At 34.4% G+C, this 115,343-nt stretch carries 120 protein-coding genes (2 of these 120 cut by a window edge); 53 read left to right on the forward strand and 67 right to left on the reverse strand.

Annotated features, from left to right (window positions below):
• Together pepE and AC6CHK_RS07370 are read right to left on the reverse strand one after the other, a co-directional pair.
• A protein-coding gene (gene pepE / locus AC6CHK_RS07365; RefSeq protein WP_498094988.1) for a dipeptidase PepE crosses the window boundary here: on the reverse strand, nt 1-678 show its 5' portion. It extends 15 nt beyond the left edge of the window; only the first 678 of its 693 coding nucleotides appear in the window; the start codon lies at nt 676-678; the stop codon falls past the left edge of the window.
• Between the two features lie 202 nt (nt 679-880).
• Nucleotides 881-1,369 (reverse strand): YdeI/OmpD-associated family protein, encoded by a 489-nt coding sequence (locus tag AC6CHK_RS07370; RefSeq protein WP_498094989.1) that lies wholly within the window; start codon nt 1,367-1,369, stop codon nt 881-883.
• 177 nt (nt 1,370-1,546) lie between these two features.
• Between AC6CHK_RS07370 and fsa the strand changes: the two genes are divergently transcribed.
• Nucleotides 1,547-2,200 (forward strand): fructose-6-phosphate aldolase, encoded by a 654-nt coding sequence (gene fsa, locus AC6CHK_RS07375; protein WP_498094990.1) that lies wholly within the window; start codon nt 1,547-1,549, stop codon nt 2,198-2,200.
• 58 nt (nt 2,201-2,258) lie between these two features.
• On the opposite strand, the gene AC6CHK_RS07380 is transcribed toward fsa, so the two are convergent.
• From AC6CHK_RS07380 to pdhA, 3 genes are all read right to left on the reverse strand, one after another.
• The gene (locus AC6CHK_RS07380; RefSeq protein ID WP_498094991.1) at nt 2,259-2,819 is read right to left on the reverse strand and encodes a sugar O-acetyltransferase; all 561 of its coding nucleotides are present in this window, start codon (nt 2,817-2,819) and stop codon (nt 2,259-2,261) included.
• A gap of 91 nt (nt 2,820-2,910) precedes the next feature.
• On the reverse strand, nt 2,911-4,536 hold the full coding sequence (locus AC6CHK_RS07385) for a dihydrolipoamide acetyltransferase family protein (RefSeq protein ID WP_498094992.1): 1,626 nt from the start codon (nt 4,534-4,536) through the stop codon (nt 2,911-2,913).
• Between the two features lie 82 nt (nt 4,537-4,618).
• Nucleotides 4,619-5,620, reverse strand: coding sequence for a pyruvate dehydrogenase (acetyl-transferring) E1 component subunit alpha (gene pdhA, locus AC6CHK_RS07390; RefSeq protein ID WP_498094993.1), 1,002 nt, complete (start codon nt 5,618-5,620; stop codon nt 4,619-4,621).
• A 126-nt stretch (nt 5,621-5,746) separates the two neighbouring features.
• Here pdhA and AC6CHK_RS07395 point away from each other — a divergent pair, with 126 nt between their 5' ends.
• Genes AC6CHK_RS07395 through AC6CHK_RS07405 form a run of 3 tightly spaced genes read left to right on the forward strand, consistent with a single transcriptional unit; the run spans nt 5,747 to nt 8,702 of the window.
• A complete protein-coding gene (locus tag AC6CHK_RS07395) occupies nt 5,747-6,394 on the forward strand; it encodes a phosphatase PAP2 family protein (protein ID WP_498094994.1) in 648 nt (215 codons plus the stop codon).
• Nucleotides 6,395-6,439: 45 nt separating this feature from the next.
• A complete protein-coding gene (locus tag AC6CHK_RS07400; RefSeq protein ID WP_498094995.1) occupies nt 6,440-6,913 on the forward strand; it encodes a BlaI/MecI/CopY family transcriptional regulator in 474 nt (157 codons plus the stop codon).
• 19 nt (nt 6,914-6,932) lie between these two features.
• Nucleotides 6,933-8,702, forward strand: coding sequence for a DUF4153 domain-containing protein (locus AC6CHK_RS07405; protein ID WP_498094996.1), 1,770 nt, complete (start codon nt 6,933-6,935; stop codon nt 8,700-8,702).
• 40 nt (nt 8,703-8,742) lie between these two features.
• On the opposite strand, the gene rbp is transcribed toward AC6CHK_RS07405, so the two are convergent.
• Nucleotides 8,743-9,123, reverse strand: coding sequence for an RNA-binding regulator (rbp, locus tag AC6CHK_RS07410; protein ID WP_498094997.1), 381 nt, complete (start codon nt 9,121-9,123; stop codon nt 8,743-8,745).
• A 277-nt stretch (nt 9,124-9,400) separates the two neighbouring features.
• Between rbp and AC6CHK_RS07415 the strand changes: the two genes are divergently transcribed.
• The 10 genes from AC6CHK_RS07415 (at nt 9,401) to AC6CHK_RS07460 (ending at nt 19,579) form a co-directional block, all read left to right on the forward strand.
• Nucleotides 9,401-9,817, forward strand: a complete 417-nt coding sequence (locus AC6CHK_RS07415; protein ID WP_498094998.1) for a DUF6157 family protein — start codon at nt 9,401-9,403, stop codon at nt 9,815-9,817.
• 92 nt (nt 9,818-9,909) lie between these two features.
• A complete protein-coding gene (locus AC6CHK_RS07420; RefSeq protein ID WP_498094999.1) occupies nt 9,910-10,305 on the forward strand; it encodes an acyl-CoA thioesterase in 396 nt (131 codons plus the stop codon).
• On the forward strand, nt 10,302-10,862 hold the full coding sequence (locus tag AC6CHK_RS07425; protein WP_498095000.1) for a helix-turn-helix domain-containing protein: 561 nt from the start codon (nt 10,302-10,304) through the stop codon (nt 10,860-10,862). The genes AC6CHK_RS07420 and AC6CHK_RS07425 overlap by 4 nt, the downstream gene beginning before the upstream one ends.
• Nucleotides 10,863-11,032: 170 nt before the next feature.
• A complete protein-coding gene (locus AC6CHK_RS07430) occupies nt 11,033-13,870 on the forward strand; it encodes a heavy metal translocating P-type ATPase (protein WP_498095001.1) in 2,838 nt (945 codons plus the stop codon).
• An 89-nt stretch (nt 13,871-13,959) separates the two neighbouring features.
• Nucleotides 13,960-14,688 carry a DUF72 domain-containing protein gene (locus AC6CHK_RS07435; RefSeq protein ID WP_498095002.1) on the forward strand — a complete coding sequence of 243 codons (729 nt, stop codon included), beginning with the start codon at nt 13,960-13,962 and terminating at the stop codon, nt 14,686-14,688.
• 213 nt (nt 14,689-14,901) lie between these two features.
• Entirely contained in the window at nt 14,902-15,561 is a 660-nt protein-coding gene (locus AC6CHK_RS07440; protein WP_498095003.1) for a YggS family pyridoxal phosphate-dependent enzyme, read from the forward strand.
• A gap of 56 nt (nt 15,562-15,617) precedes the next feature.
• Nucleotides 15,618-16,802: a sigma-54-dependent transcriptional regulator gene (locus AC6CHK_RS07445; RefSeq protein ID WP_498095004.1), complete on the forward strand. Its 1,185-nt coding sequence runs from the start codon at nt 15,618-15,620 to the stop codon at nt 16,800-16,802.
• A gap of 71 nt (nt 16,803-16,873) precedes the next feature.
• A complete protein-coding gene (locus tag AC6CHK_RS07450) occupies nt 16,874-18,232 on the forward strand; it encodes an MATE family efflux transporter (RefSeq protein ID WP_498095005.1) in 1,359 nt (452 codons plus the stop codon).
• Nucleotides 18,233-18,503: 271 nt separating this feature from the next.
• Nucleotides 18,504-19,025, forward strand: coding sequence for a GNAT family N-acetyltransferase (locus tag AC6CHK_RS07455; protein ID WP_498095006.1), 522 nt, complete (start codon nt 18,504-18,506; stop codon nt 19,023-19,025).
• A gap of 167 nt (nt 19,026-19,192) precedes the next feature.
• Nucleotides 19,193-19,579 (forward strand): HU family DNA-binding protein, encoded by a 387-nt coding sequence (locus AC6CHK_RS07460; protein ID WP_498095007.1) that lies wholly within the window; start codon nt 19,193-19,195, stop codon nt 19,577-19,579.
• 162 nt (nt 19,580-19,741) lie between these two features.
• Here the strand turns inward: AC6CHK_RS07460 and AC6CHK_RS07465 are convergent, their stop codons facing one another.
• The 7 genes from AC6CHK_RS07465 to era all read right to left on the reverse strand — a co-directional run bounded on the left by AC6CHK_RS07465 (nt 19,742) and on the right by era (nt 26,434).
• Entirely contained in the window at nt 19,742-20,371 is a 630-nt protein-coding gene (locus AC6CHK_RS07465) for a hypothetical protein (RefSeq protein ID WP_498095008.1), read from the reverse strand.
• Between the two features lie 54 nt (nt 20,372-20,425).
• Nucleotides 20,426-20,896 carry a hypothetical protein gene (locus AC6CHK_RS07470; RefSeq protein ID WP_498095009.1) on the reverse strand — a complete coding sequence of 157 codons (471 nt, stop codon included), beginning with the start codon at nt 20,894-20,896 and terminating at the stop codon, nt 20,426-20,428.
• Between the two features lie 5 nt (nt 20,897-20,901).
• Nucleotides 20,902-21,840: a T6SS effector amidase Tae4 family protein gene (locus tag AC6CHK_RS07475; RefSeq protein WP_498095010.1), complete on the reverse strand. Its 939-nt coding sequence runs from the start codon at nt 21,838-21,840 to the stop codon at nt 20,902-20,904.
• Nucleotides 21,837-22,439: a hypothetical protein gene (locus tag AC6CHK_RS07480; RefSeq protein WP_498095011.1), complete on the reverse strand. Its 603-nt coding sequence runs from the start codon at nt 22,437-22,439 to the stop codon at nt 21,837-21,839. Before AC6CHK_RS07480 ends, AC6CHK_RS07475 begins: the two co-directional genes overlap by 4 nt.
• A gap of 92 nt (nt 22,440-22,531) precedes the next feature.
• The gene (locus AC6CHK_RS07485; protein WP_498095012.1) at nt 22,532-24,934 is read right to left on the reverse strand and encodes an alpha/beta hydrolase family protein; all 2,403 of its coding nucleotides are present in this window, start codon (nt 24,932-24,934) and stop codon (nt 22,532-22,534) included.
• 128 nt (nt 24,935-25,062) lie between these two features.
• Entirely contained in the window at nt 25,063-25,491 is a 429-nt protein-coding gene (locus tag AC6CHK_RS07490) for a DoxX family protein (RefSeq protein WP_498095013.1), read from the reverse strand.
• A gap of 67 nt (nt 25,492-25,558) precedes the next feature.
• Nucleotides 25,559-26,434: a GTPase Era gene (gene era / locus AC6CHK_RS07495; RefSeq protein WP_498095014.1), complete on the reverse strand. Its 876-nt coding sequence runs from the start codon at nt 26,432-26,434 to the stop codon at nt 25,559-25,561.
• A gap of 148 nt (nt 26,435-26,582) precedes the next feature.
• Between era and AC6CHK_RS07500 the strand changes: the two genes are divergently transcribed.
• The 3 genes from AC6CHK_RS07500 to AC6CHK_RS07510 all read left to right on the forward strand — a co-directional run bounded on the left by AC6CHK_RS07500 (nt 26,583) and on the right by AC6CHK_RS07510 (nt 28,282).
• The gene (locus tag AC6CHK_RS07500) at nt 26,583-27,149 is read left to right on the forward strand and encodes a Crp/Fnr family transcriptional regulator (RefSeq protein WP_498095015.1); all 567 of its coding nucleotides are present in this window, start codon (nt 26,583-26,585) and stop codon (nt 27,147-27,149) included.
• 68 nt (nt 27,150-27,217) lie between these two features.
• Complete coding sequence (locus tag AC6CHK_RS07505) at nt 27,218-27,544, forward strand: DMT family transporter (RefSeq protein ID WP_498095016.1); 327 nt, start codon at nt 27,218-27,220, stop codon at nt 27,542-27,544.
• Nucleotides 27,545-27,574: 30 nt separating this feature from the next.
• Nucleotides 27,575-28,282 carry a T9SS type A sorting domain-containing protein gene (locus tag AC6CHK_RS07510; RefSeq protein WP_498095017.1) on the forward strand — a complete coding sequence of 236 codons (708 nt, stop codon included), beginning with the start codon at nt 27,575-27,577 and terminating at the stop codon, nt 28,280-28,282.
• 41 nt (nt 28,283-28,323) lie between these two features.
• Here the strand turns inward: AC6CHK_RS07510 and AC6CHK_RS07515 are convergent, their stop codons facing one another.
• The 5 genes from AC6CHK_RS07515 to gpmI form a co-directional block, all read right to left on the reverse strand.
• Nucleotides 28,324-29,094: a class I SAM-dependent methyltransferase gene (locus AC6CHK_RS07515; RefSeq protein WP_498095018.1), complete on the reverse strand. Its 771-nt coding sequence runs from the start codon at nt 29,092-29,094 to the stop codon at nt 28,324-28,326.
• A complete protein-coding gene (map, locus tag AC6CHK_RS07520; protein WP_498095019.1) occupies nt 29,094-29,903 on the reverse strand; it encodes a type I methionyl aminopeptidase in 810 nt (269 codons plus the stop codon). The genes AC6CHK_RS07515 and map overlap by 1 nt, the downstream gene beginning before the upstream one ends.
• Before the next feature lie 159 nt (nt 29,904-30,062).
• Nucleotides 30,063-30,494, reverse strand: a complete 432-nt coding sequence (locus tag AC6CHK_RS07525) for a BT0820 family HAD-type phosphatase (protein WP_498095020.1) — start codon at nt 30,492-30,494, stop codon at nt 30,063-30,065.
• 96 nt (nt 30,495-30,590) lie between these two features.
• Nucleotides 30,591-31,571 carry an acyl-ACP desaturase gene (locus AC6CHK_RS07530; protein ID WP_498095021.1) on the reverse strand — a complete coding sequence of 327 codons (981 nt, stop codon included), beginning with the start codon at nt 31,569-31,571 and terminating at the stop codon, nt 30,591-30,593.
• A gap of 149 nt (nt 31,572-31,720) precedes the next feature.
• Nucleotides 31,721-33,262 carry a 2,3-bisphosphoglycerate-independent phosphoglycerate mutase gene (gene gpmI / locus AC6CHK_RS07535; protein ID WP_498095022.1) on the reverse strand — a complete coding sequence of 514 codons (1,542 nt, stop codon included), beginning with the start codon at nt 33,260-33,262 and terminating at the stop codon, nt 31,721-31,723.
• A 115-nt stretch (nt 33,263-33,377) separates the two neighbouring features.
• Between gpmI and AC6CHK_RS07540 the strand changes: the two genes are divergently transcribed.
• On the forward strand, nt 33,378-33,701 hold the full coding sequence (locus AC6CHK_RS07540; protein WP_498095023.1) for a translation initiation factor: 324 nt from the start codon (nt 33,378-33,380) through the stop codon (nt 33,699-33,701).
• Here the strand turns inward: AC6CHK_RS07540 and AC6CHK_RS07545 are convergent, their stop codons facing one another.
• The 3 genes from AC6CHK_RS07545 to AC6CHK_RS07555 all read right to left on the reverse strand — a co-directional run bounded on the left by AC6CHK_RS07545 (nt 33,702) and on the right by AC6CHK_RS07555 (nt 38,794).
• Nucleotides 33,702-34,601 (reverse strand): leucine-rich repeat domain-containing protein, encoded by a 900-nt coding sequence (locus AC6CHK_RS07545; RefSeq protein ID WP_498095024.1) that lies wholly within the window; start codon nt 34,599-34,601, stop codon nt 33,702-33,704.
• 56 nt (nt 34,602-34,657) lie between these two features.
• A complete protein-coding gene (locus AC6CHK_RS07550) occupies nt 34,658-36,802 on the reverse strand; it encodes an alkaline phosphatase PhoX (protein ID WP_498095025.1) in 2,145 nt (714 codons plus the stop codon).
• A gap of 159 nt (nt 36,803-36,961) precedes the next feature.
• Nucleotides 36,962-38,794: a cytochrome-c peroxidase gene (locus tag AC6CHK_RS07555; protein WP_498095026.1), complete on the reverse strand. Its 1,833-nt coding sequence runs from the start codon at nt 38,792-38,794 to the stop codon at nt 36,962-36,964.
• Nucleotides 38,795-38,943: 149 nt separating this feature from the next.
• Between AC6CHK_RS07555 and AC6CHK_RS07560 the strand changes: the two genes are divergently transcribed.
• The gene (locus tag AC6CHK_RS07560) at nt 38,944-39,798 is read left to right on the forward strand and encodes a nucleoside phosphorylase (RefSeq protein WP_498095027.1); all 855 of its coding nucleotides are present in this window, start codon (nt 38,944-38,946) and stop codon (nt 39,796-39,798) included.
• A gap of 38 nt (nt 39,799-39,836) precedes the next feature.
• Here the strand turns inward: AC6CHK_RS07560 and AC6CHK_RS07565 are convergent, their stop codons facing one another.
• Both AC6CHK_RS07565 and AC6CHK_RS07570 read right to left on the reverse strand, forming a co-directional pair.
• Nucleotides 39,837-40,694, reverse strand: coding sequence for a hypothetical protein (locus AC6CHK_RS07565; RefSeq protein ID WP_498095028.1), 858 nt, complete (start codon nt 40,692-40,694; stop codon nt 39,837-39,839).
• Nucleotides 40,695-40,719: 25 nt separating this feature from the next.
• Nucleotides 40,720-41,274, reverse strand: coding sequence for a DNA-3-methyladenine glycosylase I (locus tag AC6CHK_RS07570; RefSeq protein ID WP_498095029.1), 555 nt, complete (start codon nt 41,272-41,274; stop codon nt 40,720-40,722).
• Between the two features lie 135 nt (nt 41,275-41,409).
• On the opposite strand from AC6CHK_RS07570, the gene AC6CHK_RS07575 reads away from it, so the two are divergent.
• Nucleotides 41,410-41,709 carry a hypothetical protein gene (locus AC6CHK_RS07575; RefSeq protein ID WP_498095030.1) on the forward strand — a complete coding sequence of 100 codons (300 nt, stop codon included), beginning with the start codon at nt 41,410-41,412 and terminating at the stop codon, nt 41,707-41,709.
• A gap of 121 nt (nt 41,710-41,830) precedes the next feature.
• Nucleotides 41,831-42,640, forward strand: coding sequence for an enoyl-ACP reductase FabI (locus tag AC6CHK_RS07580; RefSeq protein ID WP_498095031.1), 810 nt, complete (start codon nt 41,831-41,833; stop codon nt 42,638-42,640).
• A gap of 92 nt (nt 42,641-42,732) precedes the next feature.
• On the opposite strand, the gene AC6CHK_RS07585 is transcribed toward AC6CHK_RS07580, so the two are convergent.
• The 5 genes from AC6CHK_RS07585 to AC6CHK_RS07605 form a co-directional block, all read right to left on the reverse strand.
• Nucleotides 42,733-43,548 carry a glycoside hydrolase family 16 protein gene (locus tag AC6CHK_RS07585; RefSeq protein ID WP_498095032.1) on the reverse strand — a complete coding sequence of 272 codons (816 nt, stop codon included), beginning with the start codon at nt 43,546-43,548 and terminating at the stop codon, nt 42,733-42,735.
• A 182-nt stretch (nt 43,549-43,730) separates the two neighbouring features.
• On the reverse strand, nt 43,731-45,953 hold the full coding sequence (gene bglX / locus AC6CHK_RS07590; RefSeq protein ID WP_498095033.1) for a beta-glucosidase BglX: 2,223 nt from the start codon (nt 45,951-45,953) through the stop codon (nt 43,731-43,733).
• Nucleotides 45,954-46,077: 124 nt separating this feature from the next.
• Complete coding sequence (locus AC6CHK_RS07595) at nt 46,078-47,505, reverse strand: glycoside hydrolase family 30 protein (RefSeq protein ID WP_498095034.1); 1,428 nt, start codon at nt 47,503-47,505, stop codon at nt 46,078-46,080.
• A gap of 1 nt (nt 47,506) precedes the next feature.
• Nucleotides 47,507-49,042, reverse strand: coding sequence for a RagB/SusD family nutrient uptake outer membrane protein (locus AC6CHK_RS07600; RefSeq protein WP_498095035.1), 1,536 nt, complete (start codon nt 49,040-49,042; stop codon nt 47,507-47,509).
• Nucleotides 49,043-49,053: 11 nt separating this feature from the next.
• On the reverse strand, nt 49,054-51,957 hold the full coding sequence (locus AC6CHK_RS07605) for a SusC/RagA family TonB-linked outer membrane protein (RefSeq protein ID WP_498095036.1): 2,904 nt from the start codon (nt 51,955-51,957) through the stop codon (nt 49,054-49,056).
• A gap of 176 nt (nt 51,958-52,133) precedes the next feature.
• Between AC6CHK_RS07605 and AC6CHK_RS07610 the strand changes: the two genes are divergently transcribed.
• The 3 genes from AC6CHK_RS07610 (at nt 52,134) to AC6CHK_RS07620 (ending at nt 55,333) form a co-directional block, all read left to right on the forward strand.
• Entirely contained in the window at nt 52,134-53,321 is a 1,188-nt protein-coding gene (locus AC6CHK_RS07610; protein ID WP_498095037.1) for an MFS transporter, read from the forward strand.
• Between the two features lie 23 nt (nt 53,322-53,344).
• Entirely contained in the window at nt 53,345-54,085 is a 741-nt protein-coding gene (locus AC6CHK_RS07615) for an NUDIX hydrolase (protein WP_498095038.1), read from the forward strand.
• Nucleotides 54,086-54,154: 69 nt separating this feature from the next.
• The gene (locus AC6CHK_RS07620; RefSeq protein WP_498095039.1) at nt 54,155-55,333 is read left to right on the forward strand and encodes an acyl-CoA dehydrogenase family protein; all 1,179 of its coding nucleotides are present in this window, start codon (nt 54,155-54,157) and stop codon (nt 55,331-55,333) included.
• A gap of 33 nt (nt 55,334-55,366) precedes the next feature.
• On the opposite strand, the gene AC6CHK_RS07625 is transcribed toward AC6CHK_RS07620, so the two are convergent.
• The 4 genes from AC6CHK_RS07625 to rsmG all read right to left on the reverse strand — a co-directional run bounded on the left by AC6CHK_RS07625 (nt 55,367) and on the right by rsmG (nt 59,705).
• The gene (locus AC6CHK_RS07625; protein WP_498095040.1) at nt 55,367-58,066 is read right to left on the reverse strand and encodes a PD-(D/E)XK nuclease family protein; all 2,700 of its coding nucleotides are present in this window, start codon (nt 58,064-58,066) and stop codon (nt 55,367-55,369) included.
• A complete protein-coding gene (locus AC6CHK_RS07630; RefSeq protein ID WP_498095041.1) occupies nt 58,063-58,599 on the reverse strand; it encodes a DUF922 domain-containing protein in 537 nt (178 codons plus the stop codon). Before AC6CHK_RS07630 ends, AC6CHK_RS07625 begins: the two co-directional genes overlap by 4 nt.
• Complete coding sequence (locus tag AC6CHK_RS07635; RefSeq protein ID WP_498095042.1) at nt 58,599-59,006, reverse strand: hypothetical protein; 408 nt, start codon at nt 59,004-59,006, stop codon at nt 58,599-58,601. The genes AC6CHK_RS07630 and AC6CHK_RS07635 overlap by 1 nt, the downstream gene beginning before the upstream one ends.
• Nucleotides 59,007-59,069: 63 nt before the next feature.
• On the reverse strand, nt 59,070-59,705 hold the full coding sequence (rsmG, locus tag AC6CHK_RS07640) for a 16S rRNA (guanine(527)-N(7))-methyltransferase RsmG (RefSeq protein ID WP_498095043.1): 636 nt from the start codon (nt 59,703-59,705) through the stop codon (nt 59,070-59,072).
• 169 nt (nt 59,706-59,874) lie between these two features.
• On the opposite strand from rsmG, the gene AC6CHK_RS07645 reads away from it, so the two are divergent.
• The 4 genes from AC6CHK_RS07645 to AC6CHK_RS07660 all read left to right on the forward strand — a co-directional run bounded on the left by AC6CHK_RS07645 (nt 59,875) and on the right by AC6CHK_RS07660 (nt 62,493).
• Nucleotides 59,875-61,068: a pyridoxal phosphate-dependent aminotransferase gene (locus tag AC6CHK_RS07645; protein ID WP_498095044.1), complete on the forward strand. Its 1,194-nt coding sequence runs from the start codon at nt 59,875-59,877 to the stop codon at nt 61,066-61,068.
• 115 nt (nt 61,069-61,183) lie between these two features.
• A complete protein-coding gene (locus AC6CHK_RS07650; RefSeq protein WP_498095045.1) occupies nt 61,184-61,816 on the forward strand; it encodes a peroxiredoxin in 633 nt (210 codons plus the stop codon).
• Between the two features lie 117 nt (nt 61,817-61,933).
• Entirely contained in the window at nt 61,934-62,239 is a 306-nt protein-coding gene (locus AC6CHK_RS07655; RefSeq protein ID WP_498095046.1) for a thioredoxin family protein, read from the forward strand.
• 2 nt (nt 62,240-62,241) lie between these two features.
• A complete protein-coding gene (locus tag AC6CHK_RS07660; RefSeq protein ID WP_498095047.1) occupies nt 62,242-62,493 on the forward strand; it encodes a DUF6952 family protein in 252 nt (83 codons plus the stop codon).
• 144 nt (nt 62,494-62,637) lie between these two features.
• Here AC6CHK_RS07660 and AC6CHK_RS07665 read toward each other — a convergent pair whose 3' ends face one another.
• The 3 genes from AC6CHK_RS07665 to AC6CHK_RS07675 are packed head-to-tail and all read right to left on the reverse strand — an operon-like array spanning nt 62,638 to nt 64,882.
• A complete protein-coding gene (locus AC6CHK_RS07665) occupies nt 62,638-63,327 on the reverse strand; it encodes a Bax inhibitor-1/YccA family protein (RefSeq protein WP_498095048.1) in 690 nt (229 codons plus the stop codon).
• A 24-nt stretch (nt 63,328-63,351) separates the two neighbouring features.
• Entirely contained in the window at nt 63,352-63,804 is a 453-nt protein-coding gene (locus AC6CHK_RS07670; protein WP_498095049.1) for a peptidylprolyl isomerase, read from the reverse strand.
• A gap of 43 nt (nt 63,805-63,847) precedes the next feature.
• Nucleotides 63,848-64,882 (reverse strand): acyl-CoA reductase, encoded by a 1,035-nt coding sequence (locus tag AC6CHK_RS07675; RefSeq protein WP_498095050.1) that lies wholly within the window; start codon nt 64,880-64,882, stop codon nt 63,848-63,850.
• 59 nt (nt 64,883-64,941) lie between these two features.
• Here AC6CHK_RS07675 and AC6CHK_RS07680 point away from each other — a divergent pair, with 59 nt between their 5' ends.
• The 5 genes from AC6CHK_RS07680 (at nt 64,942) to AC6CHK_RS07700 (ending at nt 70,243) form a co-directional block, all read left to right on the forward strand.
• Complete coding sequence (locus tag AC6CHK_RS07680; RefSeq protein ID WP_498095051.1) at nt 64,942-65,292, forward strand: 4Fe-4S binding protein; 351 nt, start codon at nt 64,942-64,944, stop codon at nt 65,290-65,292.
• Between the two features lie 106 nt (nt 65,293-65,398).
• Nucleotides 65,399-66,463: a 3-phosphoserine/phosphohydroxythreonine transaminase gene (serC, locus tag AC6CHK_RS07685; protein ID WP_498095052.1), complete on the forward strand. Its 1,065-nt coding sequence runs from the start codon at nt 65,399-65,401 to the stop codon at nt 66,461-66,463.
• Between the two features lie 116 nt (nt 66,464-66,579).
• Entirely contained in the window at nt 66,580-67,539 is a 960-nt protein-coding gene (locus tag AC6CHK_RS07690) for a D-2-hydroxyacid dehydrogenase (protein ID WP_498095053.1), read from the forward strand.
• An 8-nt stretch (nt 67,540-67,547) separates the two neighbouring features.
• Nucleotides 67,548-68,792, forward strand: a complete 1,245-nt coding sequence (locus AC6CHK_RS07695; protein WP_498095054.1) for a DUF1015 domain-containing protein — start codon at nt 67,548-67,550, stop codon at nt 68,790-68,792.
• A gap of 53 nt (nt 68,793-68,845) precedes the next feature.
• The gene (locus AC6CHK_RS07700) at nt 68,846-70,243 is read left to right on the forward strand and encodes a M28 family peptidase (RefSeq protein WP_498095055.1); all 1,398 of its coding nucleotides are present in this window, start codon (nt 68,846-68,848) and stop codon (nt 70,241-70,243) included.
• Nucleotides 70,244-70,253: 10 nt separating this feature from the next.
• On the opposite strand, the gene AC6CHK_RS07705 is transcribed toward AC6CHK_RS07700, so the two are convergent.
• The 5 genes from AC6CHK_RS07705 to AC6CHK_RS07725 form a co-directional block, all read right to left on the reverse strand.
• Complete coding sequence (locus tag AC6CHK_RS07705; protein WP_498095056.1) at nt 70,254-71,420, reverse strand: aspartyl protease family protein; 1,167 nt, start codon at nt 71,418-71,420, stop codon at nt 70,254-70,256.
• Nucleotides 71,421-71,486: 66 nt separating this feature from the next.
• Nucleotides 71,487-72,065: a hypothetical protein gene (locus tag AC6CHK_RS07710; protein WP_498095057.1), complete on the reverse strand. Its 579-nt coding sequence runs from the start codon at nt 72,063-72,065 to the stop codon at nt 71,487-71,489.
• 74 nt (nt 72,066-72,139) lie between these two features.
• A complete protein-coding gene (locus tag AC6CHK_RS07715) occupies nt 72,140-73,177 on the reverse strand; it encodes a peptidylprolyl isomerase (RefSeq protein ID WP_498095123.1) in 1,038 nt (345 codons plus the stop codon).
• Between the two features lie 78 nt (nt 73,178-73,255).
• Nucleotides 73,256-73,765 (reverse strand): FKBP-type peptidyl-prolyl cis-trans isomerase, encoded by a 510-nt coding sequence (locus AC6CHK_RS07720; RefSeq protein WP_498095058.1) that lies wholly within the window; start codon nt 73,763-73,765, stop codon nt 73,256-73,258.
• Between the two features lie 267 nt (nt 73,766-74,032).
• Nucleotides 74,033-75,106, reverse strand: a complete 1,074-nt coding sequence (locus AC6CHK_RS07725; RefSeq protein ID WP_498095059.1) for a branched-chain amino acid aminotransferase — start codon at nt 75,104-75,106, stop codon at nt 74,033-74,035.
• A gap of 84 nt (nt 75,107-75,190) precedes the next feature.
• Here AC6CHK_RS07725 and mnmC2 point away from each other — a divergent pair, with 84 nt between their 5' ends.
• Complete coding sequence (gene mnmC2 / locus AC6CHK_RS07730; protein ID WP_498095124.1) at nt 75,191-75,865, forward strand: tRNA (5-methylaminomethyl-2-thiouridine)(34)-methyltransferase MnmC2; 675 nt, start codon at nt 75,191-75,193, stop codon at nt 75,863-75,865.
• A 123-nt stretch (nt 75,866-75,988) separates the two neighbouring features.
• Entirely contained in the window at nt 75,989-76,405 is a 417-nt protein-coding gene (locus AC6CHK_RS07735) for an NUDIX domain-containing protein (RefSeq protein ID WP_498095060.1), read from the forward strand.
• 16 nt (nt 76,406-76,421) lie between these two features.
• Here AC6CHK_RS07735 and AC6CHK_RS07740 read toward each other — a convergent pair whose 3' ends face one another.
• A complete protein-coding gene (locus AC6CHK_RS07740) occupies nt 76,422-77,129 on the reverse strand; it encodes a DUF4294 domain-containing protein (protein WP_498095061.1) in 708 nt (235 codons plus the stop codon).
• Between the two features lie 51 nt (nt 77,130-77,180).
• Between AC6CHK_RS07740 and chrP the strand changes: the two genes are divergently transcribed.
• Both chrP and rpe read left to right on the forward strand, forming a co-directional pair.
• Nucleotides 77,181-78,257, forward strand: coding sequence for a chryseobasin maturation metalloprotease ChrP (gene chrP / locus AC6CHK_RS07745; RefSeq protein WP_498095062.1), 1,077 nt, complete (start codon nt 77,181-77,183; stop codon nt 78,255-78,257).
• A gap of 87 nt (nt 78,258-78,344) precedes the next feature.
• Nucleotides 78,345-78,995, forward strand: coding sequence for a ribulose-phosphate 3-epimerase (rpe, locus tag AC6CHK_RS07750; protein WP_498095063.1), 651 nt, complete (start codon nt 78,345-78,347; stop codon nt 78,993-78,995).
• Nucleotides 78,996-79,118: 123 nt separating this feature from the next.
• On the opposite strand, the gene chrI is transcribed toward rpe, so the two are convergent.
• The 5 genes from chrI to AC6CHK_RS07775 form a co-directional block, all read right to left on the reverse strand.
• Entirely contained in the window at nt 79,119-79,604 is a 486-nt protein-coding gene (chrI, locus tag AC6CHK_RS07755; RefSeq protein ID WP_498095064.1) for a chryseobasin maturation helper ChrI, read from the reverse strand.
• 127 nt (nt 79,605-79,731) lie between these two features.
• Complete coding sequence (locus AC6CHK_RS07760) at nt 79,732-80,151, reverse strand: nucleoside-diphosphate kinase (RefSeq protein ID WP_498095125.1); 420 nt, start codon at nt 80,149-80,151, stop codon at nt 79,732-79,734.
• A gap of 327 nt (nt 80,152-80,478) precedes the next feature.
• Complete coding sequence (rsgA, locus tag AC6CHK_RS07765; protein ID WP_498095065.1) at nt 80,479-81,405, reverse strand: ribosome small subunit-dependent GTPase A; 927 nt, start codon at nt 81,403-81,405, stop codon at nt 80,479-80,481.
• Between the two features lie 89 nt (nt 81,406-81,494).
• Nucleotides 81,495-82,574, reverse strand: coding sequence for a chorismate mutase (locus tag AC6CHK_RS07770; protein WP_498095066.1), 1,080 nt, complete (start codon nt 82,572-82,574; stop codon nt 81,495-81,497).
• 347 nt (nt 82,575-82,921) lie between these two features.
• Nucleotides 82,922-83,242 (reverse strand): DUF8439 domain-containing protein, encoded by a 321-nt coding sequence (locus tag AC6CHK_RS07775; RefSeq protein WP_498095067.1) that lies wholly within the window; start codon nt 83,240-83,242, stop codon nt 82,922-82,924.
• A 118-nt stretch (nt 83,243-83,360) separates the two neighbouring features.
• Here AC6CHK_RS07775 and AC6CHK_RS07780 point away from each other — a divergent pair, with 118 nt between their 5' ends.
• Complete coding sequence (locus AC6CHK_RS07780; RefSeq protein ID WP_498095068.1) at nt 83,361-83,519, forward strand: hypothetical protein; 159 nt, start codon at nt 83,361-83,363, stop codon at nt 83,517-83,519.
• Nucleotides 83,520-83,535: 16 nt separating this feature from the next.
• Here the strand turns inward: AC6CHK_RS07780 and dnaX are convergent, their stop codons facing one another.
• Nucleotides 83,536-84,621 (reverse strand): DNA polymerase III subunit gamma/tau, encoded by a 1,086-nt coding sequence (gene dnaX / locus AC6CHK_RS07785; RefSeq protein ID WP_498095069.1) that lies wholly within the window; start codon nt 84,619-84,621, stop codon nt 83,536-83,538.
• An 85-nt stretch (nt 84,622-84,706) separates the two neighbouring features.
• Nucleotides 84,707-85,333 carry a TetR/AcrR family transcriptional regulator gene (locus tag AC6CHK_RS07790; RefSeq protein ID WP_498095070.1) on the reverse strand — a complete coding sequence of 209 codons (627 nt, stop codon included), beginning with the start codon at nt 85,331-85,333 and terminating at the stop codon, nt 84,707-84,709.
• A gap of 350 nt (nt 85,334-85,683) precedes the next feature.
• Here AC6CHK_RS07790 and AC6CHK_RS07795 point away from each other — a divergent pair, with 350 nt between their 5' ends.
• From AC6CHK_RS07795 to AC6CHK_RS07825, 7 genes are all read left to right on the forward strand, one after another.
• Nucleotides 85,684-86,358, forward strand: coding sequence for a MarR family winged helix-turn-helix transcriptional regulator (locus tag AC6CHK_RS07795; RefSeq protein WP_498095071.1), 675 nt, complete (start codon nt 85,684-85,686; stop codon nt 86,356-86,358).
• 1 nt (nt 86,359) lies between these two features.
• Entirely contained in the window at nt 86,360-87,826 is a 1,467-nt protein-coding gene (gene crtID / locus AC6CHK_RS07800) for a bifunctional phytoene desaturase/3,4-desaturase (RefSeq protein ID WP_498095072.1), read from the forward strand.
• 8 nt (nt 87,827-87,834) lie between these two features.
• Nucleotides 87,835-88,671 carry a phytoene/squalene synthase family protein gene (locus tag AC6CHK_RS07805; RefSeq protein ID WP_498095073.1) on the forward strand — a complete coding sequence of 279 codons (837 nt, stop codon included), beginning with the start codon at nt 87,835-87,837 and terminating at the stop codon, nt 88,669-88,671.
• 27 nt (nt 88,672-88,698) lie between these two features.
• Nucleotides 88,699-89,163, forward strand: coding sequence for an SRPBCC family protein (locus tag AC6CHK_RS07810; RefSeq protein ID WP_498095074.1), 465 nt, complete (start codon nt 88,699-88,701; stop codon nt 89,161-89,163).
• Between the two features lie 6 nt (nt 89,164-89,169).
• Nucleotides 89,170-89,628 (forward strand): sterol desaturase family protein, encoded by a 459-nt coding sequence (locus AC6CHK_RS07815; protein WP_498095075.1) that lies wholly within the window; start codon nt 89,170-89,172, stop codon nt 89,626-89,628.
• 3 nt (nt 89,629-89,631) lie between these two features.
• Nucleotides 89,632-90,342, forward strand: a complete 711-nt coding sequence (locus tag AC6CHK_RS07820) for a lycopene cyclase domain-containing protein (protein ID WP_498095076.1) — start codon at nt 89,632-89,634, stop codon at nt 90,340-90,342.
• Between the two features lie 171 nt (nt 90,343-90,513).
• Nucleotides 90,514-90,936, forward strand: a complete 423-nt coding sequence (locus tag AC6CHK_RS07825; RefSeq protein ID WP_498095077.1) for a hypothetical protein — start codon at nt 90,514-90,516, stop codon at nt 90,934-90,936.
• A 399-nt stretch (nt 90,937-91,335) separates the two neighbouring features.
• On the opposite strand, the gene AC6CHK_RS07830 is transcribed toward AC6CHK_RS07825, so the two are convergent.
• From AC6CHK_RS07830 to AC6CHK_RS07845, 4 genes are all read right to left on the reverse strand, one after another.
• Complete coding sequence (locus tag AC6CHK_RS07830) at nt 91,336-92,070, reverse strand: DUF421 domain-containing protein (RefSeq protein ID WP_498095078.1); 735 nt, start codon at nt 92,068-92,070, stop codon at nt 91,336-91,338.
• A gap of 102 nt (nt 92,071-92,172) precedes the next feature.
• Nucleotides 92,173-92,430, reverse strand: a complete 258-nt coding sequence (locus AC6CHK_RS07835) for a GlsB/YeaQ/YmgE family stress response membrane protein (RefSeq protein WP_498095079.1) — start codon at nt 92,428-92,430, stop codon at nt 92,173-92,175.
• A gap of 68 nt (nt 92,431-92,498) precedes the next feature.
• Nucleotides 92,499-92,948 carry a ferritin-like domain-containing protein gene (locus AC6CHK_RS07840; RefSeq protein WP_498095080.1) on the reverse strand — a complete coding sequence of 150 codons (450 nt, stop codon included), beginning with the start codon at nt 92,946-92,948 and terminating at the stop codon, nt 92,499-92,501.
• 77 nt (nt 92,949-93,025) lie between these two features.
• A complete protein-coding gene (locus tag AC6CHK_RS07845; protein WP_498095081.1) occupies nt 93,026-93,289 on the reverse strand; it encodes a hypothetical protein in 264 nt (87 codons plus the stop codon).
• Nucleotides 93,290-93,499: 210 nt separating this feature from the next.
• Here AC6CHK_RS07845 and AC6CHK_RS07850 point away from each other — a divergent pair, with 210 nt between their 5' ends.
• Nucleotides 93,500-93,907 (forward strand): hypothetical protein, encoded by a 408-nt coding sequence (locus tag AC6CHK_RS07850; protein WP_498095082.1) that lies wholly within the window; start codon nt 93,500-93,502, stop codon nt 93,905-93,907.
• A gap of 21 nt (nt 93,908-93,928) precedes the next feature.
• Here AC6CHK_RS07850 and AC6CHK_RS07855 read toward each other — a convergent pair whose 3' ends face one another.
• The 11 genes from AC6CHK_RS07855 to AC6CHK_RS07905 form a co-directional block, all read right to left on the reverse strand.
• Complete coding sequence (locus AC6CHK_RS07855) at nt 93,929-95,113, reverse strand: MalY/PatB family protein (RefSeq protein WP_498095083.1); 1,185 nt, start codon at nt 95,111-95,113, stop codon at nt 93,929-93,931.
• Nucleotide 95,114: 1 nt separating this feature from the next.
• Nucleotides 95,115-96,284 carry an ergothioneine biosynthesis protein EgtB gene (egtB, locus tag AC6CHK_RS07860; RefSeq protein WP_498095084.1) on the reverse strand — a complete coding sequence of 390 codons (1,170 nt, stop codon included), beginning with the start codon at nt 96,282-96,284 and terminating at the stop codon, nt 95,115-95,117.
• 15 nt (nt 96,285-96,299) lie between these two features.
• A complete protein-coding gene (locus AC6CHK_RS07865) occupies nt 96,300-97,286 on the reverse strand; it encodes an L-histidine N(alpha)-methyltransferase (protein WP_498095085.1) in 987 nt (328 codons plus the stop codon).
• 146 nt (nt 97,287-97,432) lie between these two features.
• The gene (locus tag AC6CHK_RS07870) at nt 97,433-98,239 is read right to left on the reverse strand and encodes a DUF4249 domain-containing protein (protein ID WP_498095086.1); all 807 of its coding nucleotides are present in this window, start codon (nt 98,237-98,239) and stop codon (nt 97,433-97,435) included.
• A 3-nt stretch (nt 98,240-98,242) separates the two neighbouring features.
• Nucleotides 98,243-100,570: a TonB-dependent receptor gene (locus AC6CHK_RS07875; RefSeq protein ID WP_498095087.1), complete on the reverse strand. Its 2,328-nt coding sequence runs from the start codon at nt 100,568-100,570 to the stop codon at nt 98,243-98,245.
• 196 nt (nt 100,571-100,766) lie between these two features.
• Nucleotides 100,767-101,132, reverse strand: coding sequence for a response regulator (locus AC6CHK_RS07880; protein WP_498095088.1), 366 nt, complete (start codon nt 101,130-101,132; stop codon nt 100,767-100,769).
• Nucleotides 101,133-101,144: 12 nt separating this feature from the next.
• A complete protein-coding gene (locus AC6CHK_RS07885; protein WP_498095089.1) occupies nt 101,145-101,723 on the reverse strand; it encodes a chemotaxis protein CheB in 579 nt (192 codons plus the stop codon).
• Nucleotides 101,724-101,733: 10 nt separating this feature from the next.
• Nucleotides 101,734-102,564 (reverse strand): CheR family methyltransferase, encoded by an 831-nt coding sequence (locus tag AC6CHK_RS07890; RefSeq protein WP_498095090.1) that lies wholly within the window; start codon nt 102,562-102,564, stop codon nt 101,734-101,736.
• Nucleotides 102,565-102,930 carry a response regulator gene (locus AC6CHK_RS07895; protein WP_498095091.1) on the reverse strand — a complete coding sequence of 122 codons (366 nt, stop codon included), beginning with the start codon at nt 102,928-102,930 and terminating at the stop codon, nt 102,565-102,567.
• A 14-nt stretch (nt 102,931-102,944) separates the two neighbouring features.
• On the reverse strand, nt 102,945-106,556 hold the full coding sequence (locus AC6CHK_RS07900; RefSeq protein WP_498095092.1) for a response regulator: 3,612 nt from the start codon (nt 106,554-106,556) through the stop codon (nt 102,945-102,947).
• Nucleotides 106,557-106,562: 6 nt separating this feature from the next.
• Nucleotides 106,563-108,032, reverse strand: coding sequence for a hybrid sensor histidine kinase/response regulator (locus AC6CHK_RS07905; RefSeq protein WP_498095093.1), 1,470 nt, complete (start codon nt 108,030-108,032; stop codon nt 106,563-106,565).
• A gap of 244 nt (nt 108,033-108,276) precedes the next feature.
• Between AC6CHK_RS07905 and AC6CHK_RS07910 the strand changes: the two genes are divergently transcribed.
• The 5 genes from AC6CHK_RS07910 (at nt 108,277) to AC6CHK_RS07930 (ending at nt 112,326) form a co-directional block, all read left to right on the forward strand.
• Complete coding sequence (locus AC6CHK_RS07910) at nt 108,277-108,735, forward strand: PA2169 family four-helix-bundle protein (protein WP_498095094.1); 459 nt, start codon at nt 108,277-108,279, stop codon at nt 108,733-108,735.
• A 145-nt stretch (nt 108,736-108,880) separates the two neighbouring features.
• Nucleotides 108,881-109,786 (forward strand): universal stress protein, encoded by a 906-nt coding sequence (locus AC6CHK_RS07915; protein WP_498095095.1) that lies wholly within the window; start codon nt 108,881-108,883, stop codon nt 109,784-109,786.
• Between the two features lie 10 nt (nt 109,787-109,796).
• Nucleotides 109,797-110,243, forward strand: a complete 447-nt coding sequence (locus AC6CHK_RS07920) for a GNAT family N-acetyltransferase (protein WP_498095096.1) — start codon at nt 109,797-109,799, stop codon at nt 110,241-110,243.
• Nucleotide 110,244: 1 nt separating this feature from the next.
• On the forward strand, nt 110,245-111,360 hold the full coding sequence (locus AC6CHK_RS07925) for an alanine racemase (protein WP_498095097.1): 1,116 nt from the start codon (nt 110,245-110,247) through the stop codon (nt 111,358-111,360).
• 87 nt (nt 111,361-111,447) lie between these two features.
• Nucleotides 111,448-112,326, forward strand: coding sequence for a helix-turn-helix domain-containing protein (locus AC6CHK_RS07930; protein ID WP_498095098.1), 879 nt, complete (start codon nt 111,448-111,450; stop codon nt 112,324-112,326).
• A gap of 61 nt (nt 112,327-112,387) precedes the next feature.
• Here the strand turns inward: AC6CHK_RS07930 and AC6CHK_RS07935 are convergent, their stop codons facing one another.
• Nucleotides 112,388-113,395: an SDR family oxidoreductase gene (locus tag AC6CHK_RS07935; protein WP_498095099.1), complete on the reverse strand. Its 1,008-nt coding sequence runs from the start codon at nt 113,393-113,395 to the stop codon at nt 112,388-112,390.
• Nucleotides 113,396-113,620: 225 nt separating this feature from the next.
• Here AC6CHK_RS07935 and AC6CHK_RS07940 point away from each other — a divergent pair, with 225 nt between their 5' ends.
• Complete coding sequence (locus AC6CHK_RS07940; protein ID WP_498095100.1) at nt 113,621-113,845, forward strand: hypothetical protein; 225 nt, start codon at nt 113,621-113,623, stop codon at nt 113,843-113,845.
• A 38-nt stretch (nt 113,846-113,883) separates the two neighbouring features.
• A complete protein-coding gene (locus AC6CHK_RS07945) occupies nt 113,884-114,111 on the forward strand; it encodes a glutathione synthase (protein WP_498095101.1) in 228 nt (75 codons plus the stop codon).
• A gap of 18 nt (nt 114,112-114,129) precedes the next feature.
• On the opposite strand, the gene AC6CHK_RS07950 is transcribed toward AC6CHK_RS07945, so the two are convergent.
• The 3 genes from AC6CHK_RS07950 to AC6CHK_RS07960 form a co-directional block, all read right to left on the reverse strand.
• Entirely contained in the window at nt 114,130-114,972 is an 843-nt protein-coding gene (locus tag AC6CHK_RS07950; protein WP_498095102.1) for a cyanophycinase, read from the reverse strand.
• Between the two features lie 53 nt (nt 114,973-115,025).
• On the reverse strand, nt 115,026-115,223 hold the full coding sequence (locus AC6CHK_RS07955) for a hypothetical protein (RefSeq protein ID WP_498095103.1): 198 nt from the start codon (nt 115,221-115,223) through the stop codon (nt 115,026-115,028).
• A gap of 69 nt (nt 115,224-115,292) precedes the next feature.
• Nucleotides 115,293-115,343, reverse strand: partial view of an NAD-dependent epimerase/dehydratase family protein gene (locus tag AC6CHK_RS07960; protein ID WP_498095104.1) — the 3' portion only. The gene runs 957 nt beyond the window's last position; 51 of the gene's 1,008 nt are visible here — the last part of the coding sequence; its start codon lies off the right edge, out of view; its stop codon occupies nt 115,293-115,295.

A 115,343-nucleotide genomic window follows, 5' to 3' on the forward strand; every position in this document is an offset into this window, starting at 1 on the left:
CGACTCTATTTCGTAAGGTTCTTTTTCTTTTTCAAAAATTCTTGTTTGCTCGCTTCCTTCAACAGTAATTTTGTCGCCAATCCTTCTGATCCAATTTCCTTCCCGAAGTCCGACAACTTTCAGATTGTTTTGAGTCAAAAATTCTTTAATTCGTGTTTCTCTGGTTTCCCCGTTATGTTTCAGATCCGGATTTGGATCCAAATAATGCGGATTGATATTGAAAGGAACCAAACCCATGCAATCAAAACTTGGCGGATAAACAATCGGCATATCGTTCGTTGTTTTCATATTTTGACCACCGATATTGCTTCCGGCGCTGCATCCAAGATAAGGTTTTCCTTTTTCAATATTTTCTTTTAAAGCAAACATTAAACCTTCTTCATGCAAAGTTTTTACCAATAAAAAAGTGTTTCCACCGCCTGTAAAATAGGCTTTTCCGTTATTTAAAGCTTCAATTTTATCTTCAAATTCGTGAAGTCCTTTTACTTTGATGTTTATCGTTTCAAAAAAAGACTGCGCTTTTGACGTATAATCTTCGTGAGAAATCCCGCCTGGTCTTGCAAAAGGAATGAAAATAATTTCGTCAATTCCTTCGTATAATTGTATTAATTCTTCTTTTAAATATTCCAGATATTCTCCACCGAAAATTGTGGAAGTTGAGGCTAATATAATGTTCATTTTTTTTAATAATTTTAATTAAGTTTGGAATAAGTGTTAAGGTTATTTGAGATGCTTCGACGGCTCAGCATGACATTGCTAATACTAAACGTAAAATATAGTTTGGAATTATCCGAAATGGAATTTAATAATCAAATGCGCTTGAAACATCTTAATATTCTTAAAATCTTCATTCATCTTAATGGTTTAAAAAAGTTTTATTTCAGTTTATTTTCTTTCCGAAGAAATCTGTTTCACCTTTCAGATGATTGATGATTTTTTCGATATTTTTATTGATGCTTGCTTCGGTTTTGAGATTATTGATATAACGAATTAATTCTTTTTTTCTTGAAGGAATCAAATTTTCAAAATTTTTACAAGCCAAATCATTTTCTTTAATTGCTTTTTCCAATTGCGGATGAATGGAAATACTTCTGTTTTCATTGTCATATTCAACTGAAACTTCTATCATTTCGCCAATTCTTTTGGGAGAATCCTGCAGCATTGTCAGATTTATATACAATCTCCATTCACCTAAATATTTCATCAAATTCTGCTTAAATTCTTTACCATTTACAGTTCCTTTTACCGGAATCGGGCTTTTATTTTTTCCTGCAGCTTCAAAAATATTCGCCAAAATTTTTTCAGGAACAAAAACAAAAGGATTGATGCCGATAATCTCAAGCTTAGCTGTGAAATGGTTCTTTTTCATGAATAACAAATTTAAGTAAAACTTAATATTCTTAAATTACTAAATAAAACTTAATGGTAAATAATTTTCTTTAAATGATTACTTGTTAAGATTTCAAATAGCATCATTAAATTACAACGGTGAATTTTCCACTCGCAAAGTAATCATTATCTTTGCAAAAATAAATCTATATATCAAATGAAATTTTTTATTGACACCGCTAATTTAGAGCAAATTAAAGAAGCTAAAGATCTTGGAATCCTCGATGGCGTAACGACCAATCCTACATTAATGGCAAAAGAGGGAATCCGTGGAGCTGAAGCAATCAGAAACCATTATAAAGCAATTTGCGAAATTGTAGACGGCGATATTTCTGCGGAAGTGCTTTCTACAACGTATGAAGAAATGATCAAAGAAGGCGATGAATTGGCTGCAATAAACCCGAATATCGTAGTGAAAATTCCGATGATTAAAGATGGAATCAAAGCTTTAAAATATTTTTCTGACAAAGGAATCAAAACCAATTGTACATTGATTTTCTCTGCCGGACAAGCTCTTTTGGCTGCTAAAGCGGGTGCGACTTACGTTTCTCCTTTTTTGGGAAGACTGGATGATATTTCAACGGACGGGCTCAACCTGATTCAGGAAATCAGATTGATTTTTGATAATTATATGTACGAAACTGAAATTTTAGCCGCTTCAATTCGTCATTCGATGCATATTATCGATTGTGCAAAAATTGGTGCAGATGTAATCACTTCTCCGCTGCCTCCGATTTTGAGCTTATTGAAACATCCATTGACAGACAACGGCTTGGCTCAGTTTGTTGCAGATTCTCAGAAATTGGTTTAATAGTTTAACAAACAATTTGAATATAACCGGCGCGGAAACAAAGTTTCCGCGCCGGTTTTTAATGATCAATATTTTTAACAACTTTACAAGGATTTCCAACGGCGACTACATTGTCCGGAATGTCTTTTGTGACAACACTTCCTGCTCCGATCACCGAATTGTTACCAATCGTAATTCCCGGTAAAACAACAACATTTCCGCCAAACCAAACATTGTCGCCAACAATGATCGGACGTGCATATTCTAAACCAGCGTTCCTTTGCTCAACATCAATCGGATGGCCTGCTGTATAAAAACTGCAATTTGGGCCGATAAAAACATTGTCTCCAAAAGTAACTTTTGCACAATCTAAAATCACAAGATTATGATTGGCATAAAAGTTTTCACCAGCCTCAATATTATAACCGTAATCACACCAAAATGAAGGTTCTATAATGATGTTTTGCTTTGAATTTTTAATGATCTTTTTAATTAAATCTTTTCTTTTTTCAATTTCTGAATTTTTAATCTGATTATATTCAGTACAAAGATCTTTGCAGAAAATACGCTCATTAATCAGCTCAGCATCGTAATTTGCGTCGTATAATAAACCTTTTTGGCTTTTCTCTTTTTCAGTCATACTTTTTAAAATCTAAATTATTTTAAATATAATTAATTAAAACAAAAAACCTCTCGAATTGAGAGGTTTTGATATTCAATATATTGAGAAATTACAGTAACAAAGTTAAAGGACTTTCTAAATATGTTTTTAATGTTTGTAAGAACTGAGCTCCTGTAGCGCCGTCAACAACTCTGTGGTCACAAGCCAATGAAAGCTTCATAATGTTTCCTACAACGATCTGACCGTTCTTTACGATTGGCTTTTCGATAATTGCACCTACAGAAAGGATTGCAGCATTTGGTTGATTGATGATACTTGTAAACGTTTCAATTCCGAACATTCCTAAGTTTGAGATTGAGAATGTAGAACCTTCCATTTCGTTTGCTTTAAGACCTTTAGATTTCGCTCTTCCAGCCATATCTTTTACAGCAGCAGAAATTTGGGTGTAATTCATCTGATCTGTATTTTTCAAAACAGGAACCACCAATCCATCAGGAATTGCAACTGCTACACCAATATTGATATTTCCTCTGTGAATCACTTTATCACCAGCCCAGCTTGAATTCACCTGCGGATGTTTTCTCAAAGCAACAGCAGTCGCTTTAATAATCATATCGTTGAAAGAGATTTTAGTATCCGGTAACGAGTTGATTTCTTTTCTTGCTTCAATTGCTTTATCCATGTTGATTTCAACCATCAGATAATAGTGAGGAGCAGAGAATTTACTTTCAGCAAGACGTTTTGCGATAATATTTCTTACCTGAGAATTTGGAGTTTCGGTATCTTCACCTTGAACAAAATTCACAGCAACCTGAGCTGCCGCAGCATTTGAAGTTGAAGCAGCAGAAGATTCTTTTTGTGAAGGCTGATAATTTTCAATATCTTTCTTTACAATTCTTCCGTTTTCTCCTGAACCCTGAACCGACTGGATATCAACTCCTTTTTCCTCAGCCATTTTTTTAGCTAAAGGAGAAATTGCCACTCTTTCGGTTGATGAAGAACTTACAGCTTGTTCGGCAGTCTTTTCTTCTGTTTTAGTTTCTTTGCTTTCAGATTTTTGTTCAGCTGGTTTTTCCGAAGATTTCGCAGCAGGCTTAGCAGTTCCAACTCCTGAAACATCTGTTCCTTCAGGGCCAATCATTGCCAAAATTGAATCTACAGGTGCAGCACCTCCTTCTTCAACGCCTTGTTTTAATAGTACTCCATTAAATTCAGATTCAAAATCCTGAACAGCTTTATCGGTTTCGATTTCAGCAAGAAGATCACCTTCTTTCACTGTATCACCTACGTTTTTGTGCCATTTAGCTACTTTACCTTCTGTCATGGTATCAGAAAGTCTTGGCATTGTAATCACTTCTACACCGGCAGGAACTTCAGATGAAGTTTCTTCGGAATTTGCAGAACTGCTTTCACTTTTAGGTTCATCTTCAGATTTTTTCTCTTCGGAGCCTTCAGATGCCGGAGCACTTCCTCCTTTCAATGCAGAAATATCTTCTCCTTCAGCACCAATAATTGCCAAAATAGAATCTACTGCCGCAGCAGCACCTTCTTCCACACCTATATATAAAAGAGTACCTTCAATTTCAGATTCGAAATCCTGAACAGCTTTATCTGTCTCAATTTCAGCTAAAATATCTCCTTCTTTTACTTTATCTCCTGTTTTTTTATGCCATTTCGCCACTTTACCTTCCGTCATAGTGTCGGAAAGACGTGGCATTGTAATTACTTCTGCCATAATTTATATTGATTTGAGATTCGATATTCGATATTTGAGATTCTGGAACTTCAAATTTCAAATTTCAAATTAATTGTTGATTTTAGTTTTCTAATTTATCTAAGAACGGATAATTTTCCTGAGCATACACATATTCGTAGATCTTGTCTGCAGTCGGATACGGAGAGTTTTCCATAAACTCAATGCATTCTTCAACAAATTCTCTTGACTTGTTATCTGTAGCTTCCAATTCTTCTTCCGTTGCCCAGTTGTTTTCTAAGATTCTCGCTTTGATTAATTCAATTGGATCATCTTTTTTTGCAATAGCAACTTCATCCTTAGATCTGTAAGGCTCAGCATCAGACATTGAATGACCTCTGTAACGATAAGTTCTTGCTTCAATGAAAGTTGGCCCGTCTCCTCTTCTTGCCCTTTCGATAGCTTCGTAAGCTGCTTCGGCTACTTTTTCAGGATCCATTGCATCAATAGCAAGGCAAGGCATTTCGTATCCTAAACCTAATTTATAAATATCTTCGTGATTGGCAGTTCTTTTTACAGAAGTTCCCATTGCATATTGATTGTTTTCAACTACAAATACCACCGGAAGTTTCCAGTTCATTGCCATGTTGAACGTTTCGTGAAGAGAACCCTGTCTTGCAGCTCCGTCACCAAAGAAACAGATGTTTACTGCTTTTCTGTCAAAATATTTGTCTGCAAAAGCAATACCTGCTCCTAAAGGAATTTGCCCACCAACAATACCGTGACCTCCGTAGAAACGATGCTCTTTGCTGAAAATATGCATAGAACCACCCATACCGCCGGATGTACCTGTTGCTTTACCACAAAGTTCTGCCATGATTCTTTTAGGATCTACTCCCATCGCCATCGGATGAATGTGGCATCTGTAAGCGGTAATCATGCTGTCTTTTGTTAAATCCATTGCATGCGTAAAACCTGCAGGAATAGCTTCCTGACCGTTGTACAAATGTAAAAACCCTCTGATTTTTTGCTTTAGATAAAGAGAACGGCATTTGTCTTCAAACCTTCTCCACATTGTCATATCTTCATACCACTTCAGGTATACCTCTTTAGAAAATTCTTTCATGTGCTAGCTTCTTGCTTATTTATGATGAAAATAGTTGAGCAAAATTATAAAAAAAACTTCGTTTTTATTGTATACCAGTCAATAGTTTTTTAGTTATAATGTTATATTTACATCACAAACTTGAACATGGAAGAAAATAAGACATCTTTTTTACAAATTATTTCCAGAATTATCTCAGATTTTTTCAATCCTTTAGTTTCTCTGTTTATTTATTTTGTTTATTTCAGTATTCAGAATTATACCTTTAAAGAAGCTTTCACACACTTTTTACCAATTTTGTTGATTACAATTCTTCCAATAATAATATGGATTGTCTGGAATGTAAAAACAGGCCGTTACACAAATATGGATGTATCAAACAGGGTTCAACGGAAAACATTATACATTTTTGTTGCGATCTGTATCGTATCTTATCTTACATTCAATTACATTAAAAACGGATTCATCGACTTTGTAATGTTGTTTATCCTTATTCTTCTTTTTTCGTTACAATACAGCAATTTGTATATAAAAAGCTCAATGCATACCGCTTTCAATGTTTTTGTGGCTGCATTGTTCTTTGCGTTTGACACGGAAGTCGGATTTGCATGGCTCGCAATTGCATTTTTGGTGGGCGTAACCCGGGTTATTTTAAAACGACATACTGTAAAAGAAGTATTTATGGGTGCCGGCATCGCTTTTTTGGTTTCTTTTATTTATCTTTATTGCAATAATAAGTATCAACGCAACGATTTACCCACCGAAGTGATTCCTGTGGAAACTACAATTAAATAAGGCATTTTTAAATTTTTCCTTATTTCTTAAAATTTAAACTTTAATATGAAAATAAATCATCTTACGTCAGCAGAAGAAAATCTTATGAAGCTTTTTTGGGATCTTAATTCCTTTTATCTAAAAGATGTTATGGAAAAGCATCCGGAGCCGAAACCCCACCAAAATACAGTTTCTACTTACTTGAAAATACTTGTTGAAAAAGGATATTTATCTACCGAAAAGGAAGGAAGAATTTTTAAATACAGCGTGATCGTTCCTTTTGGAGATTATAAAAAGTTTTTATTAAGAGAAATGTCGCGCAACTTTTTCAATGATTCAGGAAAAGAAATTTTGGAGTTTTTGTTTAATGAAAATTTAATTACACAAGACGATTTGCGAGCTTATTTTGATCTGAAAATTGAAATGAAGCCTGTGAAAATAAAAGCTCCAAAGCTTGAGTATGCCGAAGAAATCTTAAATCCTAAAAAGAATAAGAAAGCAAAAGACAAGAAAAAAAAGAAAAAGAAGGAAAAAGAATAACATAAATAAAACACTTATCATGAAAGAAAAATTTAGAGAAACAATGAGTCGGGTAAAAGAAGTGATTTCCCGTTATCCGCTTGTTTTAGTAATGGCAATACTGGCATCAGCCGGCGCTATTCTTATGTTTGAATACAACAATCATAAAGCACTTTTTTACATTTATTCTAAATTTACCATTTGCTGTTGTTTGGGTATTTCTCTGATGTTTGCGATGAAGATGCTTTCACAGAGAATTGGAAGATCCGAATTTTACGAAACGGGAGGCGTTTTATTTCTTATCGCTTTTTATTTTATTTTTCCTGAAAAGGAAGAAAATTTTAATGAAGTTTATGCTTACATTATAATAGTTACGGCGATATTAAGTCATTTGCTGGTTTCATTTGCTCCGTTTTTAGAAAAAGAGAAAGAACACAGCTTTTGGCAATACAACAAAAATCTATTTGTGAATATTGTTCTTACAGGAATTTTCACAGGAGTGCTTACGGGAGGTGTCGAACTTGCTATTGTGGCGGTTGATCAGCTTTTTGATTTCAATTTTGGCGAGAAAATTTATATCGAAACGTTGTACGTTATGATGATTTTCGGAAGTGTGCTTGTATTTCTTTTATTTAATGGAAAAGGATTAAGTCATATCGAAAAAAACGATGAATATCCGGTCATTTTAAAGTTTTTTACACAATTTATCCTTATTCCGTTGCTTCTTATTTATGTGGTGATTTTGTATTTTTATTCATTTAAAATACTTATCAATTGGGAGCTTCCGAGAGGCTGGGTTTCTTATCTTATTTTAGCGTACAGCATTGTAGGGATCCTTGCGTTACTTCTTGTGCATCCATTAAAAGAAGATTACACCAAATCTTGGGTTCGGATGTTTTCAAAGCTTTTTTATTATACGATTGTACCTTTGATTATCTTGCTTTTCACGGCAATTTTTACGAGAATTTTAGAATACGGTTATACAGAACCGAGATATTTTGTACTTCTTCTTGCTTTGTGGATTTTGTGTATTGTGTTTTATTTCATTTTTAATAAAAAATCAAATATTAAGTTTATTCCGATAAGCTTGTTTTTATTTGGATTTTTCGCTTTGGTTTTTCCTTATTTCAATTCTTTCAGTGTTTCAAAAAGAAGTCAAAAGGCTGAGCTTTTAAAAGTTTTGAGTGAAAACCAGCTTTTGGTAAATAACAAAATAAATTTCCAGAAAAAAGTCAATGATACCGTTGTGAATGAAATAGCCAATAAGTTTGAATTTTTGGCAAAAAGAGAACAAACAGATTTCCTTTTAAAGCTTGTTGATTCTAAAAGTCAAAAAAAATATGTCGACGAAAAGAACTTTTGGATATATAGTAGCAATATCAGAAATATGTTTGAAAATGTGAATAAGACAAAATCCACTGATTTTTACAGGCTTGCTTTGATGTCTGAGAAAAAATTTATTGATATAAATGGTTATCAATACCTTTTTGATTTAGATTCTTTCAATAATGACAGTGAAAAACAAATCAATGGTGATCTTTTTCGTATTATAGAAAAATCTGATGATTCAGTTTTAAAGATAACTTTAAACAACAACGAAGAAGTTGATTTTACCAATGAAATCAATAATCTGCTAAACCAGCACAAATATAAAACAGGAAATGTAAATCTTCCGGAAATAGCTTTTGAAAAAGAGCTTGGGAAATATCAGCTTAAAGTAATCTTTAAAAGTTTGATAAAGGAGAAAAGTGCTCGTAATCAAGAAAATATTTATTACGATCATGCATTTTTGCTGATAAAAGAAAAATAAAGACATAAAAAAAGCGGCTTAAAAGCCGCTTCTATTTTTTTTACCAACGGTTTCCACCGCCGTTACCTCCACGGTTGTTGTTTCCGTAACCACCACCGTTTCCAGAGTTACCTCCTCCACGATTGTTACCATAACTTCCACCTCCGCTTCTGTTATTGTCAAAACTTCTTCTTGGTTTTTCTTCTCTTGGCTTAGCCTCAGATACGTTAAGTACTTTTCCGTTGAATTCTTTTTGGTTAAGAGCTTCAATAGCTTGATTTCCTTCTTCATCACCCATTTCTACGAAACCAAAACCTCTTGAACGGCCAGTTTCTCTGTCTGTTACAATTTTAGCAGATGATACATCGCCAAATTCTGCGAATAAATCGTGCAACTCATATTCTTTAGTTGCGTAATTGATGTTTGAAACAAAAATGTTCATTTTAAAAAAAAATTAAAAATTAATATATAAAACTTGGTATATAAGAAAAACAACATAATAATGAACATAATATTGATTCCAAATATAAACAGTTGCAAGATACAATTAAAATAAATAAATCAAAGCTTTTTTATAAGTATTTCGGTAATTAAAGAAAATTTAACATACAAAAGAAACATTGTATTTTATATCGTGTTATTAATCAATATTTTACATAACATAATCACGTCAATTAGCAATCCAATTAATATTATTAAATTGCTAAAAATTATTAATTATGAAACAACATACCACAAATTTCATCAATACTTTCATTGAAGCGGCTGAAGACTGCCCAATTTCTCAAGGTGAAATACCGCCAGAAAAGAAAGTAAAAAGTTTAGCAAAACTACAGTTTGAATATTTAACAGAAAAACCATATCAATATACTTCTGACGAACTTTTATTTGAATGTTACGCCATTAAAAATGATATTCCTGAAAGTGAAAAAGAAGAAGAAAAGCTAAAACTATTTTCAAAAGGTCGACCGTGTCTCCGGTCGTCACCTTTGGCAAAAAGATATGGCTTTGGGTTTCATCATAATCTGGAAGGTAAAATTGCGATTTATCCTTTGGAAAGCGAAGAATATAAAACATTATTAAATGATAAATCAATAACTAAAGTAAAAGCAATCCGTTCTAAAAAAGCCAATTGAGAATCTAAATGATTCATTTCTGATCAGTAAATGCAATTTCGTTGATCAACCCGAAAATTAAAGTTAAATTTGTTTCTTCAAACTATCAAAAGATGAATTATCATACCAGAAAATGGGTAAAACCTGAAGATTTAAATCCCAATCAATCACTTTTCGGAGGAAAATTATTACAATGGATTGATGAAGAAGCAGCTTTATATGCTGTAATTCAGTTGGAAAATAAAAAAGTGGTTACAAAATTTATTTCCGAAATCAATTTTGTAAGCTCTGCAAAACAAGGAGATATTATTGAAATCGGCATTGAAGTTTCTGCATTTGGCTCAACTTCTCTCACTTTAAAATGTGATGTGAGAAATAAAATGACGCATCAAACAATCATTACGGTTGATAAAATCGTAATGGTAAATTTAGATGAAAACGGAAATCCTGCGCCACACGGAAAAACAAAAGTAGAATTCGTAAAAGACAGATTAAACAGTCAATTATGAAAATTTTTATAAAAAATATGGTTTGTGAACGCTGCATTTCTGCCGTTCTTGCAATTTTTGAAAAAGAAGGTGTAAAAGTAAAATCAATTCGCCTTGGCGAAGTGGAAACTGAATCTGAACTTTCAGAAAATAATCTTCACAATATTGAAAAAATGCTTGAAGAAATTGGCTTTGAAATTATCAAAAGTTCTTCTCAGCAGCTTATAGAAAGTATTAAAAACCTTATTATTTTAAAGATCGGACGCTTAGAAACAGACGAAAATTTTTTGCTGTCGAATTTTCTAAGTAATGCATTACACAAAGATTACAGCGCGTTATCTAAAGCTTTTTCACAGAATGAAAATATGACTTTAGAACAATATTATATTCTCCAAAAAATTGAAAAAGTAAAAGAACTTCTTTTTAATAATGATTTTACTTTGACCGAAATTGCAATTCACATGGGTTATAAAAGTGTGCAGCATCTTTCGTCACAATTCAAAAACAGCACAGGCTACACTCCTACCGAATTTAAAAAGCTCGAAGTCAATAAAAGAAAGCCGCTCGATCATGTTTGAGGTTTTTAAAATTGTAAATTAATGTGTTTAAATATTCATCAAAACTCTTCGTTTCTTCAATTTTATAACATTTCCTCCAAATCCGAGACAAAATTCTATAAACATTATCCTTAAATTTATAACAAGCTTCTATTTGTATTTTGGAAATTTGTACCATAAATTAAAGAATCATGGAACAGCAATATAAAATTCTTGGAATGACATGCTCTGGCTGTCAGAGAAAAATTTCAGAAAAACTAAATAGTCTGGAAGGCATTAAAGCCGATGTAAATCTTGAAACCAATACCGCAACCGTCACTTCCGATAAAGAAATAAATCTAAACACTTTAAATAAAGCTTTAGAAGAAATTGGAAAATACAAACTTGAAGACCCAAACAATCCTGAAAAAGCTTTCGTAAAGCCACAAGACCGCATTTCTGCGTCGTCAGTTTATTACTGTCCGATGGAATGTGAAGGCGACAAAGTCTATTTCAAGCAAGGTGAAAGATGCCCGGTTTGTAATATGTATCTGGTTCCGATTGAAGAAAAATTAGCAAAAGATCCGAATCATAAACCTGTATTTTCTTCCACTAATTTACCTGAAAATTTTAAAGATAATGTAGGAAAATATTATTGCCCGATGTTCTGCGAAGGCGATAAAGTCTATGACGATAAAGGCGATTGCCCTGTTTGCCACATGCATTTGGAAGAAATAACTGAAGGTTTGGCCCAAAATACGATTTCGCACAGCCATTCTCACAATCACGCTCATCATCATCACGAAACTCCAAAAGTTACAGATGAAATGGCAGGAAAATATTATTGTCCGATGTTCTGCGAAGGTGACAAAGTATACGACAGCAATGTTGGCTGCCCGGTTTGCGGAATGGATCTTGTAAAATATCCCGAAAAGAAAACTGCAAAATATACTTGTCCGATGCATTCTGAAATCATCAAAGATGAACCCGGAGATTGTCCGATCTGCGGAATGGATTTGGTAAGAATGCCTGACAAATACGAAGAAGAAGATGAAACTTACACTATTTTAAAGCGAAAATTCATTATTTCATTGGCTTTTACGATTCCTGTTTTCATTCTTTCGATGGGCGGAATGTTTTTTGAATTTCCTTTTCCTCATAATATTCAGGGAATTTTTGAGCTGATTTTAACGCTTCCTGTTTTATTTTATTCTGGTTGGTTTTTAATGAAAAGAGGCTGGATTTCTTTTAAAACATGGAATCTTAATATGTTCAGTCTTATTGCTTTAGGTGTTACTGCAGCATTTATTTTCAGTATTGTTGCCTTGATTTTCCCGGATATTGTTCCGCACGAAATTCGAGGACACAATCATGAGATTCCGCTGTATTTTGAAGCGGTTTGTGTGATTTTAACGCTTGTTATTTTAGGCCAGTTAATGGAAGCTGCAGCTCATAAGAAAACAGGAAATGCAATCAGAGAATTGATGAATCTTTCTCCGGACGAAGCCAATCTTATGGTGAATGGCGAGGAAAAAAAAGTCCTTCTTTCGCAAGTGAAAATTGGTGATTTATTAAAAGTAAAACCAGGCGAAAAAATTCCCGTAGACGGAAAACTCACCGAAGGAAATTCAATTGTTGATGAAAGTATGATCACGGGCGAGCCGATTCCTGTGGAAAAAAGCATTGATGATAAAGTTTCGTCGGGAACGATCAATGGAAATCAGGTTTTTATCATGAAAGCTGAAAAAGTGGGTGACGAAACATTGCTTTCTCAAATCATTAGAATGGTAAATGAAGCCAGCCGAAGCAAAGCTCCGATTCAGAAATTAACGGATAAAGTTGCAAAAATCTTCGTTCCGGCTGTTATTTTAATTGCTGTTTTGACTTTTATTTTGTGGCAGCTTTTTGGTCCTGAAGGTCAAAAAAGTCTGTTTGCTTTTGTGAACGCTGTTGCGGTTTTAATTGTGGCTTGTCCGTGCGCTTTAGGCTTGGCAACTCCAATGTCTTTGATGGTCGGAATCGGGAAAGGGGCAAAAAGCGGAATCCTGATTAAAAACGCCGAAGCTCTTGAACAAATGAATAAAGTAAACGTTCTAATTACCGACAAAACAGGGACTTTGACAGAAGGAAAACCTTCGGTGGAACATATTGAAACGGTAAATAATAATCAAGATTTAGTCTTAAAATTAGCTTTTTCGTTAAATCAGAATTCTGAGCATCCGTTGTCAAATGCTGCTATCAAAAAAGCAAAAGAAGAAAATATTTCAACTGAAAAAGTAGAACAATTTGAGAATATTTCAGGAAAAGGAGTAAAAGGAAATATCAACGGAAAAACTACTTATTTAGGAAACGAAAGCCTATTAACTACAAATCAAATTTCAATTCCCGAAAATTTAAAACAAAAAGCTGTTGAAGTTCAGTCAAAAGCGCATACAATTTCTTATGTTGCTCAGGAAAATAAAGTTTTAGGATTCATCAGTTTTACGGATAAAATAAAGGAAAGTTCCAAAAAAGCGATCAAGCAGTTAATGGATGAAGGCATTGATGTAATGATGATGACCGGCGACAACGAATATACCGCAAAAGCAGTTGCAGAAGAATTAGGTATAAAACATTTTAAAGCAAACTGTCTTCCTGAAGATAAATTAAACGAAGTGAAAAAACTTCAGAAAGAAGGAAAAATTGTTGCAATGACCGGCGACGGAATCAACGACTCCCCTGCTCTTGCTCAAGCCAATATCGGAATTGCAATGGGAACCGGAACTGATGTTGCGATTGAAAGCGCAGAAATCACACTATTAAAAGGAGATATTTTAGGTGTTGCACAAGCAAAATTGTTAAGTGAAAAGCTTTTGAGAAACATTAAAGAAAATCTGTTTTTTGCATTTATTTACAATGTTTTAGGAGTTCCGGTCGCGGCAGGATTATTGTATCCGTTTTTTGGAATTTTATTATCACCAATGATTGCTGCAGCGGCGATGAGCTTCAGTTCTTTATCTGTGATTTTAAATTCATTACGCCTGAATTCTGTGGATTTGAATATTAAATAAACTTTAATTTCTCTTGCAGATTGAGCTGATTTAGCAGATGGTCATATTTTAATTTAGAAAATCAATATCTGCGAGAAAAATATAAAAACATGGAAAAAGAAAATCTTTATATCGGGTGCTCGGGTTTTTACAATAATGACTGGAAAGGGTCATTATATTCTGAAGATGCTAAAGCTAAAGACTTTCTTACATTATATTCTCAGACATACAATTCGGTTGAGATTAATTCTACTTTTTACAGAAAACCGACCGCAAAAACGTTAATAAGATGGTTTGATGAAACGCCTGACGAGTTTAGATTTTTTATTAAAATTCCAAAGACAATTTCTCATGAAAAAAGGCTGAAAGACTGCAAAGAAGAAATTTCAGAATTCTGCAATCATATTAAGATTAATTTAAAAGAAAAATTTTCAGGGTTTTTATACCAATTTCCGCCTTCTTTTAAAAATACTTCTGAAAATAGCAGTTTGATTCTTGATAATCTCGATTTTAATTTTTTAAATGTCATTGAATTTCGTCATGATTCTTGGTGGACTGATGAAATTTTTAAGTTTCTTCAAGAAAACAACATTGTTTTTTCAGGCGTCAGTTTTCCCGGAAATCTGCCTGAAGAGGTAATTGTGAATCATCCTGAAATTATTTATTACCGACTTCACGGAAAGCCTGTTCTTTACAAATCAGAATATCCGAAAGATTTTCTTGATGAAATCGCTGAAGAAATTAAGAATTCTCAAAAGAAAACTTTTATATTTTTTAATAATACTTGGGGAACTGCTGCTATTAAAAACTCTTTATATTTAAAGGAAGTTTTGGAGTAAATCTTCAAGAGTTACTCTCTAAACACGCAAGTATCTTAATATTCTTAAATTTTTTATTATAACTAATGGTTAATTTTAAACATTAAGAATTGTTTAGTTTATTTAAGTCAGAGATTGCTTCGCTTCGCTCGCAATGACAATCTTTATGCGAAACCACTCCATTAAATTTATCTTTCATTAGTTTTTTGCTTTAAAAATTCAGAAATTTGCAAGATGAGTATTCAAGGAAATTACAGCAATATAAAAAGCCAGCTTCCGGAAAATGTACAACTGGTTGCGGTTTCCAAAACACATCCGGTTTCAGCAATTCAGGAGGTTTATGATTTGGGACAGAGAGTTTTCGGAGAAAATAAAGTGCAGGAATTGATGGAAAAACATCCGCTCCTTCCGAGAGATATTCAATGGCATTTGATCGGTCATTTGCAAACCAATAAAGTAAAATATATAGCAGAATTTATTGATACGATTCAAAGTGTGGAATCTGAAAAATTATTGTCCGAAATCAACAAAGAAGCCGCTAAGCACAACCGAACGATTAAAGTTTTGCTACAGGTGAAAATTGCTGAAGAAGAAAGTAAATTTGGTCTTGAAATCAAAGATGCTGAATACCTTTTCGATAAACTTAAAAATGGTGACTTTCCGAATGTCGAATTAGCCGGATTAATGGGAATGGCAACGTTTACAGATAATAAAGAACAGGTGGAAAAAGAATTCAGAACATTAAAAACTCTTTTCGATAATTTTAGCCAAACAAAGCCTTTGAGAATCTTATCGATGGGTATGAGCGACGATTTTGCGGCTGCCATTGAATGCGGTGCCAATTCTGTGCGTATAGGATCGGCTATTTTTGGCAAAAGAGATTATTCAAAATAGCATTTTTAGGAATACTTTTTGTTACAAATCAAGCAAAATTAACTAAATTTGCAACTATGCAAAAAATCCTTATCGTAGAAGACGAAAAAGCAATTTCCGGAGTACTTCAAAGTATTCTTTCGGAGGAACTTACCGATTATGAATTTGTAATTGCCGAAGACGGCCTGGAAGGCTATAAACTTATTGAAAAAGAAGACTTTGCGCTGGTGATTTCAGATATCAAAATGCCTAAACTTTCCGGAACCGAACTCCTGAAACAAAGCTTGTCACTGAAACCTGAGTCTACTTTTATTATGATTTCCGGCCATGCCGATATTGATTCTGCGGTAGCTTGTCTAAAAGACGGAGCCTACGATTTTATCTCAAAACCAATTGACATCAATCGATTGATCACGAGTGTAAAAAATGCTTTAGTTAAAGAAACTTTAAAGAAAGAAAATAAAAATCTTCAGACCGAAAATAAAACCCTGAAAAGAAAAGTAAGCAAAAAATACCAGATGATTGGTGAATCTGCTGCTCTGAAAAAAATTCAGGATATGATAGAAAAGGTTTCTGTTTCGGATGCGAGAGTATTGATTACAGGACCCAATGGTGCAGGTAAAGAGCTTGTGGCTCATGCAATTCATAATTTAAGTGAAAGAGCAAGAGGTCCGATGGTGGAAGTAAACTGTGCAGCTATTCCTTCCGAATTGATTGAATCTGAACTTTTCGGCCATGTAAAAGGATCATTTACGGGTGCTATAAAAGATAAGCAGGGGAAATTTGAGCAGGCCAATGGCGGAACTATTTTCCTTGACGAAATTGGTGACATGAGCCTTATTGCGCAGGCAAAAGTTTTGAGAGCACTTCAGGAAAGCAAGGTTTCCCCTGTTGGAAGCGATAAAGAAATAAAGGTGGACGTGAGAGTTTTGGCAGCGACCAACAAAAATATGGCTAAAGAAATTGAAGCCGGAAGATTCAGAGAAGATTTGTACCACAGATTGTCGGTGATCGAGATTTATGTTCCGCCGTTGGATGAAAGAAAAGAAGACATCAAGCTTTTGGTAGAACATTTTGCAGGATTGATTTCTGATGAGCACGGAACTGCTTTAAAGAAGTTTGACGATACGGCCATTGAAGCTTTAAAAGCCCTTTCGTGGACAGGGAATATCAGGGAACTGAGAAATGTTGTTGAAAGATTAATTATTCTTGGAGGAGCTACGGTTTCCGAAGAGGATGTTGCAAGTTTTGTAAGGAAATAATTTAATTATTAATTAAAATACATTATAAAAATTTGCGGTAATTATGCTGCAAATTTTTTTTTTGAACTGTTATGAATTTTTTACATAAAAACTATACGAAAGAAGCCTTAACGCTGGCACTTCCCGTGATGCTTACACAGGTTGGGCAGGTTTCTGTGAATTTATTTGACAATATTATTGTTGGTCAATTGCTTGGTGCTGATGCCTTGGCGTCGGTGTCTTTAGGAAACGGAGTATTTGTTTCGATGTTTGTTTTGGCGCTGGGCTTTTCTTTTGCCATTCCGCCTTTGGTTTCGGAAGCGCATTCTCAGAATGACCATGTAACGATCAATTCTGTTTTCAGTCACGGTTTTATCATCAATATGTCTGTGGGGATAATTCTGATGGCGGTCTTGCTTTTGGGCCTTCCGCTACTCTATCATTCGGGACAGCCGGAAAAAATCATTCCTGATACGGTAGATTTCCTTTGGATCATGGGGATCAGCATTGTCCCGTTTATGGCATTTCAGACTTTGAGAGAAGTTTCGGAAGGCCTTTCCTATACGATCGGCGTTACAAAAGCGACCATTATTGCAAACATTATTAATATTGTTTTAAATTATGTTTTGATCAAAGGACTTTGGATATTTCCTGAAATGGGCGTCAAAGGTTCTGCTTTAGCAAGCCTGATTGCAAGAGTTTTCATGGTTGTTTTTCTGTATTATGTTTTGTTGAAAGAGAAAAAAACAAGACAATACATCAAAGATTTTTCTTTAAAAGCACAGGTTCTCAAAAAGAAGATGTTTGATAAAATGATAAAAATAGGTTTGCCTACCGCATTGCAGATGTTTTTTGAGGTGACTGCTTTTGCGGGTGCAGCCTTCATTTGCGGATTGATCTCTTCGCACGACATTGCGTCGCATCAGATTGCATTGAGCATGGCGTCATTTACCTTTAATTTATGTATCGGTTTCAGTGTGGCTTCAACAGTGATGATTGGCAGAAAGCTGGGTGAGCAGAACTTTATAGAATTGCGGAAAGTAGGAATCAACAACCTAAAAATTGCCTTTATTTTCATGTGTATCTGCGGATTGCTTTTTGTTTTGGGCAGAAACATCCTTCCCAGATTTTTCACAAGACCTGAAGAGATCGAGGTGATAAGCTTAGCTTCAAAACTGATGATTATTGCTGCTTTATTTCAGTTGTCGGACGGAATTCAGGTAACGGCGCTGGGAATTCTCAGAGGATTGCAGGATGTGAAAATACCTTCTATTTATACCTTCGTTGCCTATTGGATTATTACCATTCCTTTAGGTTATTTCCTTTGTGTAACACTGGAAATGGGCGCTTTCGGAATGTGGATCGCTTTAGGATTGGGACTTACGATCTCTGCATTCTTTTTGGTTAAACGATTTTTAAATATGTCTGCAAAAAGAATTAAAAACGGATAAATAATTAAACCATTAAGTGATTTAAGTTATTAAGAAATTTTAAGAACAAGTTTATGTTTATGAAAGTAAACAAAATAGTATTTCATTGTTAAGTGTAACGCCTTTGTTTAACTTTAAATAATAAATCAATAAAACCTCCTTGTTTAGCTTTGCGTTTAGAAAAGGAGCATGCTGCTTTATTTAAATTTATTTTAAATCTTAATCAAACTTAATCTCCTCATTTCCTTCATGGTTTAATAATAAAAACTACTGTAATTTAATATCATAATCAATGGAAAATATTGTACTTAAAAGAATCGGCATCGATGATGCAGAGCAATTACAGCACATTGCGAAACAAACGTTTTTCGATACATTCTCTTCACAAAACACCGAAGAGAATATGGAAAAATACATGACTGAAGGTTTTACCATAGAAAAGCTGACTTCAGAAATTCAGAATGATGATTCGGAATTTTATTTCGCTCTTGCAGAAGATAAAGTGATCGGCTATTTAAAAGTAAATACAGGAAAAGCACAAACCGAATTACAAGACAACAGTTCCCTTGAAATTGAAAGAATTTATGTCTCAAAAGATTTTCACGGAAAAAAGGTCGGACAAATTCTTTATGATAAAGCCTTAGAAATTGCCAAAGAAAAGAACTTACAATACGTCTGGCTGGGTGTCTGGGAAAAAAATCCGAGAGCCATTCAGTTTTACAGGAAGAATGGTTTTGTGGAATTTGATAAGCATATTTTCAAATTTGGTAATGAAGAACAGATGGATATAATGATGAAAAAAGAATTAAAATAAAAAGCGGTTTACAGTAACCGCTTTTTTTACGCTGTCTTTTCAATATTTATATAATTTAATGTTTTTACGAATATATTTCTAAGTAATAAGAAATTGTTATAAAAAAAATAACACATATCGTTAAAAACAGTATATTTGACAATATTAACCAAAAAAAACACATTAATATGCCAGTACAATATTCAATAAGCGAAAAAGGAAATCCGGCAGATCAGTCTGTCCCTAAAAAATTCTATGCTAATGCAAAATCTACAGGTGAAGTTACCTTCCGCGGCCTGAGTAAGGAGATTTCAGCCGGCTCTACAACAGTAAGTGATACAGATGTTTTAGCCGTGCTGAACGACCTGAGTAAAGCGCTTGCCAAGCATCTTTCGGAGGGAAGGATCGTAAGATTTGGAGACTTCGGATCTTTTAGTTTGAGATTGAGCAGTGAAGGTGCAGAGATTTCTGCAAAGTTTAATTCTTCATTGATCAAAAGTGCAAAAATATCTTTCCGCCCCGGAATAGATCTTAAGGAAATGCTTGCTATCGTTAAATTTGAAAAAGCTAAGTAAGCAAAAATAAAATACAGGCGTGCTTTTTAAAATTGCAGGCCTGTATTTTTTAAAAGCTGGTGTGCATTTGTTGAAGTGTACACCAGCTTTTTTGATAATGCTTATGAGGGATTTGTTGTAATGCCTAGATAATCTAAATATTAGCATTAGATTTCATGTACTTTACTCTAATGGATTAATAACTTCTAAATTGATCTTTTCGATTTTTGCCACTTGGTAATGACCAAAGAATCCTTGATTATCTTTAATTGTATATTCTGAGATATAATAATTCAGATTGTTTCCTAACTTATTTTCTAAAGCATTTTTAATTGTAGTTTGAATATTGTAATTAAGATCTAAACAATAAAAGCGAATTAAATCTAAGTCCGCAGGCTTTAATGTGATAATCATTTCTAAATCTGCATTTCTGCTTTTAGCATTCTTGAAGGTTTTCAATATATATTTTTCTTCTTCAATTTTTTCAACAATGATATGGTCAATTTTTATTTCTTCTACAGGATTATATGTTAATGAACCGGTAAACGAATAGTCGACGGCATTATTTTTCTTGATCACGCGAAAATTGTAAACTGTACTTAGAAGATGTTTCGATAAAGTTCCACCTATATTATCCCAAATCTTTATGTCATAAGACGAGTCTTGAGAATTAATCATCAGTACAGAATTTCCTACACTTTCTTTTGATCTTTTATCTACACCTTCTATTTTTAATGCGTAATCAAAAGTATATGTTTGTGCATTAAAAATAGAAATTATAAGTAGACTAATAAATGTTATTATTTTTTTCATTATTTCTGTTAAACGTTAAACCGTAGGTTTGCTCTGCAGTTTTAATATGATATTTTAATAAGTTGGAATTTCTTCGTGTATTTTATCAAGAATATTAGGAATTTTATTCCAATTCTTTTTTTCTTTTTCTGCTAAATTATCTAACTCTTTACTTTTATAAAAATCAATACAAATATTAAATACTTGTCTTTTTTGATACATTATTTTCAGGTCTTCAGGGTAAGAATTAATTGAATTACTAGAATCTAATCTTATCTTTTGAACCTGCTTATCAATTATTGGTTTTAATGACTTATCAAAAACTGCTATTGCAAGAGGATTGTAAAATGAGTGATCATTTTTCCATAGTGAGCGTTCAATTTCTTTATTTTCATATCCTTTTAAAATACATAAACAAAGAGCTCGGTCTTTATATTCTGTTTTCCAGCTATTAAACTTCCAAGTTTTTCTCTCTTCCCTCAAGTCCTTAGATATTGAGCAAGAAGATAAAATAAATAATACAAATAAATATTTAAGTTTTATCATAACATTTAATTTAGAACCCACACTCTTATAGACTTCACTCCACCTTTAGGTTGTGCATATGCACCAGAAATACATATTCCATTTACGATCGCATCGACATGACCAGAATATCCTGCTCCTCCTTGATTTGAAGGTCTTGGATCTGCATTTTCTATTACATATATTCCATTTTTTCCTTCTAAAAAATTCATCACTTTTGTTAAATTATTTGCATCTGCACCCTCTAATTTATATGGTGTATCACCAAATTTATCTTTCATAAATCTCAAAAAACTTGTTGCTGCTAATATATAATTTTTTCCGTCACCTCCTTTTTGAGTTAATTGTAAGTTTCCTTTTTTAATAACAGGAATATTTATACCTGAATACAATAAACCTCTTGATCCTCTTATTGCACAAGCATTTTGGTAGGATCCGGTTGTATCGTTTAAATGACTATTATATAATGATCCCCCTGCGAGTTGATAAACTTGGGGCGCTTTCATTTCTTTCCAATAACCATTTTCTTCTATTTTTGGAAATGCAGAGTACCACTGAGAAAGAGTTGGTAAAGCTTGTTGAACAACTGGTGTTTCATATTCTATTAAATTAGGATCTACATATTCTCCATCTTGTCCTTGTGGTATTCCCATAAACCAATTTTCAAATTGAGTAAATGTTATATTAGGATTAGTAACAAAAACATTTGCTGCAAACTTTGCAAATTCAACACTTTCGGTTAAATAATACGAGTTCATAATATAGCTCTTTATCTCTCCTGAAAGATTTGAATATCCCGGGATATTTCTCAAAGCATTAAACAACTCAGGTGACGGAATATCTCCCGGGCTTCCGCCTCCTCCGTAGCCTCCGTCATTATAGATAGTATCTTGAGTACCATCATTAAAGCACTTAAGAATTGTAGTAGTTGTGTAATAAGGCATATCATCTCCTGTTGCTTTCAACCAGCTTCTCCCGGAAGATGATGCTGATCTAACTTACATCTAACAGCACCAACTAAAGTTTCATAAACACATGTTGTTTTCGCAGATCCATTATTACTTGCAACAGATTGTTTGGGTATTCCTTCTTCAAAAACCACGCTCCCTAAATCTAAGCCATCAAGAGATTTGTAATATACAACACCCGTAAAATTAGCCATTGAATAGTTTTTGAATTGGGATGCAGAAATATATTCTGCTTTCATTGCTACTGTATTGTTATCTTTTACAGTATAAATAAGGACAGTAAAATTTTTGTTATCGGTATTTTCAAATATAGTACTGTAAGAAACGGTTGCTTTATCATCATTAGCAAGCACAAAAACTGTTTTTTCTTCTGAAATTGTCACTGCCTGTTTACTTGACAAATTAGTTTTTAGAAAATTATTCTTAATAAAATTACCAAAATCAGGCACGTCTTTTAAGTTATATCTTCCTGTAGTGATTTTGGATGTAGTAAGAGATGTATTTGAGCTTTCATCATTTACCAAAATATCTTCCGATCTACAGTTCAACAATAAAAACACCAATGCTAAAAGCATTAAACAGTTAATTTTTTTCATATTTATGTTGTTAATTAATTTATTTTGCAAGTATAAGACTTTTTTAACAATCATAAACAAAAACCTCGCTTATTCAAGCGAGGTTTTACAATTTATTTCTTCAGACATTTCTCCAGAAACTGATCCTGTTCCCACAGAAGGTGAAGAATATTTTCTTTGGCTGCATAGCCGTGAGATTCTTTCGGAAGAAGAACCATCTTTACAGGTGCTCCAAGGTTTTTCAAGGCCTGGAAATATCTTTCGGTCTGCAATGTGAAAGTTCCCGGGTTATTATCTGCGTCGCCATGTACCAACAACATTGGTGTTTTCATTTTGTCGGCATTCATAAACGGAGACATTGTGTTGTAAATTTCCGGAACATCCCAATAATTTCGCTGCTCGCTTTGGAAACCGAAAGGCGTCAAAGTTCTGTTGTACGCACCACTTCTGGCAATTCCACAGGCATAATCTTTAGAATGTGTCAAAAGATTGGCGGTCATAAATGCACCGTATGAATGTCCACCGACAGCCACTTTATTGCGGTCGATATATCCTAATTGGTCTACGGCATCAATTGCAGCTTTTCCGTTGGCAACCAATTGTGGAATGAAAGTATCGTTGGGTTCAGTCTTTCCTTCACCAATGATCGGGAAAGCGGCATCATCAAGCACAGCATATCCTTTGGTCGTCCAGTATACAAAAGATCCGTAATAAGGAAATGTAAAGTCGTTCGGATTTTGGGTATTCTGTCCTGCTGTATTTTTGTCTTTATATTCCGTAGGATAAGCCCAGATCAATAAAGGAAGCTTTTCTTTTTTTGCTTTTCTGTCATAATTAGCCGGTAAGTAAAGCGTTCCGGTCAAAGTAACGCCATCATTTCTTTTATAGGTGATTACTTCTTTATAAACATCTTTAATGCTTTCAAACGGATTGGCAAATTGCGTTACCGGTTCAGATTTATTAGATTTGATATTCTTTTTAAAATAATTCGGATATTGGCTTGCCGACTGTTGAATTGTCAGAACTTCTCCTTTCGAAGGATTGATAATGTCTATGATTTCTTCTTTGGCATTTTTAAGGTTTGAAGTATACAGTCTTTTCTTTTTTAAAGATTTCATATCCATCTCATCAATAAAAGGATGCTGGCCGTCTTTTGTAAAACCGTCACCAATTAAATAAGCTTTATCCCCTTTCATATCAACTACATATCTTCCGAAATCATTCTTTGTAGTATTAAAGCTTCCAGGATCATTGTAAACATCCTGATAATTTCTGTCTTCAATTACCTGAGCTTTTCCATTATTCAGATCTACCAGATACGATTTTGTATTTCGTGTGTCGTACCAGTTTTCCGAAACGATGGCGTAATGATTATTCGTCCAGCTCGTGCCACCATATCTTTGTTTTGTTTTAAAGAAAGATTTTGGAGCAGTCGCAAACGGCGCTTCCCATGTAAAGATTTCATCTCTGAATTCGGCATTTTTCGACTGATCGCCTCCATCCAAAGCTTCCGCAAACACTAAAGTTGCGGGCTGATCACTTCTCCAGCTCATGTCTCTTTTTCCTGTTCTTACGGAAGAAAAGCCTTTAGGCATGATTTCATTTAAAGGAACTTCATTTACCACTTTTACTACATTTCCTTTGGCATCATAAACGGTAGATGTCATCGGAAACCTGCTGAGCGGAACAATATATGAGAAAGGTTTTTTAATAGTTGTGAGCATAAGATAATTTCCGTCCGGAGAATAGCTTATTCCTGCGTAGATATCCTGGTCTTTTATTTTCTTTAGATTCCCGTTCAGATCGGCGGTATACAATTCTGACGCGGTAAGTATTTCAAAATTCTTTTCATCCTGCGGATTTTTAAGCAAATCCTGATACGTTCTGTTTTGAGAAACTTTTCCGTCTGCCGTGGAAACAATCGGGCCTGTAGGCAAGTCTTTGGAAGAATCAATCAATTGAGGTCTGTTTTCCGGCAGAACTTTTACTAAAAGACTTTGAGAATCTTTCATCCAGCTATACGGACTTCCCAGATTGGCATTTAAGTTATCTTTTGTGATCTTTTTAGCAGTTGCAGTTTCAAGATCGACAACCCAAAGCTCAACTCCTTTGTCGGTAGTATTGGTAAAAGCTAATTTCTTTTCATCCGGTGAAAAGGAAGTATTTGTGATTTTGGGATTTGTGGGCAAGCCTTTTACCTGAGTTTCATTCTTGTCATTCATCTTTCTTACTTTCAGATTGTAAGAATAAGATGTTGTACTTGAAATATTGGTAACCGGATTGATCCTTAAACCGCCAAGCCTCATTTCCTGCTGATTGAGATCATCCAGAGTTTTATAAGTCGGGCGATATACAAATACGATCCAGTTTTTTTTAGAATTGGTTAAAACACTTGGTGGCCTTTCATAATCTGCAAGCTTCAGGATTTCTGCAGATGGTTTCTGATAAGAAATATTTTCCTGTGCTTCATAAAAGTTTAGAAATGCAAGCAGGCAGATTGTCAATTTGATCTTCATTATCTTTTGATTTTTCACGAATTTAATGAAAACTTCTTAACCAAAAAAGATATAATTTTGAAACTAATCTTTAGACAAATAAAAAAGCAACAAAAAATTGTTGCCCTGTATATATTTTTTAATAATTTTTACCAATCTGAAGCTCTTCTTCTTTTTTCGATCATGCCATCAATCGAGATTCTTCCGGCGCCAAAAGTAATCAGCAAAAGATAAATTCCAAGATAAAGAAAGCTCATTTCTCTTTTTTCAAAAGGATCTGCACCATGCACAACAAATCCCGCAATTATCATGGTAAACATCAAAAATCCTACTGCAATTCTCGTAAATAATCCTAAAATAAGGAAAATAGAACATACAAATTCTGCAAAAACCACTAAAACAAGTGTAACTGTAGGTCCCAAGCCAAGAAAATCATAAAACTTGATATCTCCGCCTTCAAGAAGCATCTGAAGCTTTGGATAACCGTGAGATAACATGGCAAAACCAATAAATAATCGCACGATTAATAAAGCAATGTCTATAATGATCGGATTAGTTTTTGAGTTTGAATAGCTCATGGATTAAAAATTTTAAATAAAGATAATAAAAATCTTTTAGTACAACGATGAATATTGACTTTTTAGTCTATCTGTAACCGAAATTTTTCAGGTCACGATCGTTTTTACGCCAGTCTTTTTTTACTTTAACAAACAGATTTAAATGTATTTTTTTTGAGAAAAACTTTTCCAGATCCAATCTTGCTTCCGTTCCTACTTTTTTGATCGCTTCTCCTTTATGGCCGATAATGATCCCTTTTTGGGTGTCTCTTTCTACATAAATAATAGAATCGATGAAGATGATTCCTTCTTTTTCTTTAAACATTTCGGTAACAACTTCCACAGAATACGGAATTTCTTTGTCGTAATTCAGAAGTATTTTTTCGCGAATGGCTTCATTTACAAAGAACCTTTCCGGCTTATCCGTATACATATCTTTATCATAATATGCAGGACTTTCGGGTAACATTGATTTTAATTTTGGTAAAATAACATCCGTATTGAAAGCATTCAACGCAGAAATGGGAAGAATTTCAGCTTTAGGAATTCTCTCGTGCCATTCGGTAGCTATTTTTTCAAGACCTTCCTGATTGGTCTGGTCAATTTTATTTAATAACAATAAAACCGGCACCGGAATTTTATTTAATTTTTCAATTAAGAATTCTGATTGTTCGGCTTTATCGGTAACGTCTACAATGAAAAGAAAAACATCGGCATCCTGTAAAGAATCTTTTACAAAATCCATCATTTTTTCCTGCAAACCGTATTTAGGATCCAAAACTCCCGGCGTATCGGAAAATACAATCTGTAAGTCTTCTTCATTATAAATCCCAAAAATTCTATGTCTGGTTGTCTGCGCCTTTTGTGTTACAATAGCCAGTTTTTCACCCATCAATTGATTAAGAAGAGTTGATTTTCCGGCGTTTGGCTTTCCAACGATATTTACAAATCCTGCTTTATGCATATAAAAAAATTAAATCGCTTTTATTACGAATCGCAAAGTTAGTAAAACAAAATCGGTCTTGCGACCAATATCAAAATTAGATGCCTAAAAAAGTCTATTTTTGAACTAAATTATTTATTCCAAATAAAACCACATTAGGAAATACTTTATGGATATTGACAAAATAATTGACAACATATACCCGCTTCCGAAAGATTCGAAAGAAAGTTTGAAAGAGCATATTTCCGAAATCAGTTATCCGAAAGGTTTTTGCTTGATGGAAGCTGATAAAATAATTCCTCATATTTATTTTTTAAAGAAAGGAATCGTGCGTGCGTATGCTTCAACAGAACATAATGATATTACGTTTTGGTTTGGAACAGAAGGCGAACCTGTTGTCTCAATGAAAAGTTATGTTGATGAAAAACCAGGTTACGAAAACATCGAACTTTTGGAAGATTGTGAATTGTATCGACTCGAAACCAGGAAGCTAAAAACGCTTTTTAATGAAGATATTCAGATTGCCAATTGGGGAAGAAAATTTGCAGAACGTGAATTGGTAAAGACCGAAGAACTTATTATTTCAAGACAATATAAAACCGCGCTGGAACGGTATAAAGATTTGATGAAAGAAAAACCATACTTATTGCAAAGAGTTCAGCTTGGTCATATTGCATCATATTTGGGGATCACGCAGGTAAGCCTTAGCAGAATCCGAGCGGAAATAAAGTTATAATTTTTTATCATTTGTAAAATTTTAATTCAGATCGAATACTGAACTTTGCACTATAAAATTATGTACTTATGAGTTGGATTATATTAATCATTGCAGGATTATTTGAAGTGGGTTTTGCTTCATGTTTGGGAAAGGTAAAAGAAACTTCCGGAAGCGAAATGTATTATTGGTTTGGAGGTTTTTTAGCATGTTTAACGATAAGTATGCTGCTACTTATAAAAGCCACACAAACCTTGCCGATCGGAACCGCTTATGCAGTGTGGACGGGAATTGGTGCGGTAGGAACGGCTTTGGTAGGAATTTTCTTCTTTAAAGATCCTGTAACTTTCTGGAGAATATTTTTTATTTCAACTTTAATTGGCTCGGTGATAGGATTGAAAGCTGTTTCGCATTAGTAAATTTCGTATTTTTATAAAAACGAAATCATGAAGAAAATTTTACTTTTCACTCTTTTCAGTTGCCTATCATTTGCACAAAATCCTGAGCTTTTCAGCAATAGCTGGTATATTTCGCAAATTGTAATGAACGGACAAACGACAACAACTCCTACAACAGGTCCTGTTTCGCCTTCCAATTTTAATTCAATTGGAAATAATATGCATATTTTTAATTCTAGTTATTTTAATTCTGCTGGCTCGCATATTACTTTTTCTTCAACTTCTGATAGTTTTACAAGAAACTCATCAAGCTGTACATTAGCTGTATATGAAGGTGTAAATACAGCGGAAGTACGAAGCTATGATGGAAAGAACTGTAATTTTTATACTTATAATAATCCGAATGTCGGTAATATTCTCAATTACGAAATAATAAATAACGCAACTTCTAAAACGTTGATCATTACAGATCCTCTTACAGGAAACAAAATCTATTACAACAATTCTTTTCTATCTACCGCTGAAAACGTCAATAAAAAAACATTTGTAATTTATCCAAATCCTGCTAAACAAATCTTAAAGGTGGAAGAAATTGAAAAGAATTTAAGTGTAAAAGTTTATGAAATGACTGGCAAATTATTGTATGAAACTTTTAGTAAAGACAAAAATATTCAAATTGATGTAAGCAGTTTTCAGAAAGGCCAATACATTTTGGTTGTTGAGAATTTTAAGCCTCACATTTTTATTAAAGAATAAATGTTATAAACAAAAACATCTTCGTATTGAAGATGTTTTTATTATTTTTTCTTGTAAACAACTGGCAAAATCTCGTTGTGTCTTAAGCCATATTTTTGAATTTCAGCTTCGGAAAACTGTTGAGAATAAAAATTGACTTCCGCTTCAAACCCAGCTTTACGAAGGCGGTCAAAATAATCCATTCCGTACCAACGAACGTGGTCGTATTGCCCGAAATGTTTCTGACGTTCTTTTGGGTCTTTTATTGTAAAATCTTCATACGTTTTTTCCAGCGAATTTTTCATCGGAACCTGAAGAATTCCCCAGCCACCCGGTTTTAAAACACGATACAGTTCGCTCATTGCTTTGGCATCATCTTCAATATGCTCCAAAACGTGATTACAAAATACAATATCAAAAATTTCATCATCAAACGGAAGGTTCAAAATGTCAGCTTTCACATCAACAATCGGAGAATATAAATCTGCCGAAATATAATTGAGATTGCTCATTCTCTTAAACTTTCTTAAGAATTCCTGTTCGGGAGCGATATGCAGAACTTTATAGTTTTTAATAAAAAAGTCGGTCTCATTTTGAAGGTAAAGCCACATTTGGCGATGTCTTTCGAGGCTTAAAGTTCCCGGTGACAAAGCGTTTTCTCGTTGTTTTCCGTATCCGTAAGGAAGAAATTTGCGATAAGAACGTCCGTCAATAGGATCATAAAATTCGTCGCCCTTAAAAAATCTGTAAATAAGCGGACGTGCCCAAACACTCATCTGAATAAGCATGGGACGCGGAATTTTATTCAGTAAAAATTTTGTTACTTTTTTCATTAAAAATCCATTTGAAATGGCTTTTCTTCATCACTTTCTATTCCCAAAGCTTCGTAAACATATTTGAAAGTAGAAAGCAAAACAGGTTTTCCGTTGATTACAGCCACATCATGCTCAAAATGTGCAGAAGGCTGATTGTCTAAAGTCGTTACCGTCCAACCGTCATTATGAAATTTCACTTTTTCAGTTCCAAGATTTACCATCGGTTCGATAGCGATCGTCAAACCGTCTTTAATGGTTTTACCACTCCCCTGTCTCCCGTAATTGGGAACTTGAGGATCTTCATGCATTTTTCTGCCCAAACCATGACCAACCAATTCTCTTACGACTCCGTACCCTTCTTTTTCGCAATGTGACTGAATCGCATACGAAATATCGCCAATCCTTTTTCCTCTCACACATTGTGCAATGCCTTTGTAAAGTGACTCTTTGGTTACCTGAAGCAGTTTTTTGACTTCCGGTTTTACTTCACCAATTTCAAATGTATAAGCATGATCGCCTACAAAACCATTTAAAACAGCGCCGCAATCCACAGAAAGCACGTCACCTTCTTTTATTTCTTCTTTATTTGGAAAGCCGTGTACAACTTGCTCGTTGGGTGAAATACAAAGCGAATTTGGAAATCCACCGTAACCTAAAAATGCAGGTTCAGCACCATGATCTTTAATGAAATCATGCGCCAGTTTATCTAAATACAAAGTGGTAATTCCTGGTTTGATCTCTTTTGCCAACATACCTAATGTTCTGGAAACCAACTGCGCACTTTGCTTCATCAGACGAAGCTCGTCTATCGTTTTTAATTGAATCATTGTAATAGATGTTAGATATTAGATATCAGATGTTCGACAAAACTTAATGAATCTTTTTAAGTTAAATTAAACTTCAATTATCTAATTCTTTATGATAAAATTAAAAGCAGTATTAAAAAACTAATTTCTAATTACTAACTTCTAATTTCTAAAATTATTCTACCAGAAAAGTCCTTTTTTCTTTTCTTTTTTTAGTTTTGAATAGGCTAAAACTTCTTTTCCTTCAACACGGAATTCTATTCTTTCATTGATGATATTATAAATTTCGCCCCATCCCGGAAAACCTCCTAAATTTCTGTCGTCGATAAACCAGTCTGCATCCAATTTTCTGGATTGTGCTTCGCAATCGAAAACTTCTCCTTCAAAACTTGAATTGACAGCATAAAATTCTACTCCGTTTTTTCTGCAAAATTCTACCGCTTCATCAAGAGTTTTGCCGTGTCTATATGTCCAAAGGATCAATCTGAAACCTTGAGCCTGCAATTTTTTTAATGTTTCAAACGCAAATATTTTAGCTTTTCCAATTGCCGGATATGCATCATCTACAATTGTTCCATCGAAATCTACAGCAATTTTTTTATTATTTAACATTTTGTTGTTTTTTTAGCTGGGCAAAGATAATAAATAAATAAAAGAGTGCCGAAAAACATCCGGCACTTCAATTTATAATTTATTGTTAAAGTCTAATTATTTTTTAACCCAGCTAAACTCAAACTGTAAATCTGGAGTAGAAATCCTGTCTGTAATTTTCTGTAATCTTGATGGGAGCTTCATCAGATATTCCTGAGCTTTTTCTGCTTTTTCTGTAAGACCTGTAATATGCTCGATCTTCCATTCGTCAAGAAGGTCTTTCATGATATTGATGTAATCCTGGCCTGTATAAACCATACATCTTTGTGCCGCATCTGAGAAATGTCCCCAAAGCTCACCTGCTTTCTGACCAGATTGTCTCATCATGTGAGCCGGCATAACGATTTTTTTACGCATCATATCTTCAAATGCTAAAATCATTTCCGATGGATCTAATTCTAAAATTTTAGTTACGAAATGCTTATATGCTTTTGCGTGTCTTGCTTCATCTGCTGCAATTACACCACACATTTTTGCCAGTTTTCCGTTACCAGACTGTTTTGCCAATGTACCTACTCTTCTGTGAGAAACATTGGTTGCTGTTTCCTGAAAACTTGTATACACGAAGTTTCTGTAAGGATCCATACTGGTTCCGATATCAAAACCATCGCTGATTAAATATTGTGTCGTGATCTCTACCTGTCTCATGTTTACTCTGCCACACAAATAAAGATATTTATTCAATAAATCTCCGTGTCTGTTTTCTTCGGCAGTCCAAGATCTGATCCAGCTTGCCCAGCCCGGTCCACTTTTTTCCTGATCAATTCCGTCAACACTCATCAACCAAGATTCATAAGAAGGTAAAGCTTCTTCGGTAATACAGTCACCAATTAATGTTACGAATAAATCATAAGGCATTTCACGGGCAAAAGTTTGGATTTCGTCTAAATCATATTTAAAGTTATCGCTGGAAGGATCGGGCAAATAATCTGAAGGTTGCCAGATTTTCTCAATTGGAGTCAAAAACTTATCGAGAAAAGAGCCAACTTCCTTTTCCAAAATACCCATTACTTCTTTTCTTACCAGAATATTATACATTTCTAAAAATACATTTATAATTTACAAAGATATGATTTATTTATTATTTGAGACATAATATCATATGTGCCTCATAATATGTCTGATATAAATCATAAAAAATTTCACTTTTTCTTACTATAACGGCGATTGCGTCACATTATTATCAATTAACTCACTAAAATTTCTCCTGTCATTATTGCAGGAATTTCAACTTCCATTACGCTCAAAATAGTTGGAGCAATGTCGCCTAATTTTCCTGGTTTTAAATTCCAGTGCTGATCTTTATCCATTACAATTAAAGGCACAAGATTGGTGGAGTGCTGTGTATTCGGGGTTCCGTCCGGATTTACCATAACATCCGAATTTCCGTGATCTGCTAAAATGAAAACCGCATATCCGTGCTCAAAAGCTGTAGTTGCAACTTTTTCAATACATTGATCTACCGTTTCGGCAGCTTTTACAGCCGCTTCAAAAACTCCTGTATGACCGACCATATCTGTGTTTGCGAAATTTAAACAGATAAAATCAGCTGTTTCGTTTTGTAATTCGGGAAGAATCGCATTGGTAATTTCGTAAGCTGACATTTCAGGTTTAAGATCATAAGTCGGTACATCTTTCGGGCTTGGGCAAAGTAATCTTTTTTCGCCATGAAAAACTTCTTCGCGGCCTCCCGAAAAGAAAAATGTAACGTGAGGATATTTTTCTGTTTCGGCAATCCTGATCTGGGTTTTTCCGTTTCTTTCAAGAATTTCACCCATTGTTTCTTTTAAAACTTCTTCATCAAAAACAACATTTACATTTTTATAGGTTTTATCATAATTGGTGAGAGTGACGTAATGAAGATCCAGCTTTCTCATAAAATATTCAGGCATATCGTGCTGACAAAGGACTTCGGTAATTTCGCGGCCTCTATCGGTACGGAAATTAAAACAGATCACCACGTCATTATCTACAATGTTACCGACTGGGACGATATTTCCCATCTGAGTTTCTTTAACAACAATAATTGGTTTGATAAATTCATCAGTAATTCCCATATTATAAGAAGCCTGAATCGCCGAAATCGCATCACTTGTCTGTAATCCAACTCCTTCTGTCAAAGCATCATAAGCCAATTTTACACGTTCCCAACGTCTGTCCCGGTCCATTGCATAATATCTTCCGGTTACCGTTGCCAGCTTACCTATTGTATGCTCCATATGATCCTGAAGCTCTTTTATAAATCCTAAGCCTGAAAGCGGATCACAATCTCTGCCGTCTGTAAATGCATGAACATAAACATTTTCGTTCAAACCAAATTGTTTGGCCGCAGAAAGCAAACCTTTTAAATGATTGATATGTGAATGCACGCCTCCATTGGAAACCAAACCGATAAAGTGTACATTTTTATTTTCTCTTTTTGCATAAGCGAAGGCTTCCTGGATGATTTTTTCCTGGCCCAAAGTGCCGTTTTCAACGGCCATATTGAGTTTTACCAAATTCTGATAAACCACTCTTCCCGCTCCAAGATTCATATGTCCGACTTCAGAATTTCCCATCTGTCCCAATGGAAGTCCAACCGCAAGGCCGCTCGCTTCTAAAGTTGTATGAGGAAATCTGTGATAACAGCTATCTATAAATGGTGTATTTGCTTTATCTAATGCAGAAACATCAGGGTTTGTGCCCAATCCCCATCCGTCGAGGATGGCCAATATTGCTTTTTTCGACATTTTTATTACTTTTATTATACAAATTTATTTATTTTAGGATGAATTGAAGAATTTGACCTGCATAAATTTGAATTCAAATAATTCAAGTATTCATTATTATTTTTAATTTTGCTTTATGGATTTACGAGATCAACTAAAAAACCTTTTTCCTGAGCATGAGGAGCAAGATTTTCAGATGCCTGAAGAACAGTTTAAGCAAAAAGAACCTTTGGTTTGCAAGTTTGAAAAAAAAGGCAGAAACGGAAAACCCGTAACGATCGTTGAAGGCTGGGAAGGCAGTGAAGAGGATTTGAAGAAAATTTCTAAGAAAATAAAAACCACGTTGGGAATCGGCGGTTCGGAAAAAGACGGAACGATCATCATACAAGGTGACAATCGTGATAAAATCATGAATATCTTAAAAGAAATGGGCTTTAAAACAAAAAGAGTCGGCGGATAATTAAAAATAAATCTGGGTATTTGGCAATAATTTTTTCAGCTTTTCTAAAGTTGATTTTTCTATAGGATTTCCTGCTAAAATAAGAGTTTTGAGCTTTTTCAGACGATTTATTCCTTTGGGAAGATCAGTCAGTTTGTTGTTTGCAAAATTCAGGCTCGCAACATTTTTGAGTTTTTTGACTGCCGAAGGAATTTCCTTTAAATTATTATCGCTCACGTTGAGAAACTCAAGATTTTCAGACCGAAACAATGTTTCCGGAACCTTATTCAGCATATTATTTTGCAATTCTAAATATTTCAGGTTTTTCGGTAATCTCAATTCTCCCAAATCATTGATCTGATTGGCTGAAAGATTTAAATATTTCAAATTTTTTATCTGATCCAAATTTTCTGAAATAAAACTTATCTGATTGCTGTGAAGATTGATTTCTTCCAACGAAGGAATTTCCAATAAAGCTTCAGGGAAAACATTAAGATTATTAGCATCAAAATGAACTACTTTCAGGTTTTGAAGCTTCGAAATATTAGAATTAATATTGGTAAGGCTGTTAAGATTTATTGAAAAAGTTGTCAGTTTTTGGAGTTCGCCGATTTCATCAGGAATGAATTTGATACTGTTTGCGTTGGCATTTAAAATTTCTAGATTTTTCAGCAAAAATATTTCTTTATCCATTTTCTCAAGATTGTTTCCCATGATATTCAGGAAAAAAAGAGAATCCATTTTTTTTAGTTCCGGCGGAAGATTATACAAACCTTTGTCACGAAAACTCATGCTGTACACAACATTTTTAGTTTCGAGCGCTGCGTTTATATCTGTATAAGTTGGATATTTTACAGGATCAATCTGCGCGTTTATCTGACTAAACAAAAAAACGGTAAATAAAAGCAATATTTTTTTCATAAAATAAAAAGCCACCGGCAAAGAAACTGCCGGCAGCCAAGAAAGAAAATTAGTAATTATTTTTTAAGAACTTTCACGGTTTTCTGGAATCCATCGGCTTCTATATTCACCATCAAAATTCTTGAAACCTGAAGCTGAGACGTAAGATCTAAATCTAATGAAGAATTGTTTTCGGCAAATTTCTTCTTATAAACAATTTTACCATCCATGCTGTAAGCGGTTACTTCAAGATTTTTCAACGGTTTTGGTGCGTTTATTTTTACAATACCTGATGTGGGGTTTGGAGCTACTGTTACTTCATTTTGTGAAACCGGCTCAGCGGTACCCAACGAGCCACTTGTTCCCAAAAACTGCTGACGAGCGATAACGATTGTTGCAGATTTTCCACTGTAATCAATTGTATTTCCTGTTGCATCAATATCTGTCCCGATGCTTGAAGACGGATGCTGAATGGAGAAGAAACCAAACTTATGATCAGGTGTGAAAGTAAGACCTGTAGGCTCTGAACCTGCCGGCATTGAAGCAAATAATCTTACATTCGGATTTGTCGGCGTATGATCCGGACCTACAACCCAGATGTAATTTTTGCCACCATCCTGTAATACCCAAAGATTTCCAAGCTCGTCGAAAGTAAGATTGTCATTTCCGTCTCCCCAAGCTTCTGTTTTCATTCCTTGTGCGGTATTGAAAGAATATTGAGTAGAAGCGCCTCCAACGAAAACTTCAACTTGAGAAGCCGTCATTCCGTTATCCTGCATACGGTATACTTTATCTAATCCTTTTGCTGTAAAATATACTTTTCCGTCAATCGGGCTTATTTCGATATCTTCTACTCCATTAAAAGATGTTCCGCCTAAAGATTGTGCTAAAGCAGGTGTATTGTTTTGATCAGCCTGTATTTTATTAGGAACCTGAATCCAAGTTGCAGTTGTGCCAACAGGATTTCCGTTGCTTAATCCCTGATCTAGTCTTAAAACATATAAATTACCTGATGAAAGGTTGTTTGGAGTATCCATCACATATTTATAAACCATATGTGTTCCACCGTCTTCTCCGTAATAAGCTACCGTTCCGGCATCATTTACCACTACATTTTCATGATTCATGATTCCCATCTGCCAAAGTTTTCCTTTTGTGCCATTGGCGTTCATAGAAATCACCTGTGCTGTTGCAGGATCAATCTCAACAAGCCAGCCATAATCTTTGTAACCGTCTGCATTGATGTCATTACCTGTTACAGATTCTTCTGCGGTAACGATGGTTCCCCAAGGTGTTACTCCGCCCGAACAGTTTCTGATTGTCTGTACCAAACTCGGCGTAGAAAAGTCAACCGCTCTTGATTTTGTTAATTGCCAAAGCTTTGTTGCAGCATTATAATTGATGTCAGCTATTGTTACTCCTCCAGGATTTGTTTCATGGTTTACTGAAAGATATCCGTCTGTACTGCTTGCATTTTTCGCAACATAACCCGTAAAGTCATTTAAACCACCCACAAGACCTCCGCCTTCTGTGTAATTATCTCCTTCTTTAAGAATTAGCTGAAATTTATGTTGTGCTGGAATAATAAGCTTCGAAGTCTGAGCCGTCGGAACAATCGATGTAAAACAGCTGATATGTGTTCCCGTACATGAAGCGACAGGTGGCGTCGTAACTGTAGTTTTAAGATATGCATCCAATCTCAAATCTGAACTTGAGGCTCCTCTGTTGTGCAATTCAATAGAGATCCTGTTAACTCCCTGTACAAATTTAGCTTTCGGAATTGAAAACATATTATATACGCTTTCGGCTGAGCCGTCAACAGTTGTGCTGGACAATGTACTAAACGTAATTGCACCGGCCGGCATATTGTCTCTCACCACTTCTTCACCATTCAGATAAACAACAATACCGTCGTCTCTCATCACGCCAAGTTCCATCGTGTCACTCAAATCTGCTAAGTTTACTATGAAATCTTTAGCAAAATAAGCCGTAATCAAACTATTGCTGATCGTTGTCGTTACAGGATCGCCGTATCCTAAAGGCCCGTTTCCTGTCGACCATGTCGAAATATTATAATTTGCACTTTTCCATTGGTCTGCCAATGCGACATTGGTGTCGTTGTAGCTCCAAGATGAGCCTTGTGCAAAAATTGTTGATTGCGCCTGAAGTGCCGAACTTGTCATGCATGCAAGTGCCGCAACTGTGAGTAATCTTTTTTTCATTTTTAAATACTTTTATTAGACACTACAAAGCTATTTTTTTACTGTGAAGCCTCTATTAATAGTGTTTTAAATAAACCCCGATCAATATTAATAAATCTCAAACCTAATGTTACGTGAATTAATAAATCGTTAAATAATCCATAAATGATAAATGTTCAATTACTGTTTCGTTTTGCTCACATCCGTTAAAGAATTCAGGAAAGCGATGATTTGCTGTATTTCCCCTTTTGTAAGATCCAGCTTATCCGGCGGAAGTGTTTGGTTATTCATTTTCAAGCCCAATCCTTCGCCGCCGCCTTCATTATAAAAGTCTAAAACTTCTTCTAAAGTCGTAAAAGCTCCGTTATGAAAATAAGGTTTTGTAAGTGCAATATTCCTTACCGTCATTGTTTTGAACGAATTTTCGTAGATCCACGAACTTTCTTTTTTCACGTTGCTGTTTATTCTTCCTTTATCCGAATCTATTTCTAAAGGCAAAATATTGATTGGCTTTTTGGTAACTCCTAAAACTTCAGATTCATTTTCATTAAAAAATGGCGGAACCAAACCTGAAAAGTGCGGCGCAAAATGACAGGTTGCACAATTGGCTTTTCCCATAAAAAGATTAAAACCTTTTTTAGCGTCTTCAGAAATTTCCTTTTCATTTCTCATAAAACGGTCAAAATCACTGTCGAAAGAATATAAAGAAGCCACATAAGAACTTAAAGCTTTAGAAAAATTCTGCTTACTTATTTCTCCATTTTTAAAAGCTTGTTTGAATGTTTTTTTATATTGAGGTTTATTTTTCAGCTTTTTGATGATGCTTTCGTAGCTTGTGTTAAATTCCTGATCGTTGTAAATCACATGCTCCGCCTGCTGCTCAAGATAATATGCCCGCATGTCATAGAAAAATCTTTTGGCAAAAACCGCATTGTAAAGAGACGGCGAATTTCTCAAAACAGTTTTTCCATCGACATTGCTCAAGGATTTAGTTTTAAGGTCTGTAAAAGCATTTTCGGGTAAATGGCAGGTTGCGCAGCTCATTTTTCCGTTGTCGCTAAGATTTTGATCGAAAAAAATCTCTTTTCCCAACTTCCGAAGTTCTTCATTATCTTCCGAAGGCTTCAGAATTGTGTAAAAATAAGGATCTAGAAAATCACTGCTGAAAAAGTTTTTGTTGCCCGGATTCCATCCTGAAAATTCTTTTAAATCATCCGGATTTCCGTCCCAACTGCCCAATTCTTCGTATAAAGGCTGAAGATATTTTTTATAAAACTCAATTCGGTCAAAGGTTTCAAAGTCTGTATTTTCAGAAAGATATTTTTCGCTTTCAATAAGTAATTTTTCAGCTTTTAAAGTGTTGAAGCTTTTAAAATAAGGTTCATTTTTAATATAATTTTTCATTCCTTTAAGAGCAAAAGATGCTTCTTCGGAAATATTTAATGAGCCCGGAGTATCGAAACCTGTCAATCCTAAAGTATATATTCTGATCAACTCTATTCTTAAAGATAAAGTTTTATTGTTGCTTTTACTTAAACCGTTTTTTATTGCACTTAAATAGAAATTATTATAGCTGTTGTAAAGAAAATCTGTGATTTCTACGATTTTATCTTTTTGTTCGGCAGCTTCCTCCGAAAAAATAAGTTCGTCAAGCACCTGCAAACCTTCCGGCGGAAGCGTGTAAGCCGATGTTCCTGCTGCTTCAATCCGGAATAAAGGTGCGGCATTCAGGTGGGTTTTAGCAAATTCGGGATAATGATAGGCGATATAAAATTCTATTTCTTTGTACGAATTTCTTGTATTTTTAAGTGATAATTGTAGATTTTCAACGGAAATTTCACCTTCCCGGAAAAGATCAGCATCTGTTTTTAATTGCCCAAGTCTGTCTTTAAAGCTTCTCAAACCTTGATTAAGCATCGTGTTTTCAGTTTCCAAACCTTTGTAAACAGGATTAAATGACATTACTGAAAACCCGGTCAGCAAAACAGCAATAAGCAACAAATACAATCTCATAAAATTTTTTATCCGTAAAAGTATTGCCTTTACATTACCACAGTTTTAACAGTGAATTAAGTAATGTTTATATTTTCATTTCGGGTATTTTCACTATTTTTAAAATCCTAAAAGAAATCTGTTACAGATTTAAACTAAAAAAATATTTTATGCTCAATAAACTTGCTGCCTCCGAACTTATTTTGAATGAAGACGGAAGCATTTACCACCTTAATCTTTTGCCGGAAGACATTGCTGATAAAATCATTCTTGTGGGCGATCCGGACCGGGTTCCTAAGGTTTCAAAATATTTTGACACCATAGAAATCAAAAAAAATAAAAGAGAATTTTATACACATACAGGAACTCTCCGCGGTGAAAGGATTTCGGTTTTATCTACCGGAATTGGCACGGAAAACATTGATATTGTGATGAATGAGCTTGATGCTTTGGTGAATATTGAGCTTAAAAATAAAGAATTCAAAACTGAACATACGTCTTTACAATTATTCAGAATGGGAACCTGCGGCAGCGTAAATCCTGACGTAGAAGTTGACAATATGCTCGTCACTCAAAATGTTGTCGGACTAGACGGTTTAATGAATTTTTATCAGGATTATGTCTTTGAAAACGAGTTTTCAAGAAACTTTTCAAATCTCTTTCCTTATGAAAAGATAAAACCGATGCTTTATTTTTCAGAATGGTCTGAAGAACTTGGTGAACTTTATAAAGATGCAAAGTATCACGGAAATACAGCGACTTTCCCGGGTTTTTATGCGCCACAAGGAAGACAGCTTCGTTTGAAAGCTTTGGACGAACAGTTTCTGGAAACACTAAATAACTTAGGAATCACCAATTTTGAAATGGAAACTTCTGCGATTTATGCTTTTTCAAAATTATTAGGCCATAAAGCAATTACGGTGAATAATGTGATTGCCAACAGGAGGCGTGGAGAATTCTCAAAAGATCATCATCTTTCAGAAAAAAATCTGATTGAATGGGTTTTGGAGCGGATTATTAATTAGACAAAAACTGCTGAAAAAATTTTCAGCAGTTTTTGTTTTTAGTTTGGACAGTTTTTTTCGTATTCTTTTACGATACCAATATAAAATTGTGCTTCATAGAAAAATAATTTTTTCCCTATATAATTCAACCGCTCTTCTTTATCTAAATCAAGTTCACGTGCTTTTTTCTTCACTTCTTTTCTGTAACTGATAGCATCTTCCTTAATTTTCTTCTGAAATTCTTTATCATCCATTTTCTTGCGGAAAGATTCAAGATATGCGTTGAATTCAGAACATTCTTTTCCTGCAGCTTTAAAAGCATTTACGAAATTATCAAAACTTCTATTTGTGTTGAAAAGTTTAATATCTAAAGGAGTTACGGCAAATTGTTCATCATTATTCTTCAGATAAAACGTAGAATAAACATATTCGCAGTTGACAAAATTATTTTTTTTCCTTGAAGGACCAGAAACATCCTGACAAATAAAATTTGCTTCACCATAAATACTTATTTTCCCGTCATAAATCTGCGGCATATACAGAACTTGTTTAATGTCTTTTAGCACATTATTTCGGTCAAATTGTCTTATAGCTAGACGTTCAAAGGCAATTATTTCGTCTTGATCTTTATCTAGAATCTTCAACATTACAATGTCTTTTGAGTTTATTTTTTCTGTAGGTCCATCTTCGGAGGTCTTGAACTCAATTTTCACATTCGTATTTTGATTTCCGCCAAAAACTTCTTTGAAAGTGCTTATCGAGGGAAGCGTAACGCGTTTAAAAAGAACAGTCATTTTACTCCCATCACTTTTTGTAATTTCAACAGGCGCATAATCACTTTTCTTTTTATCTGTTTTTTGTGAAAAAATGGCGATCGATGCAACTACAGAAATTGCAATGAATAGTTTTTTTATCATATAATTTAGTTATTAGTTTTCTTTTTTATCGAACCCAACATTCTTTAATATGGTCATTCACCATTCCTGTCGCCTGCATGTGCGCATAAACAACGGTAGAACCCATAAATTTGAATCCTCTTTTTTTCAGGTCTTTTGATAAAGCGTCAGAAATCTCTGTAGTTGCGGGAATGTTTTTTAATGTTTCAGGATTGTTATCAATAGGTTTTCCGCCTACAAATCCCCAAATGTATTTTGAAAAGCTTCCGAATTCTTTTTGTATTTCCATGAATTTTTGCGCATTGGTAATGGTTGCCAAAACTTTCAGACGGTTTCTTACAATTCCGGGATCCTGCATGAGCTGCTCAACTTTTTCATCATTATATTGAGCAATTTTTTTATAATCAAATTTGTCAAATGCTTTTCTGAAGTTTTCTCTTTTGCTTAAAATGGTATACCAGCTCAAGCCCGCCTGGAAGCTTTCCAGAATTAGAAATTCAAAAATAGTTTCGTCATCATAAACGGGTTTTCCCCATTCTTCATCGTGATATTTTCTGTATAAATCGTCTTTCTCACACCAGCCGCAACGTATTTTTTCCATAAACTTATTTTAGCCAAATATAATACAGATTGAGAAAAGATAATGAGAAGATTATGAAAAGTTTAACAAACATTTTCTCTTTTAGGAATAGTTATTGTTTTAAACTAAGCAAATAACACTTAAATAAAAAATATTATGGACAATCAAGATTACAACAAAGCGGAAGATGCAGTAAATAATACAGAAAATTCTTTGAAAAATACTGCCAATGATGCAAAATGGAAAATAAGTGATCTGGCTGATAAAGCAAGAGATTATATCAACGAAAAAAGAAATAATGATGAGGAGGCAAATCAGGAAGATTGGTTTGACAGAGTAAAAGCAAATGCTGCCGATACTTGGGAAGATATTAAAGACGGCGCCAATGATGCGTGGGAAAAAACCAAAGATGCTGCTGAAGATGTAAAAGCAGAATGGAACAAAAAGACCAACTAAGATTAAGTCTTTTCAATATATTATTCAAAAAAAACAGAGTCTTTTCGTGAGGCTCTGTTTTTTATTATGCTCTAAACACAAATTATTGCTACATTTGTATATCAATAAACATTAAAAAATTATGTCATACGGTTTACTTAAAGGCAAGAAGGGAATTATTTTTGGAGCCCTTAATGAACAATCTATCGCATGGAAAGTTGCTGAAAGATGCCATGAAGAAGGTGCTGAATTTATTTTATCCAACGCTCCAATTGCTTTGAGAATGGGAGAACTGAACGGTTTAGCAGAAAAAACAGGTTCTGAAGTGATAGGTGCAGATGCTACTTCTACAGAAGATCTTGAAAAACTTTTTGATGCCGCTACAGCAAAATTCGGAAAAATAGATTTTATACTTCACTCCATAGGAATGTCCGTAAATGTAAGAAAAGGAAAGCATTATACTGAAATAAACTACGACTGGTTGGAAAAAGGCTGGGATATTTCTGCGGTTTCTTTTCATAAAGTAATGCGTGTGGCTTGGGAAAAAGACTGCATGAATGAATGGGGGAGTATCTTGGCGCTTACTTATATTGCTGCACAAAGAACATTCCCGGATTACAACGATATGTCCGATAACAAAGCGTATCTTGAAAGTATTGCAAGAACTTTCGGATATTATTGGGGTGAGAAAAAAGTACGTGTAAATACAATTTCACAATCCCCAACTCCTACTACTGCAGGCAGTGGCGTAAAAGGTTTCGGAGGTTTCCTAGGATATGCAGAAGATATGTCGCCTCTTGGAAATGCTACCGCTAATGAATGTGCAGATTATTGCGTAAGTCTTTTCTCTGATCTTACCAAAAAAGTAACAATGCAGAATCTTTTCCATGACGGAGGTTTCAGCAGTACCGGAGTTTCTCAGAAAGTAATCAGCAAATATGATACTGAATAATCAGCAATTATATTTTATCAATAAAAAGCAAATCGGCGGCACCTTTTGGTGCCGCCGATTTTAATAAATATTAATATGAAGTTTAATTTTAATTATTTGTAACCATTTTTATTCTGATAAATCCTTACATAATCGATATAATATTTCTGCGGAAAAACACTGTCGTCAATACCTTCTTTTCCGCCCCAAAATCCACCAACAGCAAGATTTAAAATTAAAAAGTAAGGTCTGTCAAATGGCCATGTTTCATATGTTTTTGTTTTGTTCATGTACGAGAAAAATTTCTTATCATCAACGTAGAAATCAATTTTTTCTGGTGTCCATTCTGCTTTATAAACATGAAATTTTTCACTGGCATCATCCACTTTCAGAGTATCTGTTTTCTGGCTTGCTTTAAGGTGGTTATAATTTTTCGTGTGTACAGATGCGTGAATGTATCCCTGATTGTATCCTACATGTTCCATGATATCGATTTCGCCATCATTGGGCCATTTTTTCATGTCTTCGCTCAGCATCCAGATTGCCGGCCATGTACCGCGTCCTTTCGGAAGCTTTGCTCTTACTTCAACTGTTCCGTATGTGAATGAAAATTTACCTTTCGTTAAAAGCCTTGCAGATGTATATTTACTTTCTTCCCAATTTTCTTTTCTTGCTTCTATAATCAGGTTTCCTTTTTCTATTCTTGCGTTTTCCAAACGGTTTTTAGTGTAAAATTGAGATTCTTCATTTCCAAATCCGTGACCGCCGACATCATAATTCCATTTTATAGAATCCGGCAATCCTTTTTTATTAAACTCGTCACTCCAAACCAGCTTCATATCTGAATCCTGTTTGTTGGAAGCACAATTTGAAAAAGAAAAAACTAAAGTTCCTCCGATTAAAATGGTGATGATGTTTTGAAGTTTCATGTTCAAAGTTTTGAGTTTAATATTTATTATTCCAGCTTGTCATTCTGACGAAGGAAAAATCTCTTATATTTAAAATAGATTCTTCACTCCGCTTCGCTTTGTTCAGAATGATAAACGTTAAATATTAAGTGTTATTTAATTTATTTTTAAATTGTCTGATACAGTTTTGTAAAAACTAATATTTATTTTGACCAGTTAATTCTTTTTATCTGAAGATCCTGAGAATTTGTTCCGACCATAATATCAAATTCTCCACTTTCCCAATCAAAATTCAATTCATCATCATAAAATTTTAAATCTTCAGGAGTTAATTTGAAATTGACTGTTATGGTTTCTCCTTTTTTAATGAAAACTTTTTGGAAGCCTTTCAATTCTTTTACAGGTCTTATTACTTTTCCGACTAAATCTCTCATGTATAGCTGCACCACTTCTTCCCCATCGTATTTTCCGGTGTTGGAAACGTTTACACTAATATTCAAAGTCTGATTTCCTTTAAGGTTTGTTGAACTTAAATTCATATCAGAATACTTGAATTGAGTATAACTTAATCCATAACCAAACGGGAATTTCGGATCATTATCCAAATCGATATAGGCTGAAACATAATTTCTATCAGTATTATTTTTTGCAGGTCTTCCTGTGTTGTAATGATTATAATAAATTGGAACCTGGCCTACATTTCTTGGGAAAGTCATCGGTAATTTTCCGCTGGGACTTACGGTTCCGAAAAGAACGTCTGCGATAGAATTTCCGGCTTCCGTTCCCAGCCACCAAGTGTAAATAATTGTTGGAATATTGTCAGCAGCCCAATCAAAAACCAAAGGTCTTCCTGCGTTTATCATTAAAATAATTGGTTTTCCGGTTTTAGCAATTTCTTTTAATAAATCTTCCTGAACTCCCGAAAAGTGAATGTTACTTCTGCTTTTTGCCTCACCGCTCATGGCGTGACCTTCACCTAAAGTCATGATTACAACATCTGCTTTTTTTGCCGTTTCTACAGCTTCAGCAAACATAGATTTGTCCTGATCATCTACGTTTGCACCTTTTGCATATAATAAAGTTGAATTTTTGTCTAATTGATTTTTTATGCCGTCAAACTGAGTAATGATTCTTTGGTTATCATCTTTAAAAGCAATCGACCAAAAACCATGATTGGCAGTTGTTTCTTTTCCGAAAGGACCAATTAAAGCAATAGTTTTTGTTGATTTTGAAAGCGGAAGAATGTTCTTTTCATTTTTTAATAAAACGATGCTTTTTGAACCAAATTCTCTTCCGAATTTTCTGTTTTCCTGATTGTTTAATTGCTCTTTTTGTCGTTTTTCGTTGCTGAATCTATAAGGATCATCGAACAATCCCATTTCAAACTTTTTAATTAAAATTCTTCTTGCTGCATCATCGATCAATTTTGGATCAACTTTTCCTTCTTTGACCAATTTTGGAAGTTCGGCCATGTAAGCACGGCTTTCCATATCCATGTCGCTTCCTGCAATAATTGCTTTTTCGGCAGCTTCTTTATTGTCTTTTGCGTAGCCGTGAGGAACCATTTCGCCTATACTTCCCCAATCTGAAACCACAAAACCTTGATAATTCCATTTACCTTTTAATAAATCTCTTAAAATATATTGATTTGCTGTTGCCGGAATTCCATTAATATCATTGAAAGAATTCATAAAAGTGGCAACGCCCGCTTCTGCAGCCGCTTTGAAAGGTGGTAAATACGTTTCGTGCAATTGTCTTAAACTCATGTCAACGGAATTGTAATCTCTGCCGCCAACTGCTGCTCCATACGCCGCAAAATGCTTTGCACAAGCCATAATTGCGTCAATATTTCCCAATCCTTTTCCTTGAAAACCTTTGATTCTTGCCAAACCAATCTGAGTTCCCAAATAAGTATCTTCACCCGAACCTTCCATCACTCTTCCCCATCTCGGATCTCTTGCAATGTCAACCATTGGCGCGAAAGTCCAGTGAATTCCGTAAGCGGAGGCTTCTGTTGCAGCAATTCTTTCAGATTTTTCAATTAATTTCATATCCCAACTTGCAGCTTGTCCAATATTCACGGGAAAAGTTGTTCTGTATCCGTGAATCACGTCTTGTCCGAACAATAAAGGAATTTTTAATCTTGATTGTAAAGCCAGTTTTTGAAAAGAACGGGTTTCTTCCGCACCGGCTACATTCAGCATTGAACCAACTTTACCTTTTTTAATTTCTTCTAAAACCGTTGCAGAATTTGAATTTTGTGGTCCTGTAGCATATTCAAAACCGCTGTACTGAACCAGTTGACCGATTTTTTCTTCCAAAGTCATTTTAGATAATAACTCTGAAACTTTCTGGTCAATTGTTTTTTGTCCAAAAGAATTGAAACCAAATACTGTAAATGCTAATATGAAATAAAGTTTTTTCATTGTAATTTAATTTTGCTTTAAATTTTAACGCAAAGAGCGCAAAGATTTTTTTTAAAGACTAACTGCTTTTAAGTTACACAAAGTCGTTTCACTTATAAAAGCTCACAATTTTTAATAATTTAAATTAAAAAATATAAGTAGCAACCGAACTTCCTGCAATGGTTACAGGAGCTGTTTTTTTGTCATATTTAATATTAAAATTTTCGTCTGTCTTGCTGTAGTTCTGAACAATCAAAACTGTTTTTCCTTCGGGAGTTTTAAAGGCTACTGTTGAAAGGTTATCTGTCTGCGTTGACGAAATTCTCTGCGAATTGGCAGGAACAAATTTAGAAGCGTGTGCAATAATATAATATGAAACATTTCTCGTGAAATTTTCACTATCCGAAACTGTAATCGCACCTTTGCATTCTGTACAACCTCCGTCGGTGTGAGGCTTGTATTGTGTATCATTAGCGACATTCCATTCCAAAGCAATTTTACTCCAGTTTCTCATTGACCCAATAATCACGTTTTTTGTATGCCAGTTCAAATCTTCATTAAAGGTTCCTTTTGCGCCCGTCCACTGCTCTGTAAAATACAAATTTTTATTTGGAAAAGCTTTATGAACAGTGCTTAATGCTGAAATTTCACCTTCATAAAGATGGAAAGCCGAACCGTCAATATATTGATAAGCTTCAGGATCGTTTAAAATATTGATGGCGTATTCCGGTTTGTTGCAATTGTGATCATAAACTACAATTTTAGTTTTAATTCCGTTTGCTTTAAAAGCCGGGCCTAAATTATTTTTAATAAAATCTTTCTGCTGATCCGAACTCATGTACAAACTCGGATTATTTCCGGGATGCAAAGGCTCGTTTTGTGGAGTAATAGCATCAATTATAATTCCTTTTTTCTGCATTTCCTGAATATATTTTACAAAATATTTTGCATAAACATCATAAAATTCAGGTTTCAAGCTTCCGCCTTTTGATTCCCCGTTGTCTTTCATCCAAGTTGGAGAAGACCAAGGCGCTGCAATGATTTTAATTTTCGGATTGATTGCTAAAACTTCCTTTAGCATCGAAATCAAATCTCTGTCTCTTTCCAAACTGAATTTTGAAAGCGAAAGATCCGTTTCACCTTCAGCGAGATCGTTGTATGAAAAAACTTCGCTATCCAAATCTGAAGCGCCAATGCTCAACCTTAAATAACTTATGGAAATAGAGTTTTTATCATTTCCAAAAAGCTCATTTAATAAAGCTTTTCTTTTGGAAGATGAAAGCCGGTTGATTACTTCAACACTTCCGCCCGTCAAAGTATATCCGAAACCATCAACATATTGAAACTTTTGCGAATCGTCAACTTCAATATTTTGAAAATTATTCGGATCATTTGTAAAGCTGATCGGAGATTGTTGCTGTAATTTTATGCTTTCATCGCCTTTCGTCAGCCAAACCTGAACTTGATCTTTTTTATTTAAATCAATTGATTTACAACCTGATAAAGGTAAAAGTACCACACCCGAAAGCGTGATACTTTTTAAAAAGAAACTATATAAATTACGAAACTTCATATTAGTTATAACCTGGGTTTTGTTTGATCGCTGTATTCACTAGATCATTGTAAGGAATCGGTAAAATCTCATTTTTACCAGCAACAAATCCTCTTGATCCTAATTTAGCAGCAGCATCTCCCCATCTTACTAAATCAAAAAATCGATGACCTTCACCAATTAATTCTCTTCTTCTTTCATCCTTAATAGCTTGCATAGAAACCGGGACTGAAGTTAATCCTACCCTGGCTCTTACAGCATCTAATAAAGCCTGAGCTCTTGCACCTGTTCCATTCAAAGCCTCTGCTTCCATTAGATAAGTGTCTGCTAATCTAATTACCATATAATTTTGTCGAAAGTTCAATTCTACAGGCCCTGGCAAATTTGATTTATCAGCTGTTCTAGGTTGAAACTTATTCAAAAAATATCCAGAATCCCTGTAAGCAGGTGAATAAGTGATTTTATTTTCCTGCATGAATTTTTTAGCATTCAAAATACTTGCATTCATACGCGGATCTCCTTGCATAAAGTTGAATAAATCATCCGTCACCGGATTGAATGCCCAACCAGAAACCAAATCTGGAGCATCATTATTTGGAGTTGTTGTTTTAAGGGTATATGATCTTAATCCTGTCATAATGCAAATTGAATTCCCTTCATCATTTCCTTGCCCCCAAAAACCCCAATCTGAACTTCCTTGGTTTGTATGCATCACTTCTACAATAGTTTCAGTAGTAAACTTATTATCTACTTTCCACAAATCTGCAAAATTATCAACTAATTTATAACCATACTGACTTGTTTGTCCCGGAGTACCATTAACGTCTGCAAATTGTGCTGCAGCTTCTGATTTCTTGTTGTCATACAAATAAATCTTACCTAAAATAGCTTTTGCAGATCCTTGGGTTATTCTTCCTCTATCAGCCCCAGAAACCGTAGTCGGCAGATTAGGTATTGCAGATAAGATATCAGATTCAATTTGGGCATAAACTGTAGCAGGAGGTGCTTGAGGAATACTGTAAAAATCTGAATTAGCACTTATTGGTTCTAAAATGAGAGGGACATTTTTAAACATTCTTAATAACTCAAAGTAATATAATGCTCTCAAGGTTTTGGCTTCGGCAATAAATCTGTTTTTTTGAGCTTCTCCCATATTTGCATCCGGAACCCTTTTGATTACCAGATTTGCTCTTGCAATACCTTGATAAAAGTCTTTCCAATAGCTCAACGGAACTGTATTTTGGTTGATTGTAAAGCTAGAAAAACCTTGAATGCCCGCGCCATCTGTAGAGCTTCCTCCACCTGAATAGAAGTCATCTGATCCGGCGTTCATAAAGGTTACTGTGTTTTCAAAACCTCCGGCATATTTCCTCATAATATCATAAACACCTACTAAAGCACTGAATGACTGCTCTTCGTTTGAGAAATAATTGTTGGTATCGAATGCTCCTTGATTTTTTATATCTTCTATATAATTATCATTACATGATGATACAGTGATGACACTTATTCCAGATAATAACAAAACTGTTATGCTTTTATATATTTTGTTTTTCATTTTTTATCTTTTTAAAATTGAATATTAGCTCCAAAAAGGAATGATCTGGCTTGTGGGTAATAAGCTCTGTCTATGCCGAAATCATCACCTGCTGCAATCTCCGGATCGTATCCTGTGTATTTCGTAAATGTAAATAAGTTTTCAGCAGTAATGTAAAACCTTACTTTACTAGCTCCGAGACTTTCTGAGACTTGCTTCGGTAAACTGTAACCAAGTTGTACCAACTTTACTCTTAAATAATCACCATCTTGTAAATAATAATTAGACATTCTCGAGTAATTTTTATTTAAATCATCTCTAGAAATCCTTGGTGTATCATTTGAAGTTCCTTCACCTGTCCAACGATCTAAAATTGCTGTCTGGTAATTTGCATCAAGCATATCTAATCTTCTTAGACCTTGGAAAATTTTATTTCCAGTTTGACCTTGAGCAAAAATCATTAAATCAACATTCCTATAATTCAGATTAAATGTTAAACCAAATGTATATTTTGGTAAAGAATTTCCTAAATATGTTCTGTCATCATCGGTAATTTGTCCATCACCATTAATATCTTTCCATTTGAAATCGCCAGGTTTTGCGCCCGGTAAAATAAGTGCACCGTTTGAATTTCTGTAATTATCAATTTCGGATTGATTTTGGAATATCCCGTCATACTCAAATCCGTAAAATGATCCATAAGGCATTCCTAATGCAGCTCTGGAAACAGGTCCCATTGATTGAAATCCAGGACCATCAATAAATTTTCTGCCATTTTCCAGCTTAATTACTTCATTTTTCAAATAGGCAAAATTACCATTTACCGAAACTCCAAAATCTGACCATTTTTTATTATATCCTAAACTTACTTCTACTCCTGTATTATTCATATCTCCCACATTTGCCCAAGGATTAGTAGATACACCAACATAACCGGGAATGCTTATTTGTCTTAAAATATCAGTCGTTTTCTTTTTATAATAATCTACAGTCAGATTGAAATTATTAAGAAATTTAATGTCTGCTGCAATATTAAGTTGTGAGGTTTCTTCCCAGTGAAGATCCTCATTTTCTAAAGTTGCAGGTGCATATCCGGTAATGATTGTATTGTTACCATTTGTATAATTACTACCGGAAACCATAAAACTTGCAAACTTAAAATTTTCAAATTCATCATTACCTAATACACCATATCCTCCTCTTAGTTTAACTGTATTAATAATCTTATTTTCCGGCCAAAATTCTTCGTTTGAAATATTCCAACCTAATGATGCCGCAGGAAAATTTCCCCAATGCTTATTACCCCCAAATCGTGATGACCCATCTCTACGCATTGTACCTGTGAACAAATATTTATTATCATAATCATAAGTAATCCTCCCAAAATACGAAGCTTTATGTGTTTGAATACCATCATATGCATCGGCTAATATATTCTCTCTTGATAAATCAAAATTAAATGATGCATCTTCCCAGTTCTCGACAGGTAAATTGGTATGTGTTACAGTTTGACCATATCCGATATTGTATTCATAAACTCCTTGCCCAAGCAAAACATTCAGATTGTGTTTCCCCCATTTATTTTGGTAAGTTGCTGTATTTTCCCAACTCCATTCAAGTTTTCTATTTGTATTTCTAGACAAACTGTTGAATCCTAAATTACTGTATGTTGGGCTTAAATAGAACTTTGGTGTGAACCCTTGATTTCCCCAATAAGAAAGTTTTCCGTTAATGCTAGACTTGAAATTGAAATGCTCCAAAAATTTCACATCCGCAAAAGCATTGGCAACGAAGTCGTCTGACCAACTATCTCTTCCCTGTTGTGTATATCTGAAAGCCAACGGATTAGACATTTCTTGATTTACGTAAGGAGAAATCCCATATGGGTTTCCGTTTGAATCTCTTACTATAAAAGGATTTGTATATAAGTTTGGATCTACCATAGACCAATCTGTGACTACAGCAGGTGTTGTAGGATCTAAATTAATTGCAGAACTCAAAGGGCCTCCGAATTCTCCGTTCGCATTGATTCCTTTTGTTTTATTGTTGGTATAAGAGAATGTCTGTCCTACTGTCAACCAATCTAATACCTTATGATTGGAGTTGATTCTTGCATTAATTCTTCTGTAATTAGAAATATCACGCATTACAATTCCATCCTGACTGTAATATCCAAAAGACGTATAGAATGTAGATTTATCACTTCCTCCACTTACGCTAAATTCATGAGAAGTTCTTTCTGCTGTATTAAATATTAAATCTTGCCAATCTGTACCTTTTCCAAATTGAGCCGGATTAGAAAATCTGGCAGGCTTACCATCATTTGTAAACCCTTCATTGATAATGGTAGCATATTGAGTTGCATCTAAAAGATCTAATTTCTTTGCAGCATTTCCGAAGCCATAAAATCCGTTGTAAGATAAATTCAATCTACCCTTTGCACCTTTTTTGGTAGTAACTAAAATCACTCCTTTTGCAGCAGAAACCCCATAAATAGCTGCTGAAGCACCATCTTTTAGAATTTCCATACTTTCAATGTCAGATTGATTCAGCCAAGAAATATTATCTACAACGATACCGTCAACTACCCAAAGAGGGTTATTACTTCCTGCTCCAAAACTAGTCACTCCACGAACCCTTACTGTTGCAGCAGATCCTGGTTGTCCAGAGTTTGATATAACAGTAACTCCGGCAGCTCTGCCTTGCAAAACTTGCTCTGGTCTTCCGGCAGGAATATCTTCTATATCCGATGCTTTCAAGCTCGATATTGCTCCCGTCACATTACTTTTTTTCTGAGTACCGTAGCCGATCATCACCACTTCTTCAATTTTTTGTTCCTTTTGAAGCGTGTCAGCAGATGTGTTTTGGGCATTAAAATTTGCCGTAAAATAAAGCACAGCAACCATCCCTAAACTTCTTGATATTTTTACTTTCATATACAGTTAGTTTTTTAATTCTCAAATTGAGACAATAAAAATATATTTTTTTTTAAATACTTAACATTATATTCACAATTATTTTAATATTTCTTTTATTTTTGGGGTTTTAAAGGTCTAATGTTTATGTTAAATACCTTAAAAAACGCTAAGAAATCTACAACCTTATCCCCGAAATGAGTACCAAGCCTGCCAAAATTTCTTTACCACTTCAACTTACCTTTCTTATTTTCTCTATGGTTTTAAACTGTATGGGTATTGTGATTTTGCAGCTTTCACAGGAGGAAATAGGTTTTGACAAGCTCGGATTTCTGGAATCTTTTAAAGATTTGCCTATTGCTTTTATTTCACTTTTTGCCGTTAATTTTATCAGCAGAACGGGAACTAAAAAATCTTTAATTTTAGCATTAAGTATTGTTGGTTTTTGTTCTTTAATTTTACCTTTTGCTCAGGTTTTTTGGTTTTATAAGCTTTGGTTTGCAATTATCGGAACTTGTTTTGCAATCGGGAAAATCTGTGTTTACGGAATCATCAGAAATAATTTTACTGATCAAAAATCTCTTGCCAAAACAATGAACAGCGTTGAAGCAGCTTTTATGGTCGGAATATTTGTTGTAAATGTTGTTTTTGGGTCTTTAATTGCCAGCCAATATTCAGAATACTGGAAATTTGGTTTTTTTCTTATTTCTCTGATTTCGTTTTTTACTATTTTTTTATTTTCAAAAGCGCAAATTATTGAGACAGACAAAAACTTGAAAACAAGCATTGCATCACATTTAAAATCATTCAACAAAACGCCTGTTTTATTATTTTTTGCAATAACTTTTTTTATCATTTTTACCGAACAAAGCTTTAATTCCTGGCTGCCATCTTTTTATAAAAACCACTTAAAAGTCAATTCGTTTTTTGCTATTCAGGCTTCATCAATGCTGGCGGTTTTTTCTTATATAGGAAGAATAATTACAGCTAATGTCATTCACAGATTTTCACTGTTAAAATATTATTTTGTGTGTGTTTTAATGATCATTATTATATTGTTTTCAATTTTCTTAAGTCAATATTTTAGTTTAGAAAATTCAGAAATTCCTTTATTTTTGTTTCCTGTCATCGGGCTTTTCCTTTCGCCACTTTATCCGCTTATCAATTCAAAAATGATTTCACAGATTGATAATCAGAAGATCAACACATTCACTTCGGTTATTGTAATTTTCTCTTCATTGGGAAGTGCTGTAAGTTCAATTTTGATGTCTTTGCTTTTTAAAAACCAGCTGTTAATGTATTATTCACTTTACATTTTAGCTGCGGTAATGATCATTTTTGCTTTAAGCTTTTTATATTTTAAACATCATTCTCAAAAAAACTAAAAAATAATTTTATTTTTACACCCATGAAAACTGATGGCTCAAAAAACATAGAAACTTTAAAACAACTGATCGAGGAAAAGAATTTTATACCTAATATTTCAGTTGACTGTACTATTTTCGGTTTCCATGATAATATTCTGAAAGTTTTATTATTAAAATATCACGATCTTGATTTGTGGTCGCTTCCCGGCGGTTTTGTCTTTATTGATGAAGATCTTCGCGAAGCTGCCGACAGAGTTTTGTATGAAAGAACTCACCTGAAAGGGCTTTTCCTTGATCAATTTCATACTTTTGGAAGGCTGAATCGCACCGAAAATAATGTGCATAAAATCCTTATCAACAATAAAGGCCTTGATGTGCCAAAAGATCACTGGATTTTGCAGCGCTTCATTACCGTTGGTTATTGCAGCCTGATTGATTTTTCTCTGGCCAACACTTTCCCAGATGCTTTTAATGAAACATGTGCGTGGTTTGAAGTAAATAATCTTCCAAATATGGCTTTTGATCATGACAGAATAATTTCTGAAGGATTGGAACATTTACGAAAAAACATTGATACTCAAGTCGCTGCAAGTAATCTTTTACCGGAAAAATTTACAATGAAAGATCTTCAGTCTCTTTATGAAACCATTTTAGGAGAAAAATTCAGGAGAAATAATTTCCAAAGAAAAATACTGAGCATGAACTCTCTTGAAAGACTTGAAAAACTCTACGACGGCTCGGCCAACAAAGCGCCTTATCTATATAAATTTATTAAAGATTAGTTTCAATTTTTTTAGAAAAAATACTTCCGGAGATTCTGAAAAGTATTATTTTTAGGAAAATTAAACTACATGTCATATTATCCTCTTACAAGCATCCCCGATTATTTTGGAATTGATGCTCTACTTACCGAAGAACACAAGCTTATTCGCCAGTCGATAAGAGATTGGGTTGAAAGTTTTGTAATGCCAAATATTGATCAGGCGGCTCAGGATCATACCGATTTACCGGATTTAATGAAAGAATTGGGGAAAATCGGAGCTTTGGGACCTTACATTCCTGAAGAATATGGTGGTTCAGGATTAGATCAGATTTCTTACGGTTTGATTATGCTTGAGTTGGAAAGAGGAGATTCTGCGGTGCGTTCAGCTGCATCTGTACAGAGTTCTTTGGTGATGTTTCCTATTAACGAATTTGGCTCTGAAGAGCAAAAAAGAAAATATTTACCAAAATTGGCTTCCGGTGAAATGATCGGTTCTTTTGGATTGACGGAACCAAATCACGGCTCAGATCCAGGTTCAATGGAAACCTTTTTTAAAGATATGGGCGATCATTATCTTCTAAATGGTGCCAAAATGTGGATTACAAATTCGCCTTTATGCGACATTGCTGTAGTTTGGGCTAAAAATGAAGAAGGAAAAGTACAAGGATTGATCGTTGAAAGAGGAATGGAAGGCTTCACAACCCCTGAAACTCACAACAAATGGAGTTTAAGAGCTTCAAAAACCGGAGAATTGGTATTTAATGATGTGAAAATTCCGAAAGAAAATCTACTTCCCGGAGTTACAGGATTGAAAGGGCCTTTATCTTGTTTAAATTCTGCAAGATATGGTATTTCCTGGGGTGTAATCGGTGCTGCAATTGATTGTTATTGCACCGCAGTTCAGTATTCTAAAGAAAGAATGCAGTTTGGAAAACCAATTGGCTCATTCCAGCTTCAACAAAAAAAACTAGCTGAATTTTTAACGGAAATTACCAAAGCGCAGTTACTTTGTCTTCAGTTGGGAACTTTGAAAAATGACCATAAAGCGACACCATCTCAAATTTCGATGGCAAAAAGGAATAATGTAAAAATGGCAATTGATATCGCAAGAGAATCGCGTCAGATTCTTGGTGGAATGGGCATTATGGGAGAATTTCCGATGATGAGACATGCCGCGAATTTAGAATCGGTAATTACGTACGAAGGAACGCACGATGTTCATTTGTTGATTACAGGTTTGGATATTACGGGCTTTAATGCTTTTTAAAAAAAATGAAAGTCCGGTTTTGTGCCGGACTTTTTAATAATTATATGTTTTTACGTTTTCTATAAAATTGATATCCGGATTTAGTATTTCAAGAATCAGGCTTTTGACAGATTTCATGGCGTCATCAAGATTTCCTTGCGCAAATTCGAGCGATGAAACGCCTTTTTTGGCATCAGCAAAACTCCAGATTCCTGTTTCAACAGGAAAACCCCAAAATTCAGGAAGACTTTGTACAACAAACTGATAAATACAAAGCTGCAAAGCCTGTTTTCTTTCATTATTATGGAAATACTCTGAAATGTTATTTCCATCAATTTTAACACACAGATTTTTAATTTTTGCCGTTTTATAATCAATAATTCTCACCGTTCCGTTGAGGCAGTCTATTCTGTCGATAAAGCCAAAAAATGAAACTTTATCATTATTTGCTTCATCAACATAAAAATCGACGCCTTCAAATCTTCTTTCAATATCAATTATTTCTAAAGAATTTCCCTGCTTTATCAATTCGAGATCGTACTTCAGAATACTTTCAATTACTTTTTTAGCAATAGCTTTATGAATAAAATTCATGCCTTTATTATAAAATTCAGGCTGATGTTTTAGCTTTTCAATGGCAATGTTTATATATTCATCAATCCGTTGAATTGAATTCTCTAAATCACTTTGTTTTAAAACTTTACCTTTTATAACTTCATAAATTTCTTGAAGCGTATAATGGACAAGATTTCCGTAATTTCTTACCGACAATTCCTCTTCAATTTCGTCAGTTTCGGAGGTGTTTAAGATTTTTGATAAATAAAAATCAATCGGATTATAAAGATAACTTGTAAGATGCGAAGCCGATACTTTTTCTTTCCACTTCTCAAGCTGCTGCAAAACAATTTCTGTTTTCGCAATTTCAATAGGTCGTGTTGTGATTGGCTCCGATTTATTTTCAACAATTAAATGTTCGATTTGATGTAAACTTTCCATTTCGATTTGCGTAATAAACCGGCTCTTTTCACCTGTATTGACGCCGGAACTCAATGCATTAAACAATAAATGTACATTTTGCGCATCTTGAATCAAACGATAAAAATGATACGCATAGATACTGTCGTTTTCAAGAAAAGTATGCAAGTCGAAATGTTTTCTGATATCAAACGGAATATACGTATTCTGCGAATTCCCAAGCGGCAATTTTCCTTCGTTTACGGAAAGTAAAATCACATTTTCGAAATTAAGAAGACGCGTTTCCAAAAGTCCCATTACCTGAAGTCCTTTTAATGGTTCACCTTGAAAATCAATACTTTCTGAATTAATATGCTGATTAATCAGAATCTCTAAAGTCTCTATTTTAATTTGAAAACCATAAGACGACACCTGATTTTTTATAACCCTAAACGCATTCTCGAAGTGAGAGACGTTTTCGTATTGTATATCATCAAGTTGCATCCATTTTATATTCTTACAAAAAGCAATTAATAAATCTAAAAACTGAAGTCCCGAATCGGTCTTTTGAAGAAGATTAAAATAAGAAAGCTCGCTTAGCAATTCTGAAAATAAATTCTGAGAAATATAAACAATATTTCTTTCTTCAATTTTAGACTTAAAATCATTGATAATCAACTCATCATTTTCAGTTTTCGGAAGCTCTTCAAGTATTGGAAAAACATCACGGTAATAATATGAAGATTTACTTTTTTCAAGTTGTTTTTGAAGGTAAAAAAGCTGCTTAACGGCATTTGAAAACGAAAGGTTTTTCAACGGGAAACCCATTGTAATATTCAGGTTTTCAACGTCATGCATTACATCAAGACTTGCCGGCAAAAGATTTTCATCCAATAAAACCACCGCTGTATTGGTAAAGGTTTTATTATCAATCTCTTTAAAAATATCAGGAAGCACTTTCGTTTGCGTCACATTTCCTGAAACTTCATACACTTTTATATTTTTTGGCTGATTAAAGTCGTTTTCAATCCAGTTGAAACTTCTGCTGTCATTGAATTCCTTCCACAATTTATGATTTCTGAGAAATTTTCCCGCTTCCTGCCTTTCGTCGTCAAAATAATAATGGTCTGCCTGAAAAAAACATTGCGCTTTATTCCATTGTAAAAGATTTCTTACCAATTTCTCTTCAACAGGCGTAAAAGCATTAAAGCCACAAAAAACAAATTTTTTAGAGGTACTTTTGGAAAATTCAACAATTTGAGTTTTAGCTGCTTCGTGAATCATTCCCGGAGTTGCCCAGTTTTTATCTTTCAGTTTTTGTTTTAAAACCGGAAGAAACACATTCATATTCCTCCAGAAATTCAGGAATTTTTTGCGGGGAATTTCTTCATTATCTCCTAAATCCTGCGCCCATTCTTTGATTCTTTCTTCATCAAACATATACTTCAAAACCGCTTCATCACTTTCTGAAAATTTCAGAATATCGTCCCAATCCTTTTGCAGCGTTGGAAACCATTTTAAATATTCCGCAAATTCATCATTTGGAATAAGATTCAGGCTTTTATAAACATCAAACGAAAAAAGCCACAAAGCAATTCCCTGAATCGGCTGTTTATCTACAATGTCGATAATTAATTCTTCAATCGTAAAAAAATCGGGCAAAAAACCCGAATAATTATTTTCTTCAAGAATCTGCCTGATAAAAACGATCGGCCTTTTACCCGGCAAAACAATGCTAAATTGAGATAAATCGGAGTTTTGAGCCAAAAGCTCATCGATTATTTTGTTGAGGAATTTCAAAGTTTTTGGTAAATGTTTAATTTTTCAAGCTCATTGCTGATTATTGTGTCGTATTCAGCCTGTTTTTCTTTATTCATTCCATGCTCTGTAACGCCGTCGTATAAGGTCTGAAAGTTCCTGTAATCCTTTAAAATTTTATTATAAATTCCTTGAAAATGTCTGTTGAAATCTGCGGTGGTTTTGATTTTTCCTGAAACTTCCTCACGTATTTTCCTTGCATAAATTTCAGCAATATCAAAATGTTTTTGTTCATGGTTGAGAACATAATCATTAATTCTTTTATCGTCTTTCCAGGACTTATCTTCGTTGAAAACAGTTTGAATGTCTACTTTTGCAGGAGCTTTCGGGTCGGAAGATTTTACAACAGAATAAACCCAGCCACAATGCGTGTAGGCGACTACATTTTTGCCTCTTTGGTTGTTTATTTTACTTTTAAAATTACTCCAAACCAACTTTTTATCTTTCTCCCACTCTATTTTCTGGCTCCATAAAGTGTTGAATAACAAACAGAAAACTAAAATAATATATTTCATTACTCTACAACAATTGTTTTGGTAATCCAGCTGTTATCACCGTTCCAGAATCTTAAAGTATAAGTTCCTACTTTTTGCGGACTAAAATTTATTTGATTGGCAGCTGTATAATTTGCCTGTGTACAAGTCCCGTTTGTATGATACTGATACGCAGTGATATCCCTCGAAAAATCATCGGCATAAATATAATCATAGCCATAAAATCCCTTACATTTGGAAGCATAAGTAGAATAAGTACGGATGCTTTGAACACCAAAAACCGACATGGTATCATTTACAATTTTCACACTGTCGATTTTTACCCGGTCGGTATATTCAATAGTTTCATAATCGTCGTTATCATTACACGAAGCGAGTGAAATTGCTGCAAAAGCTACCGATAAACCAATATTAAACCATGTTTTCATCTTATAATAAAATTATGATTATTAAACGTTATTTATCAAAAATTATTCCTTTTTATGTTAAAATTAAGAGTTAAAATTACCTTTTGATAGATAAACTACTTTTTTGGTGTCAAAAAACTCTTCGTCAAAATAATTTTTAAGGTTATAAATTTCACATTTCAGGCCTGCCAATTCTTCAGCCAAATCACCGCCTTTTAGATAAAGAACTCCGTTGTGCTTTGTATTAAACTGTTCTTTTTCAAATTTACCTTTCAGCCAACGCAAAAATTCCGGCATCTGCGTAACGGCACGGCTTACGACAAAATGGAACTTTTCTTTTACCTTTTCTGCTCTTCCGTGAATTGCAGTTACGTTTTTTAAATCTACACCTTCTGCCACGGCATTTACAACGCTTATTTTTTTTCCGATAGAATCAATCAATGTAAACTGCGTTTCAGGGAATAAAATAGCCAAAGGAATTCCGGGAAAACCACCGCCTGTACCAACATCCAAAACTTTCGTGCCCGGCGCAAATTCCATGATTTTAGCAATACCCAAAGAATGAAGAATATGTTTTTCATACAATGATTCCATATCTTTTCTGGAGATCACGTTTATTTTTTCGTTCCATTCGCCGTAAAGGCTTTCTAATTTTGTGAACTGATCGATCTGTTTATCTGAAAGATCCGGAAAGTATTTCTGAATTAACGCTATTGACATGAGGCTTATTATATAAAAAAGCAAAAATAAGTTTTATTTCATATTTAAATATTGTTTTTTAAAGATAATACCAAATCGCCGGATTTCCATATTTCAGATTTTGAAAATAAGCGATTCACATTTTATTCAAATTAAGTTTTTTATATTTGTTAAAAGACAAAAAGAATACATGGATAAACTTTCAGACAGAGTAAACAGATTGGGTTACTCTCAAACCTTCGTAATGTCTAATAAGGCCAGAGAAATGAAAGCCAGCGGAATAGACGTAATAAGCTTAACGCTTGGTGAACCGGATTTTGATGTTCCCGACAATATAAAACAAGCCGCATTTGATGCGATCAACGAAAATTACAGCCACTACTCGCCCGTTCCGGGATTTTTGGAACTTCGTCAGGCGATTTCTGAAAAATTAAAAAGAGACAACCAATTAGAATATAAACCTACACAAATTTGTGTTTCGAATGGCGCAAAACAGTCAATTTTAAACGTTTTGGCGGCAATCGTGAATGATGGTGACGAAGTTTTGCTTCCCGTGCCTTATTGGGTAAGCTATGATGAAATGGTAAAAATGATGGGCGGAAATTCTGTAATGCTTCCAACTTCGTATGTTACTGATTTTAAAATCACCGCCGAACAGCTTGAAGGAGCAATTACCAATAAAACGAAAGCCGTTCTTTTCAGCTCGCCTTGCAATCCTTCCGGTGGATACTATACTTATGATGAATTAAAATCTATTGCTAAAGTCATTGCCAAATATCCTCAAGTGACGGTAATTTCTGATGAAATTTATGAATACATCAATTACGAAACAAAAACAACATCGATTGCTCAGTTTCCTGAAGTTTATGAACAAACTGCCGTAATCAACGGAATGTCTAAAGCTTTCGCAATGACGGGCTGGAGAATCGGATATTCTGCATGTCCGGAATGGTTGGCAAAAGCCTGTGAAAAAATTCAGGGACAAATGACGAGTGGCGCAAATACCGTGGCTCAAAGAGCTTCAATTACCGCTTTAAAAACTGATCCGAAAGAATATAAATACATGATCGACGCTTTCCAGAAAAGAAGAGATATGGTTTATGATTTAATTAAAGAAATTCCTGGTTTTAAAGTTGTTTTGCCAAAAGCCGCTTTTTATTTCTTTCCGGATATTTCTTATTATATCGGAAAAACATTAAATGGAACTGAAATTAAAAATGCTGATGATTTTGCAATGTTTATCCTTGAAAATGCTCACGTTGGCTGCGTTGGCGGAGTTTCTTTCGGAAGCCCTGAATGTATCAGATTTTCTTATGCCGCTTCGGAAGATGATTTGAGAGAAGCGATGAAAAGAATAAAAGAAACTTTGGAAAAATACAGTTGATTTTACAGGTCAATTTTAAAACAATTATAGATTTTATTTATCGAAAATCATTTTTTCGATAGACGAAAAGTTATATATTTGCACAAGAAATTTAAATCAAAAAAAAATAAAAATTATGTCTTTAGTAGGAAAAAAATTCCCAAACGTAACGATTGACGCAATGTCTGAAATGGGTGATGATCTTAGAATCAACATCTTTGAAGAAGCTACAACCAACCAGCAAAAAGTAATCTTGTTTTGGTATCCGAAAGATTTCACTTTTGTATGCCCGACTGAGCTTCACGCTTTTCAGGAAGCTTTAGGTGAATTTGAAAAAAGAAACACAAATGTAATCGGAGCTTCTTGCGATACCAATGAAGTACACTTTGCTTGGCTGAACGTTTCAAAAGATAACGGCGGTATCGAAGGTGTTACATATCCGCTTTTGGCTGATACACACAGACAATTGGCAAATATGTTGGGAATCGTAGATCAGGATTTCGAATATGATGAAGAAGGAAACGAATCTTTCACAGGTTCAAACGTTACTTACAGAGCAACATATCTTATCGACGAAACTGGAAAAATTTTCCATGAGTCTGTAAACGATATGCCTCTTGGAAGAAACGTAAAAGAATATTTAAGATTAATTGACGCTTACACTCACGTTCAGAAGCACGGTGAAGTGTGCCCTGCAAACTGGGAAGAAGGAAAAGAAGCAATGAAAGCCGACAGAACTTCTACTGCTGAGTATTTAGCTAAAAACTAAGATTTCAATATAACAATGTAGCAGTCTAACATTGTAACAATTTTAAATCTTTTTTAATTGTTAGATTGATAAATTATTGGATTGCTACATTGTTTATTCTTTTCTAAAAATAAACTTATGTATACAGAATTAACAGAAGATACGCTGCAAAATATTGTAAGCGACAATGAAAAAGTGGTTGTACAATACGGAGCTACCTGGTGCGGAAACTGCAGAATCATGAAGCCGAAATTTAAAAAACTGGCTTCTGAAAACGAAGAAATTCCTTTTTTGTATGTAGACGCTGAAAAACTGCCGGAAAGCAGAAAATTGGCTAAAGTTGACAATTTACCTACTTTTGCGATTTTCAAAAACGGCGAATTGGTGAATCAGGTTCAGTCTAACCAAGCTGAAAGTTTAATTAATTTATTTAATGAATTGTAATTATGAAATTACCTATAATCAGACAATTCTATCAAAACCAAACTCCTGAAAATCTTGAAAAAACTTTGGAAGTTTTAGAAAGCTTCAGCGAATTCAGAGGAACAAGCGAAGAAGACTTAAACGTTGCCGGAGAATTGATTACAAATATCTGCGGAGCGCTTGAAGTGCACGCGAATGTACAAAACGGAATGAGCGAAAAAGATGCTTTAAATTCATTTGCTCAGAAAGTTTTAGGATCAATCGATAAAAATTAATTATTTAAAAATTGAAACATTTAAAAAATTCTAAGAATTAATCATTCTTACAATAAAAAATCCCGATGAAAAACATCAGGATTTTTTGGGTTTATTATAAAATGAGCTATAAATTTTTAAAACTCATCACTCAAAACTTATAATTTAGCTTCTTCTGCTCATTAAAATGCTTAAAATATACCAAAACAGCAACATTATAGAAGCAAAAAGCTGTAGCGAAGCACCTACATATTGATCGGTTGCATAAGAATCTTTAAGCTTGCTTGTCTGATACAAAATCGTTGCAGAAGCCAAAATCACCATTCCTACAGAAAACCAAAGTCCAAGGTTGAAACCGAAAATCATTCCTCCAACAATCAAACCGATGGCGATAAAACCTCCGATTACGATTATATTTCTTAAGAAAGAAAAATCTCTTTTTGAAGTGAAAGCCACCGCAGAAATTCCTGCAAACATGGCAACGGTAAGTGTTGCAGCCTGAAAAATAACTTCCCCGCCTCCTGTGTAAGCTATTGCCATGTAAATAAGCGGCAAAAAGATGGCCGCCTCAAGCAATACATAAAAGCCCAATCCTAAATATTGCGTCGACTTACTTTGTGATAAAGACCATTTGGCAGCCAAAAAAGAAGCCAGCCAGAAAATCCCGATAACAAGTAACCAACTGTATCTTTGCCCGATCATCATGTAAATCATTTCGGCAGGAACAATCTTTATTAAAATCGTTTCAACAGCTATAAAAGCTAAAATCGCCAAAGCGACGTGCAAATACGTTTTTTTGTAAAAACTTGCCTTTTCTATCTCTGTAGATTCGGCAACTAAAACATTGGTCATCATAGTTTATAATTTTGATTGAATAAATTAATTAGGTTTTTTAAAAGGTTTAATTCCAAGAATTTTCCCATCGTTCTCAAAGACTGCAGTGATAACTTCTTTTGGTTCAGGAGCCTTGTCATCCGCGTATTTATATTGAATCATCGGATATGTGTTGCCGTCCATCAAAGGTTTATAAGCTGTTTTAATAATCTCCATTTTTCTGTTGGTGTTGATGTCGGCTGTCAGTTTTTCGTAAACAGCTTCCGTCACTACTTTTTTGGCGTTATCAGAAAGCAAAGCTTCCATTGTTTTCCGGTCAGATGACTTTAAAGCATTGATAAACTTTGAAAAGTTACCATTATATAATTCAATCTGCTTTTTAGTCAAGTCTAAAGGCGTATCAGACTTTTTGTTGTTCTCAACTTTCAGATCCACAACTTCCTGCGAATAAAAAAGCGGAGCAGATAAAAGTGATACAATTAAAAGGATTTTGTTCATTTTATGATTTGGTTTTAAATTTATAGATACAAAGATATTATTATTATATTACCTCCAAAAATTTCATCGTATCGACGTTGTCTGCATAAGTATCAAGCTCCGGATTTTGCGCTTCCCCGAAAGGAATTGATTCTAAATCAAGCTCATCTTTAGCAACAATACACTGAATGTTTTCGTTGTTTTCAGCAATAAAATTTTTCACATTATCTAAAGAAGAATATCTGCTGAAATTGATCACAGAAAGCGGACTGAAAAGACTTTCATCTTCTTTCATCATCACAAAATTATTGTCCCAGAATTTATCCTGGTTTAAAAGATAAACCGCCCGATTATAATCGTAATTATTGGCATATTTATTATGATTAATAACTTCCTTAAAATCTATAAAGCTTTCAAACAATCGGTCAATAACAAAATCCTGCGGAATAAAAAGTCTGGTTACATTTCTGCATCCCAAACCAAAATACTGGAAAATATCATTCGCCAAAAGCTTCAATTCTTCTTCCGTCTCATCACCTTTCAAAACGGCAACAGAAGTTCTGTTTTTTCGGATAATGCTCAGATGATTTTTAAAATAATACTCCAAATATCTTGCCGTATTGTTACTTCCCGTCGCAATTACGGCATCAAAACCCGCAAGTCTTTCAACAAATTCATATTCAATTTCGTTATCAGAAAACTCTTTCCATTTTTTTAAAAGAAACGGAAGCATCTTCTTGTCTTTCGATGATAATTTGATCAACGGTATATGATTGCTCAAAATTACAGAAATCACATCGTGAAATCCCACTAAAGGAATATTGCCGGCAAGGATCAAACCTACCTTTTTTGTTGTTTTTGATGTTGAATAAGCTTTTAGCCAATCATTTAGCTTTTCCTCCGTGAGCAGATCCGACCATTGTTTCAAGGCGAATTTCTGGTTTTCAATGGTAAACCATGGATTTTCTATTTCTGATCTTTTCAACAGGGATTCAAATTCAGAATCTTTTTCATTAAAATCTTCAGAATTTTTTGCTAAAAACGCTTTTATATATCTACTTAATTCAATAAGTCCTAAAACTTGCTTTTCCGTATTCATAATTACTGTAAAATTGAGGAATATTTTGTAATTTTGTGCAAATTTAAAAAAAATTAGCGATGGCTATTAAAATAACTGATGAATGCATTAATTGTGGCGCCTGCGAACCGGAATGCCCAAATAATGCGATTTATGAAGGAGCAGTAGATTGGAAAGCTTCCGAAGGGACAGAATTGAAAGGTATTGTAACTTTACCATCGGGATTGACGGTAGATGCAGATGCGCCTCAGGAGCCGGTAAATGATGATGTTTATTTTATTGTAACAGATAAATGTACAGAATGCAAAGGTTTCCACGAAGAGCCACAATGCGCAGCCGTTTGCCCGGTAGATTGCTGTGTTCCGGACGAAGATCATGTGGAATCTGAAGAAGCACTGCTTAACAAAAAAGTATTTTTACACGGTGAATAAACTACGCCGTCTCATGAATGATGAGACGGTTTTTTTAACTTTATATTTCAGAAAACTTCACAATATTATTAATAAAGAATTATTTTCTTAAAAAACAAAGTAAATTATGAGCAAAAAACACAATTTCAGCGCAGGACCATGTATTTTACCAAACGAAGTATATCAAAAATCTGCAGAAGCGATCTTGGATTTTAACGGAATCGGACTATCTCTTCTTGAGATCTCTCACAGAAGTAAAGATTTTGTAGCGGTAATGGATGAGGCTCGTGCGATTGTAAAAAGATTGATGAATTTGGGTGATGATTATGAAGTTTTATATTTAGGCGGCGGTGCAAGTCTACAATTTGCAATGGTACCTTACAATCTGATGAAAGTTGGTGGAAAAGCAGCTTATCTGGACACCGGAACATGGGCTGCAGGAGCCATTAAAGAAGCAAAAAAATTAGGAACGGTAGATGTTTTGGGATCTTCAAAAGAAGAAAAATACTCTTTTATTCCTAAAAATTATACAGTGGGTTCAGAATATGATTATTTTCACTGCACATCAAACAACACGATCTACGGAACTCAAATGAAAACTTTCCCTGAAGTAGATACTTTGATGGTTTGCGACATGAGTTCTGATATTTTTTCAAGACAATTAGACTTTTCAAAGTTTGACTTAATTTATGCAGGCGCCCAGAAAAATATGGGTCCGGCGGGAGTAACTTTAGTAGTTATCAAAAAAGAAATTTTAGGCAAAACAGGAAGAGAAAATATGCTGTCGATATTAGATTATTCTCAGCACATTGCAAAAGAATCAATGTATAATACGCCACCGGTTTTCCCTGTTTATGCATCTTTGCTCACATTACAATATTTGGAAAACAATGGAGGAATTGCTGCAGCTGAAGCAAGAAATGAAGCCAAAGCCCAACTTTTGTATGACGAGATAGACAACAATCCTCTGTTTGAAACTTTCTGCAAAAAAGAAGACCGCTCGTTGATGAATGTCTCTTTCCAGCTGATTGACGAAAGTAAAAAAGAAGAATTTGATCTTGCCTGGAAAACTGCGGGAATCAACGGATTAAACGGACACAGAAGTTTAGGAGGTTACAGAGCCAGTTTATACAATGCTTTACCGATTGAAAGTGTACAAGTTTTGGTGGATGTAATGAAGTCAATAAAATAAACTAAATTAGGCAACGCAAAAAAAATAAAAAAGATGAAAAGATTTTAGACATGAGATAAAAGACAAAAAAGTCTGAAATCTAAGATCTGAAATCTAAATATCTAAAAAAATACAATATGAAAGTCTTAGCTAATGACGGAATTTCAAAAGCAGGAGAACTTGCTTTAAAAGAAGCCGGAATCGAGATTCTTAACAACAGAGTTGCGCAAGATCACGTTATTAACTTTATCAATGAAAATAATGTTGACGTTCTTCTCGTAAGAAGTGCAACGAAAGTGAGACAGGATTTGATTGACGCTTGTCCGGGTCTGAAAATCATCGGAAGAGGCGGTATTGGTATGGACAATATTGATGTAGAATATGCTATTGATAAAGGCTTGTATGTGATAAACACGCCTACAGCATCTTCAAAATCGGTCGCTGAATTGGTTTTTGCACATTTCTTTTCGTTGGCAAGATTTCTTCACGAATCCAACAGATTAATGCCTTTGGAAGGGGAAACTCATTTTAATGCAATGAAAAAATCTTTCAGCAATGCTTATGAGCTTTCGGGGAAAACTTTAGGAGTAATCGGCTTCGGAAGCATTGGCCAGGAAGTCGTAAAAATAGGCATTTCTTTAGGAATGAAAGTGAAAGTTCTTACCAGAAAGCCCAGAACCGAAAACATTAGTTTGAGTTTTTTTGACGGACAGACCGTTAATTTTGAAATCACTTCCACCAATGATATGGAAGCTTTCCTGAAAGACACAGATTTCATAAGTATTAATACACCTAAAACCAATGAATATATCATCGATACCGCTCAATTTGAAAAAATGAAAGATGGTGTCTATATAGTTAATACTGCAAGAGGCGGCGTTATCAACGAAGTTACTCTACTTGATTTTATAGAATCCGGAAAAGTAGCTGGAGCTGCGTTGGATGTTTTTGAAAACGAGCCCAAACCTGAACTGATTTTATTGATGAACCCCAACCTTTCTCTTACACCACATCTTGGCGGAAACACTGTTGATGCACAAGAAAAAATAGGTGTGGAGCTTGCAGAACAAATTATTGAGATTAAAAAGAAATTATAAAATATAATATGCCTGTTTTTAAACCTTTCCGTGGAATAAGACCTCATAAAGATCATGAATCTACATTTCCAACTCATCCTTTAGATAATTTCACTCAATCTGAAATCGCCGAAAAAGCGCAGGTTGAAAAGACTTATATCAACATGATAAAACCCTATGTTGTAAGTAAATCTAAAGATGTCGACAGGAATTTAAGGAAAATACGATCTACTTTTGAAGAACTGCTTGATGAGAAAACCCTTGTGCAGGACAATTCATCATATTATCTTTATGAGCAGATTTATCCGAACAAACAGGTTTTCAGAGGACTTTTGGGCCTTGCAAGCATTGAAGACTTCTGGAACGGAAAAATAAAAAGGCATGAAAGCACCATTCCGCACAGAAAGGAAAAGCTGGCTCATTACCTGGAAAAAGTAAACCTTCAGGCTGAGCCTGTATTGCTTACCTACCCTTCCAATTCTAAAATCGAATTACTGATGACACATGAGGAAAAAAACGTTCCAATTTTCAATCATACAGACTCGGTGGGAATACGTCACAAAATCTGGAGGATTGATAATCGCCTGAAGCTTCAACAGTTCAAAGAAGTAATCGACCAAATCGACGCATTTTATATTGCCGATGGCCACCACAGAATTGGTTCTACCGCTCTTAATGCAAAACGTCAGAAAGAAAAAAATAAAAAACACAACGGTACGGAAGCTTATAATTTTGTGTACAGCTTTATCGTTTCCAACCAGTCGATCAAAATTCATGATTATAATAGAATTGTAAATAATATCGGCGACTTTACTACTGAAGAGTTTTTGAAAGAGCTTGAAAAATATTTCCTGATTCACCAAAAAGAAGAAACTCCTTATTATCCTTCCCAGAAATTCCATATTTCGATGTATCTGGATGGTAAATTCTATTCTCTTCATGTGAAACATGACCTTCGTTCGCAGGAAATGTCTTTAGATAATCTTGATCATCATCTTTTGGATAAATACATTATTAAAGATATTTTAAAAATTGAAGATTCGGACAGTTCTGATCAGATCAGCTATATAAAGGGATCTTCAAGCCTGAACGGAATAAAGCTTTTAAAAGAAAAGGTAGACGCCGGAGAAGGTAAAGTAGGTTTCGGAGTGTATCCTGTAAGCTTTAACGATATGATAAAAATTTCAGATTTAAGGCTAAGCATGCCTCCAAAATGTACATTTATCGAGCCAAAGCTTGTTACTGCTTTATTAATGTACGATATGAAACAATAATTCATAAATTTTTCTTTATTTTTATGCACCGAAAAGAAAAAAGGTCAGGAAAAATGAAAAAAATCTTACTCATCATACTTCCACTCTTTTTGAGTGGATTTTTATTTTCTCAGAAAAGAACAGTAAGAAAAATTACCCCAATTGCGAAATTTAATTATATAGACGAGTTCAAAAAAATCTCTGATGAAATTTTCGTGAATGGCGCCGCATATAATAATCTGGGTGAACTAACAAAAGGCGTAGGCCCAAGATTCAGTGCAACTCCGGGCTATGCAAAAGCTACAGAATGGGCCGAAAGAAAACTTAAAGAAGCAGGTGCCGAAAACATCTGGAAACAGGAAGTTAGAGTTCCCGTTTGGGTAAGAGGAAGAGAATCTTTACATATAAAAACGGCAAACGGAGAATGGAAAAATATCCGTATGCTTTCTTTTGGAAACTCGGAAGGTACGAAAGGTAAAGATCTTATTGGCGATATATTGATGGTAAATGATGTTCATGAATGGGTCAACCTGAAATCAATAGACGTAAAAGACAAAATTATCTTTGTTAATTATCCGATCGATCAAACGATTGTAAATACTGTAGATTCTTACCTGATTGCGGCCAAGTCAAAGCTTCTTGCCGCTTCCGTTATTGGTCAGAAAGGTGCAAAAGCTTTAATCATCAGATCTTTGACAACAGCTTCAAACGATATTCCCCATGCTAAACAAATTTATTACGAGCCGGATGATAAGGCTAAAATCCCGGCTGTAACAATTGGAGTAAAATCTGCTGATGAACTAGAAAAGCTTTTAAAAAAGCAAACCGTAAAAGCAAAACTCAATATGTCTGCCGAATCCAAAGGCGAAACAATCAATTATAATATTATTGGTGAAATTCCCGGGAAAAAAGATTCTAAAGTTATTGTTTTGGGTGCTCAGCTCGATTCGTGGGATTTTGCGGAAGGCGCTCATGATGACGGTTCCGGAGTTGTGCAATGCCTCGAAGTTTTAAGAACTTTTAAAGCTTTGGGATTAGATAACAATCATACGATAAGAGTCGTTTTATATGCCAATAGCGAAAATGGCGGACACGGCCGGGAAAGCTATGCCGCTTATGTCAAAAAGAAAGGAGAAAAGCACATTCTTGCTTTAGGTACAGATTCAGGAGGATATTCACCGAGAGGTTTTTCTTTGGATATGTCGCCGCAAAGAAGGCGCCTGGTTTATCCTTGGAAACAATATTTCCTTCCGTATGGCGTATATGATTTTGACCAGACTTATGCTATTCAGGATATTGTACCGCTCAAAAAGTTAGATATTCCTCTGATCGAAATGGTTGTAGACACACAAAGGTATTTTGATTATCATCATTCGGCTGAAGATACTTTTGATAAAGTCAATAAAAGAGAATTGCTTTTGGGTGCAATCGTAATGACACAAATGGTTTTTATCGTTGATAAAAGCTGGTAAGAATATTTTATTAATTCAAATATTCCTTTTTATTTAATTTAAAATCTAAAACTTTACCGTCACGTTTAATCTTAATATCTATTGAATTTGTTTCTTTTTCAACTCTGTTCAAAAAGTAATGACAAGAAGATTCTTCATTTAAATTTTCAAAACTTACGTTATTAATACTGAGAATGATATCATCCGTTTTTAATGGAAAATCTTTTTCACGAAATACCATGACAACAACAGCCTTAAGATCAATAAACCGATATCCGAAACCGAATGATTCCAGCTTTGCAGGATTATTTTTAATACGCTGCATGTAGATTTTATTGTTTTTCCAGTCGAGAATATACTTAAATTTTTCGAAGAATTCGTTTCCTATAAGATTTGAATTCCCTGTCATTATTATTTCATTTTCAAACTTTTGACCTTCAATAATAATATCATCCGCTTTAAAAATATACGAAGAAATAGGCTTTCCGGCGCCGAAAGCTCCGACAGAATTTGTTCCGTACATTTCGACAAACTTCACTTTTCCGTTTTTAGGATCATAATTGTTTTCAGAAACTTTTAATTTTCCCGTAAATCCCGTATCAAACGTTAGCTCGATATTTTTATCCAGTATTTCAGATTCTACAACAGGTGTTTTTTGAGGTTTTGGCTTAAAAGTAAATATTGTTTCATAGCCTTCCGTTGAGAAATTATTCAGATCTTTTGTAGCTTCGATAAGGTTTTCCGAGTAATTTATTCTCCAAAATAATTTTGCCATTTGATTGGCGCCGATGATTCCGTCGATATTCATGCATCCAAATTCCGGACTTTTAAGATCGATAACTATTGCTCCAATATTTGTAAAAATTACATTATCAACCTTCATTTCAGGCAACTTTGTGAAAATCTGTTCCTGCTTATTTTTCTGTGAATCTCCAACTTTAGTTCTATGTTTCTTCTTAAGATTAAGCACATTATAAATTTCTGTAGAAATTACGGTTGGAGCGCCGGTATCGAAAATAAACTGATAAGACTTATTGTTGATCCAAACTTTTACTAAAGGAATTTGGTGAATATAGGTAAGATTTATTTTTTCAACAGGATTTTTAAGCTCCGCCACTCCGCTTTCAAAAAACCGTTTTCCCTGACCAAAAACTACATTAATATAAAGTATAAATAATAGAAGTATTATTTTTTTCATGGTGAAATTTGTGCTAAATAATATTTTATTTTAAGTTTTTAGATTGAAACAGTTATTTGAATATAATTAAATTTTCGCTAAAATTTTAGTCGGCAACACTTTTACCAGTTGATTTTTATATTCTTTTTCAAGAATTACCAGCTTCCAGTTTTTTTTATCTTTTGAAACCGCACAGACTTTCATGGGTGCGTTGATGAGATAGGAACCTTCATCGGCTAGATATTTTACGTTGCTTTTACCATATTTTGCAGTAAGCATCTCTCCTATTTTCTTTTTCATGTCATCGTTCATGGAGGCTGCATTTGCTTTCAGTTTTAAAAAATAGCTTGCCACTGAAAAATATTCTCCATTGATCAATTCCGGTTTCTCCACCGAACTAAATTTCATATCCTGAATATCAATCTTTACAAAAGGATTATTATACGTCATATTCAGAAACTGCGTCACTTGTTCCTTGGACACAACTGTAAAAAATTTAGGATAAATACTGTCCACAGTCTGATCCAGCTTTTTATATTTGATCGTATTTACAAAATACACAATTGATTTCCTGATCGCCTGATCATCAGCGTTTACCTTAGTTTGAGCAAAAGAAAAAAACGAAAGAAAAAGGAACGTTAATGCTAATAATTTTGTTCTCATCATAATTTATTTAGTTACAAATTAATAAAAGCCGTCTCTTGCGAAACGGCTTTCAAATATATTATAAAAATTTTTGATTAAGGTACTTTTACCAACTCTACATCAAAAATCAACCATGCATTTGGTGGAATCACTCCCCCAGCGCCTCTTTCTCCGTAACCCATTGTTGGTGGAATCAATAATGTGGCAGTTTCGCCTTCTTTTAGTAATAAAATTCCTTCATCCCAACCTTTGATTACTCTTCCCATTCCGATAGGAATTTCGATTGGCTCATTTCTTTTGAATGAAGAATCAAATTCAGTTCCGTCAACCAATTTCCCTGCATAATGTACAGAAATATTATCACCTGCTTTAGGAGATTTTCCTTCAGTTTTTTTAGTGATTTTGTAATAAAGGCCAGATTCAGTTACCTGCATTCCTGCTTTTGCATCATCAACCATTTTTTGCTGATTGGCTTTGAATTCTTCTTCTTTTTTCTTCTTTTCAGCTTCTTCTTTAGCTAAAAATGCCTTATTGTTTTCAGCGATCTTTGCTTTACCTTCTGTGAAAGTTTTTGCTGCATCGTAGTTTTTATATTCGTCACCTTTGCTGAATATAGATACTTTTTCCAAAACAATATCCGTTTTCGGCTTGTCTTGAGCACCTTTTTCTACATTGGCAATTGTGTCGATCACATCGTCACCTTTCACTACTTCACCGAAAATCGTGTGTCTTCCGTCTAACCAAGGTGTAGCCACTTCAGTAATAAAAAACTGAGAACCGTTGCTATTCGGGCCTGAATTTGCCATTGACAAAATACCTTTTCCTGTATGTTTAAGGTCATTTTTTTCATCATCAAATTTATATCCCGGATCTCCCATTCCTGTTCCTTGAGGATCTCCTCCCTGGATCATGAAATCTTTGATCACTCTGTGGAAAATAGTTCCGTCATAGAAAGGAACTCCTTTTGCCTTCGCTTTGTTTTCAATTTTACCTTCTGCAAGACCAACAAAGTTAGCCACAGTCACCGGTGATTTTTTGTCTTCAAACTTTACAATCAAGTTGCCTTTTGTAGTTTGAAGATTAGCATAAAGTCCGTCTTTAAGCCCTTCGTAAGTTTCTTTGTCTACGTTCATTTTCTTATAAATTGGTGTACAGCTCAGCAACGAAACACTTGCCGCTGCTAGAATTATATTTTTGTTAAACAATTTCATTTATAGAACTTTTAATTTTATAATTAGAGGAATATCATTATCAATTTTGTTTTCGTCTCCATAAGTTCCGTAAGCCAGCGAAGAAGGAACTAAAAGCGTTATTTCTTCACCGTCATTCATGTATCTCAATGCATTTTCTACTGCTTTCAGCTCATCAAAATGCCCGAATCTCGCATCATTTCTTTGAATAGATTTATTATAAATCTTAGTTTGGTCAAAATCATATAAGTCATAAGAATATGAAATTAATGATTCGTCAGGTCTTTTCTGTCTTTTGTCAAAACCTTCCACCGTTGTCCAGTAATTAAGCTGTGTCGGATAAAATTTAATCTCCTGTCCGCTAATCCAATCCTGGATCTGTTGTCTTTCCAGAGTATTAAGATTTTTTGTGCGGTTTCGGGAAACATCAAGATCTTTTTGGCTCAGCACGCCGCCCACAGGAGGATGAACCTGTGTATTTCTTTTGCAGCTTAAAAGCCCGATTACTGATATGAGAAATATTTTTTTCATAAAAACTTTTGCGAAAATACACATTTCGGGAATGAATAACAAAACTTGATGAATTTATTATTTTCTAAACCATTAAGATGTATTAATAATATCATTTAAACATCACTTCAGGCTCTTTTAAATTATGTAACTTAAATTTTGCCAATTACTCATATCTTGAAATAAAATCTGCTCAATCAGCTTGATCTGCGAGATAAAAAGAAAATAGTTAGCATAAAAAAAGCCAAGAAAAAATCCTGGCTTCATATATATTTGATCAGTTGAAAATTAAGCTGTTTCCAAAACGTCTTTTTCTACCAAAACTCTCCATCCGAACGGATCTTCAGAGATGTTGGTCTGTAAGCTTACCAAGTCATTTTTCAACATTGCTGCGTAGCTTTCGTCATCAGAAAGTACGGGAAGCTGCAATTTTTCTCCGTTGTGTCCCAACGCCTGGAAAACCGTAGTTACCACTGCAGTACCAACTCCCCAAACTTCTTTTAAAGTTCCGTTTTTCTGAGCTTCAACTACAGTTTTTACGGCAATAGGTTCTATTTTCACTTCAATACCTCTTTTTTTAGCAAGCTGTATAAAGCTGTCTCTCGTCACACCATCCAAAATTTTCTCGGAAGTCGGAGGTGTATAAATTGTATCGTTGATTCTAACGAAAACATTCATTGTTCCGCTTTCTTCAAAATATTCATGAGTTGCGTCATCTGTCCAAATGATTTGCTCATATCCTTCTTCTATCGCCAATTGTGTCGGATAAAAAGAAGCAGCATAATTTCCGGCAGCTTTTGCAGATCCTACTCCGCCGCTTGCCGCTCTTGAATAATGATCAGAAATTTTTACTGAAACCGGCTCGGTGTAATACATTTTTGCAGGTGTTGCCACGATTGCAAACATATATTTATTAGCTACTCTAGCTTTTAAAGCTTCTTCGGTAGCGAAAATTAATGGTCTAATATATAATGACATTCCTTCCCCCTGAGGAATCCAGTTTCTGTCGATATCTACCAATGCTTTAAGGCCATCCAAAAACATTTCTTCTGTAACTTCAGGCATTGCCAAACGTTTTGCAGATTTATTGATACGTTCAAAATTCTTTTCGGGCCTGAAAAGGAAAACCTGTCCGTCCTGATCTTTATAGGCTTTCATTCCTTCGAAACAAGCCTGTCCGTAATTTACTCCCATCATTGCAGGCGTAAATAATAGCGGACCATAAGGAACCAATTTTACTTCACCCCATTTACCGTTTTCATACTCACAAATGATCATGTGGTCGCTGAAAGTATTTCCAAAAGTAAAATTATTGGGATCGAAAGTAGTAATTCTAGAGTTTTCTGTTTTTTGAATTATCATTTCTTAAAATTTTTATGATGTTCCACAAATTTAACATAATTTTCTAAAAATAAAAATTTTAGACTAAATTTGAAAAAAAATCCTGTGAAAAGAGAAATCAAGACCACACAAGACGGAAGCAAAACATTGTTTATCAGTGAATTAAATGAAAACTATCATTCGCATCATGGCGCATTGCAGGAAGCTGAACACGTCTTTATCAAAAATGGATTAAACTTAACAAATGATTACGAAATTAACATTTTAGAACTCGGTTTTGGAACAGGTTTAAATGTTTTAGTAACTATTAATGAATATTTAAAAACTGACAAAAATCATATTATAAACTATTTTACGCTAGAAAAATACCCCATAAATGAAAGTGAAATTGAAAATTTGGCTTACGATGAGCTTTTTAATGACTCAAAGTTCACAGAAATTTATCGTAAAATTCATCAGACAGAATGGAATGAGTCATCTGAAATTATTAAAGGATTTAATTTAAAAAAGATTCAATGTGACTTTTTCGATTTGAAAACCATCGATTTACCTAAAATAAACCTTGTTTATTATGATTGTTTTGGCGCAAGAGTACAGCCGGATCTTTGGGAAAAGCCTTTATTTGAAATGGTTTCCGACAAAATGATTGTAAACGGATTATTAACAACCTATTCCTCCAAAGGAAGCGTAAGGCGAATTTTGGAAGAGCTCGATTTTAAAGTTGAAAAAAAACAAGGTCCTCCCGGGAAAAGAGAAATGATTAATGCTGTAAAGCTATAAGTTGGATGATGGAAGCTCGAAGTTTGGATTTTGCGTAGTAAACAATTAGTAGAAAACTTCCATCATCCAACATCCATTCATTTTCAGCAAAATTCCTTAAATTAGCTATACAAAATATTATACATGATAGATAAGATCAACGTAAGAGTGTATGCATGTGCAATAAAAGACAATAAAGTGCTGACACTTTTCGAAGAATATGCAGGACAACCTTTACTGAAATTTCCCGGCGGCGGATTGGAATACGGAGAAGGATTAACCGATTGCCTACATCGTGAGTTTGATGAAGAGCTGAATGTAAAAATAGAGATTGTAGACCATTTTTATACTCAGGAAAATTTTCTGGTTTCCCGTTTCAGAGAAAATGAGCAATTGCTTACTATATATTATCTGGTAAAAATTCTGAATGAAGAAGATTTTCTGATTCTTGATCCTTGCATAGAAAAAACAGAATGGCTTCCTATCGACAGCGCAATAAATCCTTTTTCATTACCTGTAGATAAAGTTGTCTTTGATAAATTAAAAGAAAAATTCCTGTAAAATACAGGAATTTGTTTTATTTTGAAACTTTGAAATCTTTTGCTCCGGGATAAGGCTGCAAATAACCTGAATTCCAGTTTGACTGTAAAAGTGATTCCAAAAACTCGTCCGTTCGGTTTCGGTACGGATTATATTGATCTTTCAAATCTATATCTGCCATTTTTCCTTTTACATTCCACCAAAATGCGCTCCATCCTCCACGCATTTCTTTAATAATTTCAAAAACATTTTTTCCGGTCGCCCTATTCATTAATTTTGCAAAAACCTGACCTTCTGTCGTCGTTAAATCTCTTAACTGCTTTTCATACTGATCAGCAAGCATATTTTGTCTGTCTTTAATATATTTCCTTTTTGCAGCAGTATCCAAATTAGTCATTTCTTTCTGTATATCTCTGTATTGCTGCAAAGCTGTAAGAAAAAGCGGATAAACTCTGTATAATTTTTTATTGAGAAAGAAATAATAATTTTTATCAAGTTGATTATTAAATCTCGGCTTATTCAGTAGCACCAATTCATCCATTACAACGACGGTCTCGCCGTTCATTTCATAGATTTTGGCCTTTTGTCTTTCGTCATAATAATATCTATTACCAAATTCATCAACCTTCAAATCTTCCTGAGGATATTGGCTTAAAGGCTTTGCAATAACAGAATCTCTTTCCTGTCCAAAAATCCCAATCCCAAAAAAGAGTATAAAAAGAAAGGCAATTTTATTTAATTTCATTATTTTTACATGTATTATAACAAAACTGAAAAACAAAAATCATTCCTTTATATGAAATTTGATAAGAAATCTTTGAAATTTTTAGAGAAATATTTAAATACATCATCTCCAACCGGATATGAACACAAAGGCCAGGAAGTTTGGATGGATTATATAACTCCATTTGTGGATAAAGTAGAAGTAGATCATTACGGAACCTGCTACGGAATTATCAATCCCGAGGCTGAATTTAAAGTGGTAATCGAAGCACATGCCGATGAAATTTCCTGGTATGTAAACTATATTACCGACGACGGATTGATTTATGTCATCAGAAACGGAGGTTCAGATCAAACGATCGCGCCGTCAAAAGTAGTAAACATTCATGGTGAAAAAGGAATTGTAAAGGGAGTTTTCGGCTGGCCGGCAATTCACACAAGAAATTCCGATAAAAATGAACCAACTCCTAAAATTGAAAACATTTTCATCGATTGCGGGGCAACATCAAAACAGGAAGTTGAAGATCTTGGAATTTTTGTAGGATGTATGATTACTTATCCTGATGAGTTTTTTGAAATGAATGACCGATATTTCGTTTGCAGAGCTTTAGACAACAGAATCGGCGGATTTATGATTGCTGAAGTTGCAAGACTTTTAAAAGAAAACAAAAAATCGCTTCCTTTTGGTTTATATATTACCAATTCTGTACAGGAAGAAGTCGGTTTATATGGTGCAGATATGATTGCAGATACCATAAAACCAAATATTGCCATCGTTACAGATGTCACTCACGACACGACAACTCCAATGATTGAAAAGAAAAAAGAAGGCGATCAAAAATGCGGAGACGGACCTGTCGTTTTCTTTGCGCCAAGTGTACATCATATTATCAGAGAATTGATTATTGATACCGCAAAAACTAAAAAAATACCTTTCCAAAGAGCTGCCGCAAGCCGGGCAACAGGCACAGATACAGATGCTTTTGCCCATTCAAACGGTGGTGTGCCAAGTGCTTTGATTTCCTTACCTTTGCGCTACATGCATACAACGGTGGAAATGGTTTCGAAAGCAGATGTCGGAAATGTTATTAAATTAATCTACGAAACTCTTTTGAAAATTCAGACGGAAATGAAACTGAAATATCATTAAGAAAAGAAGTTAGAAATTAGATTTTAGAAGTTAGTATTAATCTAATTTCTAATTTCTAACTTCTAAAATCTAAATAGAAAAGTAAAAATGAAAACGAAGCTAATTGCTCCTTCCCTTTTATCCGCAGACTTTGGGAATCTGCAAAGAGACATTGAAATGCTGAACAATTCGCAAGCCGACTGGCTGCATATTGATGTGATGGACGGCAGATTTGTTCCCAACATTTCGTTCGGTTTTCCGGTAATGAAAACCATTCAGAAACACGCCAAAAAGTTTGTAGACGTGCATTTGATGATAGTTGAGCCTGAAAAATATGTAGAAGAATTTATAGATTACGGCGCAGATCTGGTTTCTGTACATTACGAAGCATGTACTCATCTGCACAGAACAATCAACCTTATTCAAAGTAAAGGTGCAAAAGCGGGTGTCGTTTTAAATCCTTCAACACCGGTTTTAATGCTTGAAGACATTATTGCGGATGTGGATTTGGTTTTATTAATGAGCGTAAATCCAGGATTTGGCGGGCAAAAATTTATAGAAAACACTTATAAAAAAATTGCCGAAACTAAAGATTTAATTTTAAGCAATAACTCTACAGCTTTAATTGAAATTGACGGCGGCGTAAACCTTGACAATGCTTCCAAGCTTTTCGAAGCCGGAGCTGATGTTTTGGTTGCAGGAAATGCTGTCTTCTCTTCGGAAAGTCCTGAAAGAACGATAGATTTATTAAAAATTTAATTTATATAATTTTCAAAAGTAAAAGGCAGCTTTTTTTGAGCTGTCTTTTTTATTTAACAAATTGAGCTTATGATGGTTATTTAGTTTTATTTTCAATTCTAATAAACTAAATTAGAAAGTATTCTATTCAATTTTATTCCATAAACAGGCACATATAACCAAAGTAACACTTATCACAGAAAAGAAAGTTCTTACATTATTCAGAAAATTCCAACGATTCTCGAATATATCACGCATCTTTTTAATGCTTTCTCCGCTAGAATTGGCGATGTCAAACTTGTCCAGCTGATCATTGAGCGGTACATTGCCAACAACGGTAACACCAAACACGCCTATCAGATAAGCAATCGATGCCAAAAGAAGTAAGATGAAAACAGGATTTTGTCCCCGATAAATAAATGTGGAAACGGGTAACAAAGCTGCAGTTCCCATAAAACTTATGAAAAATACAGGATTTAGAATTTCCCTATTGATCGATTGCATCGATTTCAGATATTCTAGGTCTGATAATTTCCCTAAACCTAAAACCACCGAACAAGAGTAAGCATAAAAAAGTCCCGCTATTAATGCAGTCAGAACTGCCGTGACAATTAGAAGTATTGTTATCATTTTCATAGTTATTTTGTGATAAAAAATTTCTGTGAAATTAATAATTTAAAATGGATTGAATGACAAATAGCATAAAACAAAAATCCAGAGAAATCTCTGGATTTTTTATTTTTTACAGAAGTTTTAACTAGAAAATTTCTCTTCCTGAAAAATGAAATTGAGCTTCAATAAGCGCATTCTCATTAGAATCTGAACCATGCACAGCATTTTCGCCAATACTTCTTGCAAACATTTTTCTGACCGTACCTTCCGCAGCTTCAGCCGGGTTTGTAGCTCCGATTAATGTTCTGAAATCCTCAACTGCATTATCTTTTTCCAAAACCGCAGCAACGATCGGTCCTGAACTCATGAATTCTACCAATTCTCCATAAAATGGTCTTTCAGCATGTACTTCATAGAATTTTTTTGCATCGGCAACAGTAAGCTGAGTCAATTTCAAAGCTTTAATTTTAAAACCTCCTTCAGAAATTTTTCCTAAAATTGCACCGATATGTCCATCTGCAACTGCATCAGGCTTAATCATAGTGAATGTAATGTTAGACATAATGTATTTATTTTTTAATGCCACAAAATTACGAAAAATATCCAAAAAATCATTTTAAATTAACTTTAACATAAAATAACTTTTATTAAGAAATTATATAGATTTATTGGCATGCAAATTGTAATTATTATTTCGATTCTCATGTTTAATTTGAGTTTTCATGGTTATTAGTTTTTACCCAGCTTCGGCTGGGTTTTTTATTATCTAATTTTTAACCATAAATCCTAGATTTCCACAAAATAATCATTACAAAATTATCATTAATAAACAATTATTATTGATTTATATTTAAAATAGAATTACAAATTTTACGAAAATGATGAATAGAAATTATATTTGGAAATTTTCTTCCGCTTCTTCCATCAATTTGATGTAAGTAGAATATCGTGAATATTGTATTTCGCCTGTTTCCAAAGAATCTAAAACAGCGCATTTTGGCTCATTGATATGAAGGCAGTTGTGAAACTTACATTCTTCACGCTTCCTGAAAATTTCAGGAAAATAATGCTGAACTTCTTCTTTTTGAATATCAATCATCGCAAATTCTCTCACTCCCGGCGTGTCGATAACATATCCTCCAAAATCCCAAAAATGCATTTGAGCAAAGGTTGTCGTATGCTTTCCTTTTAAATGTGTATCAGATATTTCAGAAGTCTTAAGGTTGAGGCCGGGCTGTAAAGCATTTACCAACGTAGACTTTCCACATCCGGAATGTCCGAAAAATACGGAAGTCTGATCTTTTAAAAGGTTCTGAAGTTCATCAAGATTCAATTTAGAATAAGACGAAATCTCCAGACCGTCGTATCCTATTTCCTGATAAAGAAACTGAATATCTTTTACAAGCTCTTTTTCTTCATCATTCAGAACATCAATTTTATTAAAAAGTATGAGCGATTTAATGTTGTAAGCTTCGCAGCAAGCGAGAAAACGGTCTAAAAAACCAAGAGATGTTTCAGGATGTTTTAAAGTGAAAATAAAACATGCCAAATCAATATTTGAAGCAATAATATGAGCTTCTTTTGAAAGATTTACAGATTTTCGGATAAGATAATTCTTACGAGGTTCTATTTTCGTAATCCAGGCAACATCATCTTGTTCCAGCTGAAATTCCACAAAATCACCCACAGCAAGAGGATTGGTCAGTCTGGTTTTTATCAGCTTGAATTTTCCGCGAATTCTTGCCTCGAAAATTTTATCGGTTTCCATTTCCAAAACCTGATACCAACTTCCTGTAGATTTTATGATTTTTCCTTTCATATTTTTATTGAATACAAATATAAGGAATTAGGGCTTAGGTAAAAGGATTTAGTTCGATATTGATTAAATCCTTAAACCTTATTCTAAATTTATCTTTCTATCATAATACTGTTTTGCACTTCAATAGATTCTTCGTGAATTGCCTTAAAAACTTTTTCTATAAAATCCTGAGACATTCCTGTTTCTTTTGCCTTCTGAACGGCATATTCTGTAATTACTTTCCATCTTTCCGGCTGGAATATCGCAATGTCATTCTCTTTTTTAAGTTTTCCTATTTTTTCAGAAATCTTCATTCTTTGAGAAAGCAATTCTATCATTTGAAAGTCAATATCTGAAATTAAAGTTCTGTGTCTTCCCATTTCGCCATCAAAACCTGCCAATCCTGAATTTCTAACTTTCAGATTTGAAATCAATTCAGCTAAAACTTCAGGTGTAATTTGTTGCGAAGCATCACTCCATGCTTCATCAGGATTGGAATGTGATTCTATAATTGCGCCTTGGTAACCAACATTTAAAGCTTCCTGCGTAATGTCTGCTAAGCCAGTTCGGTTCCCGCAAATGTGGGAAGGATCGATAAGCATAGGAATATTGGGGAACTGGCTTTTGAAATCTAGAGCAATCTGCCAATTAGGATTATTTCTGTATTTTGTCTTCTGATATGTGGAAAAACCTCTGTGAATAACTCCTAAATTGTAAATACCTTGTCCCAAAAGCCTTTCTAAAGCACCAATCCACAATGCTAAATCCGGATTTACAGGGTTTTTAACCAAAATTGTCTTCTGAGTTCCTTTCAAAGCTTCGGCAATTTCCTGAACGGTAAAAGGATTCACCGTGGAGCGAGCGCCGATCCAAAGAATATCTACATCCGCTTCCAATGCCGCTGAAACGTGATGCGCATTAGCAACTTCGGTAGCTGTTTTGAAGCCATATTCTTCTTTTACTTTTTTTAACCAGTTTAATCCTATAACTCCAACTCCCTCAAAACCATTGGGTTTGGTGCGAGGTTTCCAGATTCCGGCACGGAAAATTGGCACATTGGCGTTTGTTTCTCTGATTCTTTTTGCTGTTTCCAGCATTTGTGTTTCGCTTTCTGCGCTACATGGTCCCGCAATCATCATCGGTTGCGAAAATTCATTAATCCAGTCGTTTTTTAAATCTTTTAAATTCATTGAAATAATTTTTTAAAATTTGCATTAATAGCTCTTTCATTATAAATTTATTTTTATAATTCTTTTTCAAAAATGCTACAAAATGTAATGTTTAATCAGGAATGAAAGAGTTGTAATTTTCCTGTTTTTTGAGAAAGAAATTCAGTTAGCAATACCAGTAAAATCGGTAATAGTTTCTGAAATTTCTATGATAAGTAAACAAAAAGCTAAAATAACCGCCTAAAATATAAGCGGGGCTAAAACCGAAAAGGTTTTTTGAAGAAAACAGAAAAGGGATCATTTGTTTTTCCACTTTTTACCTGTAAATTTTTATTTTAACTTTAATTATCTGGCAAATATATAAAAAATTATGACAAATCAAACTTCATTAAATCATCAAGATCTTTAAGTAAAGGATTTATTTCTACAAATTTCTCAAATACTTTCTTTTTTGTAACCACTTCAATTTTGAGATTTTCGTGATCTTTTTTATACTTAAAATCAATTGCGTAATTGTTTACTTTACGTTTAAAATGGTTGAAAAACTCTCCGCTGATCTTGTCAAACTCAGCCTTTGCAGAATCCGAAGGATATGAAACCTGTATTGTCATTTCGTCAATTTTCGCAAGTTTAAATCCTTTAATTGCATTAAAAAGAACGGGATCTTTCGTACGAAAACCTTTCAGCAACAAGTTCCATTCTGATTGCAGATCGGTTTCTGTAAAATGATGTTGAGGAAGATTTTCATCAACAGCGGCCGCCGTTTCTTCAGCTTCTTGTTTTTCTTCTTTGTTGAGTAAAGAATTGATGCTGAAAGCCGATGGATTCTTTGGTCTTAATAATGGTTTTGAAGCTTTTTTAATGGTAAGTTCCGCAGGAGGTTCGAGAATTTTTTCAGGTTCAGAAGAAATTTCTATTACTTTCTCAACAACTTTTACCTCTAGTTTTACTTCCTGCTTTTCATGAAGAAAAGGGGCTAATATTATAAACTTTTTTTTTTAATAATATCAGCAGCAGCCGTTAAAGAAGCAAGCTGCATCAGACCGATTTCTACTGTAAGTCTTGGATTTTTAGAGTTTTTATAATTGATATCCGCATGGTTGCAAATTTCAATAGCGTCGATCAGCTGCTGGGCATTCCATTTTTTTGCCTGTTCTACATATTTTATTTTAGTTTGTTCGCCTACTTCGATCAGATCAATAGTTGATGCGTTCTGTGCCATCATTAAATCTCGGAAATGATTTCCAAGACCAGCGATAAAAATATGTGGATCAAAACCTCTTTTTACAATTTCGTTGAAAGCAAAAAGTACTTCGGGAATTTTATTTTCTTTAGCTAAATCTACAATCGTAAGATACTGATCGTAATCTAAAATATTCAGCACTTCGGCAGCTTTTGCTAAAGTAATATTTTTTTGTGAAAACGTAGAAAGTCTGTCGAAAATGGAAAGTGCATCTCTTAAAGCGCCGTCTGCCTTTTGGGCAATTAAATATAAAGCGTCGTCTTCATATTTAATATTTTCTTTTTCAGCAATGTTTTTAAGATGATCCTGAATATCAAGAATCGTAATTCTTTTAAAATCATAAATCTGACAACGCGATAAAATAGTAGGAATAATTTTATGCTTTTCGGTCGTTGCCAAAATGAAAATAGCGTGTGCAGGCGGTTCTTCCAAAGTTTTCAAAAAAGCATTGAAAGCTGCAGACGACAACATATGCACCTCGTCAATAATATAAACTTTGTATTGACCGACTTGCGGGGCAAAGCGTACCTGATCGATCAATTCACGAATATCATCAACCGAATTGTTGGAAGCAGCATCAAGCTCATAAATATTATACGCAAAACCGTCTTCTGAAACCGAACCGTCTTTTTCGTTGATTTTTCTGGCTAAAATTCTGGCGCAAGTAGTTTTACCGACGCCACGAGGCCCACAAAAAAGAAGAGCCTGAGCCAGTTGATTTTCACTGATCGCATGTTCTAAAGTATCTGTAATATGGGATTGCCCAACAACGGTATCAAACTGTTGCGGACGGTATTTCCTTGCAGACACTATAAAATTTTCCATACCCCAAAAGTAAGAAATATAGTTTTAATCTGAAAGTATAAAATTTCAAATATTATAAAGTAATGATGGTTTTTTTGAAGTTGTATTACTTTTTATCATACGCATAATCTATGATGTCTACAATTGCTTTTTCGATCTTCTTTCTTCCTTCATCACTTTTCAGATCTATTCCGCAAAATGTAGTTCCGTTGTGGCCTGTGTAAAGATTGAGATGATAAATACCCGAAACAAGTAGCGCCGTAATTGCTCTGTATTCCTCGGATTTATCACCAAAATAAGGATCCGTAACATTTTTGAATAATTCTTCGCCAACTTCCTCACGCTGATCCACAAGTTTCTTTAAGATTGGTTTGCTTTCGGAAAGTTCCCAAACAATAATTTTTTGTAATTCTTTATTTTTTCTTAAACCTTCAAACTGATTAAGAAGAGCTAATTTGGACATTTCTTTTCCACCATCCGAAAGATCAACATCCATTTTTTGGTCTATTTTGCTCCAATAATCCTGAGATTTAATATATTCATCAATTAATTTTTCCGTACTTCCAAAATATTCATAGATCAATTTTTTATCGAAGCCGGCTACAGCGGCAATTTTACTTACCATCAATCCGGAATAACCTTTAGTTTTCAGAATCTTACCAACTGCATTGAGCAGCTTTTGTTTTGTTTTTTCTTTATCCCTGATAGGACCTTGTACAACTTTTCTAGGCATTGTCTATAATTTTACTTTGCAATATGCAATTAATATTGATAATTTTCAAACTTTAGAAATAAATTTCATTAAATATAGCTTAATATGTTGTCAATTTAAAACCTCTCTAATCAAGAGATCAAAAAATGTTATACTTTTTTTGAAATTCATTTAAGTCAAAGTCAAAATATTTTTCAAAAATATTGCAGCAAAAATTAAACCCTTCTCAACTGAAAATATCTTATCACATGCATTTAAAACAATATTAAATGTTGAATTACAATTAAATAAGCAAAAAAACTAAAATAAAAAATAATAGTTCATATATATACAAAAGTAAGTATATTTGTATACATTTAATTATTTCTAAGATGAATTTTAAATTAGTTAAGGATGTTATAAACCTAGTTGAAGACTTTGATTTGCACAACAAAAACGGTGTTTATTCAGCTGATATTGATGGCTTTAAGAAGTGGATTACCAAAACAGAATTAGAATCAAAAAAGTATATTTCTGAACCTTTAAAATGGGAAGGCAAGGAAAACGGCCGCACACCGGAAAGCGTCATAAGTACATTGCTTGTGCATCTCAACAGGTATGCAAAATCCTATTCTAAATCAGCCATTTCCGATTCTGATTTTTCTACGCAGGAGGATTTTATTTATCTTATTAATCTTAAAGCATTCGGTGAAATGACCAAAATGGAGCTCATCAAAAAAAATGTACACGAAAAATCTGTCGGAATGCTGATCATCAATCGTCTTATCAACCAAAAATGGATTGAACAAAACGATTCTTTGGCAGATAAAAGAACAAAAGTTTTAAAAATCACCGAAAAAGGCATAAAGTCTTTGGATAAACAAATGAAAAAAATTCGGCAGGCAACTCAAATTGTGGCCGGAAACTTGAGTGATTCTGAAAAAATGGAATTGATACGCCTTTTGGATAAGTTGGATCAGTTTCATCATCCTATTTACGACCGCAATATTGAAAGCAAAGATCTGATAGAAACCGTTTATCAGGAATATTTATTTCAAAAAAAATAATATGGCAAAGAAAATAGCAATTATCGGATCAGGATTTTCAGGATTATCTGCCGCTGCCTATTCTGCGCAAAAAGGCCATGAAATACATTTATTTGAAAAGAACAGCAGTCTGGGCGGAAGAGCTAGAAAATTTACGACAGAAAATGGCTATGTATTTGACATGGGACCGAGTTGGTATTGGATGCCAGATATTATTGAATCGTTTTTTGAAGATTTTGGCAAGAAAACTTCAGATTATTTTACGCTTGTTCCTTTAGATCCTCAGTTTGAAATGGTTTTTTCGGATGGAAAAATGGCTATCCCGCATAATTATGAAGAAATGAAAGCTCTTTTTGAACAAACAGAAAAAGGTGCCGGAAAAAAGCTGGACGATTTCATGAAAGATGCACAATATAAATATGAAGTTGGGATGAAAGACTTCGTCAACAAGCCTTGCCATTCATGGTTTGAATTTGTTTCTCCTAAAATTGCTAAAAGTGCTTTTAAGCTTGATTTATTATCAAATTTCCACAGGTTTGTAAGAAAATATTTTTCTGATCCAAAATTAATTATGCTCATGGAATTTCCTGTTATTTTTCTCGGCGCAGCTCCAAAAGATATTCCTGCATTGTACAGCCTTATGAATTATGGCGGCTACAAGCTTGGAACCTGGTATCCGATCGGCGGATTTTCCAAAATAATTGATGCAATGGCTGAAGTTGCAAAAGATCAAGGCGTGAAAATTTATCTTAATTCAAATATTGATTTAATCAAAATCTGCAATGCCAATGCAACAGCAGTTTCGGTGAACGGAAAAGAAATTGAATTTGACTGCGTGATTGCCTCTTCAGATTATCATCACACAGAAAACAGCCTTCTTCCGGAAGAATACAGAAATTACAACGAAAATTATTGGAAAAAACGAATTTTTGCTCCGTCTTGTCTTATTTATTATTTAGGAATAAAAGAAAAAATTCCAAATTTGAAACATCATACATTGTTTTTTGAAAATGATCTTAATCTTCATACCGAAGAAATTTATGATAATAAAAAATGGCCGACAAAACCATTATTTTATGCTTGTTGTCCATCAAAAACTGACAAAAATGTAGCTCCGGAAAACTGTGAAAATATTTTTCTGCTGATGCCAGTTGCAACGGGACTTGACGACAACGAAGAAACAAGAGAACGCTATTTTAAAGAAATGATGACCAGGCTTGAAAAACATACAGAAACATCTGATTTGATCTCTAAAATAGAATATAAAAGAAGCTATTGTATCAAAGATTTTAAAGAAGATTACAACGCATATGAAGGAAATGCTTACGGTTTGGCCAATACACTTTCTCAAACCGCTGTTTTAAAACCTTCATTAAAAAACAAAAAAATAGGCAATTTATTTTATACCGGCCAATTGACCATTCCGGGACCCGGAGTTCCGCCATCAATCATTTCCGGAAAAATTGCAGCAACCGAAGCCACCAAATAACGAAAATTATGAAAAAATTATTTGACGAACTTTCTTACAAGATCAGTAAACAAACGACCAAACAATACAGTACGAGTTTTTCATTGGGAATTTTGGCTTTATCACCTAAAATCAGAAATTCTATCTATGCAATATACGGTTATGCACGTCTTGCAGATGAAATTGTAGACAGCTTTCATGGCTTCGATCGTACTACTCTGCTTGCACGTTTTCGGGAACAGACGAATCAGGCGCTTGAGGAAAAAATTTCTCTCAATCCTATTCTTCAGGCTTTTCAGGAGACGATTCACCAATATGATATTGATTTTCATTTGATCAATCAATTTCTCAGCAGCATGGAAATGGATCTTCATGATATAGATTACAATTCAGATTTATATAAAGAATATATTCTCGGTTCTGCGGAAGTGGTCGGATTGATGTGTCTTCAGATTTTTGTTGACGGAAATAAGCAGCAATATGAAATGCTGAAGCCTTCAGCAATGAAATTAGGCTCTGCTTTTCAGAAAGTAAATTTCCTTCGGGATATGAAAGATGATTATCAGATTTTAGGACGCAGTTATTTTCCGGATGTTGATATAAGCTATTTCGACAACAGCGTAAAAGCAAATATTGAGAGAGAAATTCAGCAGGAATTCCAAGAAGCATTGGAAGGCATCAAAAAACTTCCGAGATCGGCAAGATTTGGAGTTTATCTTGCGTATCGTTATTATGTTTCATTATTCAGAAAAATAAAAAGAACTTCAGCACACAAAATCATCAATCAGCGAATCAGAATATCAAACGGAAAAAAGTTTTCGTTGATGATGAGCAGTTATCTTCAATATAAAATTTCGTATTTATAAACAGAATTTATTCCTAAAAGAGCAATAATGATACATCAGCTAAAGCGTGAACAACAATTATTCTGCGATCTAGAAACTGCCTGGAAATTCTTTTCTTCTGCAAACAATCTTTCAAAAATCACTCCGAAAGAGATGAATTTTATCGTAAGAACAAAGCTGGAAGATGACAAGATTTTTCAGGGCATGATTATAGATTATTATGTTTCGCCATTATTCGGGATAAAAATGAATTGGCAAACGGAAATCACTCAGGTAAATTATCTTGAAAATTTCACAGATTTTCAGAAAAAAGGACCTTATAAACTTTGGAATCATTTTCACGAATTTATTCCGAATGACAAAGGTGTTCTGATAAAAGATACAGTTTATTACGAGCTTCCAATGGGGTTTTTAGGCGAAATTGCACATAAAATAATCGTAAAAAACAAGCTTGAACAAATATTTGATTATCGTTTCAAAGTCTTGGGAAAATTATTTAACCAGAAAAAATAAATCATTATGAACGCGTTGATCGTAATCATCACTTTTTTCACTATGGAAGGGATCACCTGGATGGTTCACAAATACATCATGCATGGTTTTTTATGGATGCTGCACCGCGATCATCACGACCACAGCAATGATGGCCATTTGGAAAGAAATGATTACTTTTTTGCCATTTTTGCCATCCCAACGATTGCTCTGATGTATTACGGAACGGTGAATAATTTTAATTTTTACTTTTATATTTCCATTGGGATCACATTATACGGAATGGCTTATTTTTTTGTGCATGATATCTTTATTCATCAGCGTTTTAAGTTTCTTCGGGACACGCAAAATCCTTATTTGCTGGCGATAAGACGTGCTCACAAACAGCATCATAAGCATACTGGAAAAGAGCGTGGAGAATGCTTCGGATTTTTGTGGGTTCCTGTAAAATATTTTAAAATGTATTTTAATAAAAATAAGCGGTAAACAATGTGGGAATATACTTATTTATTGATTAATTTTTTTACGGTAATCATCTGTTTTTTGTTTTCTTTTCATCAGAAAATAAGGTTTGACAGGCACTTTAAAGCATTCATTATGGCTTCTTCATTCGTTGCTGTTTTTTTTATTTTGTGGGATGTTTGGTTTACCAAAATCGGCGTTTGGTGGTTCAACGATAAATATCTCATTGGTGCAAGGCTTTTCGGGCTTCCGATTGAGGAATTGCTGTTTTTTATTTGTATTCCGTTTTCTTGCATTTTTACTTATTATTGTTTGGATAAATTTTTCAAGCTCGACTGGAAACCTTTTCCTGAGAAAGTTTTTGTCATTACTTCAATCCTTATTCTCGTTTGTCTTTCGATAATTTTTAATGATAAATTATATTCGTTTATTACGTTTCTTACAACAGCGATAAGCATTTTTGTGCTTTATTTTATTTTGAAAGTAAAATGGATCGGGAAAGCTTCATTCATTTATTTATTACTCACTCCGGGATTCTTTTTAGTAAATGGAATTCTTACAGGAACTGGACTAGATTCCCCGATTGTTAATTATAATCCTGAAAGATTTATAGGATTGAGAATCTTAACAATTCCGATTGAAGACAGCGTTTATGGTTACGAAATGATTCTCTGGAATGTTTATTTCTTTTATCAGTTTAAAAAAGAAGATAAAGAACCGCAATATTTCACGTTTTAAACCATTTTTTTAAGTTAAAAAGCAACTTTTGAATTTAGTATAAAAAAAGCATTATGTTCTAAAATCAATAATTTTAAAAAACACAAATTTTTTACATTTTGGATACCACACAAGCCATGTAAGGCATAATATTTGTAAATATTATGTTAACCAAACCATATACTAAATATTATGAACGTTACAGATTTAAAAATAAAAAATCTGGTGAAATATGAAAACCAGATTTATACGATCAGTGAAATTTTCCAAAATGAAAATCATGATTACTTTGTGAAAATTGAAAACGATTTTCATAGCTTTTCTGTTCCTGCAGAAGCTATCCAACCTATTAAAATTGATGAACACTGGCTGGAAAGATTTGGTTTTTCCAGAACATATAGTTCAGATCACAGAATACGGTACGAAAGACCGGAAAACTTTATTAAATATGATATAGACCTGAGCTCAAGAAAAATTGTCGAAGGTCTGAAGATTTATGGTAATACCATCCGATGCAAATATATTCACGAATTTCAGAATATATTGTCTTGCTTATTCGGAAAAGAGACGAATATTTCTATGAAAAGACCATTTCAAAATGAAGCATTGATTTAAATATCAATATTCTTATTACCAAATCAAATTATATATATTTTTACATTATCCCTGGCTTTTTAATAAGTCAGGGATATTATTTTAATTTCATAAAAGTTTCAATATTCCAGGAAAAAACAAAAAATCCCTCATTGCTGAGGGAAAGAATTTGAGCTAAAAACATTGATAGAATGAATATGGATCTGAATAAACTATCTTGTTCAAAGCTAGAAAATATCTATACAAGGATTTATGATTATGGTCACAATCAAACAAATTTATTTTCTTTTTATAAACCTTAAGGCATAATGTTTGTTGATAAAATAGTACACCTTATTACATTCGTATTAACATGAAAAAAATCCCCAACTATTATACAGCTGGGGATTTTTATTATTATAATTGATAAACATAAACATTTTATGCAATTCTTTTTTTATTGCTGGATTTTACCCAATTCTTTTTTTTGCATCTAACACATTTTCCTGCGGATCCAACTTCTTTTTTTTCGGTATAACCACAAAATATACAGGAATAATAATTTTCTTTTTCAATATAAGTGACCGGAGAATCCAAAGAATCTATCATGATTGGTAAACCGTATTTTATATTTTCATTATCATAAAAGAAGACACTTACTTCTCCGGATGGCTCTTCTATTGCTGCTTCTACCTGGCCAAGATGCGAAACGCCACGTAATCTAAGCTCTGAAAAAAATTCATCGCTGCCGAGATTTTCTTTTTTAAAATTTTCAATAGAAAAAATTCCGTCTTTAATAAAATAAACTGATTTTCCTTCAATCAGGTTTTCGAACTTTTTGAATCTTCCGATAAAATAGGTTAGAAGGCTGTACAACAAAATAATGATAATAAAAACAACTATTGATGAAATAATGCCGACTTCTTTGTAAAACATCGGATCACCAGCTGCAGAACCCAAACCTATAATGACCACCAACTCAAAAATTGACATTTGTTTGACTCCACGTTTGCCCAATAAACGAAGCCCCATCACAATGGTAATAAACATGATGACCGTTCGGAGAGCAACTTCAAAAAGGAAAGAAATATCTTCTGCTCCCCAAAGAACTTCTTCCCAACTAAAACTTAAAAACAAAGGTGTAAGCATGGTAATAATTTCAAATGGTACTTTCAAAAAATACGCCAAGTGTAAAGATTAGTGACTTTCATAACAGGCAATAAAAAACTTCGGACTGAAATTCTCAGATCCGAAGTTTATTTAATTACGTATTTTTTATTATCTTCTTCTTGTCAGTGCGCCATAAATCAAAATGACGATGATTGCACCCACTACGGAAATAGCAATTGTCCCGAAATCCCAAGGGTTTCCGTCATCTCCTATTCCCAAGGCTCCCGCAATGAAACCTCCAACTAAAGCACCAATGATGCCTAAAATAATTGTCACGATCCAACCGCCACCCTGTTCGCCAGGCATTAAAAGTTTAGCGATTGCGCCAACGACAAGTCCAAAAATTATCCATGCTAAAATTCCCATAGTTTATATTTTTTAATTAATAATTTGGTTATTTGAATTGTTTAGAACAAAAAAGCTTAAATTTTTGATTAGCTTAAGTTTTCTAAACTACTGAATTTCTCGTAAGAAGCTTTTAAATGATGCAACTGATCCAGAACTACTCTTGAACTTTCAGGATCAAGATCACCGCTGTCTAAAGCAGATTGATAAGCATTGATCGCTGCATTTTCCCCAAACACAACATTTTCTAAAGTAGCTTCGTCTTTGTCGCCTGAAAAGGAATTTTTAATATCAATCCAAGTTCTGTGAACCGCTCCCGCTGTTGATGTTGTATTATCAGGCTCACCGCCGTGCTCAGTGATTAACTGCATCAATTCGGATTTCATTTGTTGAGACTGTGAAACCATTCGATCGTAGTCTGCTCTCAATCCGGAATATGTTTCCCAGACTTTGTCTTCAACTTTAGAAAATCCTTCAATTCTGTCGTTGGTAATGTTCAGTAAATCGTTTAATACTGAAACTGTTTTCGTGTTGTCCATAATAATATTTTTGTGTGGTTTGTGTTGAATTATTTTACAACTGCTATACCAAAATTACTTTAGTAAGGCAATTTTTTTTAAAAGTCAAAGTAGTTTCCGTATTTACTTTTTTGAATTTTACTGATAAATTCATTGTATGCAGGATATTTTATCCCGGTCGCTACATCAATCACAATTTTATTACGGTTTGGTTTTCTGCGCAGCTTGATTTGGTCAAAACTGTAATTGTCTACTTCAGATAAGAAGTTTTTGATTTCATTAAAATTAATTTCGTTTCCCGTCGATTTTTTGGTATTGTTCGGAAACGGTACATCGTCCTGAAAAAACTTTATTCGTTCCATATATTTTAATTTTGGTGTTTGGCTAAAATACAAAATATTATGTTAAGTGGTTTATGATTACAATCAGATAATCAGGAGATTGTTAAAAAAAAGTATCAATTTATTTAAATCTATTTTCGTTGTATGGTCTGATTTTGGAAGTTAAATTTATAAATAAATAGTCTTACAACTTTATTATTTCATTAAATATTAACCATAAATCAAAATATTATGTACAAGAAAATTTTAGCAGGTCTCGGAGGTGCAATTGCACTAAACATTTTACACGAAACCATAAGAAAAAACTTCGACAACGTCCCTGAAATCAACAAACTAGGCGAAGAAGCTCTCCTAAAAATCACAGACCACACTCCTATCAACATTACTGGAAAAGACAATATTTATGCTGCGACTTTAGTTGGCGATATTGTGAGCAACGGAATCTATTACGCAACTACAGCAACTAAAAGCGATATGGCTTCCGGGCTTTTGGCGGGAATAGGTGCTGTTGCGCTTCCAAAATCGTTAGGTTTGAATGAAGATCCTGTTGCAGAAACTACTCAAAAAAAACTGATGACAATCGGCTATTACCTTTTTGGAGCGATCGTTACGCGGGTCATTTACAATAAGATAAAATAGAAAATACTGAATGGCTCCTTTTTAGGGGCTGTTTTTTTTGTTTAAAACTTTATTATATCCATTTTCAAGCTTTTTAAGGCCTTCAATCAAAAGAGCTTTCGGGCAGGCAATATTTATTCTTAAAAATCCTTCTCCGGAATCTCCATACATCGTTCCGGAATTCAGCCAGAGTTTTTCTTCTTCGAGTAATAATTTTGAAAATTCATCAGATTTAATATCTAAAGAACTGCAATTCAGCCAGACAAGATACGTTGCCTGTAATGGCGTAACTTTTATTTCGGACATATTTTCTTTACAGAAATCTTTAAGAAATTGATAATTCGAATAAATGTAATCTTTCAATTCTTCCAGCCAGCTTTTGCCTTGTGTGTAGGCGGTAATCAGTGCTTCAACTGCAAAAGGATTGATTGTAGCTGTTTCCTGTTTTTCTAATAATTTTTCAACAGGTTTTAAAAATTTTGGATCTTCAGAAATAATATATGCAACCGACAATCCTGAAATATTAAAAGTTTTGCAAGGCGATCCGCAAGTAAAAGAAATAATATCAGAAGTTTGCGCAACGGAAGCCAAAGGAATATGCCGGTAATTTTCAAAAACCAAATCTGCATGTATCTCGTCTGAAACAATAATTAAATTATGTTGCAAACATATTGAAACAATTTTCTCCAATTCTTGTCTTGTCCAGACTCTTCCGACCGGATTTTGGGGATTGCAGATCAAAAGCATTTTAGTTTTAGGATCTTTTGCTTTTATTTCTAAATCATGAAAATCGATCTGATAATCACCATTTTCATGAATAAGCTTGTTTTCTATTGCATTGCAGGCGCAATTTTCTATTGCATAAAAAAAATGATTGTAAACCGGCGGTTGAATAATGATGTTTTCGCCGGGTTGAAGATAAGCTCTTATAATTGCCGAAATCGCAGGAATCGTTCCCGGAACGTGCAAAATCCAGTCTTTTTTAATGTCAAATTGATAGTTTATTTTCCACCAGTAAATAATCGCATTATAAAAATCTTCAGGAATAAAACTATAACCAAAAATTCCCTGCAATGCTTTTTCGGAAAGAGCTTTTATAATTTCAGGCGGAGTTTTAAAATCCATATCGGCAACCCACATTGGCAGCACATCATGGTTTTCAGCCAAATTCCATTTTATAGAATCTGTATTTTTTCTTGATATGATTTCGTCAAAATTGTATTTCATTTTATCTTGCTAATCGAATTCCTGTAAATTGCCATTTGAGATTGGCCTGAAAAAAATTGCGGTATGTATTTCTGCTGTGACCTTGAGGAGTTGCTTCCGAAGCACCTCGCAAAACCATCTGATTTATCATAAATTTCCCGTTATATTCGCCAACTGCTCCGGCTTCTTTTTTGTAACCCGGATAGGGTAAATAAGCGCTTCCCGTCCATTCCCAACGGTTTCCCCAACAGAGTTTTTCAGAGGCGACTTCCCATTCGGCTTCGGTTGGCAAACGCATTCCTTTCCAGGAAGCAAAAGCGGAAGCTTCATAAAAATTAATATGACAAACAGCGTCATTAAGATCTAATTCCTGCAAACCATTTAAGGTGTAATTCATCCATTTTCCATCAATAAAATGCCAATATAAAGGAGATTTTGCTTCGTTTTGTTTTACCCAATCCCAACCGTCGGCGTGCCAGTGCCTGAAATTTGTGTAACTTTCATCTTCCATGAATTCTAAATATTCTGCATTCGTCACAAGCCGATCAGCTATTTCGAAATCCTGCAAAAATACTTTGTGTCTTCCCAGCTCATTGTCAAAACAGAAATCATTTCCTTTAAAACCAATTTCATAAGCACCTTCGGAAAACTTTATCATTTCATTATTTGAAGGTTTTTCTTTTAATAAAGGCTTTTCTTTTTTATAAGCAGGAAACAAAGGATTGTGTCCTAAAATATATTTTATGTCTGTCAATAATAATTCCTGATGCTGCTGCTCGTGATTTAAGCCCAATTCCAATATAGGTTTTATTGTTTCGGTCATAAATTCACTTTGCAGAAAAGCCTGCATGTGCTCATCAACATATTTTCTGTATCGAAAAACATCAGAAACAGACGGCCGGCTCAGATTTCCGCGGTCTGTACGGATCACTCTTGCGCCAATAGTTTCGTAATAACTGTTGAAAACAAAATTATATTGAGGATCAAAAACTTTATAATCAGGAAAATTTTCAAGCAAAATAAAAGTTTCGAAAAACCATGTCGTGTGGCCCAAATGCCATTTTGGAGGACTTACATCCACGATGGGCTGCACCACAAAATCTTCAATTTCGAGCGGCGCACAAATGTTTACGGAACGATTGCGAATATTGGTATATCTTTTTATTAAATCAATTTTTGGATTTGGTGTCATCTTTTTAAGTTTTTATTATTTCTTCCAGACAGAATCTACAAACCAGTTTTTTGAATCTTTTATTTCGCCTGCGATGTTAAAACCGGATTGCTGTGAAAGATTTTTTATGTCTTTTTCCGAAAATTTTTGCGAAACTTCCATATCGATCAGTTCATTTTCGGAAAAATATATTGCTGTATTATCAATTTTTACTTCCTGATCTTCAAGGCTGACGAGATAGCTTCTGCAAGCTCCGTTTACAGGATCGTACGTCTGAAAATGTTGAAATTTTTCAAGATCAAAATCCGCTTCCAGTTCACGATTGATCCGTGTAAGCAAATTAATGTTGAATGCTGCTGTAATCCCGTTTTTATCGTTGTATGCATTCAGAATTGTGTGCGGATTCTTTTTTAAGTCAAAACCTATCAAAACAATATCCTGAGAATTTAGTTTTTTATTGAGTTCCGAACAAAAATCAGCGGCTTCATCCAATTCCATATTGCCGATATTTCCTCCTAAAAATAAAACAACTTTTTTTCTGGATGATAAAGATGATGCTTTATCGAGCATTTCAAAATATTCGCCTTCAAGAGCAATGACGTTCAGTTCAGGTATATTATTTTTCAGTTTCTGATCTAAAACAGAAAGGATATTGCCCGAAATATCAATCGGCATATAAGTAAAATCAATTTTTTTTTCAGTCAAATATTTAAGCAAAAAAGAAGATTTCATTGCGTCGCCTGCGCCAAGCTCAATAAGATCAAAAGGCTCATTTTCTGAAGCAATAAGACTGACAATATCGGCTGTTTTGTTTTTGAAAATATCAAGCTCACAATTGGTGAGATAATATTCCGGCATCGACATGATTTTCTGAAAAAGATGGTCACCCGCTTTGTCGTAAAAATATTTTGATGATAACTTTTTAGGATTGCTTTTTAAACCATTAAGAATATCTTTTTTAAAAATATCAGTTTGATGTTCAGTATTTATTTTAGAAGATTCTGTGTTGAACTTTTGATTCATATTAAATTTGGTTTTGGTTTTTTATTATACAACTATCTTGCCGACCCCAAAATTATATCTGAATTTCACTTACATCATATTCTTCTCAATAAACGACTTTTATTTTTTCTTAAATTAAATTTAAATCAATGATAATCAATTATGTATTATTGAATCACAATATTCCTTTTAGTCGATGTATGCGCCGAAAAATATCCTAAAGCACCATTGCTGATATTGCTTGGCGGATTCGACGGTGTGACGCTGCCGCCGGGACCACCTCCCGAAATCTGCAATAAAGACGAATAATAAGTAAACACATTGGTATCAATACATTGCAACTCAACATAAATGGTGTCGCCAATTACAACTTTCTGATCATCAGGATCTTCATCATCGTTGGGAAGCACTAAAGGTCTTTGGTTCACCATTCCGTTATTGACATTATCAGAAAATATTTCGAATGTTTTTTTAGAGCTGTTATTGATTGAATATTTCAAAAGATAACGGTTTCCTAATGCCGAAGGATCTGTAAAAATCGGCAAAAGCGTATAGGTAATTTCGCCTCCTATCATAAAAGAATCCTGCTGCAGATCATCCAGTGATACAGGCAAAGGCATGGTGCTTTTAGCTGTATATTCTTTTCCTTCTGCGGTCACTTTCATCGTGTAGGTTTTGCCGGGTTGAGTTACAAAACTTGTCGTTTCGTATCTTCCCGCTCCGATATATTGCAAAGTTTCCGTCTGCCCTGAATTATCACTTAAAATTACAATTGCATCTTCTATCAAAGGATATTCATTGTTTTGGGTAAAGGCAACTGATTTTGTAATTTTCACATAATATGGACCTGGCTGATCCGATATATTTCCTTCAATGACAATATTTCCGCTTTTATCTTCCAGATCAAGGTCAATCTCTTTCTCACAAGCTGTAAGCAGGAATAATGACATCAATATATAAAGTAAGTTTTTCATTTTTTAAAATTTAAAATTATAAGTTACATTAGGAACAAATCGGAACAGTGAAATCTGCATTGCACGCGTAGTTCCGGGCTTGTCGGGATTATCTTCAAAATTGATGGCATACGCGTTTTCTCTTCCGTATACATTATAAAGCCCAAAAGACCATGAACTCTGAAAACGTTTTGACTTTTTTGCTTCGTATGTTGCGCTCAGATCCATTCTGTGATAAGCAGGCATGCGATCTGCATTACGATTGCTGTACTGAAAAACGGTTTGGTCATTCAGTTCATATTTTCCTGTCGGGAAGGTAACGGCATTTCCGGTGCTGTAAACAAAAAGTCCTGAAAAAGACCATTTTGGGTTTAGCTCATAAGTTGCAACCACAGAAAGATCGTGGGTTTTGTCAACTCTTGCGTTGTACCATTCATTATCATTGATTCCGTTTATTTTTCTTTCAGTTTTTGAAAGCGTGTAAGAAACCCAGCCGGTGAGTTTTCCGCTTTTCTTTTTTGCAATAAGCTCCAAACCGTAAGCGCGGCCTTTACCAAACAGCAATTCGCTTTCCACATCAGCACCGGTGTCGAATGTGATTTCTGCGCCGTTTTTAAAATCGATCTGGTTTTTCATTGCTTTATAATAAACTTCAGCATTCAATTCATAATTATTGTTATTAAAATTTCTGCTGTATCCTGCGCTTATCTGATCTGCTATTTCGGGTTTTACGGTGTAGCTGCTTCCAATCCACTGATCGGTAGGATTTCCGCTGCTGCTGTTGCTTAATAAATGTAAATTCTGTGTATTTCTGGAATAACCGCCTTTTACGCTGCTTGCGTCATTAATGCGATAATTGGCCGTGATTCTCGGTTCAAGATTTACATAAGTTTTTCCAAATTTTCCTTTTTCTAAAACTTTAGTATCTGTAATGATTCCGTTTTCATAAATATTAAAAGTATCACCTCCTAAAACACTAAAAGATGACAATCTCAAACCATAATTGATCGTCAGTTTTTCATTAGCCTTAAAATCATCATTTACATACAAAGCATTTTCCCAGGAATATCTTGAATTTCGCGGAAAGCTGCTTACACTCGTCCCCGAAGCGCTGCTTGGAGTAATCGTATGATAAATAGACTGAAGCCCAAAACGTACAGAATGCTTATTGGCCGCAAACCATGTAAAATCCTGCTTGAGATTCCAGTCTCTGATTTGTGAATCCAGACCAAATGTATTGTCATTACTTTCGAGGCTTACTTTGTAATCGTAATTGCTGTATATAAAAGATGTATTTGAAAATAATTTGCTGTTGATAATGCTGTTCCAGCGAATAGTTGCGGTCGTATTTCCCCAATCGGTCCCGAAAGTATTGCCAAGCCCTAAAACATCCCTTCCAAAATATCCCGAAAGATATAAACGGTTGTTGTCATTAATTTGGTAATTCGCTTTTAAATTAAGATCATAAAAATATAATTTGCTGTCTTTATAATCATCCGTTGCCTTAAGAAATAAATCTGCATACGTTCTCCTTCCGGAAACAATAAAAGAAGATCTTTCTTTCTGAATCGGGCCTTCAACGCTCAGTCTGCTGCTTATCAAGCCTATTCCGCCGTTGAAGTTGTAATCTTTGTTGTTTCCGTCTTTCATTTTCACATCCAAAACAGAAGAAAGTCTGCCGCCGTATTGCGCGGGACTGTTTCCTTTTATAATGCTTGCATCTTTTAACGCATCACTGTTAAAAGTACTGAAAAAACCCAATAAATGAGACGCATTGTAAACCGGAGCTTCATCAAGAAGAATAAGATTCTGATCTGTTGCACCGCCTCTTACGCTGAAACCACTGCTTCCTTCACCGCTACTTTTGATTCCGGGAAGAAGCTGTATTGTTTTCATGACGTCTTTTTCTCCGAATAAAACCGGCAGCTTATTAATATTTTTAATGCTTAAAGTTTCAGTTCCCATCTGAGCCGAAGACAGATTATTGTCTTTTTTGACACCCGAAATGATCACTTCATCAATTTTGCCGACTCTTTCTGTTTCCTGCGCAAGAAGGAGATCAAGCTTTATATTTTTGTCCAGCTGTATGGTTTGCGTGAATGAATCGTGACCCGGATAAACTGTAATTAAAGTATAAGTGCCTTGCGGTAACGAAAGCGAATAAAATCCGTATTCATTGGAAGAAATGCTTACAGACGGGATTTCTTCGACCTTTACATTTACCCCGATGAGTGTTTCTCCGTTGATGTCTTTTACTGTTCCGCTGATGGAGTAATTTTCCTGCGCATTGGCATAAAAACTAAAAGTGAACAGGCTGATAATAATAAATAATCTACAATATAATGCTTGCATTGCGTGGGTTTATCAAATTTTTTGAAAATAAAAAGGTAAATTTAAGATTATATAAAGCCAACCGTACAGAAAAATGATAAAATTAATGAAACTTTATTCTACGAACTTATTGTAAAACAAATATCACTTCAAAAAGGATGCGATAAATCTAGATTTACCGCATCTTTCAACAAGTTTTAAAGAGTTTCTGTAAAAATTAATCTTTAAGATACTTTGCTACTTTTTCTTCCAGATCTTCCAGATTGAAAGGTTTTGCAATATAGTCATCGGCTTGCGCACTTTCAGCTAAAGCAGCAATATCGTTGTTTGCGGTGACATAAATTACAGGAATTGTTTTGTAATTTTCATGGCTTTTCAGAAGCTTTGTTGCTTCCACTCCTCCAATATTCGGAATCCAATTATCCATCAGAATGACATCTGGCTGAAATTGAGAAACCTTTTCTATGATATCGTGCGACGTCTCTGAAATTTCAACTTTATAGCCGTTTTCTTCAAAAATAATGGTTATTACTTCTAAAATAACAGTATCATCATCAAAAATCAAAATTTTCTTCTTGCTCATATTTTTGTAGGTTTATAAAGATAAATGGTTAATATGTTTTGCCAAATCATGCGGCGTAATGATGAGATCATGCTCTACTTTTTCCAGCGCATGTCTCGGCATATAATCTACTTCGGCTGTTTTGGGATCCTGAATCCAGACTTTTCCTTTGTTTTTTTTAATATATTCCAATCCTTCCACTCCGTCTGCGTTTGCGCCTGATAAAAGAATGCCGACGAGGTTTTCGCCATACATTTCCGCAGCAGATTTAAAGGTTACGTCTATCGAGGGACGGGAATAATTTATTCTTTCCGAACTGTCCAGAGAAACCACTTTAGTGTTTTCAAATAGTGAATGATAATCTGCCGGCGCTATATAAATTTTATTTTTAAAAATTTCTGTTTTGTCTTCAAGCTCGATGACATCAACCGATGAAAACTGTTGCAACAAAGCAGGTAAAATGCTTACAGAATGCGATTTGCGATGAACAACCAACAAAATAGGAAAACCGAGATCTTTATTCAGGTTTTTAATCATTTCTAAAATTACCTGAAGGCTTCCCGCAGATCCTCCGATTACAACTAATTCAGTTTTGTTTTTCACGGTTTCCATACTTTCTGAATTAATGATGATCTACTTTTTTCCAGATTCTTTGATCGTCAATCTGATTATAAAAATTCCCTAAGTTTGAAAAACGTAAAGTTTCTTTTGAACCCAACGCCAAATAACCTAGATTTTCCAGACTCGCATCAAAAAGCTGAAATACTCTTTCCTGCAACGCTTTATCAAAATAAATAAGCACATTGCGACAGATAATCAGCTGAAAACTGTTAAAAGAACTGTCCGAAACCAAATTGTGCGTTGATAAAATAAGTTTTTCCTGCAAGCTTTTATCAAATTTCACACTGTCATAATTGGCGGTATAATAGCCTGAAAAATCTTCTTTTCCTCCGGAAAGCATATAATTTTCCGAATAAAGCTTCATCTGCTGCAAAGGAAAAACGCCTGCACGTGCCTTTTCCAAAACTGAAGGATTGAGATCAGTACCATAAATCAGAGATTTATGATAAAGATTGGCTTCTTTTAATAATATCGCGATTGAATATGCTTCCTCGCCTGTCGAGCAACCGGCCACCCAAATCCTGATTAACGGATAAGTTCCCAATTGAGGCAATATTTTTTCACGCAATGTTTTGAAGAAAAGAGGATCACGAAACATTTCGGTGACATTTACGGTGATTTCTTCTATGAAACGCTTCAGATATTCCGGGTCATTCATAATAGTATACCGCAATTCTGCAAAGCTGGTAAATTTGTCGATGAGGCAAATGCGGTTTATCCTGCGCTTAAAGGAAGCCCTGCTGTACAGGGAAAAATCGTATCCGTACAGCTGATGAACATCTTTTATCAAATATTCAACTTCTTCATCTTTTACAATACTTGGTTCCAGCATTTAGAATAATTTTTCTACGGCAGTTATTAATTGATCTACATCGATAGGCTTGGTGATATAATTGTCTGCACCTGCATCAAGGCATTTTTGGCGGTCGTCTGACATCGCCTGCGCAGTAACAGCAATAATGGGCACCTGCTTAATAGATTCTTTGTTGCGGATAATTTTAATAGCTTCATAACCATCCATTTCCGGCATCATCATATCCATCAATACAACAGAAATATCCTGATCTTCTTCTAAAATGCTGATCGCTTCCTGTCCCATTGTACAGCTTACGACTTGATAGCCTTTGGCTTTCAGTGTAAGCCGAAGTGCAAATATATTACGCGGATCATCATCCACAATCAAGATTTTCTTATTCATTAGGATTTAGTTTTTTAGCTTTCATATAACCAAACGCGTAATAAAGATAACAGCTGATCGACATCCACCGGTTTAGAAATATAATCCGAAGCTCCGGCGGTGATGCATTTTTGTCGGTCGCCAAGCATCGATTTTGCGGTAACAGCAATAATCGGCAATCGGCTGAATTTCGGCATTTTCCTGATTTCCTGAATGGTTTCGTAGCCATCCATTTCAGGCATCATCATATCCATTAAAACAACGTCAATATCGGGGTTTTCACTGATCTGCTGCAACGCCTGCTTTCCATCCATCGCCAGAATGACTTCCACTTTATATTTTTCTAAAACTTTGGTTAATGAAAATATGTTGCGGACATCGTCATCGGTAATCAGTATTTTTTTACCGCTTAAAACATCAGTAAGCGATCCTAAACTTTTATTTCTTGTAATTTCTGATGAGGTATTTTTTTCTTCCACCAAATGTAAAAATAAGCCAACTTCGTCCAATATTCTCTGGTAAGAATGTGCTGTTTTCACAACAATAGAATCTGCATATTGCTTTATTCTGAGTTCTTCAGATCTTGATAAACTATGCTCTGTAAATATAATAATCGGCAGATCTTCTAAACCTTCATAACTTTTGATAGATTCAATAATTGCATATTCATTGCCTCGCGACGGGCCAATATCCAAAATCACGCAATCTACCTGATCTTCAGTTAAAGCCTTTACACTGTCTTCCACATTGTCTTCCACAGAAAGCGAAATATTGTAGTTGCTCAAAAAGTAAGACAAAGCCCGCGCATGCTTGGCATTTTCTTCTACAATCAAAACTTTTTGTGGTGATTTTCTGATCGCCTCCTCAATTTTCCTGAATACATCATTCATATGATCCAAAGCCACAGGTTTATTAATAAAATCAATAGCTCCTTTCATAAGGCTTTCCTGCTTTACATGCAAAACAGACATCATGTGTACAGGAATATGTTTGGTTTTTGCATTAGATTTCAGATCATCCATTACCTGCCATCCGTCTTTTACGGGCAACTGTACATCCAGTAAAATCGCTGCCGGACGGTATTGGATTGCTGCAGAAAGTGCATAATCTCCTCTTACGACAACAACGCCTTTATAATTTTGAATTCGGGCATATTTCAGCAACGCTTTGGCAAAATTGGTATCGTCTTCAATGATTAAAATTACTTTATCGCCTTCCGTTATCGTATCGCGGTCATCATCAACATCTTCGGGAATTTTCAGGGTAACTGCTGATACAGAACTTTCGGATTCTTGATAATTGATGATGTTTTTAACCTGATCTACATCTTCCTTAATATCTTCCAGCAAATTGTGTTCAGGTTGCTGATATTTTTCTTTTGATTTTTCGTTGACAGGAATTGCTAAGCTAAATTCGCTGCCTTCGTTTACTTTTGATTTTAATGATAATTCGCCACCCAATAATTTGGCAATTTCACGGCTGATTGATAATCCTAAACCGGTTCCTCCAAATTTTCTCTGTGTAGATCCGTCGGCCTGCTGAAAAGCTTCAAAAATGATTTTCTGTTTGTCTTCCGGAATTCCGATTCCTGTATCTTTTACGCTAAAAATGATGAAATCTTTATTTTTAGGATCTTTCTTTATGTTTAATTTAATACTTCCTTCCACAGTAAATTTTAAAGCGTTTGAAAGCAGATTTCGCAATATCTGATCCAATCTTAAACGGTCGGTTTCAATAATCTTTTCTACATTTTCTTCAATTTCGATATCAAACGTGATCCCTTTTTCCTGTACCAACGGATTGAGAAGGCTTCGCAAATCTTTTACCACATCATTAATGGCTACATTATGATATTCCAGATTCATTTTACCGGATTCTATTTTGGCAAGATCGAGTATTTCGTCAATCAGCGTCAATAGGCTGCTTCCGGAACTTTGGATAACTTTTGCAGATTCTATTTGATCTTCACTAAGGTTTTCTTCGGGATTTTCAGCCATTAAACGTGAAAGCAAAAGAATAGAATTTAAAGGTGTGCGCAATTCATGCGACATATTCGCCAGAAACTCAGATTTATATTGCGTGCTTAAAGCTAATTCTTCTACCTTTTTCTGAATTTCAATATTCCGTTCGGCAATCAACTGGCTTTTTTCTTCCAACAATTTTGAGCGTTCCTCGAGTTCGGCATTGATCTGCATCAATTCCTCCTGCTGCACTTTCAATTCTTCTTCAGATGCCTGCAATTTCTGTGTTTGGGCTTCCAATTCTGTATTCAGGTTTTCCAATTCAGAATGCTGTACCTGAAGCTCTTCTGACTGAGCTTGAGTTTCTTCTAATAATTTCTGCTCTTTTTCGCGGCCTCTTGCTGCATTTAAAGCAATGCCGATATTTCTGCAACATTCAACATAATATTCTATTTTATCCTGATCGAAATTGGATGTTGAGTTTAATTCCAACATTCCGATAGCGTGTCTGTCGAGCATAATTGGAATTAATAAAATTCCATTAATTTTCACTTTGCTGCTGGCAAAAGAAACAACAAAATCATTTTCATTTAAATCATTATATACTTTAGTCTTTTTCTGAATAAAAGCCTGTCCCACCATTCCTTCGCCCGGATCAAAAGCCTGCTTCATGTTACCTTCTAGGCCAAAAGCACTTTGCAGCTTCAGTTTTCCGTCATCAATCAGATAAATGGCGCCGTTGATGCAGTTTCCGTAATCAATAAGATGATTAAGAGAATCTGTGGTAACATCTTTTACCGACTTATTTCCTACCAAAGATTCATTGAGCAAAGCCAAACCTTTCTGACGCCAGTCGCTTTTATTGATTTTGTCGAATGATTTTTTCAAAGACTCGGTCATGTAATTTAAAGAGCCAACCAAATCGCCCAAATCATCCTGAGAATTGTCGACTGCCTTCTGGCTGTAATCGCCGTTGGCAACTCTATTCGCAATTGCACGAATTGCGCTTACCCTTTTCGAGATTTCTAAATCTTTAGCTACCAGTTCTTTTTCCAGTTTATCTCTGCGAATCAGATCGTTGCGTAATTTAAAATAGAGAAAAGAGGTAACCGCTAATGCCGCTAAAGATGAAAATATGATGAATAATACGGTTGTATTTGATGAGTTTGTAAGGTCTTTATTTTTTTTATCGAGCTGACTTTCTTCATATTTCACAAAATCCTGAACAATCTGGCGACATTTATCCATATAATTTTTACTCAGAAGCATCTGTTCCTGAGTCATTTGTATACCTTTGTGCTTATTGTCTACAAAGTGTTTTAAGATATTGATATTGGCATCAACATTTCGTTCCAGATTTACTATGCGCTGAGTCTGCACTTCATCAGAAGCTTCCAAAGCTTTTAAACGGTCAATTGTTTTTGACAATTCGGAGAGGCTTGCATTATAAGGTTCCAAAAAGCTTTCTTTACCTGTAAGTTGGTATCCGCGATTGCCTGTTTCCGCATCCAAAAGAGCAATTGCAACGTCTTTTACCGCTGTGATTGCACGACGTGTTTTAGATAAACTTTCGCGGTTTTCCATTTGTTTCTGAATGCTCCAATATGATGCTACGGAACTGGAAATTAAAATCAGCATAGAAAATGCGATTCCGAATTGTAGATTTCTTATGATTTTTTTAGGCATAAAAAATTAATTTAAAGGTAATGTGAAATAAAATGTAGAGCCATCATCTATTTTACTCGATAAACCGATGGTTCCGTGGTGCTGTTTGATGATTTCGGAACAAATATAAAGCCCGATTCCCATGCCCTGAAACTGTAATGAGGATTCTTCTACACGATAAAACTTTCGAAATACAGATTCCTGCTTAATATCGGGAATGCCGATTCCAAAGTCGGTAACGCTTACTTTTACCTCTTCTTCATCAATAAAAGTCGTTACAATAATGTGATTGTTTTTGGGAGAATATTTAATGGCATTCGTCAGAAAATTAATTAAGACCTGCTCTATCCTGATTTCATCAAAAGGAATCAGAATATCCGGTTTGGGACCGTGCCTTTCTATTTTTACGATATTATTTTCATGAGTCTGCAATATGGTTTCTACAGCATTGTGAATTACCTTTTCCAGATTTGCAGGCTTTTTATTGATTTTCAACTTGCCGTTTTCTATTTTGGAAACATCAAGAAGGTCTGTGATCAGCGTGTTTAGTTTTTCAATTTGGTCCAAAGCTTTGGTCACAAAACTTACTTCGGTAGGTTTATCTTCTTGCTTTAATTTGCGTTCAAGCAATTGAATATATGCTTTAATGCTCGTAAGCGGTGTTTTGAGTTCGTGGCTGGCAATGCTCAGAAATTCATCTTTTTCTTTTTCTACTTTTTTCTGATCGTCAATATCTGTAAATGTCCCAACCCAGTTCTTAACGGAATTTCCTTCATTCACGGGTGACATTCTTAATAAATGATATCTGTAATCTCCTGTTTCAAGATTTTTTATCCGTGCTTCCAGCTCGAGAGCTTTGCCTTTTTTTCTGCACCTTTCAAATTCTTCCAAAATATTGATATCGTCAGGATGCGTTTCTGGAAATTCTTTTTCAGACGCAGCATATTCATACCATCTTCCGTTTACAAAATCTACAATACCTTCTCCGTTGAGTGTAAAGGCAATTTGTGGTAAAGCTTCCAGCATCAGATGAAAATGGTCAATCTGAGATTTCATCGTTACCTGCGATTCTCTTCGTCCTTTTACTTCCAATTCAAGGCTTTGCTGCGTTTTTTTCATCGCCAGGCTCTGCTCTTGCAAATTGTAGAATGTTTTGACTTTAAGTAAAAGAATTTCCGGCTCGATTGGTTTTGTAACATAATCCATACCGCCGGAAGCATATCCGCGCGTGATGAACTTTTTTTCTATATTGACTGCGGATAAAAATATAATAGGAATTTCTTTGGTTTTGCTGTATCCTGCAAAGGTTTCGGCCACTTCAAATCCGTCCATATCAGGCATCTGAACATCTAAAATAATCAATGCATAATCATTTTTTAATGCTTTTTTCAATGCTTCTTCTCCGGAATTTGCCGTGTCGACCTGAAAATCTTTAGATTCTAATAATTTTTTTAAAGAATATATATTGCTTTGGTTATCATCAACAATTAAGATCATACAATGTAAAAATAATCAATTATTAAATTCATGCTTCTTCCTGTATTCAAAAATACTTACAAAATTCCGAAAAATCGGTGTTTTTATTACAGATTCTAAAAAAATAAAGTGCTAAAGATATTAAAAATATCCTGTAATCTGTAAGCAAATTATTAAAGAAAAAAGAGAGCCGTAAAAGCTTATTTTAAACATTTCTTAAGGCATAATTCTTGTACAATTTGATAAAACCATTAAAATATTAATTATGAATAATCAAGAAACGACATCGGTATTGAATGATCTTCTGCATATTACCAACGACAGGATTGAAGGCTTCGAAAGAGTTGAAGGAAAAGTCTGGGAAATGTATTCGGACCTGAAAGGAGAATATGAGCAAATGATCTCGCAGACAAAGATTATGAAAAATGAGCTGATCAACCTCATTACCGAAAGAGGCGGAAAAGCAAACGATTTACCTTCCACAGCCGGAGCCCTGCACAGAGCCTGGATCGACATCAAAAATACTTTTCCCGGAAACAGAGAAAATGCGACTTTGGAAAATGTGGTGTTTGGTGAGGAAACAGCAATAAATACTTATCAGGAAGCTATTGACAGCGGCCATCTTGATGATGGAAGCCTTGAAGTAGTTTCTGAGCATCTGCATAACATAAAAGATTCTTACAATAAATTTAAGAACATTGCAGAATATAGAAAACGATCATAATGTAATCGGTTTGGAAAAATTTACTTCTATAATATATAGAATTTATCAGTAAAAAATACCACTTTTCAGCTCTTTTTTAACACTCATTTGGTTTTATCTCCAATAACTTTGCAAGGAAATATTTGATGAAACCAAAGTAATGAAGATGAACACCGAAATTAGAAATATATTAGTCCCGACAGATTTTTCAGAAAAATCGAATAATGCAGTAGAAATGGCCGTACAAATGGCTTTGCGTCATCAGGCAAGAATTATCCTTTTTCATATTGTGAATAATTATTACATACTTGACCGAAGCGGAAAACAGGTCATCGGCTCTGAAACAATCAAAGAAAATGCAGAAAGAGCTGAAAGTAAACTTAGTTTAATTAAGGAATATATTCAGCAAAAACACAGCTCGCTGGAAATTGAAATAAGAATAAAAAATGAAAATCTTGTAGACAGCATCAATGATTTTGCCGTTACAGAAGATATAGATCTTGTGGTAATGGGAACATCGGGTAAGCAAAAACTCAAGCAGCTCATTTTGGGATCTTCTTCTTATAATGTGCTTTCATACGTGAATTGTTCTATTCTTTTGGTTCCCGGAAGTTTTAAAAAATACCATTTCAAAAAAATTCTGTTTCCGGTAAGAGTGACCAAACATCTTGACGATAAACTCGAGTTGTCAATTACTTTAGCCAAAAAGAATAAAAGCATCATCAGCCTTCTTGGAATAAGTGACGAAGACGATCTTTTGGATCTTAAAAATGCTTATCTCGATTTACAGAAAAAATTATACATCAAATCGGCAAACTATACTTCTGAGTTTTTACTTACACAGGATAAAGCTGTTCAGATCTCAAAATTTTCAAAAAGAATAAAAGCAGATATTATCATTCTGAATTATCAGGATGAAGAAAGCTGGAAATCTATTTTCTCTGAAAACTTTCTGAAAAAAATTATTAATAAAACCGAAATTCCGCTGTTTTTTTTAAAACCTAAAATAACCAGAAAAATAACACCTGATTATCTAAACAGCTACGATATTACTCTTCCCTGCCCGGGATAAAAAATAAAAAATGATTACAATACAAACTTATACAGAACAAAATAAAGCTGATGAAAATCAGAAGCAAAAAATCTCAGGATTTCTTTTTCAGCATTTGGAGCAATACGGAGATCCTGAAACGGACATCAAAAGCGCCATTAATTATGCAATGGGAAATGATGACAAACCCGGCGGAATCGTATTAACCGCTACTGACGAAAGCAACAATACGCTTGTGGGCGCCGTAATTATCAACAAAACAGGAATGAGCGGCTATATTCCCGAAAATATTCTCGTGTATATTGCCACAGACAAAAACCTTCGCGGGAAAGGAATTGGTAAAAACTTAATGCAAAAAGCCATTGAAACTTCACAAGGCGACATTGCGCTGCATTGTGAAGCAGACAATCCTGCCAAACATTTGTACGAAAAGCTAGGTTTTGCCAGCAAATATCTCGAAATGCGATTAAAAAAATAAAATGTCATACATTACTTTAAATTCTGATAAACTTTTTCATAACTTTTGTTTTCTAGATCAGCTTTTCACCAAAAATAAAATCGATTGGGCAATTGTAGGAAAACTGCTTTGCGGTAACGAAAAATTCTTAAAAGTTTTATTAGAAATATCAAACAAGGAAGTTTGCGACTCACGTTTAAGCAATTTAAAAACCATTAAAAAGCTTTCACCAAAAACGCAAACAGTTTATATAAAACCTCCGGCAAAAAGACTTGTGAAAAGCATTGTAGAATTTGCCGATATAAGTTTTAATACAGAACTCAACACCATAAAAGCACTTTCCGAAGAAGCCGTAAAACAAAAAAAGACTCATAAAATTGTAATAATGGTGGAAATGGGCGAATTACGGGAAGGAATTATGGCTAAAAACCTGACTCGTTTTTACGGAAATGTTTTTAAATTGCCCAATATTGAAGTAGTTGGTATCGGAACCAATCTGAATTGTCTCAACGGTATACTTCCCGATGAAAAAAAACTCTTCAAGCTCAACCGATACAAAGAAATTGTGGAAGAAAAATTCGGAAAAAAAATACCTTATATTTCTGCAGGCTCTTCCGTAACGATTCCGTTGCTTTTTAAAGATCAGATTCCTGCAGGAATCAATCATTTCAGGGTTGGTGAAACCTTATTTTTCGGAACTGATGTTTATAAAGATTCCACAATCAGCGGAATGTATCAGGATGTTTTCAAACTCACGGTCGAGATTATAGAAATTATCGAAAAACCAATGATTCCTGCCGGAAATGTGGGAACCAATCTTACCGGCGACAGCCCTCAACATAACTCTGATGATCTTGGAAAAACCTCTGTAAGAGCCATTGTAGATATTGGTTTGCTTGATATTGACACTAAAAACATCGCACCATTACTTCCCGGTTTGAAAATTATTGGAGCCAGTTCGGATATGATGATTTTAGATTTAGGTGTGAATAATGCCAAGTTTAAAGTAGGTGATACTTTGGATTTCAACATGAATTATATGGCGGTTTTGCGTGCCATGAATTCCGATTATGTAGATAAAAAAGTAGATACAACCCTCTGTAAAAAAGAATTGAAAATTCTACAGTTTAAGAACTAAAAAAATTAAAATAATATATTAAACAATAAAATACTGCATTATAATGTGGTATTTTTTATCTTTATATCTGAAAGTAAATAAAACCATATGCAGAATCAGGATATTCAAATCCTTACTTTAAATAAACTTAATAGCCATCCGAATTTGCGTGCCGAATTTGCAATTCTTACAATGGATGATTTTTTAGGAAAAGTCAATAAAAACGGAAATTTTAAGAACAAATTTTATGCGGTTTTTCTTTTTAATGATGCTAAAGGTTTTTTAAAAATTGATAATTTTGAATATGATCTGATTCCTCAGAAATTCTTTTTTCTGAATTACAATCAGGTTTATAGTTTTCAGGAAACTGAATATTGCAAAGGACACGTTTTATTGTTTACAAAATCGTTCTATAATTATATTTACACCGGCAACAAAAGAATAAAAAGCGACACGGCTTTAGCAGAAATCGCTCCTTATATTATTCTGAAAAATGAAAGCAGAAAAGACCAATGGCAAAGCTTTGAAGAGCTTAAAAAAGAATATCTTTCAAACAAAAACCTATTCAAGGAAATTATTTGTCTCTTGCTGAAAGTATTTGTCCTGAAATACATCCGCCATTCTCACAAAACAACTCAGATCAATACCCAATCGGATCGTAAAAAAACATTAATTGATGATTTTAGCAATTTGGTGAACATACATTTTAAAGAACTGAAAACCACTTCACCTTACGCCCAAAAACTTAATATTACTCCAAACTACCTGAATGCTATTATTAAGGAAAATCTGGATATTTCTGCCGGAAAATTCATTAAAAACCGCGTAATATTGGAAGCCGAAAGACTGCTTTTACATACTTCGCTGTCTGTCACGGAAATCGCATACGAACTTGGTTTCAGTGACAAATCTCACTTTGGTAAATATTTTAAATCAGAAAAAGAATATTCTCCCAACCAATACAGAATAATGAAAACTGGGCAATAAAAAACAACAGGCAACCTTAATTGGCTGCCTATTGTTTTAAAATTATAGCTAAAAAAAAGTTTTAAGGTTGTCCGCTTCCGCCAGCTGCTCCATAAATCTGGCCGTTGGCAAAACTTGCATCATCTGCCGCCAGCTGAACGAAAATCGAAGCTAATTCCGCAGGCTGTCCGGCTCTTCCCAAAGGCGTGTCGGCCCCAAATTTCTCTACATTTTCCTGAGTTTGTCCACCACTGATCTGCAGAGGTGTCCAAACAGGTCCCGGAGCTACACCGTTCACCCGAATTCCCTTCGGTCCCAATTGTTTAGCCAATGATTTTACATAATTTGTCGTAGCAGCTTTTGTTTGGGCATAATCGTAAAGATCAGCAGACGGATCGTAAGCCTGCACCGAAGATGTTCCAATGATACAAGAGCCTGGCTTCAAATGTGGTAAAGCTGCTTTTGTGACCCAAAACGGAGCATAAATATTGGTTTTCATGGTTCTGTCAAATTCTTCCGTGCTGATGTCAAGAATAGATTCGTGAGCTTTCTGATGTCCGGCATTATTGACCAGAATATCTAAACCACCAAGCTGATTTACAGCTTCATCAACAAGTTTTTTACAAAAAGATTCATTCCTTAAATCGCCCGGAATTGCAACAGCTTTACGACCGGCTTTTTGAATTAATCCTATCACTTCTTTCGCATCAGATTCCTCTTCAGGAAGATAATTGATCGCAACATCTGCGCCTTCCCTTGCGTATGCAATTGCAGCAGCTCTTCCAATTCCGGAGTCACCGCCGGTAACAAGTGCTTTTCTTCCCGATAATCTTCCCGAGCCTTTGTAGCTTTCTTCACCGTGATCCGGCACGGGAGTCATCTTGCCGGCCAATCCGGGAAAAGGTTGGAATTGTCTTTTAAAAGGTGGCTTAGGATATTTTGTTCTTGGATCTGTAATTCTTAAGGAGCCAGTACTGTTTTCTGAACTTTTTGGACGGGATTGAGCAATAACTCCCGGAGCTACGGCAGCTACCGCAAGTGTCGCCGCAATTTTACTGATAGCATTTCTTCTGGTCATTTGATCTTCCATTTTGATTTAGATTTGGTTTAACATATATTATTTTGTGTATTGTGTATCCATAACAAGAATTATCAAATTAAACAGCAATCAATATTCCATTACTTTATTTTTTATGATTATACGCACATTGGATTTAGCACTAAAATATGAAATGGCTAATTTTTAACAATAAATATTTATACTGATAAATTTGGCATAATTGTTATATCAATATTCATAAATTAATATTACAATATGAAATACGAGGAAGCAGTACAGCATAAAAAGGAAGCTTTAGAGAGTGCGGACGAATCAGTATTAAAATTATATCACATCATTATTGCGCCGGCAAACACTGATGAAAGCAGCAAATATATCGAAGCTTTTCTGGAAAATCCGGAATCTTTTGATGATGAAAGCTGTAAGAAATATTCAACTGATAATGATTTTCAGGTTGTAAGCTTTGGAAAAGGATCTTAAAATAATTTTATTAATAATTTATTATAAATCAAAATATTATGTCACACAGAAATTTTAAAAAAGAAGATTTTATAGAAGTTGACGGAGAATATCGCGTAGAATATAAGTTAGGCGATGTCGGATTGGGAGCAAATATGATCGTCGAAAGAATAAATGAAGATGGAGAATATGAAGTAATACTGGCTGAAATTAAAAGATTTAAAGACAGCCTGTATGTTAGTTGGAGTGAACCTTTTGATGGCAGAATTATTTTTGAGAAATGTTAAATTTTGCTCAAACTTTGCTTATTTTTCAACTCCTGTCATTTTACCATTATCAAGGTTTATGCAGCAACCATCGGTTAAAATGTGAACTTTAAGGTTTTCTGCGTACACGGGAAATCCTTTTTCAACAAAATCAACATTGGTTTGTTTTATTTCTTTTCCGTCGATTACTAAAACCATTCCGGAGCCTTTGCAGGTTGCATTATTTCCTTCTTCAATCAGCAAAGCAGTGTCTTCACCCAACCCGATTCCCCAACATTGCTGATTCAGCATAACGGCATGAGCCAGCCTGCCAAATCTTCCTCTGTGCACAAAATGTGTATCAACTATACAATTGCCGATAAAGCCCAATCCTGGGTCTAAACAGATATCATTTTCTACAATTGCCTCGCCGTTTTCAGCTTCAGAAATCATCATTTCGGGAATACACATTGCGCCTGCACTGGTTCCTGCAATGATAAAATCATTTTCAGAATTATACTTTTCTTTCAGAAGCTTATTTATAGCTTTTCCTTTCAATGCACTGCAAATTTTATCCTGATCGCCACCGGTAAAAAAAACGGTTTTTGCATTTTCTATTCGCTTAAGACATTCTGATTCATCAGAATTTGAATCATCCTTAATATCAAGAAAACCAAAATTGCGGTATCCTATTTCGGTGAATGTTTCTGTATACGTTTTGCGCATATCTTCAGGATCGGAGGTTGCTGTTGTGATTATTTCAATTCTGTCGTCCTTTGACTGAGCCAGATTTTTAAGGATTTCGTGAGGCGAATAATCACGGTTTGTCTCTTTCATTTCAACATCAGTATCACTTCTGTCTTCTTTACCTCCGATTATCAATATTTTCCCTTTTGGAGCCATAAAATTCATTTTTTAAATCATAATTAAATAAAGTTTGTAATTCCTTATTTGAGCTATTCGTTGTCGGTTTTTACATTGGCGCTGTCGCTTCCTATATTTGAAGTGTCTGATATTTCAGGCAACGTCTGAATGGTATCCGATTGGGAATCATTGATCGTTTTGGCATTATCCTGATCGTGATATTGTGTTTCAGATTTTTTACAGCCCGCCAATACAAAAGCAAAAGCAAGAAATGTGAATAAGTTTTTCATAATGATTTATAATTTAGTTATCCCAAACTTAGGAAATAAGATATTTTTTGAATATGATTCCACTCACATTTACTTATTTTTATCTTTAATATAATTGCCAATATGAAAATCTATACTTTC

The sequence above is a fragment of the Chryseobacterium sp. GQ58 genome (assembly GCF_059758895.1).

Coding starts and splice junctions, on each gene's coding strand:
- AC6CHK_RS07670 (WP_498095049.1), bottom strand. CDS start 63,804: ATGAACAAAATCCTTTTAATTGTATCACTTTTATCTGCTCCGCTTTTT.
- AC6CHK_RS07530 (WP_498095021.1), bottom strand. CDS start 31,571: ATGTATAATATTCTGGTAAGAAAAGAAGTAATGGGTATTTTGGAAAAG.
- chrP (WP_498095062.1), top strand. CDS start 77,181: ATGAAATTTGATAAGAAATCTTTGAAATTTTTAGAGAAATATTTAAAT.
- AC6CHK_RS07950 (WP_498095102.1), bottom strand. CDS start 114,972: ATGGCTCCAAAAGGGAAAATATTGATAATCGGAGGTAAAGAAGACAGA.
- fsa (WP_498094990.1), top strand. CDS start 1,547: ATGAAATTTTTTATTGACACCGCTAATTTAGAGCAAATTAAAGAAGCT.
- AC6CHK_RS07525 (WP_498095020.1), bottom strand. CDS start 30,494: ATGTTAAATAATAAAAAAATTGCTGTAGATTTCGATGGAACAATTGTA.
- AC6CHK_RS07770 (WP_498095066.1), bottom strand. CDS start 82,574: ATGAATTTAAAAGATTTAAAAAACGACTGGATTAATGAATTTTCGCAA.
- AC6CHK_RS07715 (WP_498095123.1), bottom strand. CDS start 73,177: ATGAACGTAGACAAAGAAACTTACGAAGGGCTTAAAGACGGACTTTAT.
- AC6CHK_RS07870 (WP_498095086.1), bottom strand. CDS start 98,239: ATGAAAAACTTACTTTATATATTGATGTCATTATTCCTGCTTACAGCT.
- AC6CHK_RS07600 (WP_498095035.1), bottom strand. CDS start 49,042: ATGAAAAACAAAATATATAAAAGCATAACAGTTTTGTTATTATCTGGA.
- AC6CHK_RS07595 (WP_498095034.1), bottom strand. CDS start 47,505: ATGAAGTTTCGTAATTTATATAGTTTCTTTTTAAAAAGTATCACGCTT.
- AC6CHK_RS07480 (WP_498095011.1), bottom strand. CDS start 22,439: ATGAAAAAAATTAACTGTTTAATGCTTTTAGCATTGGTGTTTTTATTG.
- AC6CHK_RS07580 (WP_498095031.1), top strand. CDS start 41,831: ATGTCATACGGTTTACTTAAAGGCAAGAAGGGAATTATTTTTGGAGCC.
- AC6CHK_RS07560 (WP_498095027.1), top strand. CDS start 38,944: ATGCTCAATAAACTTGCTGCCTCCGAACTTATTTTGAATGAAGACGGA.
- AC6CHK_RS07710 (WP_498095057.1), bottom strand. CDS start 72,065: ATGATGAGAACAAAATTATTAGCATTAACGTTCCTTTTTCTTTCGTTT.
- AC6CHK_RS07930 (WP_498095098.1), top strand. CDS start 111,448: ATGCAGAATCAGGATATTCAAATCCTTACTTTAAATAAACTTAATAGC.
- AC6CHK_RS07630 (WP_498095041.1), bottom strand. CDS start 58,599: ATGAAATATATTATTTTAGTTTTCTGTTTGTTATTCAACACTTTATGG.
- AC6CHK_RS07650 (WP_498095045.1), top strand. CDS start 61,184: ATGTCTTTAGTAGGAAAAAAATTCCCAAACGTAACGATTGACGCAATG.
- AC6CHK_RS07940 (WP_498095100.1), top strand. CDS start 113,621: ATGAAATACGAGGAAGCAGTACAGCATAAAAAGGAAGCTTTAGAGAGT.
- AC6CHK_RS07565 (WP_498095028.1), bottom strand. CDS start 40,694: ATGATAAAAAAACTATTCATTGCAATTTCTGTAGTTGCATCGATCGCC.
- AC6CHK_RS07575 (WP_498095030.1), top strand. CDS start 41,410: ATGGACAATCAAGATTACAACAAAGCGGAAGATGCAGTAAATAATACA.
- AC6CHK_RS07810 (WP_498095074.1), top strand. CDS start 88,699: ATGATACATCAGCTAAAGCGTGAACAACAATTATTCTGCGATCTAGAA.
- AC6CHK_RS07805 (WP_498095073.1), top strand. CDS start 87,835: ATGAAAAAATTATTTGACGAACTTTCTTACAAGATCAGTAAACAAACG.
- AC6CHK_RS07465 (WP_498095008.1), bottom strand. CDS start 20,371: ATGAAAAAAATAATAACATTTATTAGTCTACTTATAATTTCTATTTTT.
- AC6CHK_RS07825 (WP_498095077.1), top strand. CDS start 90,514: ATGAACGTTACAGATTTAAAAATAAAAAATCTGGTGAAATATGAAAAC.
- AC6CHK_RS07430 (WP_498095001.1), top strand. CDS start 11,033: ATGGAACAGCAATATAAAATTCTTGGAATGACATGCTCTGGCTGTCAG.
- AC6CHK_RS07900 (WP_498095092.1), bottom strand. CDS start 106,556: ATGCCTAAAAAAATCATAAGAAATCTACAATTCGGAATCGCATTTTCT.
- AC6CHK_RS07620 (WP_498095039.1), top strand. CDS start 54,155: ATGTCATATTATCCTCTTACAAGCATCCCCGATTATTTTGGAATTGAT.
- AC6CHK_RS07610 (WP_498095037.1), top strand. CDS start 52,134: ATGAGTACCAAGCCTGCCAAAATTTCTTTACCACTTCAACTTACCTTT.
- AC6CHK_RS07740 (WP_498095061.1), bottom strand. CDS start 77,129: ATGAAATTAAATAAAATTGCCTTTCTTTTTATACTCTTTTTTGGGATT.
- AC6CHK_RS07500 (WP_498095015.1), top strand. CDS start 26,583: ATGGATATTGACAAAATAATTGACAACATATACCCGCTTCCGAAAGAT.
- AC6CHK_RS07850 (WP_498095082.1), top strand. CDS start 93,500: ATGTACAAGAAAATTTTAGCAGGTCTCGGAGGTGCAATTGCACTAAAC.
- AC6CHK_RS07400 (WP_498094995.1), top strand. CDS start 6,440: ATGAAAATAAATCATCTTACGTCAGCAGAAGAAAATCTTATGAAGCTT.
- AC6CHK_RS07690 (WP_498095053.1), top strand. CDS start 66,580: ATGAAAGTCTTAGCTAATGACGGAATTTCAAAAGCAGGAGAACTTGCT.
- AC6CHK_RS07905 (WP_498095093.1), bottom strand. CDS start 108,032: ATGATCTTAATTGTTGATGATAACCAAAGCAATATATATTCTTTAAAA.
- era (WP_498095014.1), bottom strand. CDS start 26,434: ATGCATAAAGCAGGATTTGTAAATATCGTTGGAAAGCCAAACGCCGGA.
- AC6CHK_RS07705 (WP_498095056.1), bottom strand. CDS start 71,420: ATGAAAAAAATAATACTTCTATTATTTATACTTTATATTAATGTAGTT.
- bglX (WP_498095033.1), bottom strand. CDS start 45,953: ATGAAAAAACTTTATTTCATATTAGCATTTACAGTATTTGGTTTCAAT.
- AC6CHK_RS07425 (WP_498095000.1), top strand. CDS start 10,302: ATGAAAATTTTTATAAAAAATATGGTTTGTGAACGCTGCATTTCTGCC.
- AC6CHK_RS07865 (WP_498095085.1), bottom strand. CDS start 97,286: ATGAATCAAAAGTTCAACACAGAATCTTCTAAAATAAATACTGAACAT.
- AC6CHK_RS07915 (WP_498095095.1), top strand. CDS start 108,881: ATGAACACCGAAATTAGAAATATATTAGTCCCGACAGATTTTTCAGAA.
- chrI (WP_498095064.1), bottom strand. CDS start 79,604: ATGATAACAATACTTCTAATTGTCACGGCAGTTCTGACTGCATTAATA.
- AC6CHK_RS07795 (WP_498095071.1), top strand. CDS start 85,684: ATGAATTTTAAATTAGTTAAGGATGTTATAAACCTAGTTGAAGACTTT.
- pdhA (WP_498094993.1), bottom strand. CDS start 5,620: ATGAAAGAATTTTCTAAAGAGGTATACCTGAAGTGGTATGAAGATATG.
- crtID (WP_498095072.1), top strand. CDS start 86,360: ATGGCAAAGAAAATAGCAATTATCGGATCAGGATTTTCAGGATTATCT.
- AC6CHK_RS07645 (WP_498095044.1), top strand. CDS start 59,875: ATGGATAAACTTTCAGACAGAGTAAACAGATTGGGTTACTCTCAAACC.
- AC6CHK_RS07415 (WP_498094998.1), top strand. CDS start 9,401: ATGAAACAACATACCACAAATTTCATCAATACTTTCATTGAAGCGGCT.
- serC (WP_498095052.1), top strand. CDS start 65,399: ATGAGCAAAAAACACAATTTCAGCGCAGGACCATGTATTTTACCAAAC.
- AC6CHK_RS07440 (WP_498095003.1), top strand. CDS start 14,902: ATGAGTATTCAAGGAAATTACAGCAATATAAAAAGCCAGCTTCCGGAA.
- AC6CHK_RS07515 (WP_498095018.1), bottom strand. CDS start 29,094: ATGAAAAAAGTAACAAAATTTTTACTGAATAAAATTCCGCGTCCCATG.
- AC6CHK_RS07510 (WP_498095017.1), top strand. CDS start 27,575: ATGAAGAAAATTTTACTTTTCACTCTTTTCAGTTGCCTATCATTTGCA.
- AC6CHK_RS07815 (WP_498095075.1), top strand. CDS start 89,170: ATGAACGCGTTGATCGTAATCATCACTTTTTTCACTATGGAAGGGATC.
- AC6CHK_RS07875 (WP_498095087.1), bottom strand. CDS start 100,570: ATGCAAGCATTATATTGTAGATTATTTATTATTATCAGCCTGTTCACT.
- AC6CHK_RS07675 (WP_498095050.1), bottom strand. CDS start 64,882: ATGAATACGGAAAAGCAAGTTTTAGGACTTATTGAATTAAGTAGATAT.
- AC6CHK_RS07895 (WP_498095091.1), bottom strand. CDS start 102,930: ATGAATAAGAAAATCTTGATTGTGGATGATGATCCGCGTAATATATTT.
- AC6CHK_RS07470 (WP_498095009.1), bottom strand. CDS start 20,896: ATGATAAAACTTAAATATTTATTTGTATTATTTATTTTATCTTCTTGC.
- AC6CHK_RS07720 (WP_498095058.1), bottom strand. CDS start 73,765: ATGAAAAAAATATTTCTCATATCAGTAATCGGGCTTTTAAGCTGCAAA.
- AC6CHK_RS07540 (WP_498095023.1), top strand. CDS start 33,378: ATGGATTTACGAGATCAACTAAAAAACCTTTTTCCTGAGCATGAGGAG.
- AC6CHK_RS07435 (WP_498095002.1), top strand. CDS start 13,960: ATGGAAAAAGAAAATCTTTATATCGGGTGCTCGGGTTTTTACAATAAT.
- AC6CHK_RS07550 (WP_498095025.1), bottom strand. CDS start 36,802: ATGAAAAAAAGATTACTCACAGTTGCGGCACTTGCATGCATGACAAGT.
- AC6CHK_RS07585 (WP_498095032.1), bottom strand. CDS start 43,548: ATGAAACTTCAAAACATCATCACCATTTTAATCGGAGGAACTTTAGTT.
- AC6CHK_RS07660 (WP_498095047.1), top strand. CDS start 62,242: ATGAAATTACCTATAATCAGACAATTCTATCAAAACCAAACTCCTGAA.
- AC6CHK_RS07935 (WP_498095099.1), bottom strand. CDS start 113,395: ATGGAAGATCAAATGACCAGAAGAAATGCTATCAGTAAAATTGCGGCG.
- AC6CHK_RS07455 (WP_498095006.1), top strand. CDS start 18,504: ATGGAAAATATTGTACTTAAAAGAATCGGCATCGATGATGCAGAGCAA.
- AC6CHK_RS07780 (WP_498095068.1), top strand. CDS start 83,361: ATGCTGAAAGCCGATGGATTCTTTGGTCTTAATAATGGTTTTGAAGCT.
- AC6CHK_RS07490 (WP_498095013.1), bottom strand. CDS start 25,491: ATGAGCTATTCAAACTCAAAAACTAATCCGATCATTATAGACATTGCT.
- dnaX (WP_498095069.1), bottom strand. CDS start 84,621: ATGGAAAATTTTATAGTGTCTGCAAGGAAATACCGTCCGCAACAGTTT.
- AC6CHK_RS07845 (WP_498095081.1), bottom strand. CDS start 93,289: ATGGAACGAATAAAGTTTTTTCAGGACGATGTACCGTTTCCGAACAAT.
- AC6CHK_RS07450 (WP_498095005.1), top strand. CDS start 16,874: ATGAATTTTTTACATAAAAACTATACGAAAGAAGCCTTAACGCTGGCA.
- AC6CHK_RS07910 (WP_498095094.1), top strand. CDS start 108,277: ATGAATAATCAAGAAACGACATCGGTATTGAATGATCTTCTGCATATT.
- rsgA (WP_498095065.1), bottom strand. CDS start 81,405: ATGAAAGGAAAAATCATAAAATCTACAGGAAGTTGGTATCAGGTTTTG.
- AC6CHK_RS07700 (WP_498095055.1), top strand. CDS start 68,846: ATGAAAAAAATCTTACTCATCATACTTCCACTCTTTTTGAGTGGATTT.
- AC6CHK_RS07725 (WP_498095059.1), bottom strand. CDS start 75,106: ATGATAATTCAAAAAACAGAAAACTCTAGAATTACTACTTTCGATCCC.
- AC6CHK_RS07680 (WP_498095051.1), top strand. CDS start 64,942: ATGGCTATTAAAATAACTGATGAATGCATTAATTGTGGCGCCTGCGAA.
- gpmI (WP_498095022.1), bottom strand. CDS start 33,262: ATGTCGAAAAAAGCAATATTGGCCATCCTCGACGGATGGGGATTGGGC.
- AC6CHK_RS07665 (WP_498095048.1), bottom strand. CDS start 63,327: ATGATGACCAATGTTTTAGTTGCCGAATCTACAGAGATAGAAAAGGCA.
- AC6CHK_RS07835 (WP_498095079.1), bottom strand. CDS start 92,430: ATGGGAATTTTAGCATGGATAATTTTTGGACTTGTCGTTGGCGCAATC.
- AC6CHK_RS07890 (WP_498095090.1), bottom strand. CDS start 102,564: ATGCTGGAACCAAGTATTGTAAAAGATGAAGAAGTTGAATATTTGATA.
- AC6CHK_RS07920 (WP_498095096.1), top strand. CDS start 109,797: ATGATTACAATACAAACTTATACAGAACAAAATAAAGCTGATGAAAAT.
- AC6CHK_RS07855 (WP_498095083.1), bottom strand. CDS start 95,113: ATGAAATACAATTTTGACGAAATCATATCAAGAAAAAATACAGATTCT.
- AC6CHK_RS07380 (WP_498094991.1), bottom strand. CDS start 2,819: ATGACTGAAAAAGAGAAAAGCCAAAAAGGTTTATTATACGACGCAAAT.
- AC6CHK_RS07405 (WP_498094996.1), top strand. CDS start 6,933: ATGAAAGAAAAATTTAGAGAAACAATGAGTCGGGTAAAAGAAGTGATT.
- AC6CHK_RS07370 (WP_498094989.1), bottom strand. CDS start 1,369: ATGAAAAAGAACCATTTCACAGCTAAGCTTGAGATTATCGGCATCAAT.
- egtB (WP_498095084.1), bottom strand. CDS start 96,284: ATGACACCAAATCCAAAAATTGATTTAATAAAAAGATATACCAATATT.
- AC6CHK_RS07955 (WP_498095103.1), bottom strand. CDS start 115,223: ATGAAAAACTTATTCACATTTCTTGCTTTTGCTTTTGTATTGGCGGGC.
- AC6CHK_RS07790 (WP_498095070.1), bottom strand. CDS start 85,333: ATGCCTAGAAAAGTTGTACAAGGTCCTATCAGGGATAAAGAAAAAACA.
- AC6CHK_RS07945 (WP_498095101.1), top strand. CDS start 113,884: ATGTCACACAGAAATTTTAAAAAAGAAGATTTTATAGAAGTTGACGGA.
- AC6CHK_RS07545 (WP_498095024.1), bottom strand. CDS start 34,601: ATGAAAAAAATATTGCTTTTATTTACCGTTTTTTTGTTTAGTCAGATA.
- AC6CHK_RS07445 (WP_498095004.1), top strand. CDS start 15,618: ATGCAAAAAATCCTTATCGTAGAAGACGAAAAAGCAATTTCCGGAGTA.
- AC6CHK_RS07395 (WP_498094994.1), top strand. CDS start 5,747: ATGGAAGAAAATAAGACATCTTTTTTACAAATTATTTCCAGAATTATC.
- map (WP_498095019.1), bottom strand. CDS start 29,903: ATGATTCAATTAAAAACGATAGACGAGCTTCGTCTGATGAAGCAAAGT.
- AC6CHK_RS07420 (WP_498094999.1), top strand. CDS start 9,910: ATGAATTATCATACCAGAAAATGGGTAAAACCTGAAGATTTAAATCCC.
- AC6CHK_RS07885 (WP_498095089.1), bottom strand. CDS start 101,723: ATGGAAACCGTGAAAAACAAAACTGAATTAGTTGTAATCGGAGGATCT.
- AC6CHK_RS07840 (WP_498095080.1), bottom strand. CDS start 92,948: ATGGACAACACGAAAACAGTTTCAGTATTAAACGATTTACTGAACATT.
- AC6CHK_RS07880 (WP_498095088.1), bottom strand. CDS start 101,132: ATGAGCAAGAAGAAAATTTTGATTTTTGATGATGATACTGTTATTTTA.
- AC6CHK_RS07735 (WP_498095060.1), top strand. CDS start 75,989: ATGATAGATAAGATCAACGTAAGAGTGTATGCATGTGCAATAAAAGAC.
- AC6CHK_RS07605 (WP_498095036.1), bottom strand. CDS start 51,957: ATGAAAGTAAAAATATCAAGAAGTTTAGGGATGGTTGCTGTGCTTTAT.
- rpe (WP_498095063.1), top strand. CDS start 78,345: ATGAAAACGAAGCTAATTGCTCCTTCCCTTTTATCCGCAGACTTTGGG.
- AC6CHK_RS07655 (WP_498095046.1), top strand. CDS start 61,934: ATGTATACAGAATTAACAGAAGATACGCTGCAAAATATTGTAAGCGAC.
- AC6CHK_RS07635 (WP_498095042.1), bottom strand. CDS start 59,006: ATGAAAACATGGTTTAATATTGGTTTATCGGTAGCTTTTGCAGCAATT.
- AC6CHK_RS07695 (WP_498095054.1), top strand. CDS start 67,548: ATGCCTGTTTTTAAACCTTTCCGTGGAATAAGACCTCATAAAGATCAT.
- AC6CHK_RS07615 (WP_498095038.1), top strand. CDS start 53,345: ATGAAAACTGATGGCTCAAAAAACATAGAAACTTTAAAACAACTGATC.
- AC6CHK_RS07570 (WP_498095029.1), bottom strand. CDS start 41,274: ATGGAAAAAATACGTTGCGGCTGGTGTGAGAAAGACGATTTATACAGA.
- AC6CHK_RS07485 (WP_498095012.1), bottom strand. CDS start 24,934: ATGAAGATCAAATTGACAATCTGCCTGCTTGCATTTCTAAACTTTTAT.
- rbp (WP_498094997.1), bottom strand. CDS start 9,123: ATGAACATTTTTGTTTCAAACATCAATTACGCAACTAAAGAATATGAG.
- AC6CHK_RS07385 (WP_498094992.1), bottom strand. CDS start 4,536: ATGGCAGAAGTAATTACAATGCCACGTCTTTCCGACACTATGACGGAA.
- AC6CHK_RS07555 (WP_498095026.1), bottom strand. CDS start 38,794: ATGAGATTGTATTTGTTGCTTATTGCTGTTTTGCTGACCGGGTTTTCA.
- AC6CHK_RS07460 (WP_498095007.1), top strand. CDS start 19,193: ATGCCAGTACAATATTCAATAAGCGAAAAAGGAAATCCGGCAGATCAG.
- rsmG (WP_498095043.1), bottom strand. CDS start 59,705: ATGTCAATAGCGTTAATTCAGAAATACTTTCCGGATCTTTCAGATAAA.
- AC6CHK_RS07505 (WP_498095016.1), top strand. CDS start 27,218: ATGAGTTGGATTATATTAATCATTGCAGGATTATTTGAAGTGGGTTTT.
- AC6CHK_RS07925 (WP_498095097.1), top strand. CDS start 110,245: ATGTCATACATTACTTTAAATTCTGATAAACTTTTTCATAACTTTTGT.
- AC6CHK_RS07820 (WP_498095076.1), top strand. CDS start 89,632: ATGTGGGAATATACTTATTTATTGATTAATTTTTTTACGGTAATCATC.